This is a genomic window from Pseudomonas sp. Pse35 (genome assembly GCF_024519715.1).
Lineage (GTDB): Bacteria > Pseudomonadota > Gammaproteobacteria > Pseudomonadales > Pseudomonadaceae > Aquipseudomonas > Aquipseudomonas paracarnis.
The window spans coordinates 1-115343 of the sequence record NZ_JALJRP010000014.1; the positions used below are offsets into that span (position 1 = coordinate 1).

Annotated in this window: 93 protein-coding genes and 2 riboswitches; of the genes, 55 read left to right on the top strand and 38 right to left on the bottom strand. The window is 60.6% G+C overall.

The genetic code is table 11. The annotated features are described in order from the left end of the window. Window positions 1-84: 84 nt before the first annotated feature. The 3 genes from OC445_RS13920 (at window position 85) to uvrA (ending at window position 7486) form a co-directional block, all read left to right on the top strand. Entirely contained in the window at window positions 85-3156 is a 3072-nt protein-coding gene (locus OC445_RS13920; protein ID WP_198791231.1) for an error-prone DNA polymerase, read from the top strand. 101 nt (window positions 3157-3257) lie between these two features. After that, the gene (locus OC445_RS13925) at window positions 3258-4970 is read left to right on the top strand and encodes an ATP-binding protein (RefSeq protein ID WP_034126118.1); all 1713 of its coding nucleotides are present in this window, start codon (window positions 3258-3260) and stop codon (window positions 4968-4970) included. After that, on the top strand, window positions 4967-7486 hold the full coding sequence (gene uvrA, locus OC445_RS13930) for an excinuclease ABC subunit UvrA (RefSeq protein WP_198791230.1): 2520 nt from the start codon (window positions 4967-4969) through the stop codon (window positions 7484-7486). Before OC445_RS13925 ends, uvrA begins: the two co-directional genes overlap by 4 nt. A 115-nt stretch (window positions 7487-7601) precedes the next feature. Here uvrA and argE read toward each other — a convergent pair whose 3' ends face one another. From argE to OC445_RS13955, 5 genes are all read right to left on the bottom strand, one after another. Beyond that, window positions 7602-8744 (bottom strand): acetylornithine deacetylase, encoded by a 1143-nt coding sequence (argE, locus tag OC445_RS13935; protein ID WP_054917132.1) that lies wholly within the window; start codon window positions 8742-8744, stop codon window positions 7602-7604. Beyond that, the gene (locus OC445_RS13940; RefSeq protein ID WP_034126115.1) at window positions 8741-9418 is read right to left on the bottom strand and encodes a DUF1028 domain-containing protein; all 678 of its coding nucleotides are present in this window, start codon (window positions 9416-9418) and stop codon (window positions 8741-8743) included. Before OC445_RS13940 ends, argE begins: the two co-directional genes overlap by 4 nt. Window positions 9419-9429: 11 nt before the next feature. Then, window positions 9430-9840 (bottom strand): RidA family protein, encoded by a 411-nt coding sequence (locus OC445_RS13945; RefSeq protein WP_014718154.1) that lies wholly within the window; start codon window positions 9838-9840, stop codon window positions 9430-9432. Between the two features lie 23 nt (window positions 9841-9863). Then, window positions 9864-11195 (bottom strand): flavin-containing monooxygenase, encoded by a 1332-nt coding sequence (locus tag OC445_RS13950; protein WP_371264156.1) that lies wholly within the window; start codon window positions 11193-11195, stop codon window positions 9864-9866. A 189-nt stretch (window positions 11196-11384) separates the two neighbouring features. Continuing rightward, window positions 11385-11987 (bottom strand): LuxR C-terminal-related transcriptional regulator, encoded by a 603-nt coding sequence (locus OC445_RS13955; RefSeq protein WP_054898522.1) that lies wholly within the window; start codon window positions 11985-11987, stop codon window positions 11385-11387. Between the two features lie 180 nt (window positions 11988-12167). Here OC445_RS13955 and OC445_RS13960 point away from each other — a divergent pair, with 180 nt between their 5' ends. Further along, the gene (locus tag OC445_RS13960; RefSeq protein WP_262020190.1) at window positions 12168-13781 is read left to right on the top strand and encodes a hybrid sensor histidine kinase/response regulator; all 1614 of its coding nucleotides are present in this window, start codon (window positions 12168-12170) and stop codon (window positions 13779-13781) included. Here OC445_RS13960 and OC445_RS13965 read toward each other — a convergent pair. After that, window positions 13771-14106 carry a hypothetical protein gene (locus OC445_RS13965; RefSeq protein ID WP_044273082.1) on the bottom strand — a complete coding sequence of 112 codons (336 nt, stop codon included), beginning with the start codon at window positions 14104-14106 and terminating at the stop codon, window positions 13771-13773. The two genes, OC445_RS13960 and OC445_RS13965, sit on opposite strands and share 11 nt — an antisense overlap. Before the next feature lie 176 nt (window positions 14107-14282). Between OC445_RS13965 and OC445_RS13970 the strand changes: the two genes are divergently transcribed. Further along, entirely contained in the window at window positions 14283-14765 is a 483-nt protein-coding gene (locus OC445_RS13970) for a GNAT family N-acetyltransferase (protein ID WP_198791229.1), read from the top strand. Here OC445_RS13970 and OC445_RS13975 read toward each other — a convergent pair. Next, window positions 14749-15237, bottom strand: coding sequence for an HIT family protein (locus OC445_RS13975; RefSeq protein WP_054898524.1), 489 nt, complete (start codon window positions 15235-15237; stop codon window positions 14749-14751). The two genes, OC445_RS13970 and OC445_RS13975, sit on opposite strands and share 17 nt — an antisense overlap. Window positions 15238-15471: 234 nt before the next feature. Beyond that, entirely contained in the window at window positions 15472-15990 is a 519-nt protein-coding gene (locus tag OC445_RS13980) for an Hcp family type VI secretion system effector (RefSeq protein ID WP_034126109.1), read from the bottom strand. Between the two features lie 469 nt (window positions 15991-16459). Here OC445_RS13980 and tssA point away from each other — a divergent pair, with 469 nt between their 5' ends. The 15 genes from tssA to OC445_RS14055 all read left to right on the top strand — a co-directional run bounded on the left by tssA (window position 16460) and on the right by OC445_RS14055 (window position 33810). Beyond that, window positions 16460-18001, top strand: coding sequence for a type VI secretion system protein TssA (gene tssA / locus OC445_RS13985; protein WP_198791228.1), 1542 nt, complete (start codon window positions 16460-16462; stop codon window positions 17999-18001). Window positions 18002-18026: 25 nt separating this feature from the next. Further along, window positions 18027-18536, top strand: coding sequence for a type VI secretion system contractile sheath small subunit (gene tssB / locus OC445_RS13990; protein WP_262020191.1), 510 nt, complete (start codon window positions 18027-18029; stop codon window positions 18534-18536). A 15-nt stretch (window positions 18537-18551) separates the two neighbouring features. Beyond that, entirely contained in the window at window positions 18552-20030 is a 1479-nt protein-coding gene (tssC, locus tag OC445_RS13995) for a type VI secretion system contractile sheath large subunit (RefSeq protein WP_054898527.1), read from the top strand. A gap of 14 nt (window positions 20031-20044) precedes the next feature. Beyond that, a complete protein-coding gene (tssE, locus tag OC445_RS14000) occupies window positions 20045-20446 on the top strand; it encodes a type VI secretion system baseplate subunit TssE (RefSeq protein WP_054898539.1) in 402 nt (133 codons plus the stop codon). Beyond that, on the top strand, window positions 20436-22223 hold the full coding sequence (gene tssF / locus OC445_RS14005; protein WP_054898528.1) for a type VI secretion system baseplate subunit TssF: 1788 nt from the start codon (window positions 20436-20438) through the stop codon (window positions 22221-22223). Before tssE ends, tssF begins: the two co-directional genes overlap by 11 nt. Further along, window positions 22187-23212 carry a type VI secretion system baseplate subunit TssG gene (gene tssG / locus OC445_RS14010; protein WP_054898529.1) on the top strand — a complete coding sequence of 342 codons (1026 nt, stop codon included), beginning with the start codon at window positions 22187-22189 and terminating at the stop codon, window positions 23210-23212. The genes tssF and tssG overlap by 37 nt, the downstream gene beginning before the upstream one ends. Before the next feature lie 83 nt (window positions 23213-23295). After that, window positions 23296-24825 (top strand): sigma 54-interacting transcriptional regulator, encoded by a 1530-nt coding sequence (locus tag OC445_RS14015; protein WP_054898530.1) that lies wholly within the window; start codon window positions 23296-23298, stop codon window positions 24823-24825. A 35-nt stretch (window positions 24826-24860) separates the two neighbouring features. Next, a complete protein-coding gene (locus tag OC445_RS14020; RefSeq protein ID WP_034126102.1) occupies window positions 24861-24992 on the top strand; it encodes a hypothetical protein in 132 nt (43 codons plus the stop codon). 10 nt (window positions 24993-25002) lie between these two features. Further along, window positions 25003-26196 (top strand): type VI secretion system-associated FHA domain protein TagH, encoded by a 1194-nt coding sequence (gene tagH, locus OC445_RS14025; protein WP_054898531.1) that lies wholly within the window; start codon window positions 25003-25005, stop codon window positions 26194-26196. 5 nt (window positions 26197-26201) lie between these two features. After that, the gene (gene tssJ, locus OC445_RS14030) at window positions 26202-26687 is read left to right on the top strand and encodes a type VI secretion system lipoprotein TssJ (protein ID WP_034126100.1); all 486 of its coding nucleotides are present in this window, start codon (window positions 26202-26204) and stop codon (window positions 26685-26687) included. A 1-nt stretch (window position 26688) separates the two neighbouring features. After that, the gene (gene tssK / locus OC445_RS14035) at window positions 26689-28017 is read left to right on the top strand and encodes a type VI secretion system baseplate subunit TssK (RefSeq protein WP_262020192.1); all 1329 of its coding nucleotides are present in this window, start codon (window positions 26689-26691) and stop codon (window positions 28015-28017) included. 5 nt (window positions 28018-28022) lie between these two features. Further along, the gene (gene icmH / locus OC445_RS14040) at window positions 28023-28883 is read left to right on the top strand and encodes a type IVB secretion system protein IcmH/DotU (RefSeq protein WP_054898533.1); all 861 of its coding nucleotides are present in this window, start codon (window positions 28023-28025) and stop codon (window positions 28881-28883) included. 15 nt (window positions 28884-28898) lie between these two features. Beyond that, window positions 28899-32246: a type VI secretion system membrane subunit TssM gene (gene tssM, locus OC445_RS14045; RefSeq protein WP_181125344.1), complete on the top strand. Its 3348-nt coding sequence runs from the start codon at window positions 28899-28901 to the stop codon at window positions 32244-32246. Between the two features lie 2 nt (window positions 32247-32248). Next, window positions 32249-32971 carry a PP2C family protein-serine/threonine phosphatase gene (locus OC445_RS14050; RefSeq protein ID WP_054898535.1) on the top strand — a complete coding sequence of 241 codons (723 nt, stop codon included), beginning with the start codon at window positions 32249-32251 and terminating at the stop codon, window positions 32969-32971. Then, window positions 32968-33810, top strand: coding sequence for a serine/threonine-protein kinase (locus OC445_RS14055; protein ID WP_080757681.1), 843 nt, complete (start codon window positions 32968-32970; stop codon window positions 33808-33810). The genes OC445_RS14050 and OC445_RS14055 overlap by 4 nt, the downstream gene beginning before the upstream one ends. A gap of 8 nt (window positions 33811-33818) precedes the next feature. On the opposite strand, the gene OC445_RS14060 is transcribed toward OC445_RS14055, so the two are convergent. Both OC445_RS14060 and OC445_RS14065 read right to left on the bottom strand, forming a co-directional pair. Next, window positions 33819-34148 (bottom strand): DUF6388 family protein, encoded by a 330-nt coding sequence (locus tag OC445_RS14060; protein WP_054898536.1) that lies wholly within the window; start codon window positions 34146-34148, stop codon window positions 33819-33821. Between the two features lie 11 nt (window positions 34149-34159). Continuing rightward, window positions 34160-34414, bottom strand: coding sequence for a hypothetical protein (locus tag OC445_RS14065; RefSeq protein ID WP_230032401.1), 255 nt, complete (start codon window positions 34412-34414; stop codon window positions 34160-34162). A 344-nt stretch (window positions 34415-34758) separates the two neighbouring features. Between OC445_RS14065 and OC445_RS14070 the strand changes: the two genes are divergently transcribed. The 10 genes from OC445_RS14070 to OC445_RS14115 all read left to right on the top strand — a co-directional run bounded on the left by OC445_RS14070 (window position 34759) and on the right by OC445_RS14115 (window position 45171). Continuing rightward, on the top strand, window positions 34759-36828 hold the full coding sequence (locus tag OC445_RS14070) for an EAL domain-containing protein (protein WP_034126092.1): 2070 nt from the start codon (window positions 34759-34761) through the stop codon (window positions 36826-36828). Between the two features lie 399 nt (window positions 36829-37227). Then, complete coding sequence (locus OC445_RS14075) at window positions 37228-38223, top strand: HOASN domain-containing protein (RefSeq protein ID WP_054898538.1); 996 nt, start codon at window positions 37228-37230, stop codon at window positions 38221-38223. Between the two features lie 39 nt (window positions 38224-38262). Further along, on the top strand, window positions 38263-39249 hold the full coding sequence (locus OC445_RS14080) for an HOASN domain-containing protein (protein ID WP_060764836.1): 987 nt from the start codon (window positions 38263-38265) through the stop codon (window positions 39247-39249). Between the two features lie 29 nt (window positions 39250-39278). Further along, a complete protein-coding gene (purB, locus tag OC445_RS14085; protein WP_054897489.1) occupies window positions 39279-40712 on the top strand; it encodes an adenylosuccinate lyase in 1434 nt (477 codons plus the stop codon). Beyond that, window positions 40712-42160: an adenylosuccinate lyase family protein gene (locus OC445_RS14090; RefSeq protein ID WP_054897490.1), complete on the top strand. Its 1449-nt coding sequence runs from the start codon at window positions 40712-40714 to the stop codon at window positions 42158-42160. The genes purB and OC445_RS14090 overlap by 1 nt, the downstream gene beginning before the upstream one ends. 38 nt (window positions 42161-42198) lie before the next feature. Beyond that, window positions 42199-43272 (top strand): class I SAM-dependent methyltransferase, encoded by a 1074-nt coding sequence (locus tag OC445_RS14095; protein ID WP_014718237.1) that lies wholly within the window; start codon window positions 42199-42201, stop codon window positions 43270-43272. A 110-nt stretch (window positions 43273-43382) separates the two neighbouring features. Next, the gene (locus tag OC445_RS14100; protein WP_003191756.1) at window positions 43383-43712 is read left to right on the top strand and encodes a hypothetical protein; all 330 of its coding nucleotides are present in this window, start codon (window positions 43383-43385) and stop codon (window positions 43710-43712) included. Between the two features lie 97 nt (window positions 43713-43809). Then, window positions 43810-44256, top strand: coding sequence for a GNAT family N-acetyltransferase (locus OC445_RS14105; protein WP_034126087.1), 447 nt, complete (start codon window positions 43810-43812; stop codon window positions 44254-44256). A gap of 4 nt (window positions 44257-44260) precedes the next feature. Further along, a complete protein-coding gene (locus tag OC445_RS14110) occupies window positions 44261-44521 on the top strand; it encodes a hypothetical protein (protein ID WP_032900704.1) in 261 nt (86 codons plus the stop codon). Between the two features lie 401 nt (window positions 44522-44922). Next, window positions 44923-45171 carry a DUF1652 domain-containing protein gene (locus OC445_RS14115; RefSeq protein ID WP_003191753.1) on the top strand — a complete coding sequence of 83 codons (249 nt, stop codon included), beginning with the start codon at window positions 44923-44925 and terminating at the stop codon, window positions 45169-45171. Window positions 45172-45186: 15 nt separating this feature from the next. On the opposite strand, the gene OC445_RS14120 is transcribed toward OC445_RS14115, so the two are convergent. Next, a complete protein-coding gene (locus OC445_RS14120; protein ID WP_054897491.1) occupies window positions 45187-45549 on the bottom strand; it encodes an NUDIX hydrolase in 363 nt (120 codons plus the stop codon). 126 nt (window positions 45550-45675) lie between these two features. Here OC445_RS14120 and OC445_RS14125 point away from each other — a divergent pair, with 126 nt between their 5' ends. The 3 genes from OC445_RS14125 to OC445_RS14135 all read left to right on the top strand — a co-directional run bounded on the left by OC445_RS14125 (window position 45676) and on the right by OC445_RS14135 (window position 48508). After that, entirely contained in the window at window positions 45676-46653 is a 978-nt protein-coding gene (locus tag OC445_RS14125; RefSeq protein ID WP_054897492.1) for a Gfo/Idh/MocA family protein, read from the top strand. Window positions 46654-46698: 45 nt separating this feature from the next. Continuing rightward, a complete protein-coding gene (locus OC445_RS14130) occupies window positions 46699-47328 on the top strand; it encodes a ribonuclease T2 family protein (protein WP_034126082.1) in 630 nt (209 codons plus the stop codon). A gap of 592 nt (window positions 47329-47920) precedes the next feature. Beyond that, window positions 47921-48508, top strand: coding sequence for a LysE family translocator (locus OC445_RS14135; protein ID WP_054897493.1), 588 nt, complete (start codon window positions 47921-47923; stop codon window positions 48506-48508). On the opposite strand, the gene OC445_RS14140 is transcribed toward OC445_RS14135, so the two are convergent. The 8 genes from OC445_RS14140 to gloB all read right to left on the bottom strand — a co-directional run bounded on the left by OC445_RS14140 (window position 48450) and on the right by gloB (window position 59238). After that, window positions 48450-49343, bottom strand: coding sequence for an AraC family transcriptional regulator (locus OC445_RS14140; protein ID WP_034126080.1), 894 nt, complete (start codon window positions 49341-49343; stop codon window positions 48450-48452). The two genes, OC445_RS14135 and OC445_RS14140, sit on opposite strands and share 59 nt — an antisense overlap. Window positions 49344-49378: 35 nt before the next feature. Then, entirely contained in the window at window positions 49379-50980 is a 1602-nt protein-coding gene (locus tag OC445_RS14145) for an ABC transporter ATP-binding protein (protein ID WP_014718252.1), read from the bottom strand. Window position 50981: 1 nt separating this feature from the next. After that, window positions 50982-52001, bottom strand: a complete 1020-nt coding sequence (locus OC445_RS14150; protein ID WP_003190688.1) for an ABC transporter permease — start codon at window positions 51999-52001, stop codon at window positions 50982-50984. Window position 52002: 1 nt separating this feature from the next. Further along, on the bottom strand, window positions 52003-53076 hold the full coding sequence (locus OC445_RS14155; RefSeq protein ID WP_034126078.1) for a microcin C ABC transporter permease YejB: 1074 nt from the start codon (window positions 53074-53076) through the stop codon (window positions 52003-52005). After that, window positions 53077-54909 carry an extracellular solute-binding protein gene (locus tag OC445_RS14160; RefSeq protein ID WP_198791226.1) on the bottom strand — a complete coding sequence of 611 codons (1833 nt, stop codon included), beginning with the start codon at window positions 54907-54909 and terminating at the stop codon, window positions 53077-53079. Continuing rightward, a complete protein-coding gene (locus tag OC445_RS14165; RefSeq protein ID WP_198791225.1) occupies window positions 54906-56735 on the bottom strand; it encodes an extracellular solute-binding protein in 1830 nt (609 codons plus the stop codon). Before OC445_RS14165 ends, OC445_RS14160 begins: the two co-directional genes overlap by 4 nt. Before the next feature lie 236 nt (window positions 56736-56971). Next, on the bottom strand, window positions 56972-58372 hold the full coding sequence (locus OC445_RS14170) for a transglycosylase SLT domain-containing protein (protein ID WP_003190692.1): 1401 nt from the start codon (window positions 58370-58372) through the stop codon (window positions 56972-56974). Window positions 58373-58470: 98 nt separating this feature from the next. Beyond that, window positions 58471-59238: a hydroxyacylglutathione hydrolase gene (gene gloB / locus OC445_RS14175; protein ID WP_034126075.1), complete on the bottom strand. Its 768-nt coding sequence runs from the start codon at window positions 59236-59238 to the stop codon at window positions 58471-58473. A gap of 65 nt (window positions 59239-59303) precedes the next feature. Between gloB and OC445_RS14180 the strand changes: the two genes are divergently transcribed. Both OC445_RS14180 and rnhA read left to right on the top strand, forming a co-directional pair. Continuing rightward, window positions 59304-60062 carry a class I SAM-dependent methyltransferase gene (locus OC445_RS14180; RefSeq protein ID WP_054897496.1) on the top strand — a complete coding sequence of 253 codons (759 nt, stop codon included), beginning with the start codon at window positions 59304-59306 and terminating at the stop codon, window positions 60060-60062. 31 nt (window positions 60063-60093) lie between these two features. Next, window positions 60094-60546 carry a ribonuclease HI gene (gene rnhA, locus OC445_RS14185; RefSeq protein ID WP_003173571.1) on the top strand — a complete coding sequence of 151 codons (453 nt, stop codon included), beginning with the start codon at window positions 60094-60096 and terminating at the stop codon, window positions 60544-60546. A gap of 135 nt (window positions 60547-60681) precedes the next feature. Here the strand turns inward: rnhA and OC445_RS14190 are convergent, their stop codons facing one another. Then, window positions 60682-60987, bottom strand: a complete 306-nt coding sequence (locus tag OC445_RS14190; RefSeq protein WP_054897498.1) for a DUF2388 domain-containing protein — start codon at window positions 60985-60987, stop codon at window positions 60682-60684. 202 nt (window positions 60988-61189) lie between these two features. Between OC445_RS14190 and dnaQ the strand changes: the two genes are divergently transcribed. The 3 genes from dnaQ (at window position 61190) to OC445_RS14205 (ending at window position 65310) form a co-directional block, all read left to right on the top strand. Then, the gene (dnaQ, locus tag OC445_RS14195; RefSeq protein ID WP_164692278.1) at window positions 61190-61930 is read left to right on the top strand and encodes a DNA polymerase III subunit epsilon; all 741 of its coding nucleotides are present in this window, start codon (window positions 61190-61192) and stop codon (window positions 61928-61930) included. 534 nt (window positions 61931-62464) lie between these two features. Beyond that, window positions 62465-64720 (top strand): Orn/Lys/Arg decarboxylase N-terminal domain-containing protein, encoded by a 2256-nt coding sequence (locus OC445_RS14200; protein ID WP_054920838.1) that lies wholly within the window; start codon window positions 62465-62467, stop codon window positions 64718-64720. A 20-nt stretch (window positions 64721-64740) separates the two neighbouring features. After that, window positions 64741-65310 carry a GNAT family N-acetyltransferase gene (locus OC445_RS14205; RefSeq protein WP_019820276.1) on the top strand — a complete coding sequence of 190 codons (570 nt, stop codon included), beginning with the start codon at window positions 64741-64743 and terminating at the stop codon, window positions 65308-65310. Between the two features lie 99 nt (window positions 65311-65409). Here the strand turns inward: OC445_RS14205 and OC445_RS14210 are convergent, their stop codons facing one another. Beyond that, a complete protein-coding gene (locus OC445_RS14210) occupies window positions 65410-66318 on the bottom strand; it encodes a LysR substrate-binding domain-containing protein (protein ID WP_072448413.1) in 909 nt (302 codons plus the stop codon). Between the two features lie 183 nt (window positions 66319-66501). Between OC445_RS14210 and OC445_RS14215 the strand changes: the two genes are divergently transcribed. After that, on the top strand, window positions 66502-66840 hold the full coding sequence (locus tag OC445_RS14215; protein ID WP_060772654.1) for a hypothetical protein: 339 nt from the start codon (window positions 66502-66504) through the stop codon (window positions 66838-66840). Between the two features lie 49 nt (window positions 66841-66889). Here the strand turns inward: OC445_RS14215 and OC445_RS14220 are convergent, their stop codons facing one another. Next, complete coding sequence (locus OC445_RS14220; protein ID WP_054897503.1) at window positions 66890-67126, bottom strand: hypothetical protein; 237 nt, start codon at window positions 67124-67126, stop codon at window positions 66890-66892. Between the two features lie 227 nt (window positions 67127-67353). Here OC445_RS14220 and OC445_RS14225 point away from each other — a divergent pair, with 227 nt between their 5' ends. After that, window positions 67354-67911, top strand: a complete 558-nt coding sequence (locus tag OC445_RS14225) for an NADPH-dependent FMN reductase (RefSeq protein ID WP_003190705.1) — start codon at window positions 67354-67356, stop codon at window positions 67909-67911. A 123-nt stretch (window positions 67912-68034) separates the two neighbouring features. Here OC445_RS14225 and poxB read toward each other — a convergent pair whose 3' ends face one another. The 7 genes from poxB to metH all read right to left on the bottom strand — a co-directional run bounded on the left by poxB (window position 68035) and on the right by metH (window position 82903). Next, complete coding sequence (poxB, locus tag OC445_RS14230; RefSeq protein ID WP_054897504.1) at window positions 68035-69759, bottom strand: ubiquinone-dependent pyruvate dehydrogenase; 1725 nt, start codon at window positions 69757-69759, stop codon at window positions 68035-68037. 78 nt (window positions 69760-69837) lie between these two features. Next, window positions 69838-71070, bottom strand: a complete 1233-nt coding sequence (locus OC445_RS14235) for an NADH:flavin oxidoreductase/NADH oxidase family protein (RefSeq protein ID WP_034126069.1) — start codon at window positions 71068-71070, stop codon at window positions 69838-69840. Between the two features lie 207 nt (window positions 71071-71277). Continuing rightward, window positions 71278-71772, bottom strand: coding sequence for a DUF934 domain-containing protein (locus OC445_RS14240; protein WP_003190711.1), 495 nt, complete (start codon window positions 71770-71772; stop codon window positions 71278-71280). Further along, the gene (locus OC445_RS14245) at window positions 71756-73414 is read right to left on the bottom strand and encodes a nitrite/sulfite reductase (RefSeq protein WP_003190712.1); all 1659 of its coding nucleotides are present in this window, start codon (window positions 73412-73414) and stop codon (window positions 71756-71758) included. Before OC445_RS14245 ends, OC445_RS14240 begins: the two co-directional genes overlap by 17 nt. Window positions 73415-73938: 524 nt before the next feature. Next, a complete protein-coding gene (locus tag OC445_RS14250; RefSeq protein ID WP_034126066.1) occupies window positions 73939-74157 on the bottom strand; it encodes a DUF2970 domain-containing protein in 219 nt (72 codons plus the stop codon). A 52-nt stretch (window positions 74158-74209) separates the two neighbouring features. Then, window positions 74210-79054, bottom strand: coding sequence for a dermonecrotic toxin domain-containing protein (locus OC445_RS14255; protein WP_220382797.1), 4845 nt, complete (start codon window positions 79052-79054; stop codon window positions 74210-74212). Window positions 79055-79192: 138 nt separating this feature from the next. Next, complete coding sequence (gene metH, locus OC445_RS14260; protein ID WP_072448416.1) at window positions 79193-82903, bottom strand: methionine synthase; 3711 nt, start codon at window positions 82901-82903, stop codon at window positions 79193-79195. Window positions 82904-83070: 167 nt separating this feature from the next. Between metH and OC445_RS14265 the strand changes: the two genes are divergently transcribed. Next, window positions 83071-85362, top strand: coding sequence for a fatty acid cis/trans isomerase (locus OC445_RS14265; RefSeq protein WP_262020193.1), 2292 nt, complete (start codon window positions 83071-83073; stop codon window positions 85360-85362). An 82-nt stretch (window positions 85363-85444) separates the two neighbouring features. Beyond that, entirely contained in the window at window positions 85445-86467 is a 1023-nt protein-coding gene (locus tag OC445_RS14270) for an acyltransferase family protein (RefSeq protein WP_054897511.1), read from the top strand. Between the two features lie 17 nt (window positions 86468-86484). Here OC445_RS14270 and OC445_RS27130 read toward each other — a convergent pair whose 3' ends face one another. Beyond that, complete coding sequence (locus OC445_RS27130) at window positions 86485-87744, bottom strand: SET domain-containing protein (RefSeq protein WP_371264144.1); 1260 nt, start codon at window positions 87742-87744, stop codon at window positions 86485-86487. A gap of 3306 nt (window positions 87745-91050) precedes the next feature. On the opposite strand from OC445_RS27130, the gene nfuA reads away from it, so the two are divergent. Then, window positions 91051-91635 (top strand): Fe-S biogenesis protein NfuA, encoded by a 585-nt coding sequence (gene nfuA / locus OC445_RS14280; RefSeq protein WP_003190728.1) that lies wholly within the window; start codon window positions 91051-91053, stop codon window positions 91633-91635. Window positions 91636-91845: 210 nt separating this feature from the next. On the opposite strand, the gene cobM is transcribed toward nfuA, so the two are convergent. The 4 genes from cobM to OC445_RS14300 form a co-directional block, all read right to left on the bottom strand. Further along, complete coding sequence (gene cobM / locus OC445_RS14285; protein WP_198791218.1) at window positions 91846-92592, bottom strand: precorrin-4 C(11)-methyltransferase; 747 nt, start codon at window positions 92590-92592, stop codon at window positions 91846-91848. A 70-nt stretch (window positions 92593-92662) separates the two neighbouring features. Beyond that, on the bottom strand, window positions 92663-93055 hold the full coding sequence (locus tag OC445_RS14290; protein WP_198791217.1) for a cobalamin biosynthesis protein: 393 nt from the start codon (window positions 93053-93055) through the stop codon (window positions 92663-92665). Further along, window positions 93052-93756: a CbtA family protein gene (locus tag OC445_RS14295; protein ID WP_198791216.1), complete on the bottom strand. Its 705-nt coding sequence runs from the start codon at window positions 93754-93756 to the stop codon at window positions 93052-93054. The genes OC445_RS14290 and OC445_RS14295 overlap by 4 nt, the downstream gene beginning before the upstream one ends. Window positions 93757-93767: 11 nt before the next feature. After that, the gene (locus OC445_RS14300) at window positions 93768-93956 is read right to left on the bottom strand and encodes a CbtB-domain containing protein (RefSeq protein ID WP_003190735.1); all 189 of its coding nucleotides are present in this window, start codon (window positions 93954-93956) and stop codon (window positions 93768-93770) included. Between the two features lie 96 nt (window positions 93957-94052). Then, window positions 94053-94266, bottom strand: a riboswitch (cobalamin riboswitch). Window positions 94267-94307: 41 nt separating this feature from the next. Beyond that, a riboswitch (cobalamin riboswitch) is annotated at window positions 94308-94508 on the top strand. 92 nt (window positions 94509-94600) lie between these two features. Between OC445_RS14300 and cobW the strand changes: the two genes are divergently transcribed. From cobW to OC445_RS14320, 4 genes are all read left to right on the top strand, one after another. After that, window positions 94601-95662 carry a cobalamin biosynthesis protein CobW gene (gene cobW, locus OC445_RS14305; protein WP_054920821.1) on the top strand — a complete coding sequence of 354 codons (1062 nt, stop codon included), beginning with the start codon at window positions 94601-94603 and terminating at the stop codon, window positions 95660-95662. Window positions 95663-95664: 2 nt separating this feature from the next. Further along, window positions 95665-99426 carry a cobaltochelatase subunit CobN gene (cobN, locus tag OC445_RS14310; protein WP_220382795.1) on the top strand — a complete coding sequence of 1254 codons (3762 nt, stop codon included), beginning with the start codon at window positions 95665-95667 and terminating at the stop codon, window positions 99424-99426. Window positions 99427-99585: 159 nt separating this feature from the next. Next, window positions 99586-100590, top strand: a complete 1005-nt coding sequence (locus OC445_RS14315; protein ID WP_198791214.1) for an ATP-binding protein — start codon at window positions 99586-99588, stop codon at window positions 100588-100590. A 53-nt stretch (window positions 100591-100643) separates the two neighbouring features. Next, the gene (locus tag OC445_RS14320) at window positions 100644-101246 is read left to right on the top strand and encodes a vWA domain-containing protein (protein ID WP_034126054.1); all 603 of its coding nucleotides are present in this window, start codon (window positions 100644-100646) and stop codon (window positions 101244-101246) included. A 143-nt stretch (window positions 101247-101389) separates the two neighbouring features. Here the strand turns inward: OC445_RS14320 and OC445_RS14325 are convergent, their stop codons facing one another. Beyond that, window positions 101390-102337 carry a DUF1853 family protein gene (locus OC445_RS14325; protein ID WP_198791213.1) on the bottom strand — a complete coding sequence of 316 codons (948 nt, stop codon included), beginning with the start codon at window positions 102335-102337 and terminating at the stop codon, window positions 101390-101392. A gap of 144 nt (window positions 102338-102481) precedes the next feature. Between OC445_RS14325 and OC445_RS14330 the strand changes: the two genes are divergently transcribed. Genes OC445_RS14330 through pepN form a run of 6 tightly spaced genes read left to right on the top strand, consistent with a single transcriptional unit; the run spans window position 102482 to window position 108982 of the window. Then, window positions 102482-103372: an NAD(+) kinase gene (locus tag OC445_RS14330; RefSeq protein WP_003217892.1), complete on the top strand. Its 891-nt coding sequence runs from the start codon at window positions 102482-102484 to the stop codon at window positions 103370-103372. Further along, window positions 103369-104343 carry a metallophosphoesterase gene (locus tag OC445_RS14335; RefSeq protein ID WP_161793215.1) on the top strand — a complete coding sequence of 325 codons (975 nt, stop codon included), beginning with the start codon at window positions 103369-103371 and terminating at the stop codon, window positions 104341-104343. The genes OC445_RS14330 and OC445_RS14335 overlap by 4 nt, the downstream gene beginning before the upstream one ends. Continuing rightward, the gene (locus OC445_RS14340; RefSeq protein ID WP_072448435.1) at window positions 104340-105209 is read left to right on the top strand and encodes a rhomboid family intramembrane serine protease; all 870 of its coding nucleotides are present in this window, start codon (window positions 104340-104342) and stop codon (window positions 105207-105209) included. The genes OC445_RS14335 and OC445_RS14340 overlap by 4 nt, the downstream gene beginning before the upstream one ends. Window positions 105210-105223: 14 nt before the next feature. Then, window positions 105224-105484, top strand: coding sequence for a YeaC family protein (locus OC445_RS14345; protein WP_003190750.1), 261 nt, complete (start codon window positions 105224-105226; stop codon window positions 105482-105484). Beyond that, the gene (locus OC445_RS14350; protein WP_054920810.1) at window positions 105481-106311 is read left to right on the top strand and encodes a DUF2797 domain-containing protein; all 831 of its coding nucleotides are present in this window, start codon (window positions 105481-105483) and stop codon (window positions 106309-106311) included. Before OC445_RS14345 ends, OC445_RS14350 begins: the two co-directional genes overlap by 4 nt. A gap of 13 nt (window positions 106312-106324) precedes the next feature. Next, window positions 106325-108982, top strand: coding sequence for an aminopeptidase N (gene pepN / locus OC445_RS14355; protein WP_262020195.1), 2658 nt, complete (start codon window positions 106325-106327; stop codon window positions 108980-108982). Window positions 108983-109119: 137 nt separating this feature from the next. Here pepN and OC445_RS14360 read toward each other — a convergent pair whose 3' ends face one another. Genes OC445_RS14360 through OC445_RS14370 form a run of 3 tightly spaced genes read right to left on the bottom strand, consistent with a single transcriptional unit; the run spans window position 109120 to window position 112403 of the window. Beyond that, window positions 109120-109962, bottom strand: coding sequence for a metal-dependent hydrolase (locus OC445_RS14360; protein ID WP_034126050.1), 843 nt, complete (start codon window positions 109960-109962; stop codon window positions 109120-109122). A 15-nt stretch (window positions 109963-109977) separates the two neighbouring features. Beyond that, window positions 109978-110868, bottom strand: a complete 891-nt coding sequence (locus OC445_RS14365; RefSeq protein ID WP_127880608.1) for an SDR family NAD(P)-dependent oxidoreductase — start codon at window positions 110866-110868, stop codon at window positions 109978-109980. Continuing rightward, window positions 110865-112403: a flavin-containing monooxygenase gene (locus tag OC445_RS14370; protein WP_198791211.1), complete on the bottom strand. Its 1539-nt coding sequence runs from the start codon at window positions 112401-112403 to the stop codon at window positions 110865-110867. The genes OC445_RS14365 and OC445_RS14370 overlap by 4 nt, the downstream gene beginning before the upstream one ends. Before the next feature lie 287 nt (window positions 112404-112690). Here OC445_RS14370 and OC445_RS14375 point away from each other — a divergent pair, with 287 nt between their 5' ends. Together OC445_RS14375 and OC445_RS14380 are read left to right on the top strand one after the other, a co-directional pair. After that, window positions 112691-113689 (top strand): alpha/beta fold hydrolase, encoded by a 999-nt coding sequence (locus OC445_RS14375; RefSeq protein ID WP_198791210.1) that lies wholly within the window; start codon window positions 112691-112693, stop codon window positions 113687-113689. Window positions 113690-113996: 307 nt separating this feature from the next. Continuing rightward, window positions 113997-115277 carry an alkane 1-monooxygenase gene (locus OC445_RS14380; RefSeq protein WP_057974820.1) on the top strand — a complete coding sequence of 427 codons (1281 nt, stop codon included), beginning with the start codon at window positions 113997-113999 and terminating at the stop codon, window positions 115275-115277. Window positions 115278-115343: the final 66 nt, after the last annotated feature.

Here is a 115343-nt window from a genome sequence, read left to right on the forward strand (position 1 = left end):
AAAAGCCGGAGACTGCTGCGCAGTCAGCGGGAGCAAGCTCCCTCGCCACAGCAAGCTCGCTCCTACAACAGGGGGTGGGGGCGCATGAATTATGCCGAGCTGCACTGCCTGTCCAATTTCAGCTTCCAGCGTGGTGCCTCCAGTGCGCTGGAGCTTTTCGAGCGCGCCAAGCGCCAAGGCTACAGCGCCCTGGCGATCACCGATGAATGCACGCTGTCAGGCATCGTGCGTGCCTGGCAAGCCGCCAAAGCCGTGGACTTGCCGTTGATTATCGGCAGCGAAATGCACATCGAAAATGGCCCGAAACTGGTGCTGCTGGTGGAGAACCTGAGCGGTTATCAGCACCTGTGCCGGCTGATCACCCTGGCCCGGCGTCGGGCTGAAAAGGGCAGTTATCGCCTGCTACAGGAAGATTTCGAGCAACCGTTGCCCGGTCTGTTGGCGTTGTGGGTGGCGCAAGACAGCGACACCCAGGCCAGCCTCGACTGGCTGCGCCGCACCTTCGACCAGCGCCTGTGGCTGGCGGTGCACCTGCACTGTGGGCAGGACGATGCGCGCCATCTGCAACAGCGCTTGCAACTGGCCCACAGCCTGCAAATCCCTGCCGTGGCCTGCGGCGATGTGCATATGCATGCGCGAGGCCGCCGTGCCCTGCAAGACACCATGACCGCCATCCGTCACCACGTGCCGGTGGCCGAAGCTGGCACGCGCCTGCACCCCAATGGCGAACGCCACCTGCGCAGCCTCGACGCGCTGGCGGCGCTGTACCCCCAGGCCTTGCTGGATGAAACCCTCGCCCTCGCGCGGCGCTGCACCTTCGACCTCGGCCAGTTGCGCTATCACTATCCACGCGAGCTGGTACCCGCGGGGCATGACGCCCAATCCTGGCTGCGCGCCCTCACCGAAGAAGGCATCGCCCAGCGCTGGCCCGAAGGCATCGACGACAAGACCTTGCAGCAAATCCATCGTGAACTGCAGCTGATCAGCGAGCTGGGTTACGAAAGCTATTTCCTTACGGTGCATGACATCGTGCGTTTCGCCCGCAGCCGTTCGATCCTGTGCCAGGGCCGGGGTTCGGCGGCTAACTCGGCGGTGTGTTTTGCCCTGGGCATCACCGAAATCAACCCGAGCCTTACCAACCTGCTGTTCGAGCGCTTCCTGTCCAAAGAGCGCAACGAGCCGCCGGACATCGACGTGGACTTTGAGCACGAACGCCGCGAAGAGGTGCTGCAATACGTGTTCCAGCGCTATGGCCGCACCCGTGCAGCCTTGACGGCGGTGGTCAGCAGTTACCACGCCACGGGCGCGGTACGTGATGTGGCCAAGGCCCTCGGGCTGCCGGCGGACCAGATCAACGTCTTGGCCGATTGCTGCGGGCGCTGGAGCGATGAGGCGCCGCCGTTGGAGCGCCTGCGTGAAAGCGGCTTCGACCCGGACAGCCCACTGCTGCGGCGTGTCTTGACGTTGACCCAGCAACTGATCGGTTTTCCGCGGCACCTGTCCCAGCACCCTGGCGGCTTTGTGATCAGCGAATACCCGCTGGACACCCTGGTGCCGGTGGAAAATGCGGCCATGGCCGAGCGCACCATTATCCAGTGGGACAAAGACGACCTCGACGCCGTCGGTTTGCTCAAGGTGGACATCCTTGCCCTGGGCATGCTCAGCGCGATCCGCCGCTGCTTCGATTTGCTGCGCCGACATCGCCACCGGGACTTGAGCCTGGCCACGATTCCCAAGGAAGACCCGGCCACCTACGCCATGATCAGCAAGGCCGACACCATCGGTGTGTTCCAGATCGAGTCGCGGGCGCAGATGTCGATGTTGCCCCGGCTCAAGCCGCAGACGTTTTATGACCTGGTGATCGAGGTTGCCATTGTGCGGCCTGGGCCGATCCAGGGCGGCATGGTGCATCCGTACTTGCGTCGGCGGAATAATGAAGAGCCCACCACCTATCCGTCGCCGCAATTGAAAGCCGTGCTGGAACGCACCCTGGGCATCCCGCTGTTCCAGGAACAGGTGATGCAAATCGCCATGGTCGCCGCCGACTACAGCCCCGGCGAGGCCGACCAGTTGCGCCGCTCCATGGCCGCCTGGAAACGCCACGGCGGCCTGGAGCCGCATCAGCAGCGCCTGCGCACCGGCATGCTGAAAAACGGCTACACCGAAGCCTTTGCCGCGCAGATTTTCGAGCAGATCAAGGGCTTTGGCAGCTATGGTTTCCCGGAGTCCCACGCCGCCAGTTTCGCCTTGCTGACCTATGCCAGTTGCTGGCTCAAATGCCATGAGCCGGCGGCTTTCGCCTGCGCCCTGATCAACAGCTGGCCCATGGGCTTCTACAGCCCGGACCAGATCCTGCAGGACGCTCGGCGCCATCGCTTGCAGATCCGCCCGGTGGATGTGCAGGCCAGCGACTGGGAATGCAGCCTGGAGCCCATCGACGGCCAGCAACCGGCGATTCGCCTGGGCTTGCGCATGATCTCGGGGTTTCGCGAGGACGACGGGCGGCGTATCGAAGCGGCGAGGCAGCAGCGGCGGTTCAATGACATCGCTGACCTGGACGCGCGCGCCGGGCTGGATACGCGTGCCCAGGCGCTGCTGGCGGATGCCGGGGCCTTGCGCGCCCTGGCCGGCAACCGCCATCAGGCGCGCTGGGACGTGGCCGGTGTGCATCAGCAACTGGGCTTGTTTGCCGGCCTGCCGAGCCCCGATGAAACGCGGGTGGCATTACCCGAGCCCACGGTAGGCGAAGATTTGCACGCCGATTACGCCACCCTCGGTACCACCCTGGGGCCCCATCCCCTGGCACTATTGCGCGCCGAGTTACGCCGGCGCCGCTGCCGCAGTTCCCAGGAATTGCTGGCGGTGGAACATGGGCGCAACGTGAGCATCGCCGGGTTGGTCACTGGCCGCCAGCGCCCTGGCACGGCGAGCGGCGTGACCTTTGTCACCCTGGAAGATGAGTTCGGCAACCTCAATGTGGTGGTCTGGCGCGACCTGGCCGAGCGTCAGCGCCAGGCGCTGGTGGGCTCGCGTTTGCTCAAGGTGGACGGCCGGTGGGAGGCGGTAGGTGAGGTGCGGCATTTGATCGCGGGGCGCCTCACCGATTTGACGCCGTTGCTGGATGGAATGGTGGTGCGCAGCCGGGATTTTCATTGAGTTCCAGGGGTTTGTGCATTCCTCTGTGCTCAGGATGAAACCATCCACCGCTGGCGCGCTCCAAAACTTGCGACTGTCTTGTCCCTGCACAGAGCCCAATCATGCAATTTTTATCCAACCCCCATGGCTGTGAAGGCTGGGCCGGCGAAATGGCCCAGCGGATTCGCACGTTTGACTGGTCAAGTACCGACCTTGGCCCCTTGGATCAGTGGTCCACGAGCCTGGCTTGCACCGTGCAAATGATGCTCGCCTCACCCGTGCCGATGGTGATGCTGTGGGGGCGGGCGGGGTACATGATCTACAACGACAGCTATTCGGTATTTGCCGGCGGGCGCCATCCCTACCTCTTGGGCACTCCGGTCGAACTGGGCTGGCCGGAAGTAGCCGAGTTCAATCGGCACGTGGTGGATACGTGCCTGGCGGGCGGTACCTTGTCGTTCAATAACAAGGAGCTGGTGTTATCGCGTCACGGCCAACCGGAAAGCGTATGGCTGGACCTCTATTACAGCCCCGTGGCCGGGGACAACCAACAGCCGGCCGGGGTGCTGGCGATTGTGGTGGAAACCACCGAACTGGTGAAGTCCGAGCGGGTGCGCCAGGAGCTCACCCATAATCTGGAGCAACGCGTAGCCGCTGAAGTGCAGGCGCGGTCTGCCGCAGAAGACCAGTTGCGCCAGTCACAGAAGCTGGAAGCGATTGGCGGCCTGACCGGTGGCGTGGCCCATGACTTCAATAACCTGCTGCAAGTGATCGCCGGCAACCTGCATTTGCTCGCCAGGCATGAGCCGGACAATTGTCAGGTGCAACGTCGCGTCACCGCGGCCATCGCCGCCGTGGAGCGAGGGGCCAAGCTGTCGTCGCAACTGCTGGCCTTTGCCCGTCGCCAGCCCTTGTCTCCGGCGGTGTACAACCCGCAGCGCATCTACGCCGGCCTGGGCGAGCTGTTGCAACGGGCGTTGGGGGAAACCATCCATATCGACGTGCAACTGCCCCAGGACTCCTGGTGCATCAATGTCGACCGCAACCAGCTGGAAAACGCGCTGCTCAACCTGGCGATCAACGCCCGCGATGCCATGCAAGGCGAGGGTGTGATTCGTATCACCGGGGAAAACGTCATCCTCAACCCGGACGATTGCATCGGTAAAAGCATCAAGCCCGGCGAGTACGTGCGCCTGGCAGTGGCTGACACCGGCGTGGGTATGTCCGAGGCGACCCTCAAGCGCGCATTCGAACCCTTCTTTACCACCAAGCGCGAAGGCCACGGCACCGGCCTGGGGTTGAGCATGGTGTTCGGTTTTGTGCGCCAAAGTGGCGGGCACGTGGACATGTGGAGCGAGGAGGGCAAGGGCTCGGTGGTGCAGATGTATTTCCCCCACTGCCTGGAGCCTGAATGCTTCGACGACTACAGTGATGCGGACCTGCAAGGCGGCGGCCAGGAAACCATCCTGGTGGTCGAGGACAACGAAGGCGTGCGCCTGACGGTGGTCGAGTTGCTGCAGCAATCGGGCTATACCGTACTGACCGCCGAGGATGGCGACCGCGCGATGCAAGTGTTGCAGCGCGGCGTGTCGCCGGACCTGATCTTCACCGATGTGGTGATGCCGGGTCGGGTCAAGAGCACCGATCTGGCCACCTGGGCCCGCGCGCAGAACCCGCCGGTGCCGGTGCTGTTTACCTCGGGCCACACCCGCGACATTCTGTCTTCCAATCATCTGCTCAGCGCCGATATCCACCTGCTGAGCAAACCCTACAGCCCCGATGCCCTGACCCAACGCGTGCGCAGGGTGCTAAGCGCAAGACAAGGTTGCCCATGACTTCACAGCGCAACATCCCACCGCTCACCGCCCGGCAAACGGGCTTCGTCAGGGTGCGTGGCGCCCGTGAACATAATTTGCGCAATGTCGATGTGGATATTCCCCGGGACGCCCTGGTGGTGTTTACCGGCGTGTCTGGCTCCGGCAAATCGTCCCTGGCGTTTTCCACGGTGTACGCCGAGGCCCAGCGCCGCTATTTCGAATCGGTGGCGCCCTATGCGCGGCGCTTGATCGACCAGGTCGGCGTGCCGGACGTAGACAGCATCGAAGGCTTGCCGCCTGCCGTGGCCCTGCAACAGCAACGGGGTACACCCAGTGCGCGCTCGTCGGTGGGCAGTGTCACCACCTTGTCGAGCTTGATCCGCATGCTCTATTCCCGCGCCGGCCGTTATCCGAAAGGGCAGGCCATGTTGTATGCCGAGGACTTCTCGCCGAACCTGCCCCAGGGCGCGTGCCCGCAATGCCACGGCCTGGGCCGCGTGTATGAAGTGACCGAAGCGCTGATGGTGCCCGATCCGTCCTTGACCATCCGCCAGCGTGCAGTGGCGTCCTGGCCGTTGGCGTGGCAGGGCCAGAACCTGCGCGACATCCTCGTGACCCTGGGTTATGACGTGGACATCCCGTGGCGCGAGCTGCCGAAAAAGCAGCGCGACTGGATCCTGTTCACCGAAGAAACCCCCACCGTACCGGTGTACGCCGGCTTCACCCCGCAGCAGACCCGCGAGGCGTTGAAACGCAAGTTGGAGCCCAGTTACCAAGGCACCTTCAGCGGCGCTCGGCGCTATATCCTGCACACCTTCGCCCACACCCAAAGCGCGCTGATGAAAAAGCGTGTATCGCAGTTCATGCAAGGCAGTGCCTGCCCATTGTGCAAGGGCAAACGCCTGAACCAGGCGGCGTTGTCGGTGAAGTTTGCCGGGGTGGATATCGGTGAGCTGTCGCAATTGTCCCTGGCGCAATTGGCCGAGTTGCTGCAGCCGGTGGCCGCGGGGCACGACACGATGAAGCTGTCGGTGGAAAAACGCCTAGCGGCCCAGCGCATCGCCCAGGACCTGCTCGAACGGGTCAACACCTTGATCGAACTGGGCCTGGGCTATCTGTCCCTGGAGCGCAGCACGCCGACCCTGTCGTCCGGGGAACTGCAGCGTCTGCGCCTGGCTACCCAATTGGGCTCGCAGTTGTTCGGTGTTATTTATGTGCTCGATGAGCCTTCGGCGGGCCTGCACCCGGCGGATGGCGAAGCATTGTTCACCGCGCTTGATCGTTTGAAGGCCGCGGGCAATTCGCTGTTTGTGGTGGAACATGACCTGGAAACCATGCGCCGCGCCGACTGGCTGATCGACGTGGGCCCGGCTGCCGGCGAACATGGCGGGCAAGTGCTGTACAGCGGGCCGCCCGCAGGGTTGGCGGATGTCGAGGCCTCGCAGACCCGCGAATACCTGTTTGCCTCACCTCGCCCGGCCAATGTGCCAAGCCGCGAGCCGGCCGGTTGGCTGAAGCTCAAAGGCGTGACGCGAAACAACCTGAAAGATTTGAACGTGGATTTCCCGCTGGGCTGTTTCACCGCGGTGACGGGGATTTCCGGCTCGGGCAAATCCAGCCTGGTCAGCCAGGCGCTGCTGGAATTGGTGGGCACGGGCCTGGGGCGTGTGCTGGAAAGCGACGATGAACCGAGCCTGGAAGATGCTGCACCGCAAGCCAGTGGCGGGCGCATCAGCGCCGGGCTCGAGCACATTCAGCGCCTGGTGCAGGTGGACCAGAAGCCCATCGGCCGCACGCCGCGTTCCAACCTGGCGACCTACACCGGGCTGTTCGACAACGTGCGCAAACTGTTTGCCGCCACGCCAGCGGCCAAGAAACGCAATTACGATGCCGGGCAGTTCTCCTTCAACGTCGCCAAGGGCCGTTGCCCGAACTGTGAGGGTGAAGGTTTTGTCAGCGTTGAATTGCTGTTCATGCCCAGCGTGTACGCGCCATGCCCGACCTGTCACGGCGCGCGCTATAACCCCGACACCCTGGCGATCAAATGGCAGGGCTTGAACATCGCCCAGGTGCTGGGGCTGACGGTGGAGCAAGCGGTGCAGGTGTTTGCCGAGCAGCCGGGCATCCTGCGTTCGTTAGTCGTGTTGCGCGATATCGGCCTGGGTTATCTGCGCCTCGGGCAGCCGGCCACCGAGTTGTCTGGCGGTGAGGCACAGCGCATCAAGCTCGCTACCGAGTTGCAACGCAATGCCCGGGGCGCCACCTTGTATGTGCTGGACGAGCCGACCACCGGGTTGCACCCCAGGGACGTCGATCGTTTGCTCAGCCAACTGAACCAGTTGGTGGATGCGGGGCATACGGTGGTTGTGGTGGAGCATGAAATGCGCGTGGTGGCCCAAAGTGACTGGGTGATTGATATCGGGCCGGGAGCAGGGGACTTGGGCGGGAGAGTCGTGGCGTGTGGGGCGCCGCAGAAGGTGGCCAAGAGCAAGACCAGCCGGACTGCGCCGTTTCTTGCTCGGGAGCTGGTCTGACTGGAGGCTGGCCTTTTGTGGGAGCTGGCTTGCCTGCGATGATGGCCCCCAGCCGACCCCTATCTGCCTGATCCAACACGATCCATTTGCATTGTCTGTGGAAGCAGTGTTTGGCTCAGCGGATCGAGTCCAGCATGCGCCCCAACATGGCATCACATCCCGCCAATTGCGCTACGCTCACAAACTCATCCGGCTTATGCCCCTGCTCCATGCTCCCGGGCCCGCATACCACGGTGGGAATGCCTGCCGCATCAAACAGCCCGCCTTCGGTGCCAAACGCTACGGTGCCGAACGCTTGCGAGCCGCAAAACGCCGCAATCAGCTGCGCCGCCTGGCTGTGCTCATCCGTGACCAGCCCCGGGTAGGCCGACAGCTCTGTGAACCGAATGGAGCTCTGCTTGCTGACCGCCTGCATACGCGGCAGTACCTGCTGCATGGCGTACGCTTGCAGTTCTTGAGCGACTTCAGCGGGGTCCGAGGCGGGCAGGGCGCGTACTTCAAAGTCAAAGCGACAATCGGCCGGGACGATGTTCAATGCCTTGCCACCACTGATCAGGCCGGTCTGTACCGTGCTGAAAGGTGGGTTGAAACGTGGGTCCTGGTGCGAACGCAAGCGCTGGCCGATGCGCCCGAGTTCGCAGATCAGATCGGCGGCATGTTCGATCGCATTCACCCCCGAGGGCGCATACGCCGAATGACATGCTTGACCCTGTATGTCGCAGCGCATCGCCAACTTGCCCTTATGACCCAACACCGGTTTGAGTTCGGTCGGTTCGCCGATGATGCACAGCATGGGTTTCACCGGGCGCTGTTCCAGAACAGCGAGCAATGAGCGTACGCCCAGGCATCCGACTTCTTCATCGTAGGACAGGGCGATATGCACCGGCAGGCGCAACGGTGTTTTGACCAGTGCGGGTACCAACGCCAGTACGCACGCGATATACCCCTTCATGTCGGCGGTGCCGCGCCCGAACAGCTTGCCGTCACGCTCGGTCAACGTGAACGGCGGCAGGGTCCAGGGTTGCCCATCCACTGGCACCACGTCGGTATGCCCCGACAGCACGATACCTGGCAGCTCAACCGGGCCGACGCTGGCAAACAGGTTGGCCTTGGTGCGTTGCGCGTTGTAGACCAACTCGCTGGCGATACCAAACCCGGCCAGGTAATCGCGCACAAACTCGATCAACTGAAGGTTGGACTCACGGCTGGTGGTGTCGAAGCCCACCAGCGTTTCCAGCAGGTCGCGGCTGCGGCTCATCGCTCGTCTCCGGCCACGCCGTAGCCGGGGGAGCGGTCGGGGGCGAGGGCGCGATCGATATAGTCCTGTACCTGTGGGCGGTAGGCGTCCCAGAGTTTTTGCAATTCGCCAATCGGCGCTTCGTCGGCCCAATCCACGCGCAAGTTGATGATCGGCCAAGTCAACTCGCCCACCACCACCAGCGCGGCGGAATGCACCGGGCCGGCTTCGCCACCGGCGGCGATGGCGGCATGCATCGCTGCCAGCAACCGGTCTGCGAGCTGGCCTTCGCCCTGTTCAAAGGCCGAGACCATCGCGGTGATGACTTCACGGTCGGCGAGCATGTTGCCCGCCGCCACGCATTGCTCGCCCGATACCGCGTGATGGGTACCCAGGGTCTGGCTGCCGCTGAAATGCACGCTGCGGCCCAGGTGGTCAATCGCCGTCAGTTGCCGATACTGACTGTAGCCGTTGCGGGTGAGTGCTTTGTCCACGGCATCGGTTGGGGCCAGGCCCTGTTCCAGCCCGTCGAGCACGTCTGGGCCGAGGGCCGGCAAGGTGATGTTCTGGGTCGATACCGCGCCCACGCCGGGCCGCAGCCATGGGCAGCGAGCGCCTACGGCGATACTTGATGAGCTGATGGCAACGCCCAACTGGCCGGTTTCCGCGCAGCGGCCAACGATTGAAAAGGTCATGGCTAGCCTCCTTACTCTGGGATAACCGCGATCACATCGATTTCCATCAGCCACTGCGGCTGGCCCAGGGCCGAGACCACCAGCCCGGTGGAAATCGGGAATACGCCCTTGAGCCACTTGCCCACTTCCTGATACACCGGCTCGCGGTAGCGTGGGTCGATCAAGTAGGTGGTGGTTTTGACGATGTGGCTGAGGTCGCTGCCGGCTTCTTCGAGCAGTTGCTTGACGTTTTTCATCGCCTGTTCGGCCTGGGCCCGAGGGTCGCCGAGGCCCACCAGGTTGCCATCGAAATCAGTGCCCACCTGGCCGCGTACATACACGGTGTTGCCGGCGCGCACGGCCTGGCACAGGTCGTTATCCAGGCTCTGGTTGGGATAGGTTTCTTTGGTGTTGAACATGCGGATGCGAGTGTGAGTAGGCATCAAAAAACTCCAGGAAAAAGTGATCAGGCGCTGACAGGGGTCTGGCGGGCAACCGGCGCAGCTTCGCGGTACTCGAGGTACTGACGCTGGATAGCGATATGGTCGGCTACGTATTTGGCGTCGTGCCACACCCCCCAGATAAACGACGAGCCACGCCGCGATTGCCATGGCAAACCGAGGAAGTAGATGCCGGCTTCGCTGGATACACCACGTTGGTGTTGCGGCTTGCCGGCGGCGTCGAAAGCGTCCACCTGTAGCCAGCTGTAGTCCACGACAAACCCGGTGGCCCAGATGATCGAGGTGATGCCCGCTTCGGCCAGGTCCAGCGTCAGGATTGGCTGCTTGATGCATTCAGCGTCGGGAAACACGCGACGTGCTTCGGGCTCCTGGGGCAGGTCGAGACCATTGCGTTCGACATACGCGTCGGCCGCGTCCAGCAGGGCCAGGTAGTTCTCATCCCCGCGTGCCAGGTTTTCCACCAGGTTGGGTTGGAACGTCGCCACCGTGCCGTCGAAGGCTTGGGTCAGGCCAACCAGGGTCATGCCTTGCTGGGCCAGTTCACGGAAGTCGATGGTCTTGCCGCCGTGGGCGCCGCTCACAGCAATGGTCACGTGTTCACGGCCAGGTTTCATCGCCGCCTGGTCCCATTCGCCCAAAACCCCCAGCCACCAGCAGAAATCCCGGTTGCGATAGGCGCGGGGCGGGCGGTCGTGGGCGCCTACCGACAGGTAGACCTGGCGACCGGCGCGCTGCAGTTCATCGGCGATTTGTACGCCGGAAGAACCGGCGCCCACCACTAATACGGCGCCCGCCGGCAGTTGCCCAGGGTTGCGATAGTCGGCGGAATGGATCTGGTGCAGTGCCGTGCCTGTAGGCGCTATGCCTGGAATCACGGGCTTCTGGAATGGCCCGGTGGCGGCGACCACGCGGTTGGCTTCGATCACACCTTCACTGGTGTGCACGGTGAAGCCGGGGCGGCCGATGTTACGTACCACTGACGTCACGTCCACGCCAGTGCGGATCGGCGCATTGAATTTGCGTGCGTAGGCTTCAAAGTAATCGGCGACACGCTCTTTTGGCGCGAAGCCATCGGCAGGGACGTCATCGAATTCCAGACCGGGGAAGCGGTCATGCCAGGCCGGGCCGTTGGCGACCAACGAGTCCCAGCGCCCGGTGCGCCAGCGCTCGGCGATACGGCTGCGCTCCAGCACCAGGTGCGGCACGCCTTGCTTGCTCAAATGCTCGCTCATGGCCACGCCAGCCTGACCTGCGCCCACCACCAGCGTGTCTATTTTTGTTATTGCTTGAGTCATGTGTCTGTCCTTGCGTAATGCAGTTGGATTCAGCTTGGGCATGACGTCAAGTTAGGGGGCGGGCGGTGATTAATAAAATATTATTAAGTTGGGAATTGAGCATAAATATCGGATGCAGAGGGGGCTGTAGGAGCTAGCTTGCTCGCGAAAAACGTCAACGCTAACGCGTGTTTTCTGAGTCAACGCGGCGCCTGTGGTTTTCTCGCGAGTAAGCTCGCTCCTACAAACAGCTTAGAGCTCTCCGGAGTACTTCACCGCCGCCGCCGCCCGCGACGGTACCTTCAGACTGCGCAGCAGGGAGGACACATGAATGCGCACGGTAAACGGCGAGATATCCAGGGCCTTGGCGATTTCCTTGTTGGTCTTGCCCTGGGCAATCAGGCGCAGCACTTCCTGCTGGCGGGTGGTAAGGGTATGAGTGTCCAGCGGCAGCAGGCCCGACGGCGCGAACTTGACCAGCACTTCGCCGGCGCGTATCGCCAGCAGCGCCTGGCCGATCTCATCCGGGGCGATGTTCTTGCCGATAAAACCGTCGACGCCCAAGGCCATGACTTGTTCGATCAGCGCAGGGTCGTCGACCATCGACACCACCACCAAGGTGGTGCGTCGCAGTTGCTGGCGCATTTCGGCCAGTTGGCTGATGCAGGTCAGGCCGGGAAAGCGCAAATCGAGGATCAGGGTATCGACCTCGCCCGCCTCGCGCAGCAACGTATTCACCGTGGCCAGGTCGCCGGCCTCTTGCACCTGGGCGTCGGGCAGCAAGCGTTGCACGGTGCGCGCCATGCCTTCGCGAAACATGGGGTGGTCGTCGGCGATGATGATCCGGCCGGTCATGGTGAGCTCCTTCCTGGGGCCAGGTTGTGTCGAGGCATGCTACTTTATTTACCCTCGGTGTAGGAGCGAGCTTGCTCGCGAAGCACGCACCGGCACCGCGTATTCCCAGGTCAACGCGTTATCGTTGACGTTTTTCGCGAGCAAGCTCGCTCCTACAGATGATAGGTCAAGGATATGACGATGAGCCCCGAGACCAACTCCGAACTCGATCAGGCTAATCTGCGCATCGTGGTGGCCAGCATCGCTATCGTTTACATCGGCGTGCTGGGCTTTTTGCCTGGGCAGTCGTTGGACACCTATCTGCCGGTGATCCTGTATATCTTGCTGTTCCTGCTGGCATCCATCGTGTTGCGCCAGGTGATCGCACGCTGGCCTGGGCATTATCCGGCGCGGCGGATCTTCGGCATGATCCACGACTACACGGGCACTTCGTTCGGCCTGGTGATGGGCGGTGAGGCGGCATTGCCGCTGTATGCGGTGATGGTCTGGGTGAACCTGGGCAACGGCATGCGCTACGGTTCGCGCTACCTGGCAATTGCGACGGGGCTGGCGTTGCTGGCGCTGTTGATCGTGTACCAACTCACGCCGCTGTGGCAGGCGCAACCCTTCATGATGCTGATGCTGATGATCACCAGCACAGTGATCCCGGTGTACGCCCATATCCTGTTGGAGCGCACACGCAAGGCTTCCGAGCAAGCCATCGCAGCCAACCTGGAAAAGTCGCGCTTTCTTGCCCAGGCCAGCCATGACCTGCGCCAGCCGATCCACTCCATCGGCCTGTTCACCGCCTGCTTGCGCGAAGCCCGCTTGGGGGAGGACGAACAGCGCCTGGTGGACAATATCGACCGCTCTTTGCTTAACGTGTCGCAATTGTTTCGTTCGATTCTCGACCTTTACACCCTCGACAACGGACGCCTGTTGCCCAAATACCAAGTGATTCACCTGGGTGACTTTCTCGCCGACCTGGTGCGCCAGAACGCCGAGGCTGCGCGCTGGGCTGGAGTGCAGTTGCGCTTGCGCGCCGGCGCTCACTGGGTGCTGGTCGACCCGGCCATGTTGGCAACGATGGTGCAGAACCTGCTTTCCAATTGCTTCAAATACGGCGCGCAACGACCAGTGCTGATCGGTGTGCGTGTTCGCGATAACGGCTTGGTGGTGGAGGTGCACGACCAGGGGCGGGGCATTGCCAGGGAGCATCTGTCAAAGGTCTTCGAAGAGTTTTATCGCGTGCGCCAACTGCGTGACAAGGACGTTGAAGGCGTGGGCCTTGGGCTGTCCATCGTCAAGCGCCTGGGGCAGTTGATGGGGTTGCAGGTGAGCCTGCGTTCGCGGGTGGGCCATGGCACCTCAGTGAGTCTGCATGGCCTGGCCCTGGCCACCGCGCCGCGTCAACCGGCATTGCGTGACGATGCTCGCCAGGCCGGTCTGCTCAGCGGTCTGAAAGTGTGCCTGGTGGAGGATGACTACAACGTGCTGCTCGCCACCCAAGCTTTGCTCGAGCGCTGGGGGTGCGAGGTGCAGGCCGAGTCCACGGGGCAGGGCTTGGTCAGCGACTGCGACATCATCGTTGCCGACTACGATCTGGGCAACCATGCCACCGGCATTGAATGCATCGACCAGCTACGCGAACAACGCGGCTGGGCGGTGCCAGCGCTGATCCTCACCGGGCACGATGTGGAGAAAATCCAGGCCGCGTTGCATGATCGGCAGATCGCTATCCTCTCCAAACCGGTACGCCCTGCGGAGCTGCGCGGCACCCTGCGTGAGCTCAGTCAGGAAAAAATTACTGCATGAACGGCGTCAACCCATTGCCTTTGGCGCCCTTGGGCATGCAGTAGGCCGCGGGCTTCATCAGGCCGAAGCTGGCAATCGCGAACGCGCCGCCGCTCGCACCGCTGGGCACGGAGCAGTTGTACTCGCCGGAGGCTGTGTTAGCGACGTAGTAGGTGGTCATGGAGTCGCTGCGCACATTGGAAATACGTTTTACCGGCTCGCCCAGATTGGTTTCCGAAAGCTTCTTGAGATGATCTTCGGTGGGTTTGATATTGCTGCAACCGGCGACGCCGATGATCAAGGCGCCCAGCAGGGCAAGACGAGTGACAGGGGAGTGGAGTTTCATGGTGCTTCTTCCTTGGGGTTGTTTTGGTTTTTCCAACGCGCAAAGAACCCGCGCGCATTGAGTGCGCGGTGTGGGTGAGAACGTTGGAAGTGCCGCGGAATATAGCGCCGCCGTGGGGTGGGGTCGATTAGCACAAATGGGCTAGTGGCAGTTTGAGGTCATGGAAGGAGCTTGCGATGCTGGAGATAAAACGTGCCACGCCGGATGACGCCGAGCGTGCGTTCGAGATTCGACGCGAGGCCATTCGCGGCCAATGCATTGGCGCCTACAGCGCTGAGCAAATGGCGCTCTGGACCCGAGGTCACGCCAGCGATGGCTACAGCGTGTTGATGGAAAAACAGTTCTACATGGGCTGGCTGAATGACGAGCCTGTCGCCACCGGTATGCTCGATCTTGCCGACGGTGAAATAGGGGCCTTGTTTGTATTGCCCGCTTACATGGGGCAAGGCCTTGGCAAGGCAATGCTTGCTCATCTGGAAGGCGTGGCACGCCAGCAAGCGATTGAACAGGCTGTGCTGGATGCGACCTTGAACGCGGTAAGTTTTTATAGCGCGTGCGGGTATGTAGGCGATGAGCAGGCGGTGTATCGCTCTCCGTCCGGGTTGGTGCTGGCGTGTGTGCCGATGGTGAAGCGGCTGCGCGTTATGAGTCCCGCTTGAATGCAGCGCGCAATTGCTCGATCACCTGCGCCACCCCTGGCCCGTGAACCTGCGGCGGGGTGAGGCTCTCGCCAAACTCGCGCCATACAAACAGGGTCAGTTCAGCGCCATCGGTCATGGGTTCGAGGGGCGGCGTACCGAAAGCGTACAGCGAGCGGTAGCGTTCGTCCTGCCAGAACGCTCGCTCCACCCAGTCATAGACAGGAATGAAGTGAAAGTGCAGCGGGAAACCCGGCATATGTCCGTAGCGGCTGATATATAGCCACTTCGGCTGGAGCTGGGCTTGCATCACTCGTTGGATGTTGGCGAGCAAACCGCCCATTTCGGCCAGTGCGGCTTCTGGCATGTCAGCGAGGGAGTCAACCGGTACCTTGGCGCCAAGCATCAGGTAGCCCGGCAGCTTCGACGCTAGGTGGTGGTTGAGCTGCCAGTGCTCGGTCTGGTGAAGGATGAAGGCCGGGTCGATGTGCATACGCGCGCGTCCGTGTGGGCGGGAGCGCCAGGATAACAAAACTGCGGGCTTGCTCGCGAAGGCGGCCTGATAGCCGACCAGATGTCAGATCAGACCGCGTACATATCCGTTATTCAGGTAACGGCCACCTAGGGTTCCGCAATGGCGGCGGCTCACTTTGCAAAAGCGGCAAATCAAGCAAAACGCTCTTGCCCCATTACTCGGCACCTCGTTAGCGGGGCCCTATCGCCCTGCTTAGCCGCCGGCCACTGGACTGCGCCAGTCGTCCGAACCGGACGTCCCGGCGACCTCGTGAGTCCAGATGATCTTGCGATAGCTGAAGTGCACGTCCTCCAGATGGGTGAAGTGGGCGTTGTCGGGGTCCTGGCAGTTGGGCATGCGCGATTGGATGTCCACGATGGTCGCGCCTTCCAGTTCAATGGTGAAATAGTGCTCCAGAGTCCCGGAGGAAGAGTTGCGCAGCCATTCCAGCCGGCAGGACACTTCTTCGCCGGTAGTCAGGGCGCTGAACAGCAAGGGTGAGGATTTATCGAAAACCTTGCTGATCATCAGCGGTTTGTGCACGCGCTGACCGGTTGGCTGGCCGGATTGCGGGTCGCGAGGAATGATCACCTGGTGAGCAAATGCTTGTACCAGTATCTGGTCCTCATGACCTTCCTGATAAATGCTGCCTACCGAGTCCTGAGTAAATGTGCCTGCCGTAATCAAACCTTGTTTGACACCGGTGATGGAGAGATACGCGGGTGTTGGCATGACGGGTTTCCTTGCCTGATTGAGTAGGTATTGCCGAACAGCAAAAGCGCTGAAGGGGCAGAGGCCTATAACAAGAAGCGTGCCTGAAAGTATGAAAACCAATGAAATAAAGACCAAGGCGGCTCTGTGTTCGTTTGTTGAGAGCTTATTGTCGAGCGGTAGGTGGATTTCAGCGCTATTAGTTTCACGCCTGCGCGCACTTAGTTGCTCATGCCCTATAAGTTGTAAATGCGCGGCTGTCGGAGATAAAGCGTGGTTTTTTCCGATGAAGAGGTGCGCAAATAGTTGCGCATTCCTTTATTTGTTGGGTGTGTAGGACGTTTCTTAAGTTCCGTTCCGTTACTTGCTGATTGTTTTTGTCGTGGCTAAGGTTCACTCACTTCGATGAGTTTTGAATGGAAGTTCAAGGGCGTTTCGACAATGGCGTTAAGTCCTCCTATTTACCTCGGACGGATGTGTGCAACTCAAAATGGCTTATTCAGAAGAACTTTATGTTCATTACCGCAAGCTTGCACGGACAGCATGTTGCCCAAGCAGTTTTGTTGGTAGTGACGTGCGTTTTTCGAGCGAGTTTGAAGCGCTGGAGGCCGAGCTTGGCAAAGCCCAGTCTATCCATGTTGCGGGCCAGCCGGATTGGCAGAAGGTCAGCGAAATCAGCGAGCATTTGCTGCGTGATCACTCCAAGGATCTACGCGTCGCCGTCTGGTTGGTCTGGGCCCTGTATCAACGTGATTCATTTGCTGGATTGCTGGCCGGTCTCGGTTTGCTGCGTGACCTGTGTGAACTCCATTGGGAGCAGGTTTACCCTGGCAAGCTACGAACCCGCGCTGCGGCGTTTGGCTGGCTGGTGTCGCGCCTTGAGCAAGCGTTTGCACTCAACCCGTCGCTCAGCGATCAACGGCCTTTATTCCAGGCCCTGTTGGAACACCTGGCATGTCTCGACCAGCTATGGGGCGAACAACTTGGAAGCGATGCACCTTTGCTGCTGCCGATTCGCCGGCAATTGTCGGAGCGCTTGGCGCAGGGTGTATCCGAACCTGGCGGTGTCGCGAACGTCATTGCCCAGGTCAAGCAGACGACCCAGTTGCTGAGTCCCGGGCAACCGATCAACAACGAAAAAGACGCGCACAGACTGCTGCGCACTTTACAGGAGCAGGCCCGCCCGTTATGTGCCTGGTGGTTGCGCCAGGACGCAACCGACCTGCGTGCCTTGCGCCTGGGTCGAACCTTGGCGTGGTTGATGCTCGTCAATTATCCCGACGCCAACAGTGAGCGAGTAACGGCGTTGCGCCCGTTGGTCGCGGACAAGCGCAAGCGCTATCAAGAACGTCTCAGCCAAGGCCATCACGCCGAACTGTTGCCTGAGCTTGAGGTAAGCCTGGCGGGTGCGTTGTTCTGGTTGGATGGTTTGCGCATGGTCTGGGAGTGCCTGGACGCCTTGCATGCAAACCTGGCCATGACTGAACTGGAGATGCATTTGGCTCTGCTGCTGCAGCGCCTGCCGCACCTGCCTGAATATCGGTTCAACGACGGCACCCCCTTTGCCGACCCTGCGACAGGTGAGTGGATCGCGCTGCATGTGATGCGTCACGTGCACAAGCCCGAGCCCTCCCATGTTGTCGCCGACAGTCACACGCAGCCCTGGGAGACCACATTGCAAGCGGTGATGCCTTGCCTGCGAAAGGACGGCCTCAAGGCAGCAGTGGCCGTACTCAAGCAAGGGCTGCAGGCGGCGTGCGGTGATCGAGCGCGCTTTCATTGGCGCCTGGCGCTGGCCAGGTTGTGCGTGGCGGCTGGCAAGCATGAGCTGGCCAGGCTTCAGCTGGAAGAACTCGACCTTCAATTACAGCGCACAGGTCTGGAAAGTTGGGAGCCGGCGCTGACCTTGCAAGTCGGCAAGCTTCTGTACCGCTGCTATGAGCTGTTGCCACAAACCCAGCCCATATGCGACTGCAAAGACGCACTGCATCGCAGGTTGTGCCATTTCGATCTTGAAGCAGTACTTGAATAGCGCCTCATCAAAAAGGAAAAGCACCATGGCCAAAGACGGTTCGGTAGCCTCCAAGGAACGTATCAATATTACTTTCAAACCCGCTGTCGGTGGGGCCCAGGAAGAAGTCGAGCTGCCGTTGAAGCTGCTGGTGCTGGGAGATTTTTCCCAGCGTGCGGACCATCGCAAACTCGAGGATCGCAAGCCCATCGGTATCGACAAGCACACCTTTGACGAGGTGTTGGCCAAGCAAGCCTTGAGCCTGACGCTGAGCGTACCCAATCGCCTGCAGGATACCGCTGATGTGGAGGAGTTGCCGATCCAGGTGCAGATCAACGTCATGAGGGACTTCAACCCCGCAAACCTGGTCGAGCAGATCCCGGCGTTGCAAAAGCTGATGGCATTGCGTGAAGCCCTGGTGGCGCTCAAGGGGCCGCTGGGGAACACGCCGAACTTTCGCAAGGCTATCGAGCAGGCATTGGCCAATGACGACTCCCGCGCTCGAGTCCTGGCCGAACTGGGGCTGGACAGCCCTCAAGCATTGCCGTTTCAGTAAAGGGACACTGACACCATGAACACGATTGAACACAGCTCGAAACTCGTACAAACCACCGAAACCTGCAGCATCCTCGATAACATCATTGCCCAGACCTTGCTCAGTGCCGACGACGAGGCTTACGGCATCGCCAAGCGCGGCGTGTCGGCGTTCATTGCAGAGCTGGTGAAGCCACATAACTGTGATGAGCCGGTAAAGAAACACCTGGTCGACCGCATGATTGCCGAGATCGATACCAAGCTCAGCCAGCAAATGGATGAAATCCTGCACCATCCGGACTTCCAGGCACTGGAGGCTTCATGGCGAGGCTTGCAGTTGCTGGTCGAGCGCACCAATTTTCGCGAAAACATCAAGATCGAGCTCTTGAATGTCTCGCGCCAGGACCTCCTGGACGACTTCGAAGACTCATCGGAGATCACCCAGTCCGGGCTTTACAAACATGTCTACAGTGCTGAATACGGCCAGTTCGGCGGACAGCCGGTGGGCGCAATCATTGCCAACTACTTTCTCTCGCCCAACGCACCTGATGTGAAGCTGATGCAGTACGCATCCAGCGTCGCCAGCATGGCCCACGCGCCTTTTATCGCCGCTGCCGGGCCCGGGTTCTTCGGTTTGGAAAGTTTCACCGGGCTGCCGGACCTGAAGGATCTGCGAGATCATTTCGAAGGTCCGCAATTTGCCAAGTGGCAAAGTTTCCGGCAGAGCGAAGACGCCCGTTATATCGGCCTTACCGTACCGCGCTTTCTGTTGCGTACCCCGTATGACCCCCTTGAGTATCCAGTCAAGACCTTTGCCTACCAGGAGAATGTGGTTAATAGCCACGAGCATTATTTGTGGGGCAATACCGCGTATGCCTTTGCCACCCGCCTGACCGACAGCTTTGCGCGATTTCGCTGGTGCCCGAACATTATCGGCCCGCAAAGCGGCGGAGCGGTCGAGGACCTCCCGCTGCATCACTTCCAGAGCATGGGCGAGATCGAAACCAAAATTCCTACCGAGGTGCTGGTATCGGACCGACGCGAATACGAGTTGGCACAAGAAGGTTTCATCGCCTTGACCATGCGCAAAGGCAGCGATAACGCGGCGTTCTTTTCCGCCAGCTCCGTGCAGAAGCCAAAATCCTTTGGTATCAGTGAGGAGGGCAGGGCCGCAGAGCTGAATTACCGGCTGGGCACCCAATTGCCTTACATGATGGTAGTCAACCGCTTGGCGCACTACCTCAAAGTGCTGCAGCGCGAGCAGTTGGGCGCATGGAAAGAGCGCACAGACCTGGAGCTGGAACTCAACAAGTGGATTCGCCAGTACGTGGCGGACCAGGAAAATCCTAGTGCCGAGGTACGTGGGCGGCGCCCGTTGCGAGCTGCACGCATTGTCGTCAGTGATGTCGATGGCGAACCTGGCTGGTACCGGGTCAACCTGACTGTGCGCCCGCATTTCAAGTACATGGGGGCAGATTTCACTTTGTCCCTGGTCGGTAAGCTGGATAAAGAATGAGCAGAGGCTACGGCATGCCAGAGCACGGCAGCCTTTTCGAACGCCTCGAATGCGGTGCGTCGCCCCCGGAGGGCGGGGCGGCGTCCATTGCTGCCCATCTGGGGAAAATGCTCAGCACTCGCGCGGGCAGTGTCAAGACATTGCCTGATTATGGGCTGCCGGACCTCAATGACATGCGGCTTAGCTTGCATGAGTCCTTGAGCCAGTCGCGTCTACATATCGAGCGCTTTATCCAGGCCTATGAACCGCGGTTGACGAATGCACGTGTCAGGCTGTTGCCGGGGGCGCGTGAATCCCTGGAGTTGGCGTTTGCCATCGAGGCTGAGCGGGCCATTGACGGCATCCTGCAGCCCGTGGTGTTCCACGCCCGCCTCACGGATGCCGGGCGGGTTGAGGTTTTTACCGATGACGCTTGACCGATATTTTCAAAGCGAACTCAGTGCCCTGCGCCAACTGGGCAGGCGTTTTTCAGAGCGCAATCCCGCCCTGGCGCCGTTTCTCGCCGAGGCTGGCCAGGACCCGGATGTCGAACGCTTGCTGGAGGGTTTTGCCTTTTTGACCGCGCGCCTGCGCCAGAAGCTGGATGACGAACTGCCGGAGTTGACGCATTCGTTGATGCACTTGCTCTGGCCTCATTACATGCGGCCGATACCGGCCTTCAGCATCCTGCAATTCGATCCGTTGAAACGCGCTGGTCCCGGTGTTCGAGTGGGTCGGGACACCGCCGTGGAAAGCGCCACCATCCACGGCGAGCGTTGCCGGTTCCGTACATGCTACGCCACCGATGTCATGCCCCTGCAACTCAGTGGCCTGGAATACCGGAGCCAGGGCGAAGGGGCCCGTCTGGATTTGCACCTGAGCATGAGTGTCGCAGGTAACTTCAGCGAGTTGGCATTTGATTCACTGCGCTTGCACCTGGCCGGAGATCCTTATGTCAGTCAGGGCCTGTATCTGAACCTGTTGCGTCATCTCGATGGGATCTGCCTGCTGTTACTGGATCACGACGGTATGCCGATCATCGCCAGCGATGGCATGCCCGTGATGCTACGGCTCGCTGCTGACCAGGTTCGGCCGGTGGGATTCTCCAAGGAGCAGGCGTTGATTCCTTATCCGCAGAATGCCCTGGGGGGTTATCGACACCTGCAGGAGTACTTTGCTTTTCCCGAGAAGTACCTGTTTGTCGACGTTGAAGGTCTGAGTGTGCTGCACACGCTGTCTCACGAGCTGCTCCGGCAGGCGCATGGCATGGTAATGCGCTTTGAACATCGCACTCACGGCCGTGAACCTCAGCGTCCCACCCTGGACAACATAAAGTTGTATTGCACGCCCATCGTCAACCTGTTCAAGCAGGATGCGATTCCTATTCGCCTGGATGGAAAGCAGGATGAGTACCTCTTGGTGCCCGGGGAATATACGCCGGGTAATGCCAGCGTCTTTTCCGTGGATCAGGTCACTGGGTGGCGCCCCGGTGGCTTGGGCTATCAAACCTACGTGCCGTTCGAGTCGTTTGAGCATGACTGCGACACTGAGCCCCTGGCGGCACCGCCCAGCTACAGCATTCGCCAACGCTCGTCGGTTCAACATGCCGGGCTCGATACCTGGATGGGGTTTGGCAACCGCCGCGAACGGGGCCATGAAACCTTGTCGGTCGAACTGACCTGTACTAATTGCAACCTGCCGCGCCAACTGCGTGCGGGTGATATCAATCTGCCCGGTGAGCAGACGCCGGAGTCGTTGACGTTCCGCAACATCACCGCGCCAACGGCGAGCTTCGCACCACCACTGGACCAAGACTATCTGTGGAAGCTCATCAGCAACATGTCGCTCAACTATTTGTCGTTGACCGATATCAATGCCTTGAAAGTGATTCTGGAGTCCTACGATTTGTCGCGTTATTACGATCGCCAGGCCCTGAAGGTCAGCCAGAAAAGACTGGGCGCCTTGCTCTCCATCCGCCAAGAGCCAGTGGATCGCCTGCACCGCGGGCTGCCCATCCGAGGCGTGCGGATCGATCTGACGGTCGATTCCCAGGGCTTTGTTGGCCAGGGCGACCTGTTTGTATTCGCTTGCGTTCTAAATGAGTTTTTTGCGCTTTATGCCAGCCTCAATTCGTATCACGAGTTGCGGGTCATCAGCACACAAGGAGACGTGTATCTATGGCCATCCCAGATGGGACAGCAACCCCAGCTCTGACTCAACTTTGTCGCGTTATCCGTGAGTTCACGTTGTTTCAGGCGGTTCTGCAGGTTATCGAGCATTTGCGCGAGGCCCATCCGCTTTTAGATGACGACGCGCTGTACGACCAGTTGGAGTTCCAGGCCAACCCTGGTCTCGGGTTTGCCGCGCACGATATTGACCGGGTGGAGTTCTTTATGGAACAGGGCCAATTGCGCGCACGCCTGCGTCTGAATGTGTTGGGGTTATTCGGTGCGGGGTCACCACTGCCCGCGTTTTATGGTGAGCAGGCATTCGCCGAGCGCTCGGGTGGCAACCCGACTCGGGATTTCCTCGACCTGTTCCACCATCGGCTGCACCGGCTGATGCTGCCGATCTGGCGCAAGTACCGCTATCGGGCGTGTTTCCGGGCAGGTGCCAACGATAGGTTTTCCGAGCAGATGTTTGCCTTGATAGGGCTGGGCGCAGCTGCGATACGGGGCGTTTGCCAAGTCGATTGCAAGCGCTTGCTGCCTTACCTTGGCTTGCTGAGTTTACGGGTGCATTCGGCGGCGTTGATCGAGTCGGTCCTGCGTTACTACTTCATGCACGAGGCGTTGTTTCTAGAGCAATGGGTTGCACGTACGGTCGAGGTCTGCCAGACGCAGCGCAATCATCTGGGGCGGGCCAATAGTGCTCTTGGCGATGACCTGGTTCTGGGGCACCGCATCGCTGACCGCAGTGGCAAGTTCAGGGTGCATGTCCGGGCGCTGTGCTGGGAGCGTTTCCACGATTTTCTGCCCACCGGAAGTGCCTACCAACCACTGCGTTCGCTGGTGCGCCTGACCCTGCGGGACCCCTTGGACTACGACCTGAGCCTGATGTTGGCGCAGGGCCAGATCAAGGCCTTGCATATTGGTGAGAACACAGTTTGCCGCCTGGGCTGGACCACTTGGCTGGCGCATGAACAGGCCGATGGCGTGGTCACGCTGACCCACAATTCATCAGGGATTAATGACCATGACTAATGCGGACCTGCAACAACTGATCGGCGCGCTGTCGGCAAGACCGACACAGTGCTGGCCCTGGCGTGTTTCGACGAGTGCAGCCCATGACCGATAACCTGCTTGGTAAAGAGGCCGACCCGCTGGTTTATGTCGACGCGCTGTCTGCCTGTTTCACACGCTTGGGGTTCGAGCGCGATGAACATTCGTTACTTGAAGGATGCGTTACCGGGGCGGCACGGCTGAGCCAGTGTGAGCTCAGCCAATTGTATCTGCTGGACGAAGTGACCGGCCGGCTTGAACTGACCGCTCAACATATGGCCCAGATACCATCGCTCTCCGTTGCGCCTGCGTGTCCCGATCAGTCCCACCAAGGGCTGCTGCACGCAACCTTGAACCAGGGCTCCGTCCTGAGTCTGGAGGATGTGCAAGACAGTGGGTATGACACCCGCTTCCTCCCGGCAATGGCGATACCCTGGCGTGCGCTATTGATCGTGCCGCTGCTCAGCCGATGCAAACGTATGACCGGTGTGCTGGTCTTCGCCCGCCAGCAGTCGGTCCAGTTGCGAGTCTACGCCTCATCCTTGGGGCATTTGGGCAGCTTCGCCTTGAATCAGTTACTCGCACTGCGCGATATCCAGCCCATCGTTGGCACAAAGCGCAGATGCGACAAACCGTTGGCTGGAACATATGGCTTGATTGGCACCAGTGCGGCAATGGAGCAGGCGTGCCGGCTGATCAGTAAAGTGCTGCACACGTCTTATACCGTGCTGCTGCACGGTGAGACCGGCACTGGCAAGGAAGTGGTGGCCCGCGCCATCCATGCCGCCGGGCCGCGCAAGGCCAAGGCCTTTGTCGTGCAGAACTGCGCAGCGTTCCCGGAAGGGTTGCTTGAAAGCGAACTGTTCGGCTACCGAAAAGGCGCGTTCACTGGCGCCGAGCGCAATCACGCGGGGCTGTTCGACGCTGCGCATGGCGGTACGTTGCTGCTGGATGAGATCGGCGATATGCCGCTGTCACTGCAAGCCAAGTTGCTGCGGGTATTGCAGGAGGGCGAGGTTCGCCCACTGGGCGCCAGTGCAGCCCATAAGGTTGATGTCCGCATCATTGCTGCCACCCATCGCGACCTCGCGGCGATGGTTGCCGAGGGGCGCTTTCGCGAGGATCTCTATTATCGGCTTGCTCAGTTTCCCATCACTCTACCGGCCCTGCGCGAGCGAGACGGCGATGTACAGCAACTGGCGCGCTATTTCACGGACAAGGTTTGCGAAGCGCTGGAAAGGTCACCTGTCGATTGGTCGAATACCGCCCTTGATCAACTTTCCAGCCACAGCTTCCCCGGCAACATACGCGAGCTCAAATGCCTGGTGGAGCGCGCCGTGCTGTTGTGTGACGACAGCGTGATCCGACCGGAGCATCTGGCGCTGCCAATGACACTGACGCCAGCCGCTACCGATGAAGCGACCCTGCGCCAGCGCATGGAGCGAGTGGAGCGCACGTTTTTGCTCGATTGCCTGCACAAGAATCGCGGTAATCGCACCCGTACGGCACGGGAGCTAGGGGTTGCCCGGCGTACGCTGCTCTACCGTCTTGCCCGCTTGAACATTCCCTTTGGCGATGCCAGGGAAGAACGCTGAATGACGCACCTTATTTTCACTATGGGAGAAAGCCGATGCCTGATCGTCCATGGCACATCGTCGTGCTTGTACTGTTTTTGCTGGGTGGCTGTAACGCCAACTATGTATTCGATGACGCTGAGTACCATCCTGTGGGTGACCCACAGGCGATCACTCGTGGCCGCTGAATGGAGGGTCATGAAGATGCAGCTTGTGTTTGAGATCTGCGCGCCCGAGAGCGAAAAGAACGTGCCCCTGGACCGCAAAGTGTTTGACGTGAGTGGTGGCGTGATCGGCCGCGGCTCGGAATGTGATTGGGTAATACCTGACGCCAGCCGCGTGCTCTCCAGCCACCATGGACTGGTCGCCTACCGCGAGGGCCGCTATTTCCTCACGGATATCAGCCGCAACGGAATCAGGGTGGCAGGGAGTCATGAGCGCCTGCGCAAGGGGCACGCGCGATTGATCAGTGATGGCGAAGTGTTCGAGCTGGGAGCGTTGGCGATACGTGCGCGCTTGCTGGAGCCACCGCAACCTGCTGGCGGCTTGCAGGCCGCCTCGGCAGTAACGATCCCTGAAGACGCCTTCCTCTCGCTGGGCCCTTCGCATCAGTTGGACCTTGATTGCCGTATGCATGCCTTTTCGCAGGATCTGGAGGCATTGAACGAGTCCGCCGATGAGCAGCAAGTGTGGACGGATCGCTACGGGGCTGACCGGGAGCACGTGGTCTTCCCACGTCGGGAAGAACCCGCGGTAGAGGTTGCTACGGTACAGGCAGCGATGACTGTGCCGACTGATGACGAGTTCTGGCCACAATTTGCAGCAGCCTTGGGCCTGGACCTGAATACGCTCGATCAACCGGGTCGGCAAGCACTGGCGATCAAGGTGGCGCGCTTATTTCGCCTGACGATCGAAGGGTTGCAACAAAGTTTGCGCACCCGTGACGAATTGAATAACGAGTTGGATACAGCGCCGTTCGGCAGCCATGGTGTGGGCCTTAATCCCTTGAAAGCGTGTAGCGACATCGATGCTGCGGTAGCTGCGATGTTGGATATAAGTGCGTTAGGCCAGATGCCCGCTGTACGGGCTATCACCCAGGCTCACCGGGAACTGCAAGCGCATCAGGTCGCACTGTTGGCCGCCTGTCGAAGCACCTTGCGCAACGCCCGTGCGGCCTTTGAGCCCAGCTATCTGTTGGGATGCTTCGAGTCCTCGGGCAAGTCGGTCGGGTTTTTCTCGGATGGTGGGCATTGGCGTGCGTACCAGCGTCATTACCAGCGTCTGGTGGCGCAAGAGCGATTGAGTGATCGTCCTTTGGGGGGCGACTTCGCCAAGGCCTATGAGGAGCAGGTGCGCCTGATCTCCAGCCTGCATATTGATTTTCCAGGATAATGCTCATGTACCGAGTCACCCTTGCTTTGCTGTTGCTCATGTTCGGGCTATTGACAGGTTGCAGCGCCGCCTCGCCTTTTTCTAAGCTGACCAAGCTAGACATGGCGCTGACCGCCAGTGAACTCGTCAACCCGGATCTGCATGGCCGCCCCTCGCCAGTTGTGGTGCAGTTGATTGAACTGCGCCAGGGCGTCGCTTTTGAACATGCCGACTTCTTCGGTCTGTATGGCAATGCGCAGCAGACGCTGTCCAAGGACTGGGTAAACAGCGACGAACTTGAATTGCGCCCTGGGGACCGCCTGGGGCTCAAGCTTCGTATCGGACCTGACAGTCGTTTCGTGGGGGTGCTGGCGGCTTATCGAGACCTGCCCAATGTCCAGTGGCGGCTACTGATCCCGCTGACCGTGCAACAACGTAACCGTGCTGATCTGGTATTGGATCAGACCGGTATACGCGTTGCTGGCTCACTCGCCGGCCTGGAGGCGCAGTGACATGCAGGCTCAGAAAGTTATCTGGCAAGAAGGCATGCTGTTGCGGCCACAGCACTTGCAGCACAACGACCGTTATTATCATCAACAACTCACCCAGACGCGCTTGTTGGGCAGTGATACCTGGGGCTTGCTCACGCTGGAACTCAATTTGCAGTACCTCAAGCTGGGCAAGCTGGTGGTCAACCAGGCCAGCGGCGTTTTGCCGGACGGTAGCCTGTTTGAGTTGAGCCCCGGCATGGAACCTCTGGTGTTGCAGGTACCCACCGACACGGGCAGACAAGGCGTTTTCCTGGCGCTCCCGTTGGCCAGTGGCAGTCACCTTGAAGTTCGCCAGCCAGGACAGAGTGATGTGCTGGCACGCTACGTCAGCTGCGAAGTGGAAGTGGGAGATGCCAATGCGGGTGTGGATACGCGTTGCCGGATCAACTGCGCACGTCCCGACTTACGTCTTCTGTTGGGCGAACACCCGCATGACGAGCACTTCGTCAAACTCAAGATCGCCCAGGTACTGGACGCCACCGACGAGGGGGGAGTGAACCTGGATACAACGTTCATCCCTACGTTCATTTTCGTGCAGGAGCATGGGTACGTGGCGTCGTGTCTCAAGGAGGTGATCGGCCTGCTTGTCAGCAGGGGCGATGCCATCGCTGCACGTATTCGTGGCGAGAGCACGACCGCAGGCACACAAATCGCTGTCTTCCTGATGCTGCAAGTAATCAATCGTACCGAGCTGGAGCTGCGCCACTGCCTGAGCCAGGCTCGGGTGCGGCCCGAAGCAGTGTTCCGTGCGCTGGTGTCCCTGCTCGGTGAGTTATCAACGTTCGCCAGTGACAGTAAGCGTGCGCAGTTGAACGTTCATTACCAACACGGTGATCAGGGCGCCAGTTTTCGTGGGCTGATGGAGCAGGTGCGCTTGGTGCTGTCTGTGGTGTTGGAGCAACAGGCGATCAAGTTGGCTTTGCAGCCGCGCCAATATGGCGTCCTGGTATGCCCAGTCAGCGAGTTGAAATTGCTTGGTACGGCCACCTTCATTTTGGCGGCCACTGCGCAGTGTGAGGCGCAGGAACTGCGCCAGCGTCTGCCGGCACACCTGAAAGTCGCGCCGGTTGAGCGCATACGTGAATTGGTCAACCTGCACTTGGCCGGTATCAAGGTCACGTCGTTGCCAGTGGCGCCGCGACAGATTCCATTTCACGCCGGCAAGACCTACTTCATGCTCGATATGAGCGCTCGTGATATCGCACAACTGGAGCAGTCAGGTGGTTTCGCTTTCCACGTAGGAGGTGAGTTCACCGGGCTTGAACTTGACTTCTGGGCCATCAGGAATTGAACGCCATGGAAAGTGAATGCACTCAAGATGAAAAAACCGTCTTGCTTGACCGGGAAAGTCATGGGCCTGCCCAAGGACCATTAACGGACTTCCCGTCGCCGCCGCGTTATGAGCAGTTGGAAGATCGGATGATCTACGCCGGCCTCAGGCTCGATACGCAAAGCTTCCAGGTTGGGCTCAACCCTATAGTCGACGCAGCCTGGGCGGTATTGTCCGAGGTTGTAGGGCTCAGGCGCTGCTCTGGCCGTGAAAGTTGGGACACGCTCAACGAGCGGTTGTCGTTGGCTGTCAATCAATTTGAAACCCACGCTTTGCAGGGCGGCGTGGAAAGCAGCCAGATAATATCGGCGCGTTATGTGTTGTGCAGTGTGATTGACGAGGCGGTCTTGATAACTCCGTGGGGGGCGCAGAGCGAGTGGTCGAAAAAGAGCCTGTTGAGCCGCTTTCATAACGAAACCTTCGGGGGCGAAAAAGTTTTCCAACTGCTGGAGCGGCTGTCGCGCGACCCCCTCAAGCACCTGGCGATGCTGGAGCTTTTGTACCTGTGTCTATCTTTGGGGTTCGAGGGCAAATACCGGGTCATGGAGCGGGGCGCGTCACAACTTGAGGCTGTTCGTGATGCCTTGTATCGCCAGATCAGGCATGTACGTGGGGAACCGCTGAAGGCGCCGCTACTGCCTGCCATACAGGGGAAGGACCCGCACAAGCGGATCCGTGTCATTCCCGTCACCTGGTGTGTGGCATTCACCCTGAGCTGTTTGTTGGCTCTGTATACAGGATTTGCCTGGGTACTGAGCAAGGAACGATCGAATGCACTGCAACCCCTTCAATTCTCGGCGTCGGACCTGATTCGTACGCCCTTGTAAACGCTGGAGCAATGAATGAGCGCATTCTTCAAGAGGATGGGCGCCGTGCTGGGCAGGGTTTGGGTTTGGAGCCTTCTGCTGGCGCTTTCCTGTGCGGCACTCGTGTGGTTTTTAGGGCCGCTGTTGGCAGTGGATGACTATCGTATCTGGCAGGGGACGACTGCTCGCCTGCTTACCATCAGCATCGTGTTTTTACTGTGGGGGCTGGTGATAGCGCTTACGGATACTGGTAGTGCTACCAGGCGCCAAAGGCCCCCGCGTGAGCAGCCGTTGAAGTGGGTCGAGGATGAGCGCCGTCAGGTAAGCGTTCGATTCAAAAACGCTGTGCATCTGCTGAAAACATCCAGCCATTATGGCGTGCATAACGCACGGTGGCGCCATGATCTGCCGTGGTACCTGTTGATCGGCGAGCCGGGCAGTGGCAAAACGCAGTTACTGGCTGCCGCCGGCTTGCCGTTGGCGCTCGACCCTGCCCAAGGGCGACCAATGGGCAGTAGCACTCATTGTGAATGGTACTTTGCCGCCGCAGGCATACTCGTCGACACGCCGGGGCGCTACCTTACCCAGCCTGACAGCTCAGTGGATGCCGCAGGTTGGGCAACCCTGCTCAATCTGCTCAGATGGCGGCGCCGAGTGCGTCCGCTGAATGGTGTAGTGGTGACGCTGTCGGTCGACACGTTGTTGAGCATCAACGAGTACGACCTGGATCATCACGCACGCCGTGTGCACTCACGTTTGCAGGAGATTCAGCAGACGTTGCATGTGGATGTGCCGATCTACCTGGTTTTGACCCAGGCCGATCGGTTGTCGGGATTCGCTGAGTTCTTCGACCTGCCCCACGCAGAGAGTGCTGACAGCTTGCTTGGGCAGCACTTGGACGCCCATGTCGAGGATACTGACACTACGCAGGTTCGCCGGGCCGTCGAGCGATTGTTACAGCGCTTGAATAGTGAGCTGATCGGGCGATTGCACCAGGAGCGCAATGTCGAGCGCCGGGGGCTGATGCTGGGATTCCCCCAGCAGGTGGCACGAATAGGTGAACGCGTGAATCTGTTCGCTGAAATGGCGTTTTCCTCTCATCGCTACCAACCCATCAATGGTCTGCGAGGGATTTTCCTGACCTGCGCCGATGGCCGGCACCCGCGATTTGTGCAGGGCCTGTTCAGCCAGGCAATCTTTGCCGAAGCCGACCTCGCTGGCTTGCAGGCCGAGGAACGACAGCGAATCCGTTGGCGCCAGGGGTTGCAAGCGATGGCCGTAGCCTTGGTTATTGGCGGTGTCGGCGGGCTGTGGTGGCACAGTTATGCCGTCAACCATCAACGACTGGCGCAGTTGGCGGCACTGGTAGCTCTCCCGCCGCTTGGCTCGCAAGCCAGCGATGACAGCACGGCGCTGTTGGCGCTGTTGGATACGCGGCTGGCGGCGACCCGGGTTTTTCCCAGGTCGGCAGATGTGCGCCTGGTCGAGCACGTTGGGCTGTATCAGGGCGAGCTGAGTCGGCCCAGTGTCGAACACGCCTATGAGCAGGCACTGCACCAGCAATTGCTGCGTTGGATAACCGCCCAACTGGACGAGCAGGTATATGCCAGCCTGGGAGATCGGGACCGGCTATTGGTCAATCTGCGCGCGTATTTGATGCTCAACTTGCGCGAGCGCCGTGAGACTGCTTGGCTGGCACAACATATGGCGAGCCTCTGGTCGGAGCGTTTTGCCGGGGACATGTCGACACAGAAGCGCCTGACTGATCACTTTGCGCGGCTGCTTGAGCGCCCGTTTGTCGGGCCGCTCAACGAGGAACGGGTGGCTCAGGCTCGCGAAGCACTGAGGGGCGAGTCATTGGCCGACGTGGTGTATCGGGTACTGCGCGAACAAGCTCGCGACCTGGAACCCTTGCGCTTGGCCGAGGGCAATGTATTCGCTGGTATCGCCCCCTCCGTACCGGGTTTCTATACCAAAAGGTATCTGCAGTACTTTGAGACGCAGGGCCCACGGTTGGTTGACACCATTGCCCGGGATAACTGGGTGCTCGGTGAGGGTGCCGACCTGGGCCATCAAGATTTGAGTCGGCTGATGGCGCAATTGCAACAGCGCTATTTCAGTGAATATGCCGATGCCTGGAGCGATGTTCTCGGCCGTATCACGCTGCAAGAGACCGACAGCCTACGCCAGGACGCCGAGCAACTCATGAGCCTGACTTCGGCCCAGTCCCCTTTGATTCGGTTGTTGCAACAGCTGCGTGAAAACACGCGTTTGCTGCCAGGTCATGAGCTGCTCGATAAAGTAGTGCAACATCCCGCAGACGTGGCCAAGGCGGCGCTGGTGGCTGGGCCAGTGGCTTTTGCTGATGCTGCGCGGCGGGCGTTGCAACAAAAATTCGAGCCTTTGCATCAATTGCTGGATGAGCAGAACAACCCCGGAGCAGAGTTGACCCAGGCTTTGCGTCAGTTGGATGAACTGCACTTGCAACTGACGGCATTGAACCGTGACAGCGCACCCGAGCAGGCAGCCTTCCTGCGTGCCCGGCAGCGTATGGAGGGGCAGCAGGATGTGCTGGGTAGCCTGCGTGATGCCGCTGCGCGTCTGCCGCTACCCGTTGCCGGCTGGCTTGAGGGCCTGGCCGACGAGAGTTGGCGGCATTTGCTGGAGCAGGCCTATGTGCACGTCAACCAACGCTATCAGAGCGATGTGCGTAGCCCTTACGCCAAGGCAATTGGACGACGTTACCCGTTCCATGCCAACGCGAGCAATGACGTAGCCCTTCATGATTTTCAGGAGTTCTTCAAGCCACGAGGGGTGATGGCGCGCTTTTATGAGAACTACCTGCGGCCTTTCATCAGTGTCGACGGCACTCGCTACCGATTGCGTGGGCTGGATGGCCAGAGCTTGCCGGTTTCGCGTTCGCTGTTGGAGCAATTGACAAAAACCCAGGCCATACGCCGCGGTTTTTTTACCGAGGACACGGAGGAGTTATCTGTGCGGTTTACCGTGGCGCCCTACAGCCTGGACCCATCGATCAGTCGTGCGATTCTGCGCGTGGGTGACCAGCAATTGGAATATCGCCACGGTCCCATCGTGCCCGTGGCGTTCCGTTGGCCCACCGATGCAGACAATGGGCGCAGCAGTCTCGTCCTGGAGAAAGGCACCGAGCAGCGACCCTTGGGAATCGAGAAGAACACAGGGGCTTGGTCACTGTTCCGGTTTCTGGACCAGCTGCAGAGAGAACCCGCCAGTGGGCAAAATGCTCAGGTTTTCAAGGCAGACCTCGCCGGCCTGCGCGTCAATTACCTGCTGACCAGCCAACGCACGCCTGTCCCGTTTGATGTGGATACGTGGCGCACCTTTCGCTTGCCGGAGCAACTGTGAAGATGGCAGCCCCCTGGCGCAGCGCTGGTCGTACACAGCAGGGGCAGGCGCGGCTGCGCAACGAGGATGCATTCCTGGACGACCCGCGCCGCAGCTGCTGGGCGGTTGCGGATGGCATGGGCGGGTATCGCAACGGGGATTTCGCCAGCCAATGGGTAATCAGGCAGTTGGCAGCCGTGTCGGCTCAGGGCAACCTCGATCAGCGTATCCAGGCCGTTCGCAGTTGTTTGCAGGGCGTCAACCAAGGGTTGAGGCGTGCATGGATAGAACCTGGTGCACCTGCTGACGCGACGATGGGCAGTACCGTAGTTGCACTGCTGCTGGAGAAAGGCCGGGCGGCTTGTCTCTGGGCGGGAGACAGTCGCTGCTATCTATGGCGCGGGCAGAGTCTCTACCAATTGTCGAAGGACCATTCGTTGCTGCAGCGGCTCATGGACGAGCGTCACCTCAGTGCCGCGCAAGCCCAGGCCTACCCCGATGCCAGGGCCTTGACCCGAGCCGTGGGCGCGGGTTCGCGGTTGCACCTTGAGGCATTGGAACTCAGTACCCGCCCAGGGGATGTATTTTTATTATGCAGTGATGGTTTGTATCAGGCCCTCAGCCATGTGGACCTGGGACGAGCGTTGAGTATGCAAACGCCCCAGCAGGCAGTGGAACGGCTATTTGCAGGGGCGTTGCGCAGGCCGGTACATGATGACCTGACCGCGGTTGTCGTGCAGCCTTGAGCGCGTCGCCACAAGCCTTGCGTCTGCTGGTTGGGCGTTATCACCTTGAGCATGTCTTGGGCAGAGGGGGTATGGGCGTTGTGTACCGTGCGCGCGACCTGCTGCACGAGCAATTAGGCGAGCGCTGTTCGAACGTGGCGCTCAAGCTGGTGGACGAATCCATTTCCCAATGTCCCGATGCGCATGTGTTGTTGTACAACGAGTTTGCGTTGACCCGCAGCCTTCGGCACGACCGCGTGGTACGGACGTTCTCGTTCGAAGTCGACACACACAGCCAGGTCGCGTTCTTCACCATGGAGTTGTTGCAGGGGCTGACCCTGGACCGTCTGCTGCTGGAATGCCCTTATGGGTTGCCCTGGCGCGAACTGCAACCCATCGCCGTGCAGTTGCTGGATGCCTTGGTCTACACCCACCAGCAAAACGTGCTGCACGGTGACGTCAAACCAGCCAATGTCATGGTGGGCGAGGAGGGCGTGCGCTTGTTCGACTTTGGGCTGGGCCATGCCGCCGGGCAGGCTGGGGTGGGTTTGCCGAGTGTCAGCCGCAGTCGTTTCAATGCCTGGACACCTGCCTACGCAGCCCCGGAACTGTTGGCCGGCGGGGCGTTGACCGCGGCCGCCGACTTGTACGGCGTGGCCTGCATCCTATACGAACTGGCCCATGGCAAGCGCGTTGGCGAACGTTGCGCAATGGACCGGCTGTCCCGGCCTGCGCAGTTGCCCAGGCATTGCTGGGCGGCGTTACAGGCTGCGCTCGCGGTGGACCCGCAGCACCGAAGCATAACGGTCGCCGAGTTGCGCCAAGTCATGGGGCGCAACCGGCCACGCTGGCGCTTGTAGGGAAGAGGTCAAACGGCCAAGCCGTGCAACTGGCAGTACTCCAGCCAGTCCATGCCCGCCATCTGTGCGACTTCTTTATGCACTTCACGGCGCTGGGCCTCGAAGACTTCGGTGGAATCGGCCGTCAGCTTGAGGGTCAATTCCCAGGCGAACAGCTGTTGCTGTTCAGCGTGTGCCTCGAAAGCCTCATGCAGGCGTTCAGCGCGATACTGCGCCAGGGTTTCGCCCCTGGCCTGGGCTACCAGCGGGTTAAGACTGTCCAGCTCGGCAGCGACCTGCGGTTGTTCGCGCAGAAATCTGTCCAGTGCAAGCTGATAAGTATCGTTAGGCGTCGACACAGATAGACACCTTAACGAGAAGGATGAGAGCTGCTATCGGACGTGCGTGCGTTGAGGTGATGGCGGGCACGCTTGCGCGACCTGCGTCGCATCCAGTTCTGCAACGGCGCCAGCAAGAAAAACATCAGATAGGCGATCAGCACCAGCGTCAGGTCTACCCAGGTTTCAGCCACAGGCCCGGTAAACAATTCAATGACGTTCTTGATCACAAACAGCAACACCACGCTGCACAACCACAGCACAATGGTGACGAATAGAGGACGCATGTTACTTGAGCGCTTGTCTTGCATAGTGAGGTTCTCTCCTTTGGCCTGTTGTCGTTCCAGGCAAGATTCCCTGAGTGCGTACCCATTATCAGACAGGTTGTAACATCGTTTAACACGCACAAACCGTGCGGATGATACCGACTCAGACAGCCTTAGGGGATGATTCAAGTCAGAAAGTTCGATAAATCTGTAGGGATTTAGTCTAGCAGCCAGGCATTCACTGGTAAAAAGCCGGGCTGGGGCGGGGATAAAGGCTTTCGCTTCGGCTATCAGGGCGTGTAGCGTTAGCGGTGTTTCCGGCCGCTGATCTTCAGCGGCAGTCGGTGACAGGCAGAGGACGGCCCATGGCGCACACCCTGTTCAAACTTTTCCTGACCCAGCGCCTGGCGGTCCTGGCCAGCACGGAGTCGTTGCGTGCGATTCGTGAGGGGCTGCTGTGGATTCTGCCGTGCCTGTTGGTGTCCGCCGGCTTCCTGATTCTGTCCGAATGCGCCCTGGCGCTGGGGTTCGATCCCCAAGTGGTGAGTTTCCTGGCGGGGTTGCATAAACAGATCAGTTCGGTGATCCCACTGCTGGTCGCGGCCTCCATCGGTTATATGTTGGCGATTCAACACCGTCTGCCACAGCTGCCGGTTGCCTTCCTGTGCCTGGCCCATGTGGTGGTCGCCACCTTCGTGCTGCGTGATTACCCGCGTGCTTCGGCCACGTTCCTGCTGTTTATTGCCATTGCTTCGCCCTTGATCAATGTGCCTGCCATTGCCTGGCTGCACCGCTTTCGCTGGACACGCCTGGTCAACCAAGACCTGGTCGGCCATAACCTCAAGGGCACCATCAACATGGTGATACCCGGCGCACTCACGGCCTTGTCGTTGGTGACGGTGTTGTCGTTGCTGCTGTTGATACCCCATGTGGCGCAAATCCAGGGTCCGCAGGTGCTTGATGCGTTGCAGACGCCTTACGGCAGCGGGTTGTTTGTGACACTGATGAATTCGCTGCTGTGGTTCTTCGGCATTCACGGCGTGTATGCCATGCAGCCGCTATTCGATGCCCTGGACCAGGCCGTGGCGCTCAATGGCGCAGCGTTGGCGGCGGGGGAGCCGGTGCTGTACTTGCTCAATAACGGCTTGCTGGGCAGTTTTGCGTTTATCGGTGGTTCGGGGGCAACCTTATGCCTGCTGCTGGCGATCCTGCTGTTTTCCAAAAGCCAGTCCATGCGCTTGCTGGCGGTAGCGAGTTTGCCGTTGTCGTTATTCAATGTCAGCGAGGTGCTGTTGTTCGGTTTGCCGATCATCCTCAACCCGCGCCTGTTTATACCGTTTCTACTGGTACCGGCGTTCAACGCGATGGTGGCGTTGATGGTGGTACAACTGGGCTGGGTGTCGCCGGCGGTGGCCAGCGTGCCGTTTACCGCCCCGGTGCTGCTCAATGCATACCTCAGCACCCATGGCGACGTGGCGGCGGTGGTGTTGCAGATCGTTCTGCTGGGGGCCGGCACGCTGGTGTATGCGCCCTACGTGAGAGCGATTCATCGCCAGTCCAGCGATGGCGGCACGGTGTATCTCAAATCTTTGGACATGACCTTTCGCGGCCTTGAGGAAAAAGGCCGTCTGCTAGAGTTCGACCCGGTGCTGGCCACCCACCAGACATTGGCCCGCCAGGCGGCTGAGTTGAACCGCATCCAGCAGATCAGCGATTACGAGTTCTATCTTGAGTTTCAACCCCAGGTCTCCACCCGCACCGGTTTGTGCACCGGGTGCGAGGCGCTGATGCGCGCCCGGGACAGCCAGGGCACGGTGCATTCGCCGTGGGAGTTCCTGCAATGGCTGGCGCACGCCAGGCTGATGCCGGACGTGGATGTGTGGGTGGCATCCCAGGCCGTGCGCCAGTATCAGAAATGGCAGAAGATGGGTTTTGAACTGCCGATGACCATCAATATTTCCAGTACCACACTAAAGGACGCCGCCTATGGCGACCGCCTGGTGGAAATTCTTGGCCAGGCCCGTGGGCAAGTTTCAGTGGAAATTACCGAAGACGCGCTGGTCAGCGACATCCCGGCCACCCGCCAGACCATCCAGAAGTTGCAAGCCATGGGGGCCAAGGTCTATCTGGATGATTTTGGCACTGGGTTTTCTGCGTTGAGCTATCTGCATCAGTTTCCTGTGGATTTCATCAAGATCGACCGCAGTTTTGTGGTTGCCCAGCACGACCCTAAAGGCGCCCAGGTGCTCACCGGTATGTTGCGCTTCTGCGAGGCCCTGGACCTGGGCGTGGTAGTGGAAGGGGTCGAGACGGCTGAGCAATTGGCCTTTTTGAGTAACGGGCCTGAGTTGTTTATCCAGGGCTGGTATTTCAGCAAGGCACTGCCTGGGGATCAGTTGCCGCGCTTTGTGCTTGAGCGCAGGGCGTTGGTCTGATGACCGACCCTATCTACCTGGCACCCCGATCCAACTGTGGGCGCTGGCTCGCCGGCGACGACCATAGGTAACTACACAACTTTGGTGCGACGCTGGACCTGTGGCGAGTGAGCTTGCTCCCGTGACGGACTGACAGCCGACGCTGATCTAACTGACGCACCGCGATCTAACTGTGGGAGCTGGCTTGCCTGCGAAGACGGCCTGACAGCCGATACAGTTGGATCGTGTACATATCCATTCCTGCGGTAACGGCTAATTGGGGCTCCGCCCTGACGCCATCACCTCCCATCGCCAAGCCTTGAAAGAATTTTCCTACAGGTGTTGACCTTGCCACTACGGGAACCTTTAGGCTTTTTTCCGAGTATGTCCCACCACAAAAACAAGATTCAGGGGTTATCAATGGATACTGCTACCCTGCAACAACGCTCGGATTCCGATCTGTTCACCACCGCCTCGCGGCTGATGACGAATGCCTTGGAACCCGGCGCCAACTACACCCAGGTCATCCGCGCGCTGGAAGCGCTGCTCGCACTGACTCGGCAAGGCCTGGCGGGAGACGCTGGCGCCTACGCGCACTACCAGTCAGCCCTGCTGCAACTTCACATTCCAGGTGACCCGCGCACCGAGCCGACCCGGCGCTGGATGGCCAGCGAGGTCTACCGCGTCGAAGATGAGTTCGCCGCCGACGTGCCGGGCTTCACCGCGTTGCCGGTGGAGGAGTTCCGTCAACAGGTCGACGCTGAAATCGCCGCACGCAGCCGGGTCAACCACCCGATGTCGGTACACCTGTTCCAAGGTACGCCGCCGGTGCAGGATGTGCGCTTCTTCCTGGAGCATCACTGGACCCGTTCCTACAACTTCTACAGCCTGCTGGCCGAACTGGCTTTTCGCTTCGAAGCCATCGAGGACGCCTCGGTGTTTTACCGCAACCTGTACGGCGAAGCAGGGGCTGAGACACCGGAGCGTTCGCACCCGGCGATGCTCGCCCATCTGATGGAGTATTTCGATATTCCGCTGGCCATCGACTTTCCCGCGCTGCATCCGCTGGAAAAGGCCTACCTGAATAATCGTATTCGCTGTGTGCGCCACACGGATGTCGCCTGGGGCCTTGCGCTGCTGTATGCGGTGGAGTCTGTCAGTTGCGTCAACCATCGGCGCATCTACGAGCTGTTGCAGCGCCTCGACGTTCCAGAGCAGCCCAGCGAATTCCACCGTTTGCATGGCACCCAGGATGAGATCGACACCGAGGAAATGTGGGCACTGATTGCCAAGTTCGCCAGCGAGGAGGGCTTTCAGCGCACGTTCATGCGCGCACTCAAGCGCCACTTCGAAATCAACAAAGCCTACTTCGACAGCCTGTGGCAGCAGATGCAGGCCCAACGCCTGTCTGCCTGAACGACCTGCGATCCGAAAACAAAAATAATGGAGCACATGATGAGCCCACGTAATTTTTCCCTGCCGCAATTGCAGAATATTCACACGGCCGAAGCCCGTCTGTTGGCGGAAGCCTTGAAGCCGGACGCGACGTTCAATCGCATCGAAATTGCTGCCAATATGCTGCGCGCCCTGTGCGAGACCGGCCAACGTGGCGACGCCGCGAATGCAGCGCAGTGCCAGCAATTGCTGTACATCCTGTCGCTGAGCGATGACGTGGCCACCGCCTCGACCCGGCGCTGGCTGGCCAATGCCGTCTATAGCGTACAAGAGCGTTTCATGCCGTCAGCCGACCTGGCATCCCCCTTGTCCGAGGCCGGTTTCCAGCAACGCCTGGAAGAGCAGATTGCCGCGCAGTCGCGGGAAAACCATCCGATGTCGCAGTATGTGTTTGAAGGCAAAGCCTCTCGCGAGCAACTGCAGGTGTTTTTGCGTCACCAGTGGTTCCGCACGTACCGCCTGTACCGGGATGCCGCCGACCTGCTGGTCAACCTGACCGACGTGGACGAAGCGGCCGCCCTGGCGCGTTATCTCTACGGCGAGTTGGGCGAAGAAGACGAGCGGCGCTCCCACCCCCGCCTGTTAGCCAAGCTGCTTGCCGCCGTGGGCCTGAATGCCGATTTCGAGGCGCTCTCGACGATGCCCGAGGAAATCGCCTACCTCAACAACCGCGCACGCTGTTTCCGCAACCCCGATGTCGGCTGGGGCCTGGCGGTGTTCTACATCACCGAACTGGTGGTGCCGGGCAACCACGGCAAGCTGTACAACGCCCTGCGCAACGCGGGCTTGAGCCAGGATGACGCGGAGTACTACGAAGTGCATATCAGCCTGGTGCCGCCGCGGGCCAAGCGTGAATGGGCGCTGATCTCACGGCGTATTCCGGACCTCGGGTTTCAGAATGCGTTCCTGACGTCTTTGGCCGAGCACTTCCGGCTGGAGCGGGCTTATTACGATGCAGTCTGGGAAGAAGTACAACGCGTGAAGTAGCCCTCCCTGGACAACCCGAGTAACCCGACATGCCAAGTCATATCACTGAATCCCGTATCCACGGGGGCGCTTACTCGTCCCCGGAATTTGCTGCGATCTTCTCTGATGCCAATCAGGTGCAGAAGTGGCTCGATGTTGAAACAGCGCTGGCGGCGACCCAGGCGCAGATGGGCCTCATCCCCCACGAGGCCGCCCGGGAGATTGCCCGGGTAGCCAGCGTGGAACTGCTGGACCTCGACGCGTTGGGGCGCGAAGGCCTGGAAACCGGGCACATCCTGGTGCCGACCCTGCGCGCATTGCAGGGGTTATGCGCCGATGGGCTGGGCGAATACGTGCATTACGGCGTGACCACCCAGGACATCCTCGACACCGGGCTGATCCTGCAAATCCGCGATGCCTGGGGCCTGGTGGTGCAGCGTTTGCGCGGGATCCGTGGGCATCTGCTCACGCTCGCCCTGCGCCATAAGCACACGCCGATGGTCGCCAGGACCCATGGTCAACACGCTTTGCCCACCACGTTTGGCTACAAGGTGGCGGTGTGGGTCGATGAGCTTGATCGACACCTTGAACGCTTTGAAGAAGCCTACGCCCGGGTGATGGTCGGCAACCTGACCGGCGCCGTGGGCACCCTGGCCGGGCTTGGCCCGCAGGGTTTGGAAGTGCAGCGCCGTACCCTGGAAAGCCTCGGCCTGTCGGCACCGTTGAGCAGTTGGCACAGCGCCCGCGACCGCATCCTGGAAGCCGCGTGGTTGCTGGTGCAGGCGTCGGCGACGTTGGGCCGTGTCGCCAATGAGATCTACCACCTGCAGCGCACCGAGATCGACGAAGTGCGCGAGGGGCGGCGAGCCGGGCAAGTGGGAAGTAGCACCATGCCCCACAAGCAAAACCCATCGACGGTGGACCTGATCAGCGCGCTGTCGCGGCTGGTGCGCGCGCAGATGGTTGCGCTGACCGACGCCGCTTTCCAGATGCACGAGCGTGACGGCACCACTTGGCGCATCGAATGGGCGGCCTTACCCGAGCTGTTCATTTACGCCGGTGCGTTGCTCGCTCGTATGGAAGGCTTGCTGCAGGCTGGGCTGCAGGTGCGTGAAGCGCGCATGCGCAGCAACCTGGACTTGCTGGGCGGGCTGATCCTGTCGGAGCGCGTGATGCTTGCGCTGGCGCCTCGGTGTGGCAAGCAGACGGCCCATCATCTGGTGCACGACATCGCCCTGCAGGCCCAGGACGCGGGCGTTTGCTTTCGCGATGCGCTGCTTGGCGACCCTCGGCTGCGCGGTTGTTTCAGCGCGCAAACGCTCGACGACTTGCTTGACCCGACAGCCTACACAGGGCTGGCGGCCGAGATGGTCGATCTGGTGGCAACTAAAGCAAGACCTCGCGCTTCAGGCGATGGCGCTGAGGCGGTGATGGCAACCCAAGGCAATACCAGTCAGTCCCTGTACGCTACGGAGGGTATGTGATGGATGCGCAAACATTGGAAGTGACAGCCCGTGCGTCTTGCACCGCACGTTCGGACCACCCGGGCTTTGATCATGACGGCGAGCAATGCCGCCACGAACACAGCCACATCCTCGATTCGAAAACCCACGGTTCGGGTTATGCCGGCCCGCAGAGCCGCAAGATCTTCTGCAGTCATTGTCGCCTGCAACGTTGGCTGGACGTGGAAGCTGCGCTGGCCATGGCCCAGGCCGATGTCAACATCATCCCGCGCGAGGCGGCCCTGGAGATCGAAAAGGCCGCGTTGCTATCGGGCATCAATGTGCGCCAACTGGCCGAGGGCGTGGCTGCCACTGGGCATTCGCTGATGCCATTGCTGAGCGCCCTGCAAAAAAATTGTAGCCCCAGTGCCCGTGAATACGTGCATTACGGCGCTACCACCCAAGACATCCAGGACACCGCCCAATCCCTGGAGATGCGCGATGTGCTTGATGCGATGGATCAGGCCCTGGAGACTTTGCTGGGCAAGTTGTCGACCCTGGCCGATGCGCACCGTGACTCGCTGATGGTCGCCAGGACCCACTCGATTCCCGCTTTGCCGACCACCTTCGGGCTGAAGGTCGCCGGCTGGATCGATGAGCTGTTGCGCCACCGGCAGCGCTTGGCCGAAGCCCGCCAGCGTGTACTGGTGGTGCAACTGTTCGGCGGGGTCGGCACCATGGCGGCGTTCGGCCCGGACGCCATGCCGATGCTGGATCGTTTTGCCCAGCGCTTGTCGCTGCAAGTGCCCCTGACGGGCTGGCATGTGTCCCGTGACCGCGTTGCGGAGTTCGTCAGCACCCTGGCCATGGTCACCGCCTCGTTGGCCCGCGTAGCCGATGAAATCCGTACGCTCAATCGTTGGGAAATCGCTGAAGTGGAAGTGGGCTGGAGCGACCAGCAGATCGGCAGCAGCACCATGCCGCACAAACGCAACCCCGAAGGCTGCGAGCAGGTGGTGGTGTTGGCACGGCTGGCCAAGGCCCAGGTCATGCTCGCGCTGGACGCGATGATTCTTGAGCATGAGCGCGATTACCGCGGTACGCGGTTGGAGTGGTGCGCGGTCGCGGACGTTTCCCACTATGCACTGATGGCGCTCTCGATTCTGACCGAGACCATCGATGGGCTCACCGTGAATGTGCAGAAAATGGAATGCACCGCCCAGGCCTATGGCGATGCCATCTGCACCGAAGCGGTGGTGTTCGAAATGGCGCGCAAGCTGGGCAAGAGCAGCGCCTACCAGATCATCTTCGAAGTGTCCCAGGCCAGCCAGCGCAATCACGTGTCGATCCGCGAGGCAATCGAGGCCGATGCGCGGGTGCTTGCGGTCATGAATGACGGCGCCCTGGCCCGGCTGTTCGAGCCCCGTACTCACTTGGGCATGTCCGAACGCATCGTTGACAACGTGCTGGCCAAACTCGCCGGCCACTGATCCCTTAACAGATTTGCATATTCATCAAGGAGCGACAGATGTCCAACGTTATGGAAGTTGATAAAGCCAAGGTCCAGCAATTTTCGGCGCGCATCATGGAGGATTACGGCAACACGCTGCGCGGCGCCATGCTCTACATCGGCGACCAGCTCGGTTTGTTCAAGGCTTTGGCCGACGGCCAGGCGGTGACCCTGGAAGAGTTGGCGCACAAGACCGGCTACAACGCACGTTACTTGCGCGAATGGCTGGGCAGCATGGCCACCGGCAATTATGTGACCTACGACGCGCAAACCCGCCGTTACCAAATGCCCGCCGAGTTTGTGCCGGTGCTGGCCGATGAAGATTCGCCGTATTTTGCCGGTGGCATTATCCAGCTGAGCGTGCCGTTCGTGAGCATGGCGCCCAAGGTCATCGAGGCCTTCCGCCATGGTGGTGGTTGCGCTGAAGAGGCGTTCCCGCTGGAAACCTGGAAAGGCATGGAGCGCATGACCATGCCCTGGTACAAGCACTACCTGGTCCAGCACTGGATTCCATCCCTGGACGGCGTCGAAGAGAAGCTCAAGACCGGCGGCAGTGTGCTGGATTTCGGCTGCGGTGCGGGCCTTGCAGCGATCACCATGGCCAAGGCCTACCCCGAGGCGCGCATTGTCGGCTGCGATTTCCACCTGCCTTCCATCGAGTTGGCGCGGGCCAACGCCGAGGCGGCTGGTGTGGGTGACCGGGTGCAATTCGAGGTGAACGACTCCGATGCCTTGCGCGGCCAGCAATTCGACTTCGTGACCACCTTTGTGGTGATCCACGATGCCACCGACCCTCAGCAGATGCTCAAGGATTTGCGCGCCGCCACGGCCGAAGACGGTACCTACCTGATGGTGGAGCTCAACCTGTCCGAGGAACTGCACGAGAACATGAACCTGTTCGGGCGCGTCATGTACCCGCAGAGCACCCTCTATTGCATGACCTGTTCGCTGTCCCACGGTGGGGCAGGGCTGGGGGCGTTCATGGGCGAGAAGCGTGCCCGCCAGATGGCTGAGGCAGCCGGGTTCAGCCGCTTTCGTAAAGTGCCTTCGCAGTGGCCACCGATGCCGGCGCTGTTCGAACTCAAGCCTTGATAGGAAGCATCCGCGAGTCGCTTTGCGCAGTAAGGCAATTTAATGGCCCCTTTGTAACAAAATCCTCGCCAAAATCACTTTTATTTTCAGGTGGTTAGGTGAGGATGCAAATGCGCTCTGTGGGAATGATGCTGATTGCCTGCTCCCTGGCCGGCGGCGCGACTGTCGCGCAGGCCAGGGAATTGCGCGAGGGTGACAAGTACATGTGCAGCTGGGGCGCAGGCACGGCCGCCAGGGCCCAGGAACTCAAGTTATCCGGCGTTTCGCTATACGCGGCCCGGCAGAAGATCCAGACCCTCAAGTTCAGCAAGTCGTGGATGCGCATGATGGCCATGGGCATCACCGAGCAGACCTATGACAGCCGCTCAAGGCTCAAGCCCGAGGCGATTCGTCAAAGCTTTTACCAGGATTGCCTGCGCTACAAGGTCGCGCGCAAGTAATCCGTAGCCCCGCACCAGCCGTGGGGCCTTTACAAATCCACGACAAACCCCGTGTGAGTATTTGCATACAATTGCGCACTTCTTGATGGAGGCGGGTATGCAAGTGCTGATTCGAACGGCGACACCTGATGACGTCGACACGCTGTGCGCGATTCGCACCTCGGTGGTGCAAAACCACCTGAGCCTTGAACAGATGGCTGGCCTGGGGATTACCCCGCAGGTATTGAGCGATACGTTGCGCGCAGCACCTTGCGGCTGGATCGCGGAAGTGGACGGCCAGGCGGCGGGGTTTTCCATGGTCGACCTGGATGAAGGTGAAGTGTTCGCAATGTTCGTGCTGCCATCGCACGAGAAGCTTGGGCTGGGCCGTCAACTGATGGCGGTGGCCGAGGCGGCCCTGTTTGAGCACCACGACACGCTCTACCTGGTGACTGATGGGCGTGATGAAATCCGGGCCAATGGGTTCTATCAGCGCCTGGGCTGGTCCGTCGTGGGCCCGGTCGATGGTGATGACGTTCGTTATGAAAAGAGCAGGGCGCCATAAGGCCATGAATGCCCCAGAGCCTCCATCGTCCAACGGCTTGCGCTACCTCGCGGTGGGTGTGCTGGGCATCGCCGTGCTGCTGGGGTTCTATTTCATTCAACTCAACGCCAAGGTCGACCGCCAGCGCGAAGAGGCGGCTGAACGCCTGACGCTGTGTCGTCATCTGGAGGCCGTGGTGGGCGCCACTGCTTCCAGTCGTGAGGCCCTTCAAGAAACATGCAAGCAGTTAAGTGAACAGTTACTTGAAAGCGCTACGCCCGATTAATAACCATTTTTTATACAGGGGCTTACTGTCGTTACTTGCACCAAAAAGTAGCACGACTACTGCCTTCTACCTTAAAAAATATGTGGTTATTGAATGACTTACGACGCTTTCAATCCGACGAAAGGATTAAAATAATCTTGTTACATGTTTTTACAATCGCTACTATAGCCGGGCGTTCACCTCCCACGGTTTATGCATTTTTAAATCCCAAGTTTCCATCAGCTACTTGGGATTTTTTTTGCCCGCGATTTAATCTCGGCCTGTCGTTCATGGCCGGTGACGCCCTACTAAAGTGAGGGCTGGCTAACACTTTTGCATTAATTGTCCGGCGGCCGGCAAAACCTTATCTATGCTGCTTGCATCACCTCAATCGGGTAGAACCCAGGGACGGGGGGCTGATCATGATTTCCATCACCGAATTCAACCGCATCATGGCCTCAGGCTTCCTGCCGCTTGCGTGTGAGTGCTGCCTCAATAGTGACGGCTCGCTGCGCATCAGCGTGTTCGAGCCTGCGTCCGGTCGTGTCGACTTGCTGCTGACCCGCGTATCACCCGAAGGCCTGGACAGCATCCGTGCCATCTCTAACCTGATTGGTGAGTTGCGTACCGAGATAAAGGCCGGGCGCCGTGGGTTTGCTGCGGTAGGTTAAGGGCCGTCCAGCGCGTCAGAGGCGCCGCAGGAAGGATTTGACGATGTGGCGGGTAGTGTCTGTGGTATCCAGCTCGTCCACGGCGCTGTAGGCGTACCACTGGCAATCGACAATCTCATTGCACGGCCGCGCCTCGTCGATATTGACCACCGAGGCCTCGAACACATGGTGGACGGTGTCGCGGGCCTTGAGCTCCTGCAGGTACAGTAAGCCGTCCACGTTTAAACCGGTTTCTTCTTCCAGCTCGCGTTCCGCCGCGCCTACCGGGCGCTCGTGCGCTTCTACTTTCCCGCCGGGCAATGCCCATTTTGATCTGGCCTTGCGTACGAAGAGGATGTGCCCCTCACGTTCGCAAATGACGGTCGCCCTAATTTTCATCGAATGTGCCCCCGCGCCGGATGAATGTCATAAAAGTGTAATGCAATTGTCATGCTAAGTGGTTATGGCGCGCCAGGGCCGGTATGTGGATACTGCCCGATTGACGAATACGACCGAGGACATTAGATGAAGACCATACGCTGGGGCATGATCGGCTGTGGCAGTGTTACTGAATTGAAGAGTGGACCGGCTTTCTATAAAGCGCCAGGTTCGGCATTGGTCGCCGTGATGGGGCGGCGTGCCGAGGCGGTGCGCGATTATGCGGCGCGCCATGGCATTGCCCGTTGCTATACCGATGCCCAGGCCTTGATCGATGACCCCGAGGTGGATGCGGTCTACATTGCCACTCCGCCCGACAGTCACCTTGAGTACGCCCTGAGAGTGGCCGCGGCGGGCAAACATTGTTGCGTCGAAAAGCCGATGTCGCTGAATGCTGAACAGAGCGCGTTGATGCAGCGCACATTCGAGCGCGCCGGGCTGCACCTGTTTGTCTCCTACTACCGGCGTTCTTTGCCGCGCTTCCAGCAAGTGCGCACATGGCTGCACGAAGGCCGCATCGGTGAGTTGCGCCACCTGACCTGGACCTTGTGCAAACCCGCTGCCGTAACAGACTCCGACGCCACCAATTGGCGCACCGATCCGGCCATTGCCGGTGGCGGTTACTTTGCCGACCTGGCGAGCCATGGGTTCGACCTGTTCCAGTACCTGGCCGGGGACATCGTCGAGGTCTCAGGCTTTTCGGCGCGACAGGCTGGGCGCTACGCGGCAGAAGATGCCGTGACGGCCTGCTGGACATTTGCCAGCGGTGCATTGGGCATGGGCTGCTGGAATTTTGTGGCGGACCGACGCGAAGACCGAGTCGAACTGATCGGCAGTCGCGGTCGTATTCAGTTTTCGGTGTTCGAGGACCAGCCGCTGCGTCTTGAAGGCGAGACCACCGAGGTGTTGGACGTGCCGTGTCACACCCATATTCAATGGCACCACGTCCTGAACATGAACGCGCATATTCGTGGCGAGGCCGAGCATCCGTCGCTGGGCATCGAAGCGCTGAAGACCGATATCATCCTGGACAAGGTGTTACACCGTTACTCCCAGCATCCCTAGGCGTGGCGATAGCGTAAGGCTTTACTTTTTTAAAGGAATACCGGGATGAAATACTGGATGGTGGTGTGGCTGCTGATGGCCACCGCGGCAACGGCGGCGCCACGCAGCCAAGGGCAGGCGGGTGAGTTTGATTTCTATGTGCTATCGCTCTCGTGGTCACCCACGTTTTGCCTCACGCACCCAGGCAACGAGCAATGCTCAGGTAAAGGCTACGGCTTTGTGCTGCATGGTTTGTGGCCGCAATACGCGCGGGGAGGGTGGCCGGCGTCTTGTACACCGCAGACGCGCTTGAGCGAGGCAGAAATGGACAAGGGCGCGGCGCTGTTTCCCACCCGCACGCTGCTCAAGCATGAGTGGGCCAAGCATGGCACCTGCAGTGGGCTGGAGCCGTTGGAGTATCTGGAGAAGACCGATGTGGCGCTCGGTGCGGTTGCCATTCCGCAGCAACTGCAGCCGTTCAATACGCCGCCGTCATTGCAGGCCAACGAGATCGAGGCGCTGTTTCGCGAGAGCAACCCACGTATGGGCAACCACGGTATGGCGGTGATCTGCAAGGGCAAGGTGCTGTCGGAAGTGCGGGTGTGCCTGACCAAGGATCTCGCGTTTGCCGGTTGCCCGCGCAGTGTGAAGAGCCAGTGTCGGGGGGGCGATATTCGTATTCCCACCCAGCGCTGAGAAGTGCCCTGGATCCCACTATGAAAGCTGGCTTGTTGGGTCGCCGTATCGCTGCGATGGCGGCGTGCCAGCCGATAGCTATCTACCTGACGCCCCCGCGATCCAACTGTGGGAGCTGGCTTGCCTGCGAAGACGGCCTCACAGTCGACACCGTAATACCGAGTACCTATCCATTCCTGCGGTAACGGCTACTTAGGGTTCCGCCCTGACGGCGTCTCACTTTTGAAAAGCCGGAATGCCGGCCCAGACAAAAGTAAGCAAAACGCTCTTGCCCCACCACGTTACCCACGAATTCAAGCCTGCGTTCGGCCAGCGTGGTTTAACGGTGCGCCTGAGATCAAGATCACAAGCAGATCAAGATCAAGAGCGGCTGGCTCGCTTCGCATCGTGGTTACCTGTGGGCGGCACATTCGCATCTCTGTCGATTGAACGGCCGCCATCGCAGGCAAGCCAGCTCCCACAGTTGATCGCGGGGGCACTAATCAGATCGGCGTCCGTTTCTGAAGTACCCAGGGGCATTTTCTTCAATACCCTCGTGTCCCTGCGCGGTACCGTGATCTAAACCTCGTTTGGGATCACAAAAGGAACTGCAATGAGCTTGATTCTCTCCATGGCCGCCTTTGCCCTGGCCACGTCCATCACGCCGGGACCGGTGAATGTGGTCGCTTTAAGTTCTGGCGCACGTTTTGGTTTCGTCGCCAGCCAGAAACATGTCTTCGGCGCCGCCGTGGGTTTTACCTTGTTGTTGGTGTTGATCGGCCTGGGTTTGCATGAAGTATTGGTGCGCTGGCCGATCCTGATTCAATTGATCCGCTGGGGCGGCGTGGCGTTCTTGTTGTATATGGCTTGGAAGCTGGCCGTGGATGATGGCCGGCTGGACGCTGACGGTGCGCACACAGCGCCGTCGATGCTGTATGGCGCGATCATGCAGTGGCTCAACCCGAAAGCCTGGCTGGCGTGTGTGGCAGGCATGGGGTTGTTCGTGGCCGATGGCGATGCGGCGCAGGTGTGGTTGTTTGCCGCGCTTTACCTGGTGATCTGCTACCTGTCGGTGGCGTGCTGGGCGTATGCGGGGACTTTTTTACGCCGCTACTTGAACAATCCCAAAGGTGTGCGCCTGTTCAACCGCTCAATGGCCGCGTTGCTGGTGGCCAGTGTGGGTTATTTGCTGATGGCTTGAGGTTCTCGCGGTATTGCCCCGGCGTGGCCGCGAAGTGTTGTTTGAAGGTGCGCTGGAAGTGTGCCTGGTCGGCAAAGCCCGCGGCCAGGGCGACGTCGGCAATCAGTGCGCCATTGCGCAGTTGGCTGCGGGCGAACTGGATGCGTCGGTTGACCATGAAGGCGTGGGGCGTCAAGCCGTAATAGTGCTTGAATGCGCGGATCAGATAAGACGGCGACAGTTCGGCGGCCTGGCAGATGTCTTCGAGTTTCAAGGCCTGCGTGCAGTGGGCGCGGATGTAGTCGGCGGCGCGTTCCAGTTTGTGGTTGACCTCGCGTACCGGCGTCAGCGAAGGGTTCAGGCGCTGTTGCACCTCGGTGAAGTAACTCACTAGCGCGCTCTGTTTTTGCAGCAGTTCGGCCTGTTCATCCACTAGCGTGCGGTACAGGTCGAGCAAGCCGTGGTACAGCCCGGTGTCGCGAGTATGGGGTGTGTCGAATGGCCGGTAGCCCTGGTCGGTACTGAACCCCAACTGGTATTGCAGGTCGGTCAGCCACGGCGTGTCGAGGTACAGCATGTGGTAGGACCAGGGCTGGTCATGGATGGGGTTGCACGCATGCACATCGCCGGGGTTCATCAGCACCACGGTGCCGGCGCTGATTTCGAAGGTGTGCGCGCCGTAGTGGTAATAGCTGCAGCCCGTGGTGATCGCGCCGATGGAAAAATGCTCATGGGCGTGTCGGGTATAGGTGACCTTGCGCCCGTCGGCGATGCTGCGGGCTTCGATGAACGGCAGGCGTTCGTCGCGCCAGAAGCGCGGCGTGTCTGCGGGACGGGTGATCGGGCTGAGCGACATGGCGTTATTTCTCCTGCATTCTCACCCGCGTTACCTCAGGCCGGTACCAGAAAAGCGGCCTTGAGCAACTGCCGGGTATAGGCATGTTGCGGGTCGGCAAAAATAGCCTGGGCATCGCCTTGCTCCACCACCTGGCCTTGCTTGACCACCATCAATTGGTGACTCAGCGCCTTCACCACCGCCAGGTCATGGCTGATAAACAGGTAGGTCAGGTTGTACTTGGCCTGCAAGCCGCGCAGCAACTCTACCACCTGGCGTTGTACCGTGCGGTCCAGGGCCGAGGTGGGTTCGTCCAGCAGGATCAGGCGCGGCTTGAGCACCAGCGCTCGGGCGATAGCGATGCGTTGGCGCTGGCCGCCGGAGAATTCATGGGGGTAGCGATGCCGGGATTCGGGGTCCAGGCCCACTTCCTTGAGCGCCGCGATAATCGCCGCTTCCTGTTCGGCGGGCGTGCCCATCTTGTGGATACGCAGGCCTTCGCCAACGATCTCGCTGACGCACATGCGCGGGCTCAGGCTGCCGAACGGGTCCTGGAACACCACCTGCATTTCCCGGCGCAACGGGCGCACCTGCTGTTGGCTGAGGCGGTCCAGTTGCTGGCCTTCGAAGCGAATCCCGCCCTGGCTGCCGATCAGGCGCAAAATTGCCAGGCCCAGGGTGGACTTGCCCGAGCCACTTTCGCCAACGATGCCCAGGGTTTGGCCCTGGGGCAGGCTGAAGTTGATGCCGTCCACAGCCTTGACGTAATCGACGGTATTGCGCAAAAAGCCTTTCTTGATCGGAAACCAGACTTTCAGGTCGTCCACTTCCAGCAGCGGAGGGCCGACATCATTGTTGGCTGGCCCACCACTGGGCTCCGCCGCGAGCAATTCCTGGGTGTAGGGATGCTGGGGCGACTGGAACAGTGTCTCGCAATCGGCCTGTTCAACGATGCAACCTTGCTGCATCACACACACACGGTGGGCGATGCGCCGTACCAGGTTGAGGTCGTGGCTGATCAGCAGCAGCGCCATGCCCAGCCGCGCCTGCAGCTCCTTGAGCAATTCCAGGATCTTCAACTGCACGGTGACATCCAGCGCCGTGGTCGGCTCGTCGGCAATCAACAACTCCGGCTCGTTGGCCAGAGCCATGGCGATCATCACTCGCTGGCGCTGGCCGCCGGACAGCTCGTGAGGCAACGCCTTGAGGCGTTTGTGTGGCTCGGGGATACCCACCAGCTCCAGCAATTCCAACGTGCGCTGGGTGGCGACCTTGCCGGTCAGGCCCTTGTGCAGGCCGAGCACCTCGTTGATCTGTTTTTCGATGGAGTGCAGCGGGTTCAACGAGGTCATCGGCTCCTGGAAGATCATCGCAATACGATTGCCGCGTATATGCCGCAGGGTCTTCTCTTTGAGCGTCAGCAGGTCTTGCCCTGAATACTCGATAGTGCCCGACGGATGCCTGGCCAACGGGTAGGGCAGCAGGCGCAGGATCGAATGGGCGGTGACCGATTTGCCCGAACCGCTTTCACCCACCAGCGCCAGAGTTTCGCCGCGCTTGATGTCGAAGCTGACGTGGTTGACCACCCGGTGGTGATGCTCGCCGGTGACGAATTCGACACTGAGGTCGCGGATTTCGATCAGATTGTCCGGATTCATCTCATTTCCTCGGGTCGAACGCATCGCGAGCGGACTCGCCGATAAACACCAACAAGCTCAACATGATCGCCAGCACCGCGAAGGCACTCATGCCCAGCCACGGCGCTTGCAGGTTGGACTTGCCCTGGGCCACCAGCTCACCCAGCGACGGCGAACCTGCCGGCAGCCCGAAGCCGAGAAAGTCCAGGGCGGTGAGGGTGCCAATGGCGCCGGTGAGGATGAAGGGCAGGAAGGTCATGGTCGAGACCATCGCATTGGGCAGGATGTGACGGAACATGATCGCGCCGTTCTGCATGCCCAGCGCCCGCGCCGCGCGTACGTATTCCAGGTTACGACCGCGCAGGAACTCGGCGCGCACCACATCCACCAGGCTCATCCAGGAAAACAGCAGCATGATCCCCAGCAGCCACCAGAAGTTGGGTTGCACGAAGCTGGCCAGGATGATCAGCAGGTAGAGCACCGGCAAGCCGGACCAGATCTCCAGGAAACGTTGCCCGGCCAGGTCGACCCAACCGCCATAAAAGCCCTGCAAGGCGCCGGCAATCACGCCGATGATCGAGCTGAGTATGGTCAGGGTCAGGGCAAAGAGCACCGACACGCGAAAGCCGTAGATCACCCGCGCGAGCACATCGCGCCCCTGGTCATCGGTGCCCAGCAGGTTGACCGAGGACGGCGGCGCCGGGGCCGGGACTTTCAGGTCGTAATTGATGCTCTGGTAGCTGAACGGAATCGGTGCCCACAAGGTCCAGGCATCCTTGGCTTTCAGCAGCTCCTGGATGTACGGGCTCTTGTAGTTGGCTTCCAGCGGGAATTCACCGCCGAAGGTAGTCTCCGGGTAGCGCTTGAGCGCCGGGAAGTACCAGCCACCGTCGAAATGCACTGCCAGGGGCTTGTCGTTGGCGATCAACTCGGCGCCCAGGCTCAGCACGAACAGCACCAGGAACAGCCACAGCGACCACCAGCCACGCTTGTTGGCCTTGAACCGCTCGAACCGGCGGCGATTGAGGGGGGACAGGTTCATCTCAATGCTCCCGGCTGGCAAAGTCGATACGTGGATCGACCAGGGTGTAGGTGAGGTCGCCGATCAGTTTCACGATCAGCCCCAGCAGGGTGAAGATAAACAGCGTGCCGAACACCACCGGGTAGTCACGGTTGATCGCCGCTTCAAAGCTCATCAGGCCCAGGCCGTCGAGGGAGAAGATCACCTCCACCAGCAACGAGCCGGTAAAGAAGATGCCAATGAAGGCCGAAGGGAAACCGGCGATCACCAGCAGCATGGCGTTGCGGAACACGTGGCCATACAGCACGCGGCGGTTGGTCAGGCCCTTGGCCTTGGCGGTGACCACGTACTGCTTGTTGATCTCGTCGAGAAAGCTGTTCTTGGTCAGCAGGGTCATGGTCGCAAAGTTGCCGATCACCAGGGCGGTGACGGGCAGCGCCAGGTGCCAGAAGTAATCGAGGATCTTGCCGCCCCAGCTCAACTCCTCGAAGTTGTTGGAGGTGAGCCCGCGCAAGGGGAACCAGTCGAAATAACTGCCACCGGCAAACACCACGATCAGCAGAATCGCAAACAGGAACGCCGGTATCGCGTAGCCGACGATGATCGCCGAGCTGGTCCACACATCGAAATGGCTGCCGTGGCGCGTGGCCTTGGCGATCCCCAGGGGGATGGACACCAGGTACATGATCAGGGTGCTCCACAACCCGAGGGAAATGGACACCGGCATCTTTTCCTTGATCAGGTCGATGACCTTGGCGTCCCGGAAAAAGCTGTCACCGAAGTCCAGCTGGGCGTAGTTCTTGACCATGATCCACAAGCGTTCCGGCGCCGACTTGTCGAAGCCGTACATCTTTTCGATTTCCTTGATCAGCGCCGGGTCCAGTCCCTGAGCGCCACGGTAGCTGGAACCGGCCACCGCGACTTCGGCGCCGCCGCCAGCAATGCGGCTGGTGGCGCCGTCGAAGCCTTCGAGCTTGGCGATCATCTGCTCCACCGGGCCGCCGGGAGCGGCCTGGATGATGACAAAGTTGATCAACAAGATCCCGAACAGCGTGGGAATGATCAGCAACAGGCGGCGAACAATATAGGCCAGCATTTAATCGCCTCCGCTCGCCGCATCGGCGCGTGTGTCCAGGGGGACGGCAGGTGTGGCGTCGGGTTTGCTCCACCAGGTCGCGGTGCCGACGTCGTAGCGTGGCGAGACCTTGGGGTGGCCCAGGTGGTCCCAGTACGCGACGCGAAAGGTCTTGATGTGCCAGTTGGGAATCACGTAGTAACCAAACTGCAGCACACGATCCAGCGCCCTGGCGTGGGCGATCAGGCTTTGGCGCGAACCGGCGTCGATCAGCTCTTCCACCAACTGGTCGACCGCGGGGTCCTTGAGGCCCATGTAGTTGCGGCTGCCGGGCTTGTCGGCGCTGGAGGATTTCCAGAACTCGCGCTGCTCGTTACCCGGCGAGGTGGATTGCGGGAAGCTGCCCACCAGCATGTCGAAGTCGCGCGAGCGCAGGCGGTTGACGAACTGCGAGACGTCCACGCGACGAATCACCAGGTCGATGCCCAGGTCTGCCAGGTTGCGCTTGAACGGCAGCAGGATGCGCTCGAACTCGGTCTGGGCCAGCAAAAACTCTATGGTCACTGGCTTGCCGGTGCTGTCGACCATTTTGTCGTCAACAATCTTCCAGCCCGCTTCCTGCAGCAGTTGGTAGGCCTCGCGTTGCTGTGTGCGGATCATGCCGCTGCCGTCGGTGTGGGACGGTTCGAATGCCTGGGTGAAGACTTCGCCAGGGATCTTGTCGCGCAGCGGCTCGAGAATCGCCAGCTCGTCCGGACCGGGTAGGCCGGTGGCGGCCATTTCCGAGTTTTCGAAATAGCTGCGGGTACGGGTGTAGGCACCGTTGAACAGTTGCTTGTTGCTCCACTCGAAATCCAGCAGCAGGCTGATGGCCTTGCGCACCCGCACGTCCTGGAACATCGGCTTGCGCATGTTGAACACAAAACCCTGCATGCCGGTGGGGTTGCCGTTGGGGATTTCTTCCTTGATCAATCGGCCTTCTTTCACCGCTGGAATGTTGTAGGCATTGGCCCAGTTCTTGGCGCTGAACTCCAGCCAGTAGTCGAACTGCCCGGCCTTCAAGGCTTCCAGGGAGACAGTGCTGTCGCGGTAGTAATCGGTGATGCGGGTATCGAAGTTGTAGAAGCCCTTATTGACCGGCAGGTCCTTGGCCCAATAATCCTTGACCCGCTCGTAGCGAATCATGCGGCCCGGCTTGACCTCGGTCACCTGGTAAGGCCCGCTGCCCAAGGGGATTTCCAGGTTGCCCTTGGAAAAATCCCGGCTGGCCCACCAGTGTTTGGGCAGTACTGGCAGCTGCCCAAGGATCAACGGCAACTCGCGGTTGTTGGTGCGCTTGAACTTGAACAGCACGCGCAACGGGTCTTCGGCCACGACTTCATCGACGTCGGCGTAGTAGTTGCGGTACAGCGGGTTGCCTTCCTTGATCAGGGTCTGGAAGGTAAACACTACGTCTTCGGCGCGTATCGGGTGGCCGTCATGGAAGCGCGCTTCGGGGCGCAGATAGAAGCGCACCCAGCTGTTGTCCGGGGCTTTTTCGATCTTGCCGGCCACCAGGCCGTATTCGGTGATGGGTTCGTCCAGGCTTTGCATGGCCAGGGTGTCGTAGATCAGTGGCAGGTTGTCTGCCGGTACGCCCTTGCTGATATAGGGGTTGAGGCTGTCGAAGCCGCCCATGGCCGATTCGCGGAAGGTGCCGCCCTTGGGGGCGTCGGGGTTTACATAGTCAAAATGCTTGAAGTCGGCGGGGTACTTGGGGGGCTCGTTGTAGAGAGTCAGCGCATGCTGAGGCGCGGCGTGCGCCGCGGTGCACAGCAACAGGCTGGCGAGCAGGGTAGTACGCAAGGACATCATTGGGCTTTCTCCGAAGCTTTCAGCCACCATGCGCTCAGGCCCAGGCTGTAGGGCGGCGTGGTGACGAAGGCGAACCGGTTGCGGTACGCCAGGCGATGATAGTTGAGGTACCAGTTGGGAATGCTGTAGTGCTGCCACAGCAGCACCCGGTCCAGGGCGCGGCCGGCAGCCAGTTGTTCTTCGCGGGTCTGCGCCGCCAGCAGTTGGTCCAGCAGGTGGTCGACCACCGGGTTGGCGATACCGGCGTAATTCTTGCTGCCTTTGATTGCGGCCTGGCTGGAGTGGAAGTACTGCCACTGCTCAAGGCCGGGGCTCAAGGTCTGGTTGAGAGTCATCAAAATCATGTCGAAATCGAATTGATCGAGGCGCTGTTTGTACTGTGCGCGGTCAACGGTACGCAAGCGGGCGTCGATGCCGATGCGGGTCAGATTTTCGACATAGGGTTGCAGGATGCGCTCGAGGTTCGGGTTGACCAGCAGGATTTCCAGGCGCAGCGGTTGCCCGTCCTTATCCAGCAGGCGCTGCCCTGACAGTTTCCAGCCGGCCTCGCTGAGCAGGGCCAGGGCCTGGCGCAGGGTTTCGCGAGGGATGCCGCGACCATCGGTGTGCGGCAGGCTGAACGGTTGGGTAAACAGCGCAGCCGGCAGTTGGTCGCGGTAGGGCGAGAGCATCAACCACTCATGGCCCACGGGCAGGCCGGTGGCCGAGAATTCACTGTTGGGGTAATAGCTCACCGAACGCTTGTAGGCGCTGCTGAACAGCGTGCGGTTGGTCCATTCAAAATCGAACATCAACCCCAGGGCTTCACGCACTTTGGCCTGGCTGAATGCCGGTCGCCGGGTATTCATGAACAGGCCCTGGCTCTGGGTGGGGATCTGATGGACGATCTGCGCCTTGATCACATCGCCGCGGTTGACCGCCGGGAAGTTGTAGCCGGTGGCCCAGTTCTTGGCCTGATGCTCGATATAAATGTCGAATTCACCGGCCTTGAAGGCTTCAAAGGCCACGTCGCTGTCGCGATAGAACTCCACTTCGACCTTGTCGTAGTTATAGAAACCCTGGTTGACCGGCAGGTCTTTGCCCCAGTAATCCTTGACCCGTTCAAACACCAGTTGCCGCCCAGGCGCAACCTTGGTGATGCGGTAAGGCCCACTGCCCAGGGGCGGCTCGAAGGTGGTGGCCTTGAAGTCACGGTTTTTCCAATAGTGCTGGGGCAGCACCGGCAACTCGCCCAGGCGCAGGATCAGCAAGGGGTTGCCGGCGCGCTTGAACACAAAGCGGATACGGTGAGGGTTGAGGATATCGACCCGGGCCACTTCCTGCAGGTTGGTGCGGTACTGCGGGTGGCCTTCGGTCAGCAGGGTGCGATAGGAAAACGCCACGTCAGCGGCGGTGATCGGCTTGCCGTCGTGAAAGCGTGCTTCGGGGCGCAGGTTGAACACCACCCAACTGCGGTCTTCGCTGTATTCCACCGATTGGGCAATCAGGCCATAGCTTGAGGTGGGTTCATCGCCCGACGGCGCGTATTGCCCGGTGCCCACCATCAAGGGTTCATTGAGCTCGTTGACGCCGTACTGCAGGAAGTTTGCGGTGGAAACCGGGCTTGAACCTTTGAAGGTGTAGGGGTTGAGCGTATCGAAGGTGCCAAATGCCATCACCCGCAATGTCCCGCCTTTGGGCGCTGCAGGGTTTACCCAATCGTAATGGGTGAATTTGGCCGGGTACTTGAGTGTGCCGAACTGCGCATAACCGTGGCTTTCGGTGATCGTCGCGTTCGCCGCAAAGCTCAAGGCCAGACTTATTAGTAGAAGGAGGGGACGCTTCAAGTCAGAGATCCGATCCAGGCGGCTTGGGCTTTATGATCGGTACAGTAACAGCTTGTTCCGGTTGGAAAAAGGCTGTCGGGAAGGCCATTTTGCGGACTGCAAGCTATTGGACGGTGTGAAGGTCAAATGTGGGAGCTGGCTTGCCTGCGATAGCATCACTGCGGTCTGACTGATAGACCGAGGTGCCTGCATCGCAGGCAAGCCAGCTCCCACACAAGCCAGCTCTCCCCGAGGTATTAGCGCGGCCCGGAAACCACCAGCATCTGCCCTGGTTTCAATGCCTGGCCGGTGCGCGGGTTCCAACGCTTGAGATGTTGCATCTCGACGTTGAAGCGCTTGGCCACCATGTACAGCGAGTCACCTTTCTTGACCTTGTACTGCACCGGTTTTTTCGCCGCGACTTTACGCGTGTCCTGCATCACCAGGGTCTGGCCGACCTTGAGGGCCTGGCCGTTGAGCTTGTTCCAGCGCTGCAGGTCATGCACATCGACCTTGTTGGCCTTGGCGATCAGCGTGAGGTTGTCGCCACTGCGTACCTTGTAGCTGCGGGTACGCCCTGCGACCGCCTTGGTCTCGACTTCGTCGAATACCGGCTTCTTGGGGCGCATGCTCAGCAATTCTTCCGGCTTCATCGTCGAAAGGGTGCTGGTCAGCAGTTGGGCCTTGGAGGTCGGCACCAGCAGATGCTGGGGGCCGTCCAGGGTGGTGCGTTGTTTCAAGGCCGGGTTGAGCTGAAACAGTTCGTCTTCGTCGATCTCGGCCAGCGCGGCAACCCGTGACAGGTCCATGCTTTGCTTGACTTCAACGACCTCGAAGTACGGCGTGTTGGCAATCGGGTTCAGGTTGACGCCGTAGGCTTCGGGCGCCAGTACCACCTGGGACAAGGCCAGGAACTTGGGCACATAGTCCTTGGTTTCCTGGGGCAGGGGCAGGTTCCAGTAGTCGGTGGGCAGGCCGAGCTTTTCGTTGCGCTCGATCGCCCGGCTGACGGTGCCTTCGCCGGCGTTATAGGCCGCCAGGGCCAGCAGCCAGTCGCCGTTGAACATGTCATGCAGACGCGTCAGATAGTCCAGGGCGGCGGTGGTGGAGGCGGTGATGTCGCGGCGGCCATCGTAGGCGCGGGTCTGGCGCAGGTTGAAGTAGCGCCCGGTGGAGGGAATGAACTGCCACAAGCCCACCGCATCGCTGCGCGAATAGGCCATCGGGTTGTAGGCACTTTCAATCACTGGCAGCAGCGCCAGTTCCAGAGGCATGTTGCGTTCTTCAAGGCGTTCGACGATGTAATGAATGTAGAGGCTGCCGCGTTCGCCGGCATTCTCCAGAAAGGAGGGGTTGCTGGCGAACCACAGGCGCTGTTGCTCGATGCGCGGGTTGACGCCGACACCGTCCTGCAATTGAAAGCCCCGACGCATGCGTTCCCAGACGTCCTGGGGTACTTCGGGGCTGGGCTTCTCTGATAGCCAAATAGGTTTTTGCTTGATCTTGGCAGCAAGATTCGGTTTGGGTTGCACGGTGGATTGTGCAGCGTAATGAGTCGATTGGCAGCCCGCCAGAGTTGCGGAAACGGCCACCGCCACGGCTTGAGCCAGGCGGGTCAATGCGTCTGAAGAAATGGATTTACGAATAGATGACGACATTGGCTGGAAGTAAGTTCCGGGCAAAAATGTCGGGCGATTCTAGAAAGCGCTTTGGTTCCGGTCAACCATTCAGAAATTACGTATCAGATTGCATCTGGTTAGAACTTATCTTTCCAAGCCCTCAAGCTAGCAAACACCTCGGCCCCAGAGCGGTTGTCGCGGCCGTTCCGTTCGTCCGCTTTTTGTTTAACGGATGTTTCAGCGGTGCGCAGAAAAGGGTTAGTACGTTTTTCCAGGGCCAGGTTGGAGGGCAGCGTCATCTCGCCACGGGCGCGAAGTTGGGCGACATTTTCCACCCGTTCGGCGATGTCGGCATTGTGCGGTTCCACGGCTTGGGCAAATTTCAAGTTACTTTGCGTGTATTCATGGGTGCAGTACACCTGCGTATCGGCGGGCAGGGCGGCCAGGCGTTCCAGAGAGTTGTACATCTGTTCGGGTGTACCTTCGAACAGGCGACCGCAACCGGCGGCGAACAAGGTATCGCCACACAGCAATACGCCTTGGTGATAAAAGGCGATGTGGCCGAGGGTGTGGCCTGGCACGGCGTACACGTCGAAGTCCCAGCCCAGCACGCGGATATGGTCGTTATCGTGCAAGGCCACATCCCGCGCCGGGATCTTTTCGTTGGCAGGGCCATAAACCTTGGCGCCGGTGGCATTTTTCAGTTGCTCGACACCGCCTACATGATCATGGTGATGATGGGTAACCAGTATGTCGCTGAGGCGCCACTCGGCATTCTGCTTGAGCCAGGCCAGCACTGGCGTGGCATCGCCGGGGTCGACCACGGCGCAGCGCTGGGTCGTAGGGTCTTGTAACAACCAGATGTAGTTGTCGGTAAAGGCGGGTAGGGCACTGATCTGTATCATTCTTCGATTCGCCAAGCTGAACACATTGGTGCATCTTAGAACGTCTAGGCGAGTTGGAGAATGCAATGACTGATAAAGCGTTCGCCCAGGCCGATCCTGAGTGGCTGGCCCTGATCAGCGCGGCCCGCGAATGGTTGTCCGGGCCGATTGGGCAGTTTTTGCTGGAAGAAGAGCGGCGCATGCTCGAAGACGAGCTGGGCCGGTTCTTTGGTGGCTACCTGGTGCATTACGGACCGTCGGCCGACACGCCTCCATCGGCGCCGCAGGTGCAACGCAATGTGCGCCTGGGTGCACCGTTGCCGGGCGTGGAGATCGTCTGCGAGGAACAGGCCTGGCCCTTGAGCGAACACGCCGCCGATGTGGTGGTGTTGCAGCACGGCCTGGATTTCTGCCTGTCGCCCCACGGTTTGTTGCGCGAAGCGGCGAGCAGCGTGCGCCCTGGTGGCCATTTGCTGATTGTCGGCATCAACCCCTGGAGCAGTTGGGGCCTGCGCCGTGTGTTCGCCCATGACGGACTGCGCCAGGCGCGTTGCATCGCGCCATCGCGTGTGGGCGACTGGCTCAACCTGCTGGGCTTCGCGCTGGAGAAACGCCGCTTCGGGTGCTATCGTCCGCCGCTTGCGACTGCCAAGTGGCAGGGCCGTCTGGCCGGTTGGGAACGCCGGGCAGGAGCCTGGCAGCTGTCGGGTGGCGGCTTCTATTTATTGGTCGCACGCAAGATCGTGGTCGGTCTGCGACCGTTGCAGCAAATGCGCCGCGAGCCGATCGGCAAGCTCGTGCCGATGCCGTTGGCCAAGGTCAACCGCGAACAAGGCGAACCGTAAAACCTCTTTTTGATTTCAGGCCGAATAACCGATGACCGATAGCGTAGAACTCTTCACCGATGGCGCCTGCAAAGGCAACCCGGGCCCAGGCGGCTGGGGCGCCTTGCTGGTGTGCAAGGGCGTGGAGAAGGAACTGTGGGGCGGCGAAGCCAATACCACCAATAACCGTATGGAATTGATGGGCGCCATTCGCGGCCTCGAAGAACTCAAGCGGCGTTGCAACGTACTGCTGGTGACCGACTCGCAATATGTGATGAAGGGCATCAACGAGTGGATGGTCAACTGGAAAAAACGCGGCTGGAAAACGGCGGCCAAGGAGCCGGTCAAGAACGCCGACCTGTGGCAATTGCTCGATGAACAGTGCAATCGTCACGACATCACCTGGAAATGGGTACGCGGGCACATCGGCCATCCTGGCAACGAGCGCGCCGACCAGTTGGCCAACCGTGGCGTGGATGAAGTGCGCGGCTACAAGCAGAGCTGAATCAGCGACACCGCGGCGGCCGTTCGAGCCGCTGCTTCACCGCCGCCATTGCGTGTGGCGAATCTACCAGCACGGCATTGAGCTTCAGGCAGGCATACTTTGGCCTGATCACAAAGATGCCGTGAGTGTTGTCGCTTATAGAGCCAGGATTGCACGGGCGAGTTGTTCGTCCGTGCATCGCAGGTCCACTCTTGTCTGGCGAATATGCCGCAAGGCTGACTCCAACTGGACACCGCGTATTGCACCTTCGCTTGCGACAAACGATGCGGCATCGGCCTTGGCCGCCAGCACAATCTTGTCGTCCTTGAAGCTGCTGCTGGTGCCGCCCGTGGCACTCATCGACAGGCTCACCAAGGCGTCAGTGGTCATCACGAAACTGGTGGCTTGCGCACCGGCAGCGCTGAACAGGCAGGGGATGAACAGCCATTTCAGGTTGAACATGAGTCAGTGAATTCCGTATCTGGAGGAGGCGCGCAGGTTAGCGACGAGGGACGTAGAAAACCGCAGCAAGTTTGCGAAACCTTGTAAATAACTGTTGGGTGTCCACCGGTGATTGGGTGCCATGGGCGCTTCGTTTACAGAGCGTGCTAATATCCCGCCCCTTGAACTGTACCGAACCGTTGAGAGCTGAACCCTGATGGCCATCCGATCTGTTGTACTCGATACCGAAACCACCGGCATGCCGGTGACCGATGGTCACCGGATCATCGAAATCGGCTGTGTCGAACTGATGGGGCGCCGCCTGACCGGCCGCCACTTCCACGTCTACCTGCAACCGGACCGCGACAGTGACGAGGGCGCGATTGGCGTCCACGGCATCACTGACGAATTCCTCAAGGGCAAGCCGCGCTTCGCCGAAGTGGCCGATGAGTTCTTCGAATTCATCAATGGCGCCCAGTTGATCATCCATAACGCGGCGTTCGACATCGGCTTCATCAACAACGAATTTGCCCTGATGGGGCAGACTGACCGTGCGGACATCTCCCAGCACTGTACGATCCTCGATACCTTGATGATGGCCCGCGAGCGTCACCCGGGCCAGCGCAACAGCCTCGATGCCTTGTGCAAGCGCTATGGCGTCGACAACTCCGGCCGTGAACTCCACGGCGCCTTGCTTGACTCCGAGATCCTGGCCGACGTTTACCTGACCATGACCGGCGGGCAGACCAGCCTGTCCCTGGCCGGTAATGCATCCGATGGCAGCGGTTCGGCGGAAGGGTCGGGCAACCGCCCTTCGGAAATCCGCCGCTTGCCAGCTGATCGCAAGCCGACGCCGATCATCCGTGCCAGCGAGCAGGACCTGGCCGAGCATGCGGCAAGGCTGGAGGCGATTGCCAAGGCAGCCGGTGCGCCGGCGTTGTGGACTCAACTCACTCAGCAATAACCGCTCATGTAGGAGCAGGCTTGCAGCCATGGGTACTTACACAGTTGCATCTGTGGCGAGGGAGCTTGCTCCCGTGACGGCCTGCCAGCCAACACCTATCTACCTGACGCTGCGCGATCAAACTGTGGGAGCTGGCTTGCCTGCGATAGCGGCCTGCCAGCCAACGCCTATCGACCTGACGCCCCGCGATCAAACTGTGGGAGCGGGCTTGCTCGCGAATGCGGCCTGACAGTCAACACGGTTGGATTGGGTGCATCTCCATTCCTGCGGTAACGGCCCCTTAGCGTTCCGCTCTGACAGCGGGTCACTTTGGAAAAACCGGAGTGCCGGCCCAGTCCACCCACAGTTTGATCGCGGGGTGTCAGGTAGGTATGGCCCAGCTGGCAGGCCGTCACGGGAGCAAGCTCCCTCGCCACAGGTTCAACGCCGTACCGACGGTTATGCAGGTACCTCTCGACCACCTGTGAAATCTTCATTCGCCACTTTTGCTTCCAGCTTCTACCCTTGTGCAAAGCCTCCGGAGTAAGAGTGCTCATGTACAAAGACCTGAAGTTCCCCGTTCTGATCGTGCACCGTGACATCAAGGCCGACACCGTTGCCGGTGACCGGGTTCGAGGCATCGCCAGGGAGTTGGAACAGGAGGGCTTCAGTATTTTTTCTGCGGTGGACTACGCCGAGGGGCGGCTGGTGGCCGCTACCCATCACGGTCTGGCCTGCATGCTGATTGCCGCCGAAGGCGCCGGGGAAAACACCCATCTGTTGCAGAACATGGTGGAGTTGATTCGCTTGGCGCGCCTGCGCGCACCCAACCTGCCGATCTTTGCGCTGGGCGAGCAAGTCACCCTGGAAAACGCGCCCGCCGATGCCATGAGCGAGCTCAACCAGCTGCGCGGCATTCTTTATCTGTTCGAAGACACCGTGCCGTTTCTGGCGCGCCAGGTCGCCCGCGCCGCACGCACGTACCTGGATGGCCTGTTGCCGCCGTTCTTCAAGGCGTTGGTGCAACACACCGCCGATTCCAATTATTCCTGGCACACCCCCGGTCATGGCGGTGGCGTGGCCTATCGCAAAAGCCCGGTGGGGCAGGCGTTTCATCAGTTCTTCGGGGAAAACACCCTGCGCTCTGACTTGTCGGTGTCGGTGCCCGAACTGGGCTCGCTGCTCGATCACACCGGGCCTTTGGCCGAAGCCGAGGCACGCGCCGCGCGCAACTTTGGCGCCGACCATACGTTCTTCGTGATCAACGGCACGTCCACCGCCAACAAGATCGTCTGGCATTCCATGGTGGGGCGCGATGACCTGGTGCTGGTAGACCGCAATTGCCACAAGTCGGTGTTGCATTCGATCATCATGACCGGCGCGATCCCGCTGTACCTGTGCCCGGAGCGCAACGAGCTGGGGATCATCGGCCCGATCCCCCTGGGCGAATTCAGCCCTGAGTCGATCCGCGCCAAGATCGACGCCAGCCCCTTGACCCGTGGGCGACCACCGAAAGTGAAATTGGCGGTGGTGACCAACTCCACCTATGACGGCCTGTGTTACAACGCCGAACTGATCAAGCAGCAACTGGGCAACAGTGTCGAGGTGCTGCATTTTGATGAGGCCTGGTATGCCTACGCCGCCTTTCACGAGTTCTTCGCCGGGCGTTATGGCATGGGTACCTCGCGCACGCCGGACAGCCCCTTGGTGTTCACCACCCACAGTACGCATAAGTTGCTGGCGGCATTCAGCCAGGCGTCGATGATCCACGTACAGGACGGCGGCGCACGGCAACTGGACCGTGACCGCTTCAATGAAGCCTTCATGATGCATATCTCCACCTCGCCGCAATACAGCATCATCGCGTCGCTGGATGTGGCCTCGGCAATGATGGAAGGCCCGGCCGGGCGCTCGCTGCTTCAGGAAATGTTCGACGAGGCCTTGAGTTTTCGTCGCGCCCTGGCCAACTTGCGCCAGCATATCGCGGCGGAAGACTGGTGGTTTTCCATCTGGCAGCCACCCTCGGTCGCGGGTATCGACCGGGTCGCCACTGCGGATTGGCTATTGCACCCTGGGGATGAGTGGCATGGCTTTGGCGACGTTGTTGAAGACTACGTGCTGCTGGACCCGATCAAAGTCACACTGGTGATGCCTGGCCTCAACGCCGGTGGGGCATTGAGCGAGTGTGGGATTCCCGCTGCAGTGGTCAGCAAGTTCCTCTGGGAGCGCGGGCTGGTGGTGGAGAAGACTGGGCTGTATTCGTTTCTCGTGCTGTTTTCCATGGGCATTACCAAAGGTAAATGGAGCACCTTGCTCACCGAGCTGCTGGAGTTCAAGCGTAGCTACGATGCCAATGTCAGCCTGGCCACTTGCTTGCCGTCGGTGTATGCCCAAGGCCCGGCACGTTATCAAGGCCTGGGGCTGCGCGACCTTTGCGACCAGTTGCACAGCTGTTACCGTAGCAATGCCACGGCCAGGCACCTCAAGCGTATGTATACGGTATTGCCGCAAATCGCGATGAAACCCGCCGATGCCTACGACCAGTTGGTCAGGGGCGAGGTGGAGGCGGTCTGCATCGATGCCTTGGCAGGACGCATCGCCGCTGTAATGCTGGTGCCTTACCCGCCGGGCATACCACTGATCATGCCCGGCGAACGCTTCACCGAGTCAACACGTTCAATCATCGATTACCTGGCATTTGCCCGCACGTTCGATAGCAGTTTCCCCGGTTTTGTCGCGGATGTGCATGGGCTGCAACACGAAGATGACGGCAGTGGCCGTCGTTATACCGTCGACTGCATCAAGGGTTAAGGAAGTCTATGCAAGCTGTAATGAACCCGAAGTATCCAGGGCTCAGTGTGCGAGTCGCCGACGAAGGTTTTGACGCCTATGTGTGGGGCAATGATTTCAGCTTTGAAGTCAGTGCCTATGGGGTGCCGCAAATGGGCCAGCGCGTCGAACAATGGCCGGTGGAAAAAGTGCTGCCGTACCGCAAGTGCTATGGCATCGACCCGGAAGAATTCGCCAGTTTTCGTGATGCCGCCGACAGCTCGATCTTCATGGCGTACCTGGATGACCGCGCAGTGGGGCATATCGTGGTCAGCACCAACTGGAACGGTTTCGCCCATGTTGACGAGTTGGCCGTGGCGTTACCGGCGCGCCGACATGGCGTGGCCAAGTCGTTGTTGGACGTGGCGCAGTTCTGGGCCCGCAAGAAGAACCTGCCGGGCATGATGCTTGAGACCCAGAACAACAACCTCGGCGCCTGTCGCCTGTATGAGCGTTGTGGCTATGTAATGGGCGGCATCGATCAACTGCGTTATCGCGGGATTGATCCGCAAACCCGCGAGGTCGCGATTTTCTGGTATCGGTTGTTCAAGGCGCAAGTGGAGGCTGTCTGACCCCTGTAGGCGCGAGCTTGCTCGCGAAAAACGCCAAGGCGCCGCGTTGCATCAGGATGAGCGTGTGATCGTTCACGTTCTTCGCGAGCAAGCTCGCTCCTACGGGGACTTGGTGTCGTTGCCAAGCAGGCTTTCGGCTTTCTGGATGACGATTTCCAGCAGCGCATTCAATGCCGGGGAGGGCGCAGCGTCTTTCAAGGTCAACGCATACAGGCTGACCACTATCGGTGGTGACACCGGGCACGCATCAAGCCCGGACTCGCGTGCACCCAAGGCGGTGAACGGGTCGACAATCGCCAGGCCTTCTCCGGCCTCCACCAGGCCGCGCATCATCGGGTAGGTTTGCACCCGCGTCTGCACCACGGGCAGCGGCCGCAGGGCGTGCAGCTTGGCATCCAGCAAGCGGCTGAGCGGGTCATGGCCTTCAAGGCCGATCAACGACTGGCCGGCCAACTCCTGCAGCGCAATGTATTTTTGCTTGGGCTTGAGCCAGCCATGGGGGGCCAGCAACTGCAATTTGCCTTGGGCCAGCACCGTGCTCTGGATATGGGGATGTTCTGGGTCATGCAGGCTCAGGCCCACATCGGCTTCATGCAACAGCAGGCTGTTGATGATCTCGCCAACTGGCTGGCTCGACAGGTTGCACGGCATGTCCTGGAAACGTCGACGCAGTGCAGCAATGCTCTGCGGCAACAGTTGGTTGGCCAGCGGCGGCGTGCAGAGCGCGCGCAGGGGCGGCGCATGATGGTGTTTCAAGCGGCTGGCAAGGCGTTGCAACGGCTCCAGGGCTTCATACAGAGCAGTGATTTGTGCCTGCAATTCCAGGGTTTCCCGGGTGGCCTGCAAACGCCCGCGCACGCTGGCGAACAGCATGAAGCCCAATTGCTGCTCAGCGTCCTTGAGAGTGGCGTCTACTTCGCCCACGGGGAGTTGCAACCACTCGGCGGCGGTGCCGAGGTGGCCGGTCTGCAAGATGGCCTGAATCACTTCGATATGACGTAAACGCATGGCCGGAGTCTATGTGCAGTGCGCAGGGGATTCAATGGCGCAGGCCTTCGTGCGCAAAAAAGACTGCCGGGGTCGTCCCGGCCTATGGCGCTCAGCCAGGACCCCATTAGAATGGCGGGTCCGATCAGCAACGACCCCTGCCGGTTTCCCGGTACTTAAAATAAAAAACAGGTCTGGTCTCATATGCCTCTACCCTCGACGTTCTTCGGGGTAACGGCCAAGCAACTCGTGGTCATGGTGACCGTGGGAGGCCTGGCGGCTTACTTCTTCAATCATCAGGATGAACCGACGCCGGACAATCTCGCACTGGAAGCCTTTATTCGCTCCCAGCAACAGGTGGGCGAGCAAGTGGGCGCAGTCGTGGGGATCACCCTGGTCAGGGAGGTGGAGGCTTACCCCGCGTACAATGCGGCAGGTTACAAGCGTTCGATGTTTACCGTGCAAGGGGAGCACGGCCAGGTGCTGGTGACGCTCAAGCAAGACGAGCAGGGCATAGAGGTGACGCAGATCCGCCGCCCATGAACGTCCCCAGCCCAGCCGCCAGGACTGAGCAGGTGAACAAGGCAAGCGCTTACGATGCCAGAGTGGTTTCGGACTCGCGCACGAGAATGGTGCCCGACTGGATCAGTTTGAATTCATCACCTTCCAGCTTTTCTACACGGTCGCCAATGGCCAGCTTGTAGGTCGTGGTGGGCGTCGATCCGGGCAGGTCGCCTTGCGCCGGGTTGGATTCCTGAAACTCATGCACCGAATAAACGCGGCCTTCCGCGTCTCTGGCATGAAACTGTCCAACAAGTACTGCAGCCATCTGTTTAGAACCTCTGGAGATAAACACTCGATTTGCGGTTCTGTAGACCGTCAGGGAGCGGGGTAGTTTACCTATAAGAAAAAAATACTATTCGCTGATATTTTCAGACGCTTCCTACGCAAGTGCTTGCAAGGAAAACGGCGAGGGAATCCGCACAACCCTCTGGTGAACGCGTCGCGAAGCCTCTATAACTACAGGCTCCTTTATTCAGAAGTCGGGAAACCTCAATGAGCAAGGTCTACACGATTGCCGTCCTGGTGGGCAGCTTGAGAAAAGAGTCGATCAACCGCAAGGTCGCCCTGGCCCTGGCCGAACTGGCCCCTGCCAATCTCAAGTTGAACATTGTTGAAATCGGCGACTTGCCGCTCTACAACGAGGACATCGACGGTGCAACTCCGCCCGCAGCCTACAGTACTTTCCGCAAACAAGTGAGTTCATCCGACGCGGTGCTGTTCGTCACCCCCGAATACAACCGCTCCGTGCCGGCGGCCTTGAAAAATGCCATTGACGTGGGCTCGCGCCCATATGGGCAGAGCGCCTGGAGTGGCAAGCCGGGGGCGATCATCAGCGTGTCGCCGGGTGCCATTGGCGGCTTTGGCGCCAACCACCATTTGCGCCAGTCCCTGGTGTTCCTGGATGTGTGGTGCATGCAACAGCCGGAAGCCTATCTGGGCGGGGCAGGCAGTGTGTTCGATGAGGCGGGGAAGGTGTCGGACAAGACCAAGCCGTTCCTGCAGGCATTCATCGATGCCTACGGCAAGTGGGTAGAAAAGCAGAAAGGCTGAAATTAGCCCGGCACCTGTAGGAGCGAGCTTGCTCGCGAAAAACTCGACGACAACGCGTTCATTCAGGATGTCAGCGTTACCGTTAGCGATCTTCGCGAGCAAGCTCGCTCCTACAGTAGGGGGTTATCGCAACCAGTTGGTGCGTGCCAGTTCGATAACCTCATCGCCACGCCCGCTCATCACCGCCTTGAGCATGTACAGGCTGAACCCCTTGGCCTGTTCCAGCTTGATGCTCGGCGGCATCACCAGTTCCTGAGTCGCGGTCACCACATCCACCAACACCGGGCCATCGTGGGCCAGGGCTCGGCGCAGTGCCGGCTCCAAGTCTTCGGATTGCTCCACACGTATGCCCAAAATGCCCATGGCATTGGACATGGCCGCGAAGTCCGGGTTTTTCAGCTCGGTGCCGGTGTCCAGGTAACCCGCAGCCTTCATCTCCATCGCGACAAAGCCCAGGGACGAATTGTTGAACACCACGAGTTTGACCGGCAATTGCAGTTGCGCCAGGGAAATGAAATCCCCCATCAACATGGTGAAACCACCGTCCCCGGACATCGAGATCACCTGTCGTCCAGGGAACGCCGCCTGAGCGCCGATAGCCTGAGGCATGGCGTTGGCCATCGAGCCATGGTTGAACGAGCCGATCAGCCGGCGCTTGCCGTTCATCTTCAGATAACGCGCCGCCCACACGGTGGGTGAGCCGACATCGGCGGTAAAGATCGCATCATCATCGGCCAGTTCGCTGAGCAAGCGCGCCACATACTGGGGATGGATTGGCCGGCCGGCCTTGGACGGTTGCGCCAGGTCATCCAGGCCTTGGCGGGCTTTTTCGTAGTGCTTGAGGGAGGTTTCGAGGAAGCTGCGATCGGTCTTGCGGGTCAGGCGCGGCAACAGCGCGTCGATGGTTTCACTGACGTCGGCGGCGATGCCCAGGTCCAGGGTCGCACGGCGCCCCAGGGCTTGGGGGTTGCGGTCCACCTGGATGATCCTGGCGTCGGTCGGGTAGAACTGGCGATAAGGGAAGTCGGTGCCGAGCATGACCAAGGTGTCGCAATCGAGCATGGCGTGGTAGCCGGAGCTGAAACCGATCAGGCCGGTCATGCCGACGTCGAACGGGTTATCCCACTCCACGTGCTCCTTGCCCCGCAGTGCGTGCACCACCGGCGCGCCGAGGGCGTCGGCCAGCGCCACCACTTGATCGTGGGCACCGGCACAGCCGCTGCCACACAGCAGGGTGACTTTCTCGCTGCTCTGGAGCATGTCGGTGAGGCGCTGCAAGTCCTGCTCAATCGGCACGGTGCGCGGTGCGTGCAAGGCCGGCCACGGCTTGAGCTTATCTTCCACCTCCAACAGCGACACATCCCCCGGAATCACCACCACCGCCACGCCTCGGTTGAGGATCGCCGAACGCATGGCACGGTGCAGCACCTGAGGCATCTGCTCGGGGTTGCTCACCAGCTCGATAAAGTGGCTGCATTCCTTGAACAGCTCCTGGGGATGGGTTTCCTGAAAGTAATTCAGGCCAACCTCCGAGGACGGAATTTGCGCGGCAATCGCCAGCACCGGCACATGGTTGCGATGGCAATCGAACAAACCATTGATCAAATGCAGGTTACCCGGCCCGCAACTGCCGGCGCACACCGTCAACTCGCCGGTGGCCGCCGCTTCGGCACCGGCAGCGAAGGCGGCGACCTCCTCGTGGCGCACATGCATCCACTCGATGCTGTCCATGCTGCGCAGGGCGTCGGTCAGGCCATTGAGGCTGTCGCCGGTGAGCCCCCAGATACGCTTGATACCCGCTTGTTCCAGGGTAGTCGCCAACTGCTGGGCCAGGTTGATTTTCGCCATGAGGAACTCCAATCGTCAGTGAGGTTGAAAAACTGCTGATCAGTAGGGGACAGTTCAATCACGGCGAATGCTCCGCCATTAATGTGAAGATTGCGTCATGCTCGCGCGATACTGCCGCGTACGCCGCGCGATAAACCACTGGTCACAGGCCAATGCCAGCCAGGGCGCAACGTTGGGGTTGGGCAGACGGCCGCGGCTCAGGCGACGCATCTGGTCGCGCACCACGGCGAGGGTGGCGAGGGCGGCCAGCGGTTTGCGCTTCCATTCCATGGGCCGCAGTTGTGGGTTGAGGTCGCGACCTTCACGCCACTGTTTGATCAGTTGCGGCTCCAGGGTCAGGGCGGTGGCGATGCCGGCCATGGCGATGCCGCTGTCCAATACTTGCTGGACCACCGGCAAGCGGCGAATACCTCCGGTCACCATCAGTGGCATGGTGGCGATGCTCGCCATTTGCGTGGCGAAATCCAAAAAGTAGGCTTCACGGGCCAAGGTGCGGCCGTCCCGCGCTTCACCTTGCATGGCCGGCGCTTCATAGCTGCCGCCGGACAACTCAAGCAAATCGATCGGCAGTGTATTGAGCATTTCCACTACAGCGCGTGCATCGGTCTCATCGAAGCCGCCGCGCTGGAAGTCTGCGGAATTGAGCTTTACCGACACACAAAATGAAGGGCTGACATTGGCCCGCACGGCACGGATGACTTCTAGCAGCAGGCGTGCCCGGTTTTCCAGGGAGCCGCCCCAACGGTCGGTGCGATGGTTGCTCAAGGGCGAGAGGAACTGACTCAACAAATAGCCATGGGCGCCGTGGATCTGCACCCCGGTGAACCCGGCTTGCTCGGCCAGGCGGGCGCTGGTGGCGAAGCGCTTGATGACGTCCTGGATGTCGTCTTCGGTCATGGCCTTGGGTTTGGCGAACATCTTGGAAAAACTGCCCACATCCAGCGCAATAGCCGAGGGTGCCAACGCTTGTTGACCGAGGTTGGCCATGGTCTGGCGGCCCGGATGGCTGAGCTGTACCCAGAAGTGCACACCTTTGGCCCGGGCTACGTCGGCCCATTCACGAAAACTGGCCAGGTGTTGCTCGTTTTCCAGCGCGACACCGCCAGGGCCGGTCATGGCGCGGCGGTCGATCATCACGTTACCGGTCAACAGTAAGCCGGGCTCGCCGTCGGCCCAGGTCTTGTATAGCTGCTTCAATGCTTTGGACGGTGCCTGATGCAGGTCCGCCATATTCTCTTCCATCGCGGCCTTGGCGATGCGGTTGGCGATGACTTGGCCGTTGGGCAGTTGCAGCGATTCGAACGGTGACATGGGTTAACTCCTGAGCAGGGGAGGTCTCAGGCTAAGCTTAAAGTTAACTTTAATGTCAAGCGGCAGTCGATCACACAGGATTGACGGGCGACGGAACTGTAGGAGCGAGCTTGCTCGCGAAGAACGCGAGGGCGCCGCTACAGCCAGGCGACCTGCGTTATCGTTCAGGTTTTTCGCGAGCAAGCTCGCTCCTACAGGGACAAGGTGTCAGCGGCGGCGGAACAGCGGCAGTGGTTCATCGGTGGCCGCTTGATAGGTCACCGAGAAATCCTTGAGACTTTCCAGCGCTTCGTACGGGTCTTTGTCCGCGCGCAAGGCGAAGGCATCGAACCCGCAGCGGTGCAGGTAGAACAACTGGTCACGCAGCACGTCGCCAATGGCCCGCAGTTCACCCTTGTAGCCATAACGGTCACGCAGCAGGCGGGCGTTGGAGTAGTTGCGCCCGTCGGTGAAGGCCGGGAAGTTCAGGGCGATGACCTGAAAATGCTGCACGTCATCACCGATTTCTTCGGCTTCTTCATCGGCGTCCAGCCATACACCCAAACCGCCGTCGCGGGCCTTGAGGGCGTGGCCGTGCTCGCGCCACAGGGCCAGCGGCACGATCAGGTCGTCGCAGTTGGAGATGCCGTCGAAGCTCGCGTCCTTGGGCAGCAGGTGCCAGGTTTCGTCGACGACTGCGTTGTTCTTAATGATTCGCTGCATAGACACGCTCCTTGAACAGGTCGATGCCGATGCGCTGGTAGGTGTCGATGAAGCGCTCATCTTCGGTACGCTGTTCGATATACACGTCGATCAGCTTGCCGATCACCTCCGGCATGGCTTCCTGGGCGAAGGATGGGCCGAGGATCTTGCCCAGGCTCGCATCGCGGCTGGCGCTGCCACCCAGGGACACTTGGTAGAATTCTTCGCCTTTCTTGTCCACGCCCAGGATGCCGATGTGGCCGACGTGGTGGTGACCACAAGCGTTCATGCAACCGGAGATGTTCAGGTCCAGCTCGCCGATATCGAACAGGTAATCCAGGTCGTCGAAACGGCGTTGGATCGACTCCGCAATCGGGATCGACTTGGCGTTGGCCAGGGAGCAGAAGTCGCCGCCCGGGCAGCAGATGATATCGGTCAGCAGGCCGATGTTCGGCGTAGCAAAGCCGCCTTCGCGCAGTTCGCCCCACAGGGTGAACAGTTGGCTCTGTTCAACGTCCGCAAGAATGATGTTCTGCTCGTGGGAGGTGCGCAGTTGGCCGAAGCTGTAGCGCTCGGCCAGGTCGGCGACCGCGTCCAGTTGCTTGTCGGTGATGTCGCCAGGTGCAACGCCGGTGGGCTTGAGCGACAGGGTCACTGCCACGTAGCCGGGCTTCTTGTGCGCCAGCGTATTGCGCGTGCGCCAGCGGGCGAAGCCTGGGTGTTGCTGGTCGAGTGCGGCCAACTCGGCGTCCTGATTGCTCAGGGCCTTGTACTCAGGGTCGACGAAGTGCTTGGCGACGCGGTGCACTTCGGCTTCGGTCAGGGTGGTCTGGCCGCCGCGCAGATGTTCCATTTCGGCATCGACTTTCTGGGCAAACACCTCAGGGGTCAGCGCCTTGACCAGGATCTTGATCCGGGCCTTGTACTTGTTGTCGCGACGGCCATAGCGGTTGTAGACCCGCAGGATGGCGTCGAGGTAGCTCAACAGGTCCTGCCATGGCAGGAACTCGTTGATGAACGCACCGACCACCGGCGTACGACCAAGGCCGCCACCCACCAGCACACGGAAGCCCAGCTCGCCTGCAGCGTTGTACACCGGCTCCAGGCCGATATCGTGGACTTCGATGGCGGCGCGGTCCGAGGTCGAGCCATTGATGGCGATCTTGAACTTGCGTGGCAGGTAGGCGAACTCAGGGTGGAAGGTAGTCCACTGGCGCACGATTTCGCACCACGGCCGTGGGTCGATCAACTCGTCGGCAGCGACGCCGGCAAATTGGTCGGTGGTCACGTTGCGCAGGCAGTTACCGCTGGTCTGAATGGCGTGCATCTGCACGGTAGCCAGTTCAGCCAGGATATCCGGCACATCTTCCAGGGCCGGCCAGTTGAACTGCACGTTCTGGCGGGTGCTGATATGGGCATAGCCTTTGTCGAAGTCGCGGGCGATCTTGGCCATCATTCGCGTCTGGCGCGACGTCAGTTGGCCATAGGGCACGGCCACCCTCAGCATCGGCGCAAAGCGCTGAACGTAAAGGCCATTTTGCAGGCGCAGAGGGCGGAACTCTTCTTCGCTCAGTTCACCTGCTAAGTAGCGTCGGGTCTGATCACGGAACTGCTTGACGCGGTCCTCGATGATGCGCTGATCGTATTCGTCGTATACGTACATATAGGTCCTGTTCTCGGCAAATCTGCGCGCACGGCCGCGCACTCCCAACGGAGCCGGCGCACGATACCAGTTTGCGTATATGCGCAAAAGTGATGTTTGGGTATATGCACATAACCAAACTGACTAATGAGAACAGTTATCGCGATACCCACATTTGTCATGGGGGCAAGACTGGTCTTTACTGTGGACGAGTCTTAGTGCAGTCACCTATAAAACCGACAAGAGGCGATGCGATGAGTAATTCCACCAAAGCCCGTAAACCTGACAGTACCGTTGATGCCTGGGCCATTTTGTTTCTGATTATTCTCGTGGTCGGCACCGCTGTATTTTGGGTCAGCCACCAGTAATAAAACCGTTGATTGAGCAGCGATTGGTTGTCGAGTAGCCAAGATGATGGCGGTCGATATTCAAGGTTTATCTGAGCGCCTGCATTTGTCAGCGCCGCCAGCGCCGGTGGATTCCGTGCGCTGGCGGTCGTTGGCAAACCGGCGTCCTGTTTATGCGTTCAGTCTGCATCGGCGGCGTTAAACACCGGCCAGGTACAGCACCAGCTTGACGATGCCAAACAGCGTCAACGCAAACACCACCGTGAATGCAACGCCCAGGATCACAAAGTGGCTGGGTTTGCCATGGGTGAAATCGCGGGCGCGATTCTTGCCGCTTTGCACACCGAACGCGGCGGCCGTCACGCTGTGCAGCATCTGCCGGAAGGTCGGTGGTTTGTCATCGATTGGATCGTCCATAAACCCCTCGTCAACAAGGTTCTCATGCAGAGTATAGACAGTCTGTCGAGGCTCATTTGGAAGCCAGTACCTCCAACCCCAGGAATAGCCGCTGATCAAGCGGTGGCTTGATCTCGGCTTTCTCCAGGTTGACCACGGCGCGGTTGTCGGCACGCGCCTGTTCAATCAGTTCCCGGCGCGTATATCGCTGTTCACTCGGGGTTTTAAGGTGACCGAAATCAGGTTGGGAGGGCGCTTGATCGACGGCCGAATAATGAAAATGCGCGTACCACAAAACATTGTCCTTTCCCTTTATACCCGCCCTGATTTTGCTTTTATCGCGTACTGCATACTCGGTGAGAAAGTCACCGGCCTTCAACGGCACGCGGCTCTTCACCAGGTTGATATCGACAAAACCGTGTTTCCACAAGTAATCGACGTGGGAGGCTTTGGGGCGTTGCAACTTGTACCCTTCGCTGCAACGCTCACGTGCCTGTTGCGTTGCCTCGGCCGCCAGGCTGCGGTACTGATCGATCAACGTGCGAGCGCCGGGATCGTTGGCGTGATCGCGCTGGAGTTCTTCGGCAAGGGTTGTGAACTTCGCTGCGTGCTGGGTCAGTATCACATCCCACTCAAGGGGATCGAGGCTTTCCAGTCGGCCCGGGTCGCGTAACTTTCGTTGTTGGAAGGCGATGCTGCTGTCAATGCCGGTGCGCTCGTCCCTGACGGTTTGCGCCTGTGCTTCTATGGTCTTCAGCGAACGCTTGATTGCCGTCGGCGCGGGCGCTGAGGGCCCGACCTCTTCAACCACGTTCCATACACCTTCGCCGGGGTGTTCAAGGTAGGTGGCGAGGGTTTTTCCGGTGAGCGGGTCCTTGATATCGACGAAGTTACCCGGTGTGTCGCGCTGGGTAGGGCGCACTTCACCCACCAGGGTCCTGCGGTCACGGGTCTTGATCACTCTTCGGTTCGGTGCTTTCTGCCGTGTGATGCGCTCGGGCGTTGGCAGTGGCGCGAAGCCTTCTTCCACCAGAATCAAATTGGCCAACTGCGCCTCAAGGCTGGTGCGGGCATAAGCCAGATAGTCCAGAAACGGTTGGCGATGCTCCTCGCGAATGAAGCCGGAATTCATTTCAGCCAGCGACGTGACAGCGTTTTCCAATTGCTCATATCGCTCCAGAACGTCCTTGAGGACGTCGATCTGCTCTCGGGCCGAATAGCCGGTAGTGGTGAGCATTTCCGTATGCGCCATCAAGCTGGTTGCGGTTCTCTTGTCGGTCAGCTCGCGTACGAATGGAAATTCCGTTGGGTTGCGCGAGTCATTCATGCGATTGAACACCAAGTCCATGAACACCAGCAGGGCATGCTGTTTGATCGCGACCGAGCGGATGTTTTGGTCAGAGGGCTTGCCTTGCAAGAGTATCTGGCGCAGGGCCGGGTCTGCCTCTTTGAGTAACGTCTCGATCTTTTCAGCGGGCTCGACCATTTCCGTAAGCGCGGCAAGCTGGCGTTTTTTGGTGATGATGTAGTCGTCGTAGGCGTCGCTGATGTTTTGCGGCAGCTCCCGTGATGCGCGGGCGCTGAGTTCAGCGTCGGTTTCGCCACGATCGGTTTCCAGGGCGTCTGCCATTTTTTGCGACACCGATTCGTAGATGCCTGCCCAGAAGTCAAAATTGCTTTTGCTTGCCCTGTTTCGCTCCCTTACATAAGTGGGGTCAGTCCTGTCGACAGCCATCAGTTCGCTGGTCTTGGCTTCGACTTTTTTCATCAGCGTCATTACCTCGCGGCCGTACTGCTGGAAGTTATCGAGGGCGATATTCCACTGCGTCCTGGCTTGGGCCGCCGCGACGCGCCGTTTCTCATGACGGATAAGAACTTCTGCGTGCAACTTCGGTATGTTCGCGGAACTGGCCAGCAATAACCAATCCTTGCGCAGGCTTTTGCTTTGTTCAACAAGTTGGGCACGGGCTGCGTTCAGAGTGCTTTGTAGCGAAAGCGAAGTGGGTATCAGCGAGAATATTTCGGCATTCAGTGCTTGCAATTCGGCCTTTAACACACCCAGTTTTTCGGCACGTTCCTTCTGCCATTTACTCAAGCGTTCCCGGGGCATTCCGCCCTCCAGCCTGGCGTGAGTGTCCAGGCGCCAGTGCCCCTGGTGGTCGCTTATCAGCTTGAAACCGGGGTGTTGCGGATATTGCGGGTGTACCAGATAGACCTCGTTGAATCCCGGCACCACATTGACCTGGAACAGCAACCCGCCGAGGCTGGCGTGCCAGGTGCCATTTATGCGGTAAAGGCCTTTGAGCGGGCCGCTGCCTTGCGCAGTCGGCAAGGGTTCAGGCCATGGCACATTGATGTCCAGCATCGCCCTCAGTCGTTCGCTTGCGTGTGGGCTTGCCAGCGAGCGAATGAAGTCCAGGGCGGTGTGGCCTGATGCCGGGGGTTCTCCCGGCAATGACACTGCGCCAGAACGTATCACTGGCGCATCCTGTGGTGGCGGCAGGCCTGGTGCACGGCGCCAGGTTTCAAGGCGCAACGCGCTGTCGGTTGCACTCGGTGGCGACAACGGTTTGGCAGAAGGCGATGCGCCATGCAGCAACACCATCGCAGTATTGAGCAGCAGATCAATCAGCGCCAACTCGCGGGTGGTGGGATCGTTGCTGTCCAGGCCCGCCAAGTCCTGCTCCAGGCTGGCAACCAGCACCAGGAACCAGCCGGCCAACATGGCTGGGCCCTGTACCAAGGGCAGCAGCAGTGTATTGAACAACAACCAGGCACCCTCCATCACAATGGCCCATCGGCTTTCGGTGTTGGAGATCGACTCGCGGTCCGCCAGGTCGACCAGTGCCCGTGCGGTGCTGCCAAACAGATGGTTGGGCAGTTGGCCGTTGAGCTGGGACTGGAGCCATTCACCGGCGCCGTCATCGACGGCCAGGGTCGCGGGCGCTGGTTTCTCGGGTCGGTTGAACTCGTCGCCGGGCAAGAAACGGATGATGTGCGGCTCTTTGATGCCGCCGTGTGCATAGATGGGGCGCGCCTTGTCCGACAGCCAGGTCAGCACGCTGTCCTGCAACGCACCCGGTTCGGCGATGGCCTCCAGCAACGCCTGGCGCGTGGGGTATTCGTTGAGGGACTCGGCGTACAGCGGTCGGTACAGCAAGTGTGGGCCGACCTGGGAGTCGCGAGGCTCAATGATAAACATATTATTCACTTCGTCCGGCGTGGCCCCGGCTTTACGGCACAACGCCAGGGGGCGCAGGACGATTTCCTGATCGTTGACGAGTCTGAGCGAAGGCGTTTCTCCCATGAGCGCCTTGACATACTGATAACCCGTCACGGTCATGCCATGCTGCTGGCGGACCTTGAATTCCAGCGCCTGCATCGGCAGATGAGCCTTCAGTTCGCGAGTAAACAGCAACTCGCGGCGACGCGCCTCGACGGTATCGGACAGCAACAGATCTTTGAGGGCATTAGGGTAGGTGGTGCCGATATCGACGCGCTGGATCAGGCCGTTGCTGCCCATCAGATAGTCTTCATTCAACCAGCCAGGCAGTGGCGTGGCTGTTGTGGAAGACAGCTTCAACGTACCTTTGGGCTTGCCGGCCAGATTCTTCAGGGCCAGCTCCGTCAGCGACATGCGCACGTGTTCGATGATTCCCGCGCCGCCCGGATAACCTGCCGCTACCGCAAAGTCCAACAGCACCGCATCAGGGTCGAAATCGCCGTGATCGGTTTGCATCTGCTTGCGCAATGCGCTGCGGCTGAATGTGTGGATGTTTTCAATACCCTCGTTGAATGATCGCCCCTGGTTTTTTTGCAGAGCATGCGCCATATCCTGCAAGTGGCGGTGATAGGCGAAACGATCCGCGGGCTCGGCTTGCTTGAGCCATTGCGGCAGTTGCTGGCTCACAGTGCCAAGGCGCTCGGTGTCGGGCAACTTGATGTCGGTAAAATACCTGGCCGGGTTGGTGATCATGTCCAGGCGTTGATCGAGTTCTTTTTCGTCTTGCCCCTGGAACGATAGGGCTGCCAGGTCTTCGAGTTGTTGGTTGAGGATCAGCCCGGCCTGTTGTTCAAACACGTTGGCGGCAGTTTCGTTGCGTTGCCAAGTGAGGCTGTCGAACTGAAACTCGCGTTGCATCCTGCTCCCCCAGGCCTGGCTGAACGCCTCCAGCGAATCAAACGCCTGGATTGCGCCGGCTACGCTGTAGAGCAACACCTGTTTATCGCGTACCAATAACAGGTCCGGGGTCAATACCCGCACCGTCTTGCCGAGGCGGGTGAGTGTGCTCTCGATGAAATATACATAGGTGGCGGGTGAGGAACGGGGCAGGCGCTCACGTTGCGCTGGCCAGGCGGCGACTACCGCCAGAATATCGCGCTGCACGTCGCTCAGCGGTGACTGGCTGGCCGCAGTGGCAATCATCTGACCATTGAGAAACTCTGCAAGCCACTGCCAGCGGCTGTTGCCATGATTGTCGACCTGGCTCCAGTAGTCGGCCAGATCGTGTTGCATGTACAAGTAAAGGGACGCGGGAAATTCGTCAAGAATCTGGGCGACCACCTGCATGTCGAGCGGCTGGCCATCCCCGGTCTTGAGCGCGGCGGGGGGCTGTGTCGTGAGGAAGTACGGACGCTCGCGTACGGCGCGCAGGTCAAGTAACTGTGGGTTCAGTACATGGGCGACAGCCACCTCCATGAGTGCGGGGTAGGTGTATTCGCCATTGGGCTGAGGGCTGGCCAGTTTGACCGCAAGCCAGTCGAGGTCCAGCGACGGGTAGTGCTCCAGCATCCGGCTGCGCAATGCCTTGAAGACGACGGAATACAGCGCCGGCCGCGTAGCGAAGCGCTCATGCACTGCCTGGGCGGGCAGTTGGCGAAAGGCTGAGTTTGACGAGGGAGTATTGGGTTCGGTCATGATGACATGCGTTTCCTGTATAAAACCGGTTGTGCTGAGCTGCCGGTTCAGCGGACCGAGAATCGGTCCGACACAGGAAATCGCATTGAGTCATCGTAGGTGCGGTAAACGGTTACCGCAGCCAGTAGCAGCGTTACCTCAGTTGTCGTAGCCCAGATTCGGCGCCAGCCAACGCTCCGTCACGCTCAGGTCCTGGCCTTTGCGTGCCGTGTAGCTGGTGACCTGATCCTTGTCGACCTTGCCCACGGCGAAGTACTGCGCCTGTGGGTGGGCAAAATACCAGCCGCTGACCGCTGCCGCCGGGAACATTGCGTAGTGCTCGGTGAGGAACACGCCGCTGCGACCAGCGTGCATTTCGCGGGCTTCGGGGTCGAGCAGTTGGAACAGCTGGGCTTTTTCGGTGTGATCCGGGCACGCCGGGTAGCCGGGGGCAGGGCGGATGCCGCTGTATTGCTCCTTGATCAGCGCCTCGTTGTCCAGTTGCTCGTCCTTGGCGTAGCCCCAGTGTTCTTTACGCACTTGCTGGTGCAGCCATTCGGCGCAGGCTTCGGCCAGGCGGTCGGCGAGGGCCTTGACCATGATCGAGTTGTAGTCATCGCCCGCGTCCTGGTAAGCCTTGGCCACTTCCTCGGCACCGATGCCGGCGGTGGTGATGAACCCACCGATGTAATCGGTCACGCCGCTGTCCTTGGGGGCGACGAAGTCGGCGAGGGAGAAGTTCGGTTTGCCGTCGGTCTTGATGATCTGCTGGCGCAGGTGGTGCAGCCTGGCAATAGGCTGGCCGTCGTCGCCGTAGACTTCCAGGTCGTCATCCTGCACTTGGTTGGTCGGCCAGAAACCGAACACCGCACGGGCGCTGATGAGTTTCTCGTCGATCAACTTCTTGAGCATTTCCCGGGCATCGGCATACAGCGCGGTAGCCGCTTCACCTACCACCTCATCGGTGAGGATGCGCGGGAACTTGCCGGCCAGGTCCCAGGAGATGAAGAACGGCGTCCAGTCGATGTACTCGGCCAGGACGTTGAGGTCGATATTGTCCAGTACCCTGGCGCCGGTAAAGGTTGGCACCACCGGGGTGTAGCTGCTCCAGTCGAACTGCGGCTTCTTGGCGATTGCCGCCGGGTAGCTCAGGCGCTCGGTGCGCGCACTGCGGTTGGAGGTGCGCTCACGTACGTCGATGTATTCCAGGCGGGTCTTCTCGACGAAACCGGCCTTCAATTCCTTGGACAGCAACTGGGTGGCCACGCCCACGGCGCGGGAGGCGTCGGTGACGTAGATCACCGCGTCGTTGCTGTACTTGGGCTCGATCTTCACCGCCGTATGCGCCTTGGAGGTGGTGGCGCCACCGATCATCAGTGGCAGGTGGAAATCCTGGCGCTGCATTTCGCGGGCCACGTGCACCATTTCATCCAGGGACGGGGTGATCAGACCGGACAGGCCAATGATGTCGCATTTCTGCTCCTTGGCTACCTGCAGGATTTTTTCCGCTGGCACCATCACGCCCAGGTCGACGATGTCATAGCCGTTGCAACCGAGCACCACGCCGACAATGTTCTTGCCGATGTCATGCACGTCGCCCTTGACCGTGGCCATCAGGATCTTGCCCTTGGCTTCGGGTTTGTCGCCTTTTTCCAGCTCGATGAACGGAATCAAGTGCGCCACCGCCTGCTTCATCACCCGGGCGGATTTCACCACCTGGGGCAGGAACATCTTGCCGGCGCCAAACAGATCGCCAACGATGTTCATGCCCGACATCAGCGGGCCTTCGATCACTTCGATCGGGCGTGCGAACGACAGGCGCGACTCTTCGGTGTCTTCGACGATGTGCGTGGTGATGCCCTTGACCAGCGCATGTTCCAGGCGCTTGTTCACCTCCCAGCCACGCCATTCCTCGGTCTCGGCTTCCTTGACGCTGCCGTCGCCCTTGTACTTGTCGGCAATGGCGAGCAGGGCGTCGGTGCCTTCGGGTGTGCGGTTGAGTACCACGTCTTCGACGGCGTCGCGCAGCTCGGCGGGGATCTGGTCGTAGATCTCCAACTGGCCAGCGTTGACGATACCCATGGTCAGGCCCGCACGGATCGCATGCAGCAGGAACACCGAGTGGATCGCTTCGCGCACCGGGTTGTTGCCGCGGAACGAGAACGACACGTTGGACACGCCACCGGAGGTCAGCGCATACGGTAGTTCGTCGCGGATATAGGCACAGGCGTTGATGAAATCGACTGCATAGTTGTTGTGCTCTTCGATACCGGTGGCGACCGCGAAGATGTTCGGGTCGAAGATGATGTCTTCCGGCGGGAAGCCCACTTCATTGACCAGGATGTCGTAGGAGCGTTTGCAGATTTCTTTCTTGCGCGCTTCGGTGTCGGCCTGGCCGGCTTCGTCGAACGCCATCACCACCACCGCTGCGCCGTAGCGCTTGCACAGCTTGGCGTGATGAATGAACTGCTCCACGCCTTCCTTCATGCTGATGGAGTTGACGATGCCCTTGCCCTGGATGCACTTGAGGCCCGCTTCGATCACTTCCCACTTGGAGGAGTCGATCATGATCGGTACGCGGGAGATGTCCGGCTCGCCGGCGATCAGATTGAGGAAGGTCACCATGGCCTTCTTCGAATCCAACATGCCTTCGTCCATGTTGATGTCGATCACCTGGGCGCCGGCTTCCACCTGCTGCAGGGCGACTTCCAGGGCTTCGGTGTAGTTGTCTTCGCGGATCAGGCGGGCGAACTTGGCCGAGCCCGTGATGTTGGTACGTTCGCCGACGTTGACGAACAACGAACTGCGGTCGATGGTGAAAGGCTCCAGGCCCGACAGGCGGCAAGCCTTGGGAATATCCGGGATCGAGCGCGGCGCGTAACCGGCCACAGCCTTGGCGATGGCTTCGATATGCCCAGGCGTGGTGCCGCAGCAACCGCCGACGATGTTCAGGAAGCCGCTTTGGGCGAATTCTTCGATGACCTTGGCGGTTTCTGACGGCAGTTCGTCGTACTCGCCGAATTCGTTGGGCAGACCGGCGTTGGGGTGCGCCGAAACGTGGGTGTTGGCCTTGTTCGACAACTCTTCCAGGTAGGGGCGCAGCTCGCTGGCCCCCAGGGCACAGTTCAAACCGACCGAGATCGGCTTGGCGTGCGCCACGGAGTTCCAGAACGCTTCGGTGGTCTGGCCCGACAGGGTACGGCCGGACGCGTCGGTGATGGTGCCGGAGATCATGATCGGCAGTTCCACGCCCAGTTCCTCGAACACCCCTTGCACGGCGAAAATCGCGGCCTTGGCGTTAAGGGTGTCGAAGATGGTTTCGATCAGGATCAGGTCGGCGCCGCCTTCGATCAGGCCCTTGGTGGCTTCGGTGTAGTTTTCCACCAGCTCATCGAAGGTCACGTTGCGGTAGCCGGGGTTGTTCACATCCGGCGACAGCGAGCAGGTACGGCTGGTCGGGCCCAGTACACCGGCGACAAAACGCGGCTTGGCCGGGTTCTCGTGGGTTTTGGCGTCGGCCACCTTGCGCGCCAGGCGTGCGCCTTCCACGTTCAGTTCATAGGCCAGTTCTTCCATGCCGTAGTCGGCCATGGAGATACGCGTGGCGTTGAAGGTGTTGGTTTCAAGAATGTCGGCGCCGGCGTCCAGGTAGGCTTTTTCAATGCCGCCGATCACGTCCGGGCGGGTCAGCACCAGCAGGTCGTTGTTGCCCTTGACGTCGCTTGGCCAATCGGCGAAGCGTTTGCCACGGTAGTCCTGCTCCTCGAGCTTATAGCTCTGGATCATCGTGCCCATGCCACCGTCCAGGATCAGGATACGTTCCTTGAGGGCTTGGTGAAGGGCTTGCAGGCGAGCGCTACGATCGGGCATGGGACTACTCTGGTCAGGCATTACGGAGGGCGTGAATCATAGCAAACCTGTGCCGATTTGGAGCATGTCCGGGTTGTGCATGAATATCGCTCATGTTGCTGGCGGTCATGGCCCGGTAGAATCACCGCCATTTCACAGACCGCACGCCTTGAATCGGGACCCGATACATGTCACTTCGTTTGATCGTCAGCGCCGTCCTGGCCTTGATAGCCAGTACTGCGCAGGCAGAGGGTCCCGCTTCGGCGATTTCCTATACCCGCGATATCCAACCGATCTTCACCGAGAAATGCGTGGCCTGCCACGCCTGCTACGACTCCGCCTGCCAGCTCAACCTCGGGAGCGCCGAGGGCGCCGCACGCGGGGCAAGCAAAATGCCGGTGTATGACGGCGAGCGCAGCCAGGCCACGCCAACTACGCGGTTGTTTTATGACGCATTCGGTAAGCAGGCGTGGCAGCAGAAGGGCTTCTATTCGGTGCTGGACGCCCAGGGCAGCCAGGCTGCGCTGATGGCGCGCATGCTGGAGCTGGGGCACAACGCGCCGCTGGCGCCCAATGCCAAGCTGCCCGACAACATTGTGCTGGGGCTCAACCGCGAAAATATGTGCGCAACGCCCGGCGAGTTCAATGCCTATGCCGGCGCTCACCCCAAGGAAGGCATGCCGCTGGCGGTCACCGGCCTGACCGATCAGCAGTACCAGACTTTGCAACGCTGGCTGGCCTCCGGCGCGCCGATTGACGAGCAGGGCCTGGCGCCGAGCGCCAGGGAAGCGTTGCAAGTGCAACAGTGGGAAAACCTGTTCAACCAGCCGGGCGCCCGGGAAAGCCTGGTGGCGCGCTGGCTGTTCGAGCATTTGTTCCTGGCGCATATCTATTTCGAGAGCGGCGAGCCGGGGCATTACTTCCAGTGGGTGCGTTCGCGTACGCCCAGTGGCCAGCCGATTGACCTGATCGCCACCCGCCGCCCCAACGACGACCCCGGCACCCAGGTGTACTACCGCCTGTGGCCGGTGCAGGGCGTGATCGTGCATAAAACCCACATCACTTACCCCTTCAGCGCGGCGAAGATGGCGCGGATCAAGGCATTGTTCTACGCCGGCGACTGGCAAGTCACGGCCTTGCCAGGCTACGGCCCCGGCAGCCGCGCCAACCCGTTCGCGACATTCGAAGCCATCCCGGCTAAAGCGCGCTACCAATTCATGCTCGATAACGCTGAGTACTTCGTGCGTACCTTCATTCGCGGGCCGGTGTGCCGTGGGCAGATCGCCACGGACGTGATCCGCGATAACTTCTGGACGCTGTTCCAGGACCCCGACCACGATCTGTACGTCACCGATGCGCGTTATCGCGGCCAGGCCACGCCGTTGCTGGCCATGCCCGGGCAGAATGACGATGTGGGCAGTGTGCTGAGCCTGTGGCTGGCCTATCGCGACAAGCGCAACCAGTACGAAGCCTTGCGCCGTGACAACTATGCAGACCTGCCGGCGCCGAGCTGGTCGACATTGTGGGCGGGCAATGACAATGCCTTGTTGAGCATTTTCCGCCATTTCGACAGCGCCTCGGTGACCAAGGGCCTGATTGGCGAGGTTCCGCAGACGATGTGGCTGTTCGACTACCCACTGCTGGAACGCACCTATTACCAGTTGGCGGTGAATTTCGATGTGTTTGGCAACGTCTCGCACCAGGCCCAGACCCGCCTGTATTTCGACCTGATCCGCAACGGTGCCGAGCAGAACTTCCTGCGCCTGATGCCCGCCGACACCCGCGAAGACTTCATGGACGACTGGTACCAGAACAGCGGCAAGCTCAAGCTGTGGCTGGACTACGAAGCGATTGACGATGACAAGGCCAGTGGTTTGCACCTGAGCGAAAAAGACCCCAAGCGTGACTTCGCCAACCAGTTGCTGACCCGCTACGGCCATTTGAACGCCAGCCCCGACCCGATCAACCGCTGCAGCGGCGCGTTCTGCTCCCGCGACGGCATCGACCCGGCCTTGCAGGATGCCGAACAAGCGCTGAGCCGCCTGACCTCGCGGCCGGCCGCGGGGCTCAAGGTGATCGAGCAATTGCCCGAAGCCACGATGCTGCGCATCGAAACTGCCAGTGGCAAGCGCGAGGTCTACAGCCTGCTGCGCAACCGTGCCCACAGTAACGTGGCGTTCCTGCTGGGAGAGGCGTATCGCTATCAGCCGGGCCTGGACACTGTGACCATTTACCCTGGCGTGCTCAGCAGCTACCCGAACTTCATGTTCAATATACCGGCCCGGCAAGTGCCTGAGTTTGTCGCGCTGATGGAGCAGGCCAAGGACGCCAAGAGCTTCGAGAAAATCGTCGACCGCTGGGGTGTGCGGCGCAGCCATCCGTTGTTCTGGCAGTATTTCCACGACTTGTCGCAGTACATCCGCGAAACCACGCCGGTGGAAGAGGGTGTATTGGACATGAACCGCTATGAGAACCTATAACGAAGTGCATTGATCCGGTCATTTCTCCATGTGGGGCTGAAGCAGTCGGATATTTACCTACAGATTGGAAAGGGGTAGGCCGATGCTGATTTCAGTGCAGTTGTTGCGCGCGTTGGCTGCATGGGTGGTGGTGGGTCACCATGTCATGCAGCTGTTTTTCAACTTCGAGGCCCACAACGCCTTCGAGGACCTGTTGGTCGAAAAGGGCGGCGCCGGGGTGGACGTATTCTTCGTCATCAGTGGCTTGGTGATTTTCCTCGCGAGCGCCGATAAAGCGCTCACGCCCTGGCGCTTCATGCTGATGCGCGTGGCCAGGATTGCTCCGGCGTACTGGTTCTATACCGTGCTTTTGGCTGTGCTGGTCACGGTCATGCCCTGGATGTTTCCAGACGTTCAGCTAGAACTGGGTCATGCGCTCCTGTCGATGCTCTTTATTCCCGCGCAAAACCCGGCGGGCTACGGCGTGTATCCACTGCTGGATGTGGGCTGGACACTGAATTTCGAGATGCTGTTCTACTGCCTGTTTGCTGTTGCGCTGCTGGTGCGTGAAGCCTATAGGCTCTGGGTGGTGGCGGTACTGCTGTATCTGCTGTGCTACGTCATTGGCCCCGCCTTTGACTTGGCCGATGGGTTTTACCGTAATGACATTGCTCTGGAATTTCTCATGGGCATGGCAATCGGCATACTTTACCGCCGCGGTCTGTGCCGAGCCAGGCCTTGGCTGGCGTTGCTGGGTGTCGTCGCGGCATTGGCAGCGATTTACCACGGCGCGGATGTACCCCGAGTATTGGAATGGGGAGTGCCCAGCGCCGTGTTAGTGATCAGTTGTGTGGCGCTGGAGCCTTACTTCCATGGTTCGCGCTTGATAAAACTGCTGGGGGACTGCTCCTACTCGGTCTATCTGCTTCACGTACTGGTGCTGTGTGCTGGGCGCTGGGCCATCGAACACAGGGCAATAGACCCCTACGCAATGATACCGGTTTGCATCGCCGTCATTGCGCTGGGCGCCTTGGCCAGTTATCAAGTGTTGGAGCAGGCTACGCATCGCAGGCTCAAACATTGGTTTGGCATTGATGATGCGTTACCCATAAGGCAAAAGCATTAGGACTGCTGTTTGGCGGCTCAGGGCCTCACGTACTTCCAGTAGGCTTTCCCATAGTCCATCAGCAACTCGGTCCCGGCAGGGATGTCCCGCCAAGCGACTATAAACACCATGTATTTGCCTACGTACAGGGCGCCGACATTTTCGATGCCAACGTCGGGCAGGTTGGGCACCTTGACCGCATTGATCAGGCTCAGCGTATTGCTGTTACCGTGGCCGCTGATAGTCGCGCCATGAGTGTGGGTTTGGAATAAGTACGTGCCGACGGCCGCTTCACCTTTTTCCAGTATCTCGGTATTGAGCGAGGCTTGATTCAAGTGCACCTTGCCGGTGTACGGCCCAATGACATCAAAACGTTTTATATCGGTTCGGGCCACCACCGACAGGCCACGCTCCGGGCCCTCGGCCAGTTTCCTGACCTCCAGCAGTCGATCGAGTTTGCGATGATGGTTGCCTTCTTTAGAGATCCAGTCGCGGATACTCTTGGTTGCAGCCTCTTTGACTTCGACGTGTTGCAGCCCTGTGAACTCGTCAAAAAACTGGTTGGCGTCGGTGATCTCTATGTTTTGCAACGGACCTTCAAGTTCAAGGGTCAAGCTGCGCCTGACGTCGTTGGGGTCTTGCAGAATTGGCGCATTATTGTTGATTTTATGATCAAAAGACGCGGTGATTGAAGTGGATCGGCGCCGCGTGGTTGCGGTGTCGTCCTCCAGGCGCGGACGTTTTGAGCTGCTTGCGGTGGGCGGCGCAGGCCGCTTCCTGGCCACAGGCTCGTCCAGCGGGCTTCTTTGTCCGAACAGCCACCTTTCTCTACCGGCGCGGGTCATGCTGCCATTGTCATTGACGTAGTTGCTCCAGATAACCGGATTGAGGTTGTTCTGCTCGACAAATGCGTGCATGGACACCCTTGAATTGGGGGCGTTGTAGTGCTTGTTCCACTCTTGCAGGTGTTCGGGTTTCAGGTCGTCGAATTGTTCACCCCTGGCGTATTTGGCCAGTACCTTGCCTGCCGCTCTATAGGTGCCATCAAGGTTTACATGCTCGGCAAGGGCCACCGGGTCCAGGTTATGGTCGGCGGCGAAGCCCTCAAGGGTGAGGTTGTTGCGCTCGCGCTGGGACGCCTTGCTCCAGTGCTCCATATGCTCGTAAGTGACGCTGGTGCGGGCGGTTCCCGCGCGGTCTAGCATCTTTAGCCCCCGAGGTGTCAGGGTGTTGCGGCTGTTGACGAACTGCCGAAAGGCGCTGGGGTCCAGGTTGTAAGTGCTGACGAACTTGTCCATGGTTTTTTTCAGGGCGTCTTCACTGGCTTCGGTCCATTTCAACAGCACTGAGGGCGTTACAACGCTTGGCGCATCCGGCGCGCCGCCCGTGAGCTTGATCGGGCCTGAATACCAATGACCGGGTTCCACCGACGACAGCGTGATCGACAAATCCCGGTTGGTCCTCGGATTGACCAGCACGATAGAAAAGCTGTTGTCGGCGCTCGTGGCGGCCTCCTGAATGAACCCATAGGAGTTGTCGCGGATCTGGTACACCGCGATTTTGCCCTTGTCATCGACATTACAGATGAACTTCTGGTTGTAGTCCGCCCGGGAGAAGATACCGCGCGCGTCGGGCTTGAGGCCTCTGATCAACTCTGGGTCAACCGCGTACTGACGGATCAACGGGCTGCTGTTGCTGATGACCGTGATCGGTTCTCTAAAACGCGGCCCGAAGGCTTGGTTGGACGCGGTATCGATCAAGCGATAATCCGGCGCCTCGAGGCTGCCGACGTTGCGCATTGGGACATTGGCGAAGCCGTCCACGGTAAACAGTTGATCGCCCGCCTGCAGCGGCTTCCAGCTGTCAGGGTCGACCGAGCGCATATGCCTTGCGGCGATCGCCCCATCTCGCAGTTGGGCGATACCCCGTTGTGCATGGCGCATCAGTTTGTGGCCCAGCTTGAGCAAACCAAAGCGCGCGAGCCTGAGCAGGCTTGGTAGGGCGGCCAGGGGGTTGAGTTCCTGGAGTGTGGCGATCACCAGTTTTCCGGTCAGTTTCGCCAGTTTAGGCAATGCCAGGCGTAGCCCGGTTTTACCCGCCTGGATGAGCAAGCGAGTCGAGCCAGCCACATACCGCCCCACCGGCAGCGCGAAAGCCACGATGTCGATGAACAGGCTGGCGACGCCGGATTTGATGCGCTGAGGATCGCCGGAAGCGATGTCGTCGATGCCGCCCCAGAACGGCACAAATATCTTGCCCCAGAACGCCAAGTCTTCGAGTACCTCAGCGGGGATGTCTACTTCCCGTGTGGCTTTACGGGTTTTTTCCAGCAGGGCCTGTTCGTCGCAGAAAAACAGCTCGCGGGCAATCATGCTCGCCAGGGTTTCACTGCGCGGCGCATACAGCGTGTTGGGCGCGAACGATTGGATACGCGGCCCTGCGTCGATGGCAGGCAGTGTCTCGCCGACTTGTTCAACGATCAACTCGGCTTTTTTGCCTGGTCTGGGCGCTTTGTTCTCGCGGTAGGCCTCGCGATCAAATGGCACGTCGGTGGCCAATCGGTATTTGCACCAGCTCATGGCGTCGCGTAGCTCTACCACTTTGCCGTTCAGCGGTAGGCTTTGCAGGTCTTTACGTCGACGCAGCAGACCGGCGAAGGGGAATACCTCGATGTAAATGGCATGGAAGGGCGAGCGGGGCTTGACGATGCGTAGGATAAAACCTGTCCGGTAACGAATGGCATCGGTCTTGGCTTTGGTTTCATATTCGATGGGCACCTTTTTCAGGGCTTCTCTTAATGAATACACGGTGATCTCGTCCTGATCCACATTCAGAGTCGCGCTGCCCAGGTGGGCAAGCAGTGATTGGATTAAGGTCTTATAGGCGTTTCTCGGCACCTGGAGGGCTTCGTGAAAGGCTTTGTCGTACTCCGTGTCCGAGGCAAAGCGCCAACGGCTGGGCAGCTTGAGTTTGAGGTTCTGAACCGCGTTGAACATCTCATATTCATGCTGCTCCAGTGCAGTGACGGCCTGGGTGAGCTCGTCGCGGGAGTGGCCCGACGATCGGTTGGCGATCAGGCCGTTGGCCTGTGCCCATTGCACGGTGGGGGCCAATTTGGCCGCTGCGACCAGTGCCTGTTGTTTGATGTCATCGCCACTGGCGCGAAAGTGTTCCGCCGCCAGGTTGAGCAATTGTTCGAAACTCATGTGGCGCGATGAACCAGGTGCAATCGTTTCGGCCAGCAGAAAGCCGCTTCTGAAATTGACCCAGGTACTGGTTGCAGCGTAGGGCAGGTCATCGGGAATATCGGCCACCCACACTTCACTGGCGACATTGGCCTTGATCACGCACACGGCCAATAGCGCTGCGTCAGTGCTGATCGACAAGTCGTGGTGATAGCGGCTGATCAGGTGTTGGCGGATCGTCCTATAAGATGCCCCCGGCGAGATGAATAACTTCAATTCGTTATCCACCGGCGAGTCGGGGTTGGGGATGATCGTCAGCCACAGCGCGCGCCACAGTAATTTCACCCGTACCGGGTCTGGGCAGATTTCGTCCTGTTGGCTGCCATACCAGTCCAAGGCCTTGGCGATCCGTTCGCCCAGCGCCAGGTTATCGGGGCTATTGAGCAATTGCTCAAGCAGCACGGTGGGGGTGGTGGTGAGCATGTCCTGTTGTGAGGCGGTAAATGTTTCGGGCAATACATGACGGAACAGCGATTGACGTGTTTGTGTTTCGATCTGGCGGATAACCTCTTTGATTTTCTGGTCGGCAGGCGCATCCAGCAAGTGCTGCAAATCGCTGAGGTCGCCTTCGTGTCCGAGTTTTCTCAGAGTGTGGTGTTCCTGCAAGCCAGCGAGAACCGCTTTCCACTGTTCGCGGGTTTTGGGCTGTGCCGGGATGATCGAGTAATACTTGAGCGCCAGGTCAAACCGCACCGAGCCATCACTTTTAAGGCCGTTACCCACACGCCGGTTGATATCCAGCAACACGTCGGCGTCGATGTACCAATAGGTGGGTATATGGCGCAGGATCACCGAATGGTCGGCGATGCTGAACGTCTCGGCAGGGTCGGGTATCGGTGCGCGCACGCTGCTGAGCATGGTGGAGAGCAGGTCGTAAAGAAAGTCCCGGCCGAGAATGGAAGCATCTGGTTCGGGCTTTTCCCGCAGGAACTGCTGAAAGTCTTCATCGGCTTCCAGCTTTGCCAAGACACGAAAGGCTTCCTTGCATTCGCGATGCAGTTCGCTGTTGTGCGGCGGGGAGTAGTACACCTCGGCGGCGGATGCCGTCAGCGAGCTTTGTGCCGTCACGAAATCAATCAGATGGTCCAGATGCGCTTGCTGTTCCGGCAAACCCTTGAAATAGAAACTCTGCAACGCGTTATTCATTCAATCCTCACAATCCGTAGTCGAAGAGGATTCACTCTATTGAGCCGGGTTTTGCGGGGGGGCTATATAGGTAGGCACAGGTTTTTGCAGAAATGGCCAGGTGTCACGATGCGTCAGGTCAACAGAGACAAGTCTTTCCCGACAAAAATACTAGGACTTTGTACCTGCGTAATAATTTGGCGTAAACTGCGGGCAAGCCTGTGAGGAGTTTCCATGACTGCCATAACCATTACCGACGCCGCCCACGATTACCTGGCTGACCTGCTGTCCAAGCAGAACACCCCGGGTATCGGCATCCGCGTCTTTATCACCCAGCCCGGCACCCAGTACGCCGAGACTTGCATTGCCTACTGCAAGCCCGGCGAAGAAAAGCCTGAAGACACTGCCCTGGGGCTCAAAAGCTTCACCGCGTATATCGACGCCTTCAGCGAAGCCTTCCTGGACGACGCCGTGGTCGACTACGCCACCGACCGTATGGGCGGCCAGTTGACCATCAAGGCCCCCAACGCCAAGGTGCCGAACGTCAACGCCGACAGCCCGGTCAATGAGCGCATCAACTATTACCTGCAAACCGAGATCAACCCGGGGCTGGCCAGTCATGGCGGCCAGGTGAGCCTGATCGACGTGGTGGATGACGGTATTGCCGTACTGAAGTTCGGCGGCGGCTGTCAAGGCTGCGGCCAGGCGGACGTAACCCTGCGCGAAGGTATCGAGCGCACCCTGCTCGAACGCATCCCGGAGCTCAAGGGCGTACGTGACGTGACCGACCACACGCAGAAAGAAAACGCCTACTACTGAGCAAGGTGTTCACTGCGAACATAAAAAACGGCGCCCCGTGAGCGCCGTTTTTTATTATTTAAATTCAGAGAGTTGCAAGATATATCTGACAAAGCAGATCAAGTGTGGGAGCTGGCTTGCCTGCGATGGCGGTGTGTCAGTCATCCGACCCGCTGACTGTTACACCGCCATCGCAGGCAAGCCAGCTCCCACATTGTTGTTCGCATTGCTTCAGGGGCGGTAGAGGTGCGCATGCCCTGCGCGGTACAGCGACGACTCGCTGAAACTGTCACTGGACAACACCCAGCCCACCACAATCAACGCTGTCCGCCGAAACCCCTTCGCCGCGACTTTCTGGGCAATGTCACTCAGCGTACCGACCACCCAATCCTGATCCGGCCAGGTGGCACGGTGTACCACGGCAATCGGGCAGTCTGCGCCATAGTGCGGCAACAGTTCAGCAACGATCTTCTGCAGATGATTGACCCCCAGATGAATCGCCATCGTGGTGCCATGTCGCGCCAGGCTGTCGAAGTCTTCACCGGGGGGCATGCTGGTTTTATCGGCGTAACGGGTCAGGATCACGCTTTGGGCGATGTCCGGCAGGGTCAGTTCGGTCTCCAGCAAGGCCGCGCACGCCGCGACCGCCGTGACCCCTGGAATGATCTGGAAAGGGATGCCCAGCTCACGCAAATGGCGTATTTGTTCACCAATCGCCCCATACAGGCTGGGATCGCCGGAGTGCACCCGCGCCACATCCTGGCCTTTGGCATGGGCCGTCTTGATCAACTCCATGATCTGTTCCAGGTGCAGCTCGGCACTGTTGACCACCTGAAGCGCCTGATGACCTTCCAGTACGGCGGCGGGCACCAGCGAGCCGGCGTAGATGATCACCGGGCAACTGCGGATCAGCCGCTGGCCCTTGACGGTGATCAATTCCGGGTCGCCGGGGCCGGCGCCGATAAAGTAGACGGTCATGGAGAAGTCCTGTTCAGAAACGGGTGAGCATGAACACGGCTCATGCTCAAAAGCGGCAATTATCGGGATTTTAGCCCGCGCAGGCCAATGCAAGGGTGGCCTGTGCGCTTTTCTGGCGGGTGATCAGCAGGCGCGCATGGCGATTGGACAGGTGCTCGGCCAGGGCCAGGGCGGCGCTTTCGGCCACCCCATAACAGCCGGTATGGGCAAACGCCAGCGTTGAGCGATGACTTAGCCGATGCTCATAGTCCGCCAGTCGCTCGGCGCTGAAGCACTGCAAGGGCAGGTTCAACCGCTGGGCCAGCGCCAGCAGCCCAGGTTCATCGCGCTTGCGATCAATGCTTGCCAGCGCAGTTATGCGTGAGCGATCAATGCCTGCCGCGGCCAGGGCTCCGTCCAGCAACGCCAGCAGGCTGTGAACCTCACAGCCACGCTGGCAGCCCAAACCGACAACCAGCATCATGCCGAGTATTGGTCGTCGCGGTTGCGGCGGAACAACCAGGCGCTGATCAGGCCCAGGGCCAGCCAGAAGGCGACGTTGGTCAATTGCGCGGCGATCTTGAACTGCGCTTCGAGCGCCTCCGGGGCCAGCATCGAATGTACCTCAGGTTGCGGAGCGCCGATGACGTGGGGTACGGCAAGGATCGCCAGCCCAAGGCCTTTCAACAGCCAGTTGCGGCCGAACACGATCAGCGCCAGGCCGGCGGCGGTGGAGGCTGCGGTACCGATCCACCAGGTCTGGCGTAGCGTCAGGTCAGCCGCCGCAGTGCCCGGCAGTTCCGGTGGCAGGCCCAGGGTGGGTGCCAGTACAAAGGTCGCGTAGCCGGCCAGGCCCCAGAGCAGGCCTTGCGCGGTGCGGGTCGGCGCACGCAGCGTGTAGAGGCCGGCGAGCATCAGTGCAAAGCCTACGGCCACCACCAGGTTGCCTCCAGTGGTGGACAACACACGCTGCCAGCCATCTTCCGGCTCCCAGGCTTGGGCATCGTGGCTGTGGGCAGCAGCGCCAGCGGCGTGCTCGTGCACCACTTCAGCGGCTGGCGGGGCTTTTTCAAAGCTTTCCGCCTGCAGGATCAGCGGTGCCACCCAGAAACTTTGCAGCAGGGTCAGCAGCAAGGCAGCCAAAAGCCCAGTGAACCCTGCGGTTTGCGCAATACGCTTGATCATGTCGGCAGCTCTCAATGGCACGGGAACGCGGCGCTGTGGCGGGTATCGTGGGCGGCGTTGTGCACCGCCTCGATATGCGAGAACCCGGCGAAATACACCAAACACGCGCCGAGTATCGACGCACCGATGGCGGCGGTCAGGCGTTGGCTGAGGGTGGCGGTGCTAGTAGCGGTGTGCGAAGTGCTGCTGATGATCGACATGGCGCGTCCCTTTCAGGTGTCAGGGTGAAACGAGCGCATGAAAACCCCACGCGCCAGGCACGCAGGGTTCTGAACAGCGCCCGCCCACCGCGGGTTTGTTATCTGAATTTTTCGGGCCGGTCTCCGGGCTTGCGAGGGGCGGCTCTTGAAAGAGTCCTCCTGAAAGCATCGCCTTCCCATGCAAAAGCACAGTGGCCGTGACGCTTCGCTCGCTTACCGTTGCGGGGGCAGCACCGGACTGGTCATAGGTCTATGACGCACCGGTTTCCCGTTTCACCCTGTGAAGGGCACCCGAAACAAGGCGTGTAGGAGAGCATGGGCCGGGACGGTAGTCAAATGCTGCAAGCCACTGTAGCCTTGCACCTTCGAGGTTCTTCGGCCCAGGCCGAAGCTAAGAAGGGAACGCGGTTCAAGCCGCGGCTGCCCCCGCAACTGTGAAGGGTTCAGTTGACTGCCACGCCACTGCCGATAGGGCGGGAAGGCGCAGTCAGCATTGGTCGCAAGACCTGCACACCCCAAGCCAGGAGACCTGCCTCGCAACCGATTTTCCAATTCAACCGGGCGGGGTGATCCGGTGACGAAATCCGCTGCTGCGCGCTGCCGCAGGGCCTGTCGTCCCGTATGCCCGCCCCAAAGGGCATCCGATGAAAACACTGGCCAAACTCCCCGTCACCATCGTTACCGGCTTCCTTGGCTCGGGCAAAACCACGTTGTTGCGCCATATGCTCGACAACGCCCAGGGCCGTCGCATTGCGGTGATCGTCAACGAGTTCGGCGAGCTGGGCATCGACGGTGAAATCCTCAAGCAGTGTTCTATCGGTTGCACCGAAGAAGAGGCCAATGGCCGCGTCTACGAGCTGGCCAACGGTTGCCTGTGCTGCACCGTGCAGGAAGAGTTCTTTCCGGTGATGCGCGAACTGGTCGCCCGTCGCGGTGACCTGGACCATATCCTCATCGAAACCTCGGGCCTGGCCCTGCCCAAGCCGTTGGTGCAAGCCTTCCAGTGGCCGGAAATCCGCAGCGCCTGCACCGTTGACGCGGTGATCACCGTAGTCGACAGCCCAGCCGTGGCCGCCGGTACCTTTGCCGCCTTCCCGGATCAGGTCGACGCCCAGCGCAAACTTGACCCCAACCTGGACCACGAGTCGCCGTTGCACGAGCTGTTCGCCGACCAACTGGCCAGCGCCGACCTGGTGATCCTCAACAAATCCGACCTGATCAGCGCCGAAGACCTGGCCCGTGTGCGCCTGGAAGTGGCCGAAGAACTGCCGCCGGCGGTGAAGATCATCGAAGCCAGCAGCGGTCGTCTGCCCCTGGACGTGCTGATCGGCCTGGGCGCCGGTTCCGAGGAACATATCGACGGGCGTCACAGCCATCACGACCATCACCACGAAGGTGAAGACGACCACGATCACGATGCCTTTGACTCCATCTCCATCGACTTGCCCCAAGCCGATGAGGCGCTGCTGCTCGACGCCCTGACCCAATTGGTGGTGCAGCACGGCATCCTGCGGGTGAAAGGTTTCGCCGCGATCCCCAACAAACCGATGCGCCTGCTGATCCAGGGTGTGGGCACGCGCTTTGACAAACACTTCGACCGTGCCTGGGGCGCTGACGAAGCACGCACCACGCGCCTGGTGCTGATCGGCCAGGAACTGGACGCCGCTGGCCTCGAAGCGCAATTGCGCGCTGCCCTCAGCGTTTAACCATGCACCTGCTCAGGACCCAACCCGGTGGTTTCGTCGCGGACGACAATATTGCCGACCTTGGCCAGACCCCCGCTGAACTGGTGATCCTGTGCAGCGGCGATTCCAGCCTGGCGCTGCTCGCCGAAGCCGCCCAGCAATTGCCCGAGGATTACCCCAGCCTGCGCCTGGCCAACCCGATGCAGGTGCAGAACCATGCCTCGGTTGACCTGTACGTCGACGAGGTATTGCGCCACGCCAAGGTCATCCTGCTGTCATTGCACGGCGGTATCGGGTATTGGCGCTACGGCATCGAGCGCCTGGTGGAGTTGGCCGAACGTGGCGTCACCCTGATCCTGGTGCCGGGTGACGACCGTCCGGACCCGGAACTCAGCGGCCTGAGCACTGTTGCTGCCGAACACCGCGAGCGTCTGTGGCACTTCCTGCGCCAAGGTGGCCTGGGCAATGCCCTGGATTTTTATCACTGCCTGGCCAGTGTCCACCTGGGCTGCGACTGTGCCTGGGCCGAGCCACAAGCGCTGCCGCGCACGGCGATCTATCACCCGCACAACGCCAATGCCCGCCTCAATGACTGGCAGGCCGATTGGCAGCCCGATTGGCCTGTGGCTGCGGTGCTGTTCTACCGCTCCCATTTACAGGCTGCCAATACCGGTTTTATTGATGTGTTCTGCCAGCGCTTACAGGCGGCGGGCCTCAACCCGTTGCCTGTCGCGGTGGCCAGTTTGAAAGAACCCGGCTGCCTCTCGGTGGTCGAGGACCTGTTGGATGACGTGCAAGCCGCGGTAATTCTGAACACCACCGGCTTTGCCCAATCGAGCCCGGAAGCGCCGCATTTGCGCCCGTTTCGCCGCAATATCCCGGTAATCCAGGCGATCTGCGCCCAGGACAACCAACCCGGCTGGCAGGCCAGCGAACAAGGCCTGGGGCCCCGCGACCTGGCGATGCACATTGCCTTGCCGGAGTTGGACGGGCGCATCATCAGCCGGCCGATCAGCTTCAAGGACCTGGCCTGGCGCAGCGAGCGCAGCCAGTCGGACGTGGTGTGCTACCGCGCAGCGCCCGAACGCATGGATTTTGTCGCTGAGCTGGCACGCCGTTGGGTCGAGTTGGCGCGGGTGCCCAATGCCCAGAAAAGGATTGCGTTGATCCTCGCCAACTACCCGACCCGCGACGGTCGCATCGGTAACGGCGTGGGCCTGGACACCCCGGCGGCAGCGCTGAATATCCTGCGCGCCTTGCAAACCGAGGGCTACCCGGTAGCGGAGCGGCTGCCCGACAGCGGCACCGCGCTGATCCAGGAACTGCTCGGCGGCGTCTCCAACGATCTCGACAGCCTCGACCTGCGCCCCTGCCATCAAAGCCTGAGCCTTGTGGAATACCAGGCGATGTTTGATCGTTTGCCGGCCTCCAATCGCCAGGCCGTGCTGGCGCGTTGGGGTGCCCCCCAAAACGATCCGATGTGCCGCGATGGCCGCATGATGATCGCCGGCCTGCGCCTGGGCCTGACCTTCGTCGGCATCCAGCCGGCCCGGGGTTACCAGGTCGATGCCAGCGCGGTGTACCACGACCCGGACCTGGTGCCGCCCCATGGCTACTTGGCGTTCTATTTCTGGCTACGCCACACCTACGGCGCCCACGGCGTGATCCATGTGGGCAAGCACGGCAACCTGGAGTGGCTGCCCGGCAAAGGCGTGGGCCTGTCGGAGCACTGCTGGCCGGATGCATTGCTGGGGCCGCTGCCGAATGTCTACCCGTTTATCGTCAACGACCCGGGTGAGGGCGCCCAGGCCAAGCGGCGCACCCAGGCGGTGATCATCGACCACCTGATGCCACCGCTGACCCGCGCCGAAACCTACGGCCCGCTGCGTGACCTTGAGTTATTGGCCGACGAATATTACGAGGCGCAATTGCTCGACCCGCGCCGTGCGCTGGAGCTGCAAAAAGACATCCTCAAGCTGGTGCGCGAAACCCGTATCGACCAGGAGCTTGAACTGGGCAGTGAGGCGGACGCGGCGGTGTGGCTGCCGCGCCTGGATACCTACCTGTGCGACTTGAAGGAATCGCAGATCCGCGATGGCCTGCATATCTTTGGCGAGTCGCCCGAGGGCCGTTTGCGTATCGACACCTTGCTGGCGCTGTTGCGCATTCCCCGTGGCGATGGCCGGGGCCCGCAGTCGAGTCTGCTGCGTGTGTTGGCCAAGGCATTCGACCTGGGGTTTGATCCGCTCGATTGTGCACTGGCCGAGCCCTGGACGGGGCGGCGCCCGTTGGTGTTGCAGAAGATTGACGATCAGCTGTGGCGTACGGCCGGGGATACCCGTGAACGTCTGGAGTTGTACGCGGCGCGCTTGATCGAGCAGGCATTGGAAGGCCCCATCGAACAGTTGGAAGAGCCCGGCTGGCAGGAGGTGAAGTCGGTGATCGAAAGCCTGCGCATTGTCGTCGCGCCACGCCTGGATGCCTGCGGGCCGGCGGAGATGCGCGGCTTGCTTGATGCCTTGAGTGGGCGCTTTGTCCCGGCAGGGCCCAGCGGTGCGCCGAGTCGCGGTCGGCTGGATGTGCTGCCTACGGGGCGTAACTTCTTTACCGTGGACGTACGCAACCTGCCAACCACCACGGCCTGGCGTCTCGGATTCCAGTCGGCCAACCTGATTCTTGAGCGGCACCTGCAAGACCACGGTGACCACCTGCGTCAGCTCGGCCTGTCGGTATGGGGCACCGCGACCATGCGCACTGGCGGGGACGATATCGCCCAAGCCATGGCGCTGATGGGCGTGCGCCCGGTATGGGCCACCGGCAGCCAGCGGGTGGACGATTTCGAGATCCTGCCGATCAGCTTATTGGACCGTCCGCGGGTGGACGTGACCCTGCGCGTATCCGGGTTCTTCCGCGATGCGTTTGCCAACCTGATCCGCCTGTTCGATGCGGCGGTGCAGGCGGTGGCCGCCCTGGATGAGCCCGACGACATGAACCCGCTGGCCGCCAAAGTACGCAGTGAACGCCAAGCATTGCTTGAGGCGGGCCTGGATGAAGGTGCCGCGGCCAAGCAGGCCGGCTGGCGCATTTTCGGCGCCAAACCGGGTGCCTATGGCGCGGGCGTGCAGGGCGCGATTGACGGGCGCTTGTGGCAGAGCCGCGAGGACTTGGCCGAGGTCTACCTGAACTGGGGTGGTTACGCCTATGGTGGCGCTGACGAAGGCACTGCGGCCCGCGAGCAATTTGCCCAGCGTTTGAGCCAGGTGAAGGCGGTGTTGCAGAACCAGGACAATCGCGAGCACGACTTGCTCGACTCCAACGACTACTACCAATTCCAGGGCGGCATGCTGGCCGCCGTGGAAACCCTGAGCGGCGAAAAGGCCGCCAGCTACCATGGCGACCACAGCCAGCCGGACGTGCCGAAAATCCGCACCTTGAAGGAAGAGCTCAACCGGGTGATCCGTTCCCGTGCGGCCAACCCCAAGTGGATCGAAGGCGTGAAGCGCCATGGCTATAAAGGCGCGTTTGAAATGGCCGCGACTGTGGACAACCTGTTCGCCTTCGACGCTACCACCGCGCTGATTGACGATCACCAATACGCCTTGCTCGCCGATGCCTACCTGTTGGACCCTGACACCCGTGCCTTTGTGCAACAGCACAACCCCGATGCCCTGCGCGACATGACCGAGCGCATGCTCGAAGCCCAGCAACGTGGCTTGTGGCAGGCACCGGGGGCGTACCGCGAAGCCTTGGAAAACCTGTTGCTGGACATAGAAGAAGACAGCTGAGTGCTCGTTCCCGCGCTCCGCTGATCATGATCGTTCCCACGCTCTGCGTGGGAATGCAGCCCGTGACGCTCTGCGTCACAAGAACGGACGCCGAGCGTCCAGCTAAGCGTTCCCACGCGGGAGCGTTGGAACGAGCTATTAAGTAGAAGAAGACAGCTGATGACTGATACTCCCCATTTCCCGCTGTCCGCCGTGGTCGGCGCCGACGACTTGAAACTGGCACTGTGCCTGGCCGCCATCGACCCGAAGATCGGCGGCGTGCTGATCGAAGGGCCACGGGGCATGGCCAAGTCGACTCTGGCCCGTGGGCTGGCAGACCTGCTGGCCAGCGGGCAGTTTGTAACCTTGCCCCTGGGGGCGACCGAAGAGCGCCTGGTCGGCACCCTGGACCTGGACGCAGCACTGGGCGAAGGCCGCGCGCAATTCTCCCCCGGTGTGTTGGCCAAGGCTGACGGCGGGGTGTTGTACGTGGATGAAGTCAACCTGCTGGCCGACCACTTGGTGGACCTGCTGCTGGACGTAGCCGCCAGCGGCACCAACTTGATCGAACGCGACGGGATTTCCCATCGCCATGCGGCGCGCTTTGTACTGATCGGCACCATGAACCCGGAGGAGGGCGAGCTGCGCCCGCAGTTGCTCGACCGCTTCGGCTTCAACGTGGCCTTGAGCGGGCAGACTCTGCCCGCCGAGCGCGGGCAGATCATCCGGCGTCGCCTGGATTTCGACACTGACCCGGCTGCGTTCTGCGCGCAGTGGGCGCCAGCGCAAGCTGCCTTGCGCGAACGCTGCACCCTGGCACGGGCACGGCTAGACAGTATCGCCCTGGATGACCAGGCGTTGTCCCGCATCACCGAGCGCTGCTTTGCCGCAGGGGTCGACGGCCTGCGTGCCGACCTGGTCTGGTTGCGTGGCGCCCGTGCCCATGCGGCTTGGCGTGGCGCCGCTGCTATCGAGCAGGAAGATATCGACGCGGTGGCGGAGTTCGCCTTGCGCCATCGACGTCAGCAGCAAGCGCCGGCAGGCGCGCCGCCCCAGCCGAATGACGGGCCGTCGTCGTCACCTTCTGAAACCTCGCCCGGCCAAGGCCAGTGGGGCGATATGCCCGCCCCCGCCTTGCCCACGGGCGCACGCCGCGATGTACCCACCTGGCCAAAAAAGCCCTAGGCATCCGCCCCCGACCTGACGCGGGGGCGGATGCCCGGCCCCAGGCGGGGCGATTGAACACCGGCCGGCAGGGCAAGGCCCGCAGCGCACAGCGCGGGGCGATCAATTGGCCGGGCACGTTGCTGGGTGGGCGGCCGCAATGCCGTGAGGACCTGCTGTTCCACCTGCGCAGCCGGTCGGCTCCTGAACTGTGGTTGGTGATTGTCGATGCCTCGGCGTCCACGCGGCGCCATCGGGCACTGACCGATGCCAAGGGGCTGCTGGCCCAGCTGTTTGACGATGCTTATCGCCAACGGGCGCGCATGGCGTTATTGACGGCCAGCGGGCAATCGCCGAAGTGGCAGGTGCAAGGTTTGAAGGCGGCGAAAGGCTTGTCCGATTGGTTGGAGCAGTTGGGAGCGGGCGGCGGGACGCCGTTGCTGGCTGCGCTGACCGAGGCGGGGCATTGGTTGGCGGCGCGACGCAAGCGCTATCCCGCCGAGCAACAGAAGTTACTGGTGGTGACCGATGGGCGGCTAAAGGCGATGGGCGCGCTGCCGCGATTGGAGTGCCCAGGCATGTTGATTGACATCGAGCGTGGGCCGATCAGGTTGGGGCGGGCTGAGGAATTGGCGGTGGGGTTGCAGTTGGAGTATCAGCACATCGATAAGCTGTAGCGCCTGGGCTATCGCCATCGCAGGCAAGCCAGCTCCCACATGGAATCGGCGCTTCGGTCAATTCTATAGGAGCGAGCCAGCGGCGCGGTCAAACTGTGGGAGCTGGCTTGCCTGCGATGAGGCCCTCAAACACCCCACACCTATCAGCCTGTCCCCGGCACATTCGGCCAAAGATCGGCCACCAGAAACAACCGCTCGGCTTCCTCCCACTCCTCACCGTTCGGCACCATGCGCACCAGCAACTGCGCCGGGGCCATTGGGTCTAGCTCTGCCAGCCAGTCTTGCATCTGCACCTCACTCCACACTTCATCGGCCAGGTAATGCGCGGGCGCCAGCCAGGCATGGCGGGGCAGGGGTTGCCAGCGACCCTCTGGGCGGGTGCTGACAAAGTCTGTCCAGTCGCGCTGATGCAACCAGCGCCCACGCAGATGCTGCGGGTGTGCGCCTAGGGGGGAGAGCGCCGCGCCGGGCCAGGGGTAGAGCAGATAGCCACCGAGCCACAAGTGCGCATCGAACGCTTGGATATCCAGCGCCGCCAAGGCCTCGCGGCTTTCTGCCCGCGCGGAGATCGGCAGTTGATGCTCGGCCAGGTGCGCAAGTTTGCGGTCCAGCCGGTCATGGCAGCCAGGCCCCAGCCATTGGGCGGTGTCCTGGCCGTTGCCGTCCTGCGGGCCCAGGTAGAGTTTGATCGCCAGTTCCAGGTGGTGCACCCCATCGCGGTCGCGCAGCAGCATGTCCAGTTCGCCCAGCGTGTGCCCGGCACGGCGGATCGGCAGGTTGGCGGCCAGCAACTCCACACCCGGCGCCTGCTGCACCGCAAATTGCCACAAGCGCTCGTAGTACAGGCCCAGGCGCCGGGTACGTGACAGGCTCAGCCAATGCTGCAACGCGCTGCTGTCCTGGTCCAGATGGCGTAGCCAGGCTTCGAGTTGGTGAGGGGCTTGCACCCAGTCACTGCCCGCCAGCGGATGGCGCTGCGGCCAAGGCGTCTGCGCCAGCATCGGCGGCGCGAGCATCACCCACGCCAGGTCGCGCACCTCGGGGTGGCGCAGTTGGCGGGGCAGGGTGTGCAAGTCGGGGAATGGGGTCATGGTCCGAGCATAGCCTTTTCAGCGCGCAGAAGGTGCCTGAGAACCATTGTCATCAAGGCTTGGCGGCGACAAAGGATTTTGCCTGAGACGGCCTTTCGCCCATAATCGCTCTTTTTGCCTCACCCCAGATCCCGCAGGAGCCCCATGGAGCAATTTCGCAATATCGGCATTATCGGTCGCCTGGGCAGTACCCAGGTGTTGGACACCGTCCGCCGGCTGAAGAAGTTTCTGCTCGAGCGCCACCTGCATGTGATCCTCGAAGACACCATCGCTGAAATCCTCCCTGGCCACGGCCTGCAAACCTCGTCACGCAAGATGCTCGGCGAGGTGTGCGACATGGTCATCGTGGTCGGTGGCGATGGCAGCCTGCTCGGCGCTGCCCGGGCACTGGCGCGGCATAACGTGCCGGTGCTGGGCATCAACCGTGGCAGCCTGGGCTTTCTGACCGATATACGCCCCGATGAGCTGGAAGTCGAAGTGGCCAAGGTGCTCGACGGCCATTACCTGGTGGAGAACCGCTTCCTGCTGCAGGCCGAAGTGCGCCGCCATGGCGAGGCGATCGGCCAGGGCGATGCCCTCAACGATGTGGTGCTGCACCCGGGCAAATCCACGCGGATGATTGAGTTCGAACTGTATATCGACGGCCAGTTCGTGTGCAGCCAGAAGGCTGACGGCCTGATCGTCGCCACGCCTACCGGCTCAACCGCGTATGCGCTGTCGGCGGGAGGCCCGATCATGCATCCCAAGCTCGATGCCATTGTGATCGTGCCGATGTACCCCCATATGTTGTCCAGTCGGCCAATTGTGGTCGATGGCAACAGTGAGCTGAAAATCGTGGTGTCCAAAGACATGCAAATCTACCCGCAAGTCTCCTGCGACGGGCAGAACCATTTCACCTGCGCCCCCGGTGACACCATCACCGTGAGCAAGAAGGCACAGAAGTTGCGCTTGATCCACCCGCTGGATCACAACTACTACGAAGTGTGCCGCACCAAGTTGGGCTGGGGCAGCCGCTTGGGAGGTGGAGGCGACTGATGCTCGATCCCGCGCGTAGCTACGACCTGATTGGTGACGTGCACGGTTGCGCTCATACCCTTGAGCACTTGCTCGACCAATTGGGTTACCACAAGCAGGGCGGCACTTGGCGCCATCCGTCACGCATGGCTGTGTTCCTGGGCGATATCATCGACCGTGGCCCACGCATCCGTGAGGCGCTGCATATCGTCCACGATATGACCGAGGCCGGCCAGGCGCTGTGCATCATGGGTAACCACGAGTTCAATGCGCTGGGCTGGACCACGCCGGCCCCGCCGGGCAGTGGCAAGCAGTTCGTGCGTGAGCACAACCCGCGCCACGCCCGCTTGATCCAAGAGACCCTGACCCAGTTCGAACACCACCCGGCCGACTGGCACGACTTCCTCGGCTGGTTCTACGACATGCCGCTGTTTGTCGACGCCGGGCGTTTTCGCGTAGTGCACGCGTGCTGGGATGACAGTTTTATCCAGCCGCTGCGCGCCACCTTCCCGGACGGCTGCATCGACCAACACTTCCTGCAAGCCGCCGCCGTACCGGGCAGTTTCGCCTGCAATGCATTCGATCGCCTGTTGCGCGGCACCGATATGCGCCTGCCCGATGGGCTCACCCTGACCGGTGGCGATGGCCTGACGCGTTCGTTCTTTCGCACCAAGTTCTGGGAAGACGACCCCAAGACCTACGGCGACATCGTGTTCCAGCCCGACGCCTTGCCGGAGCCGGTGGCACGCACGCCGTTGTCGTCCACACAAAAGAATTCTTTGCTGCGCTATGGCGTCGATGAACCGCTGTTGTTCGTCGGCCACTACTGGCGCAGCGGCAAACCCGCGCCGATCCGCCCGAACCTGGCCTGCCTGGACTACAGCGCGGTGCTGTACGGCAAGCTGGTGGCGTATCGACTGGACCAGGAAACCCAGCTGGATCCGCGTAAATTCGTATGGGTCGACGTTGAGCGACCAGAGGCCATTCCATGAGTACCGTAGCTGTATTGCGCTTGCCCCTGAGCGTTGACCTGGGTGGTTTCGTCAAGTTGCTGCACCGCATGCAGGTGCCGCACCGCGTCAGCGAGGAGGCCGGTGAACAGGTGCTGTGGGTGCCCGAGGCCATCAGCGACGATGTGCGCGTGTTGTATCAACGCTTCCCCGCTGGCGACCCCGACCAGCAACTGGATATTCCCGAGCAGGCGCCGGTTGCGCGGCCAGGCTTTGTCCAGCAGGTGCGCCACAGCCCAGTCACCGCACTGGTGCTGTTGGCCAGCCTGATTGTGGGTGCGGTGACCCTGCTGGGTGAAAACCTGCAAGCCATGGCCTGGCTGACCTTCCTGCCGTTCCGGGTGCTGGGCGAGTACATCCAGTTCACACCGTTGGCCGACACGCTGGCCTCGGGGCAGTGGTGGCGCCTGGTCACGCCGATGCTCATCCACTTCGGCATCCTGCATCTGGCCATGAACGGCATGTGGTACTGGGAGCTGGGTCGGCGCATTGAAGCGCGCCAGGGCAGCATCAACCTGCTGGGCCTGACCCTGTTGTTCAGCCTGGTCTCCAACTACGCGCAATACGCCTACGGTGGCCCCGGCTTGTTTGGCGGTTTGTCCGGCGTGTTGTACGGCCTGCTCGGGCACTGCTGGATCTTTCAGTTATTGTCGCCCAACCCGGCCTATCGCCTGCCCCGTGGGGTGCTGGTGATGATGCTGGTGTGGTTGCTGCTCTGCCTGTCGGGGCTGGTCTCGATGATCGGTTTCGGCGAAATCGCCAACGCGGCCCATGTGGGCGGGTTGGTCATCGGTTGCTTGACGGGTTTGCTCGGCGGTTTGTACAACCGTCGCAAAGCGTCTCTTTGATAAGGAAGAGCCTTATGTCCTCTTTTGCTGAAATGATCGAAAACATCACCCCGGACATCTACGAGAGCCTCAAGCTCGCGGTAGAGATTGGTAAATGGTCCGATGGCCGCAAGCTCACCGCCGAGCAGCGCGAATTGTCGTTGCAAGCGATGATCGCCTGGGAGATCCAGAACCTGCCCGAAGAACAGCGCACCGGTTATATGGGCCCGCAGGAGTGCGCGTCCAAATCCGCGCCAGTACCGAATATCCTGTTCAAGTCGGATGCGATCCATTGATTGAAATTGGTCGCGGTGCAGTCAGCAAAATGTCGGCGCAACTCGGTGAGCCGACCGTTCAATACGCCTTTCGCCTGGGCGACACCGAGGTGCCGGTCAATCCGTTGATCGGCACCCATGTACGCCTGGAATACCTGGGCGCGATTCATTGCAGCCATTGCGGGCGCAAGACCAAGACCAGCTTCAGCCAGGGCTACTGCTACCCCTGCATGACCAAGCTGGCCCAGTGTGACCTGTGCATCATGAGCCCCGAGCGTTGCCATTACGACGCCGGTACCTGCCGCGATCCGGGCTGGGGCGAGACATTCTGCATGACCGACCACGTGGTGTACCTGGCCAACTCGTCGGGCATCAAGGTCGGCATTACGCGTGCTACGCAGTTGCCCACCCGTTGGCTGGACCAGGGCGCCAGCCAGGCGCTGCCGATCATGCGCGTGGCGACACGCCAGCAATCGGGCTTCGTCGAAGACCTGTTCCGCAGCCAGGTGGCCGACAAGACCAACTGGCGCGCCTTGCTCAAGGGCGACGCGCAAGCGGTGGACCTCAAGCAGGTGCGTGATGAGCTGTTCGCCTCTTGCGCCGAGGGCTTGCTGGGTTTGCAGGAACGCTTTGGCCTGCAAGCCATCCAAACCATTGCCGACATCGAGCCGATTGAAATCCGCTACCCGGTCGAGCAGTATCCGACCAAGATCGTCAGCTTCAACCTGGACAAGAACCCGATTGCCGAAGGCACGCTGCTGGGGATCAAGGGCCAATACCTGATCTTCGACACCGGCGTCATCAACATTCGTAAATACACGGCCTATCAGCTCGCCGTGCATCAGTAGAAGGATCCCCAGCATGCGCACCGAACAACCGAAGATGATTTACCTTAAGGACTATCAGGCGCCGGACTACCTGATCGACGAGACGCACCTGACCTTCGAGTTGTTCGAGGACCACAGCCTGGTCCACGCGCAGCTGGTGATGCGCCGCAACCCCGAGCGCGGCGCCGGTTTGCCGCCATTGGTGCTCGATGGCCAGCAACTTGAGCTGTTGAGTGTCAACCTGGCCGACCAGCCGTTGACGGACGCTGACTACCAGCTGACCGACAGCCACCTGACCGTGCAGCCCAAGAGTGAGACCTTCACCCTCGACTCCACCGTCAAGATCCACCCGGAAACCAACACCGCCCTGGAAGGTTTGTACAAATCCAGCGGTATGTTCTGCACCCAGTGCGAGGCCGAAGGTTTCCGCAAGATCACCTATTACCTCGACCGCCCGGACGTGATGAGTGTGTTCACCACCACGGTGATCGCCGAGCAACACAGCTACCCGGTGCTGTTGTCCAACGGCAATCCGATTGCCAGCGGCCCTGGCGAAGACGGCCGGCATTGGGCGACCTGGGAAGATCCGTTCAAGAAGCCGGCGTACCTGTTTGCGCTGGTGGCCGGTGACCTGTGGTGCGTCGAAGACAGCTTCACCACCATGACCAACCGCGAAGTCGCGTTGCGCATCTACGTCGAGCCGGAAAATATCGACAAGTGCCAGCACGCCATGACCAGCCTGAAAAAATCCATGCGCTGGGACGAAGAAACCTATGGTCGCGAGTACGACCTCGACATCTTTATGATCGTGGCGGTCAACGATTTCAACATGGGCGCCATGGAGAACAAGGGCCTTAACATCTTCAACTCCAGCGCCGTGCTGGCCCGCGCCGAAACCGCTACAGACGCCGCTCACCAGCGCGTTGAAGCCATCGTCGCCCACGAATACTTCCATAACTGGTCGGGCAACCGCGTGACCTGCCGCGACTGGTTCCAACTGTCGCTCAAGGAAGGCTTCACCGTGTTCCGTGACTCGGGCTTCTCTGCCGACATGAACTCGGCCACGGTCAAACGCATCCAGGACGTGGCGTACCTGCGTACCCACCAGTTCGCTGAAGATGCCGGCCCCATGGCCCACGCCGTGCGCCCGGACAGCTTTATCGAGATCTCCAACTTCTACACCCTGACCGTGTATGAAAAGGGCTCGGAAGTGGTCGGCATGATCCACACCTTGCTCGGTGCCGAGGGCTTTCGCAAAGGCAGCGACCTGTATTTCGAACGCCATGACGGCCAGGCCGTGACCTGCGACGACTTCATCAAGGCCATGGAAGACGCCAATGGCGCCGACCTCAGCCAGTTCAAGCGCTGGTACAGTCAGGCCGGTACCCCGCGCCTGGCGGTAAGCGAGGCTTACGATGCGGCGGCCAAGACCTACAGCCTGACCTTCCGCCAGAGCTGCCCGCCGACTCCGGACAAGGTCGAGAAATTGCCCTTTGTGATCCCGGTGGAGCTGGGCTTGCTGGACGGGCAGGGCGCCGGCATTGCCTTGCGCCTGGCCGGTGAAGCGACAGCGGGCGACACTTCGCGGGTAGTCTCGGTGACCGAAGCGGAGCAGACGTTTACCTTCGTCGACATCGCTGAAAAACCCTTGCCTTCGTTGCTGCGTGGTTTCTCGGCGCCGGTGAAGCTCAGCTTCCCCTACAGCCGCGATCAACTGATGTTCCTGATGCAGCACGACAGCGACGGTTTCAACCGCTGGGATGCTGGCCAGCAGTTGGCGGTGCAGGTATTGCAGGAACTGATCGGCCAGCACCAGGCAGGCCAGCCGCTGAAGCTTGATCAGCGCTTGATCGACGCGCTGCGCACGGTGTTGAGCGATGAAAGACTGGACCAGGCCATGGTCGCCGAAATGCTCTCGCTGCCGAGTGAAGCCTACCTCACGGAAATCAGCGAAGTGGCGGATGTGGATGCCATCCACGCTGCCCGCGAATTTGCCCGCAAGCAACTGGCCGACAACCTGTTCGAAGGCTTGTGGCTGCGCTACCAGGCCAACCGCGAGCTGTCCAAGCAAACGCCTTACGTGGCAGAAGCCGAGCACTTCGCCCGCCGTGCGCTGCAGAACATCGCGCTGTCTTACTTGATGCTCAGCGGCAAGCCAGAAGTGTTGGCGGCCACCCTGGATCAGTTCGACACCAGCGATAACATGACCGAACGCCTGACGGCGTTGGCGGTGTTGGTGAACTCGCCGTTCGAAGCAGAGAAAGCCCAGGCCTTGGCGGTGTTTGCCGAAAACTTCAAGGACAACCCGCTGGTCATGGACCAATGGTTCAGCGTACAGGCCGGCAGCACCTTGCCGGGCGGGCTGGCACGGGTCAAGGCGTTGATGGAGCACCCGGCGTTCACCATCAAGAACCCCAACAAGGTGCGCGCGCTGGTGGGCGCATTTGCCGGGCAGAACCTGATCAACTTCCATGCGGCGGATGGCTCGGGCTACCGTTTCCTGACGGACCTGGTGATCCAGCTCAATACGTTGAACCCGCAGATCGCCTCGCGCCAACTGGCGCCGCTGACACGCTGGCGTAAATACGACAGCGCACGGCAGGCGCTGATGAAAGCGGAGCTGGAGCGCATCCTGGGTGCGGGTGAGCTGTCCAGCGATGTGTTTGAGGTGGTCAGCAAGAGCCTGGCGTAAACCTCATTGCTTTATGTAGGAGCGAGCTTGCTCGCGAGGAACTCACAGGCGCCGCGTTCATTCAGGAAGCACGCGTCATCGTTGACGTTTTTCGCGAGCAAGCTCGCTCCTACAGGCGGCAGGATTGATCCCTGGCACTAGGCCGATTCATAGCTGCGGCGCGTGCGCTCTATCTCTTCGACCAACCGGTCAATGCCCGCCAACCGTGCTCGGTTGTCATGATCCCAAGGATGAAAGCCCGGCTTGAAATAATGCAGCCACGGCCGGAACATCCGTGGAAACACCCCCTTGGGCCCATACAAGAACTTCACCATGCGCCACAAGCCCTTCAGCGTGCCGCCCGAAGTGCGGTCGGCAATCAACAGGCGCACGTGAAAATCCAGCACCACCACCCAGAACAGCACGCTGGTGGTCAGCATGGTCCCCGTGCGCAGCAGGTAACGTGCAGGCCCTGGTTTGATCACCCTGTTCCACACATCGAACGCCACGGCTTTGTGTTCGGTTTCTTCCAGGGCGTGCCAGTACCACATCTGCTGGTAACCCTTGAGTGAGTCGCCAAAGCGCGACGGGTCGCTCAGCAGGATTTCGGCGAGCATGGCGGTGTAGTGTTCCAGGGCGATGGTCACCGCCAGGTTGAACGACGGCGGCAGGTGTTTTTTCTGCAGGTCGAGGAAGAACTTCAAGCGTCGGTCAAGGGTGTGCGCCGGCAGGCCGGCCGCTTGCAGCAAGTCGTTATACGCCACGTGTTCACGGCTGTGCATGGCCTCCTGGCCGATAAACCCCTGGATCTCTTTTTTCAGTTCGGCATCATCGATCTGCCCACGGTAGTGGCGCACGCTGTCCATGAAGAACAGCTCGCCCTGGGGAAACAGCAACGACAGGGCATTGAAGAAATGGCTGACCACAGGCCCTTGTTCGTGCCAGTTCTTGATGCGCTCGGCAGGCAAGGCAAAACGGATATCGCGACGGATCGGCAGCATGGTGCGTTCTCCTGTTCAGAGTCGAGGCTCGTCGTTGGTTTCAAACACCGGCGTGCGCGGCTTGGGCGCCATGCGCTTGCTGGCGAACACCACCAGAGCCTGATAGGCCGCCGGCAGGCAACGGGCGAGCAGGTCGAGGAAATAGGCATCGCGGCCAATCAGCACGCGACGCTTGTTTTTGCGTACGCCTTGCAGGATCACTTTGGCGGCCTGGTCAGCGTCGGTGATGAAGAGTTTTTCGAAATCGGCGCGGGCTTGTTGCTCGCTGTGGATGAGAAAGCCGGTCATGTTCGCGTCGATGCGGCTGCTGCGGCAGATGTCGGTACGAATGCCACCGGGGTGTACACAGGTGGCCGACACGCCGCAGCGTTGCAGGTCGAGTTCCTGGCGCAAGGCTTCGGTGAAGCCGCGTACCGCGAACTTTGTAGCGTTGTAGCCGCTCATGCCGGGCTGGGCGAACAGGCCGAACACGCTGGACGTATTGATGATATGCCCGTCGCCGCTGGCCTTGAGGTACGGCAGGAATGCCTTGGTGCCATGCACCACTCCCCAGAAGTTGATGCCGACGATCCATTCCAGGTCGGCGTAATCCACGCCTTCGACGGTGCTCGACAGCGCCACCCCGGCATTATTGAAGACCAGGTTGACCTTGCCGTGCTCGGCCGCGCAGCGTGCTGCCCAATCGTGCATGGCCTGGCGGTCGGACACGTCCAGCACTTGGGTGGTGACAGTGACGGGCGACAAGGTCGAGGTGCGGATCAGCGCCAGGGTCTGTTCCAGGCCCTGGCTGTTTTTGTCTGCCAGCGCCAGGTGACACCCTTCCCGCGCCAGCGCCAGGGCCAGTGCGCGGCCCATGCCGGAAGCCGCGCCGGTGATCGCCGCGACGCGGCCGTTGAATGACTTCATGACAGGCTGCCTTCTGTGGTGGAGTGGGGCGTTGCAACCGCTCGCGGCAGGGCGGGCGCCGGCGCCTGGCTGACGCTGTAGTCCTTGAGGGCAAAATGCCGGGTGACCTGTTTGAAGCGCCAGGTCGAGCCGGGCCACAGCGTGGTGTTCTTGCCGGTGCGCGGGTCGAGGTACCAGCTCTGGCAGCCGCCGGTGTTCCAGATGGTGCGCTTGAGCTTGTCCTGCAACTGCTGGTTGTAGGCGTGCTCCACGGCGGGCTTGACCTCTACCGTGGTAAGGCGCTGGCGCTGCATGTGTTTCAGGGCGTCGAGGATGTACGCGACCTGGGCCTCGATCATCAGGATCATCGAGTTATGCCCCAGGCCGGTGTTGGGGCCCACGATCAGAAACAGGTTCGGGTAGCCCGACACAGTGGTGCCTTTGTAGGCATGGGCGCCATCGCGCCAGGCGTCCATCAGGTCGATGCCGTCACGGCCGATGATGCAGCCACGGGGCAACGGGTCGCTGGCCTGGAAACCCGTGCCGAAGATCAGGCAATCGGCGGGGTGCTTGATACCGTCGGCGGTAATCACGCCGTCGGCTTCGATGCGCAGTACGCTGTCGGTGACCACCTCGACATTGCTGCGCGAGAGTGCCGGGTAGTAGTCGTTGGAGATCAACACCCGCTTGCAGCCGATGGTGTAGTCCGGCGTCAGGGTTTTGCGCAGGGAAGGGCGGGCCACTTGTTTGCGCAGATGACGCAGGGCGATTTTCTGCACCATTTTCATCAGGCGTGGATGCAGGGCAAAGCCCACCACACGGCCTTCCAGCGCCCAGTAAAGCGCAGCGCGCACCAGCCTTTGGGTGAGCGGTACATGCTTGAACAACCAGCGTTCGAACGCTGAAATCGGCCGATCAGGCTTGGGCATGATCCACGGCGGTGTGCGCTGGAACAGGTCCAGGTGCGCTACCTGTGGTGCGATCTGCGGCACGAACTGGATGGCGCTGGCACCGGTGCCGATCACCGCCACGCGCTTGCCCTTCAAGGAGTACTCGTGATCCCACTGCTGGGAGTGGAAGCGCTTGCCCTTGAAACTGTCCAGCCCTGGGATATCCGGCATTGCCGGGCGCGACAAGCCCCCCATTCCCGACACCAGCACCCGTGCGCTGACCTGGCGGCCGTCGCTGAAGGTCAGCTGCCAGCGCTGCTGCTGTTCATCAAACACCGCACGTTGCAGGCCCATGCCAAAGCGCAGGTAGGGCGCCAGTTCGAAGCGCCTGGCGCAGTCTTCCAGATAGGCGCGGATCTCGGGTTGCGCCGCAAACTGTCGCGTCCAGTTCGGGTTGGGCGCAAAGGAAAACGAATACACATGGGACTGCACGTCGCAGGCGCAACCTGGGTAGTGGTTGTCGCGCCACGTGCCGCCGAGGGTCTGGGCCTGTTCGGCAATAAAGAAGTCGGTGAGCCCGGCTTCCTTGAGTTTGATCGCCATGCACAGGCCCGCGAACCCGGAGCCAATGATGGCGATGTCAATTGAGTCGCTGGGGGCATTCATAGGGCTGCCTCATCAATAAAGCGTGTGGGCATCGGATGTGCTCCTGTTTTTGTTTTGTCTTTTAGATAGAACACCATTGCAAAGGAAAATTGAATTATTTATTTTAAAAAAGATTTTAAATAATCTACCTGAAAAATTCGCCTACGCTAGGGCCTTGTTGCGCATGAGCGATTTGTCCGACGGACGAACGTGGTATGCATGAAGTGTAGGTCCAGGGTGTGGACGATGGCTGGGGCCAGATCAATTCCGGTCGGGTCGCCAGCAGCAGGGAAGCAGAGGACCGAGCTATGGCTGTCGAATGGGTTGTCGCTGCGGGAGTGCTGGCAGGCGCCAGTGCTGCGTTGTGGGGCTTGAGTGCCTGGATGACGCGGCGCATTGAAGCGACTGTGCCGATCAACGGGCGCTTCGTCGAGGTGGATGGCGAGCGCTTTCATTATGTCGAAGAGGGCAAGGGCCCGCCGCTGGTGATGATTCACGGGCTGATGGGCAGTAGTCGCAACCTGACCTATGCCTTGTCCGGTCAGTTGCGTGAGCATTTTCGGGTCATCAGCCTCGACCGGCCGGGCTCAGGCTATTCCACCCGGCACAGCGGCACGCCGGCAGACTTGCCGGCCCAGGCGCGACAAATCGCGGCCTTCATCAATACGCTGGATCTGGGTAAACCGCTGATACTGGGGCACTCCCTGGGCGGAGCGATTGCCCTGGCGCTGGCCCTCGACCATCCCCATGCCGTATCCGGGCTGGTGCTGGTTGCGCCCTTGACTCACCCCCAACGCATGCTGCCGCTGGTGTTCCTGTCTCTGGCCGTGCGCCCGGCCTGGCTGCGGCGCTGGGTAGCGCACACCTTGACCCTGCCCATCGGCCTGCTGACCAAAGACTCGGTGGTGAAGGGCGTATTTGCCCCCGATCCTGCGCCGCCGGACTTCGCCACCCGTGGCGGCGGTTTGCTGGGCATGCGACCCGACAATTTCTACGCGGCGTCCACCGAGATCAACCGGGCCAACGACCATCTGCCGGAGATGGTCAAGCGCTACTCCCGATTGACCCTGCCCATCGGCCTGATCTACGGGGCGCAGGACAAGGTGCTCGACTTCCAGAAACACGGCCAGGCCCTGGCCAGCAAGGTGCCAGGGCTGAAAATGCAGGTGATTGAAGGCCGTGGGCATATGTTGCCGATCACCGCCACCGAGCGCGTGGCGGCGCTGGTGGAGCAGGTGGCCAAGCGGGCTCGACCCGGCGAGAGCGTCCGGCCGATAAACCCACCTGTCGCCCTGGCGAGCCAGTAACAGCGCCACCTGACTGCGGCGCCTGGCGTTGACGCCTGCCCCTGAGTACCTGACCAAACGGCTGAAAAGAGACTGCTCGGTCACGGAAAAAAGGGCTGGAGAAACTAGTTGACGACCTAACGATTCCGCGCTATTTATTTAAAAAAATTATTTCAATGTGTAATTTGAAATTATTTTTGAAATGCCTAAGAGCGAATAAAATAATGAAAAAAACGCCTTTTATCGCATGGTTGATTTCCAGGAGCAGTCAACGCTCCGTATATCTGTCGTCTGCCTCGTTGCCCACCGAATGCGTTCGGAGGCTGCCATGAACCAGACTCTGGCAGCCCCGCATGTCTGGGCCGACGGCAAACGCCACCTGTGGTGGCTCGGCATCATGCCGCTGGCGACGCCCTTGCTCTCCGGCGCCCTTGCCATCACCACAGGCGTGCAACAACTGTGGTGGGTGGGCGTGCTGGTGATCTTCGGCTTGATCCCGCTGATTGACGGCCTGCTCGGCGAAGACGTCAGCAACCCGCCCGAATCTGCGGTCAGCCACCTTGAATCCCAACGCTACTACCGCTGGATCGTCTACACCGGCGTGCTGTTTGTGATTGCCTCGGTGGTCATCACCGGTTGGCTCGCTGCGGGCGGTATAGACTGGATCATCAACGGCGGCCTGTTGCACGCCACGGCCACCCTGGAACCCTCGAACTGGCTGGCCAGGACCGCCGCGTTCATCACCGCCCGCACTGAACTTCACGGTGCAGTCAGCTGGTTGACTTATGTGGGCATGGCCATGTCCACCGGTGCCGCCACCGGTATTGCTATCAATACCGCCCATGAACTAGGGCACAAACCCAAACCCCTGGAAGTGTTCCTGGCCAAGGTCACCCTGGCGCCGACCTTCTACGGCCACTTCTACACCGAACATAACCGTGGCCATCACGTACGGGTCGCCACTCCGGAAGACCCCGCCAGCTCGCGCCTCGGTGAAAGTTTCTGGGCATTCCTGCCGCGTTCGGTGTGGTTCAGCGCTGTGTCGGCCTGGAACCTGGAGCGCGAACGCCTGCGCAAACTCGGCCTGCCGGCCCTGCACTGGAAGAACGCGGTGCTCAGCGCCTGGATGTATAGCGTGGTGTTGTGGGGCGCAATGATTGCCTGGCTGGGGGCGGCGGTAATTCCGTTCCTGATTATCCAGGGCATCTACGGGTTCTCGTTGCTGGAAGTGGTGAACTACGTCGAGCATTACGGCCTCAAGCGTCAGAAGTTGCCCAATGGCCGTTATGAACGCTGCTCACCGCGTCACTCGTGGAACAGTAATCGAATTGTCACCAATATCTTTCTGTTCCAGTTGCAGCGCCACTCCGATCACCATGCCAACCCCACGCGTAGTTATCAGTCGCTGCGTCACTTTGATGAATCACCGCAACTTCCGTATGGCTACGCCAGCATGATTGTCTGGGCTTATGTGCCGTACTTGTGGCGGCGTCGCATGGACCATCGTGTACTGAATCACTATGCCGGCGATATCAACCTGACCAATCTTCAGCCGTCAAAGCGCTTGAAGTACCTGGAGAAGTACAGCGGCACTGCCAAGCCGTTTTGAGATGAAGTAAGCCTTCAGGGTGTACTCGGGATCTGTGTATCGCGCAGGTCCCTGTCGCCCGGCGTT

What these genes read in the sequence shown, in the direction of transcription:
- OC445_RS13920 (WP_198791231.1), top strand. Translation starts at nt 85, where the DNA reads ATGAATTATGCCGAGCTGCACTGCCTGTCCAATTTCAGCTTCCAGCGT.
- OC445_RS13925 (WP_034126118.1), top strand. Translation starts at nt 3,258, where the DNA reads ATGCAATTTTTATCCAACCCCCATGGCTGTGAAGGCTGGGCCGGCGAA.
- uvrA (WP_198791230.1), top strand. Translation starts at nt 4,967, where the DNA reads ATGACTTCACAGCGCAACATCCCACCGCTCACCGCCCGGCAAACGGGC.
- argE (WP_054917132.1), bottom strand. Translation starts at nt 8,744, where the DNA reads ATGAGCCGCAGCCGCGACCTGCTGGAAACGCTGGTGGGCTTCGACACC.
- OC445_RS13940 (WP_034126115.1), bottom strand. Translation starts at nt 9,418, where the DNA reads ATGACCTTTTCAATCGTTGGCCGCTGCGCGGAAACCGGCCAGTTGGGC.
- OC445_RS13945 (WP_014718154.1), bottom strand. Translation starts at nt 9,840, where the DNA reads ATGCCTACTCACACTCGCATCCGCATGTTCAACACCAAAGAAACCTAT.
- OC445_RS13950 (WP_371264156.1), bottom strand. Translation starts at nt 11,195, where the DNA reads ATGCCCAAGCTGAATCCAACTGCATTACGCAAGGACAGACACATGACT.
- OC445_RS13955 (WP_054898522.1), bottom strand. Translation starts at nt 11,987, where the DNA reads ATGACCGGCCGGATCATCATCGCCGACGACCACCCCATGTTTCGCGAA.
- OC445_RS13960 (WP_262020190.1), top strand. Translation starts at nt 12,168, where the DNA reads ATGAGCCCCGAGACCAACTCCGAACTCGATCAGGCTAATCTGCGCATC.
- OC445_RS13965 (WP_044273082.1), bottom strand. Translation starts at nt 14,106, where the DNA reads ATGAAACTCCACTCCCCTGTCACTCGTCTTGCCCTGCTGGGCGCCTTG.
- OC445_RS13970 (WP_198791229.1), top strand. Translation starts at nt 14,283, where the DNA reads ATGCTGGAGATAAAACGTGCCACGCCGGATGACGCCGAGCGTGCGTTC.
- OC445_RS13975 (WP_054898524.1), bottom strand. Translation starts at nt 15,237, where the DNA reads ATGCACATCGACCCGGCCTTCATCCTTCACCAGACCGAGCACTGGCAG.
- OC445_RS13980 (WP_034126109.1), bottom strand. Translation starts at nt 15,990, where the DNA reads ATGCCAACACCCGCGTATCTCTCCATCACCGGTGTCAAACAAGGTTTG.
- tssA (WP_198791228.1), top strand. Translation starts at nt 16,460, where the DNA reads ATGGCTTATTCAGAAGAACTTTATGTTCATTACCGCAAGCTTGCACGG.
- tssB (WP_262020191.1), top strand. Translation starts at nt 18,027, where the DNA reads ATGGCCAAAGACGGTTCGGTAGCCTCCAAGGAACGTATCAATATTACT.
- tssC (WP_054898527.1), top strand. Translation starts at nt 18,552, where the DNA reads ATGAACACGATTGAACACAGCTCGAAACTCGTACAAACCACCGAAACC.
- tssE (WP_054898539.1), top strand. Translation starts at nt 20,045, where the DNA reads ATGCCAGAGCACGGCAGCCTTTTCGAACGCCTCGAATGCGGTGCGTCG.
- tssF (WP_054898528.1), top strand. Translation starts at nt 20,436, where the DNA reads ATGACGCTTGACCGATATTTTCAAAGCGAACTCAGTGCCCTGCGCCAA.
- tssG (WP_054898529.1), top strand. Translation starts at nt 22,187, where the DNA reads ATGGCCATCCCAGATGGGACAGCAACCCCAGCTCTGACTCAACTTTGT.
- OC445_RS14015 (WP_054898530.1), top strand. Translation starts at nt 23,296, where the DNA reads ATGACCGATAACCTGCTTGGTAAAGAGGCCGACCCGCTGGTTTATGTC.
- OC445_RS14020 (WP_034126102.1), top strand. Translation starts at nt 24,861, where the DNA reads ATGCCTGATCGTCCATGGCACATCGTCGTGCTTGTACTGTTTTTGCTG.
- tagH (WP_054898531.1), top strand. Translation starts at nt 25,003, where the DNA reads ATGAAGATGCAGCTTGTGTTTGAGATCTGCGCGCCCGAGAGCGAAAAG.
- tssJ (WP_034126100.1), top strand. Translation starts at nt 26,202, where the DNA reads ATGTACCGAGTCACCCTTGCTTTGCTGTTGCTCATGTTCGGGCTATTG.
- tssK (WP_262020192.1), top strand. Translation starts at nt 26,689, where the DNA reads ATGCAGGCTCAGAAAGTTATCTGGCAAGAAGGCATGCTGTTGCGGCCA.
- icmH (WP_054898533.1), top strand. Translation starts at nt 28,023, where the DNA reads ATGGAAAGTGAATGCACTCAAGATGAAAAAACCGTCTTGCTTGACCGG.
- tssM (WP_181125344.1), top strand. Translation starts at nt 28,899, where the DNA reads ATGAGCGCATTCTTCAAGAGGATGGGCGCCGTGCTGGGCAGGGTTTGG.
- OC445_RS14050 (WP_054898535.1), top strand. Translation starts at nt 32,249, where the DNA reads ATGGCAGCCCCCTGGCGCAGCGCTGGTCGTACACAGCAGGGGCAGGCG.
- OC445_RS14065 (WP_230032401.1), bottom strand. Translation starts at nt 34,414, where the DNA reads ATGCGTCCTCTATTCGTCACCATTGTGCTGTGGTTGTGCAGCGTGGTG.
- OC445_RS14070 (WP_034126092.1), top strand. Translation starts at nt 34,759, where the DNA reads ATGGCGCACACCCTGTTCAAACTTTTCCTGACCCAGCGCCTGGCGGTC.
- OC445_RS14075 (WP_054898538.1), top strand. Translation starts at nt 37,228, where the DNA reads ATGGATACTGCTACCCTGCAACAACGCTCGGATTCCGATCTGTTCACC.
- OC445_RS14080 (WP_060764836.1), top strand. Translation starts at nt 38,263, where the DNA reads ATGAGCCCACGTAATTTTTCCCTGCCGCAATTGCAGAATATTCACACG.
- purB (WP_054897489.1), top strand. Translation starts at nt 39,279, where the DNA reads ATGCCAAGTCATATCACTGAATCCCGTATCCACGGGGGCGCTTACTCG.
- OC445_RS14090 (WP_054897490.1), top strand. Translation starts at nt 40,712, where the DNA reads ATGGATGCGCAAACATTGGAAGTGACAGCCCGTGCGTCTTGCACCGCA.
- OC445_RS14095 (WP_014718237.1), top strand. Translation starts at nt 42,199, where the DNA reads ATGTCCAACGTTATGGAAGTTGATAAAGCCAAGGTCCAGCAATTTTCG.
- OC445_RS14100 (WP_003191756.1), top strand. Translation starts at nt 43,383, where the DNA reads ATGCGCTCTGTGGGAATGATGCTGATTGCCTGCTCCCTGGCCGGCGGC.
- OC445_RS14105 (WP_034126087.1), top strand. Translation starts at nt 43,810, where the DNA reads ATGCAAGTGCTGATTCGAACGGCGACACCTGATGACGTCGACACGCTG.
- OC445_RS14110 (WP_032900704.1), top strand. Translation starts at nt 44,261, where the DNA reads ATGAATGCCCCAGAGCCTCCATCGTCCAACGGCTTGCGCTACCTCGCG.
- OC445_RS14115 (WP_003191753.1), top strand. Translation starts at nt 44,923, where the DNA reads ATGATTTCCATCACCGAATTCAACCGCATCATGGCCTCAGGCTTCCTG.
- OC445_RS14120 (WP_054897491.1), bottom strand. Translation starts at nt 45,549, where the DNA reads ATGAAAATTAGGGCGACCGTCATTTGCGAACGTGAGGGGCACATCCTC.
- OC445_RS14125 (WP_054897492.1), top strand. Translation starts at nt 45,676, where the DNA reads ATGAAGACCATACGCTGGGGCATGATCGGCTGTGGCAGTGTTACTGAA.
- OC445_RS14130 (WP_034126082.1), top strand. Translation starts at nt 46,699, where the DNA reads ATGAAATACTGGATGGTGGTGTGGCTGCTGATGGCCACCGCGGCAACG.
- OC445_RS14135 (WP_054897493.1), top strand. Translation starts at nt 47,921, where the DNA reads ATGAGCTTGATTCTCTCCATGGCCGCCTTTGCCCTGGCCACGTCCATC.
- OC445_RS14140 (WP_034126080.1), bottom strand. Translation starts at nt 49,343, where the DNA reads ATGTCGCTCAGCCCGATCACCCGTCCCGCAGACACGCCGCGCTTCTGG.
- OC445_RS14145 (WP_014718252.1), bottom strand. Translation starts at nt 50,980, where the DNA reads ATGAATCCGGACAATCTGATCGAAATCCGCGACCTCAGTGTCGAATTC.
- OC445_RS14150 (WP_003190688.1), bottom strand. Translation starts at nt 52,001, where the DNA reads ATGAACCTGTCCCCCCTCAATCGCCGCCGGTTCGAGCGGTTCAAGGCC.
- OC445_RS14155 (WP_034126078.1), bottom strand. Translation starts at nt 53,076, where the DNA reads ATGCTGGCCTATATTGTTCGCCGCCTGTTGCTGATCATTCCCACGCTG.
- OC445_RS14160 (WP_198791226.1), bottom strand. Translation starts at nt 54,909, where the DNA reads ATGATGTCCTTGCGTACTACCCTGCTCGCCAGCCTGTTGCTGTGCACC.
- OC445_RS14170 (WP_003190692.1), bottom strand. Translation starts at nt 58,372, where the DNA reads ATGTCGTCATCTATTCGTAAATCCATTTCTTCAGACGCATTGACCCGC.
- gloB (WP_034126075.1), bottom strand. Translation starts at nt 59,238, where the DNA reads ATGATACAGATCAGTGCCCTACCCGCCTTTACCGACAACTACATCTGG.
- OC445_RS14180 (WP_054897496.1), top strand. Translation starts at nt 59,304, where the DNA reads ATGACTGATAAAGCGTTCGCCCAGGCCGATCCTGAGTGGCTGGCCCTG.
- rnhA (WP_003173571.1), top strand. Translation starts at nt 60,094, where the DNA reads ATGACCGATAGCGTAGAACTCTTCACCGATGGCGCCTGCAAAGGCAAC.
- OC445_RS14190 (WP_054897498.1), bottom strand. Translation starts at nt 60,987, where the DNA reads ATGTTCAACCTGAAATGGCTGTTCATCCCCTGCCTGTTCAGCGCTGCC.
- OC445_RS14200 (WP_054920838.1), top strand. Translation starts at nt 62,465, where the DNA reads ATGTACAAAGACCTGAAGTTCCCCGTTCTGATCGTGCACCGTGACATC.
- OC445_RS14205 (WP_019820276.1), top strand. Translation starts at nt 64,741, where the DNA reads ATGAACCCGAAGTATCCAGGGCTCAGTGTGCGAGTCGCCGACGAAGGT.
- OC445_RS14210 (WP_072448413.1), bottom strand. Translation starts at nt 66,318, where the DNA reads ATGCGTTTACGTCATATCGAAGTGATTCAGGCCATCTTGCAGACCGGC.
- OC445_RS14215 (WP_060772654.1), top strand. Translation starts at nt 66,502, where the DNA reads ATGCCTCTACCCTCGACGTTCTTCGGGGTAACGGCCAAGCAACTCGTG.
- OC445_RS14220 (WP_054897503.1), bottom strand. Translation starts at nt 67,126, where the DNA reads ATGGCTGCAGTACTTGTTGGACAGTTTCATGCCAGAGACGCGGAAGGC.
- OC445_RS14225 (WP_003190705.1), top strand. Translation starts at nt 67,354, where the DNA reads ATGAGCAAGGTCTACACGATTGCCGTCCTGGTGGGCAGCTTGAGAAAA.
- poxB (WP_054897504.1), bottom strand. Translation starts at nt 69,759, where the DNA reads ATGGCGAAAATCAACCTGGCCCAGCAGTTGGCGACTACCCTGGAACAA.
- OC445_RS14235 (WP_034126069.1), bottom strand. Translation starts at nt 71,070, where the DNA reads ATGTCACCGTTCGAATCGCTGCAACTGCCCAACGGCCAAGTCATCGCC.
- OC445_RS14240 (WP_003190711.1), bottom strand. Translation starts at nt 71,772, where the DNA reads ATGCAGCGAATCATTAAGAACAACGCAGTCGTCGACGAAACCTGGCAC.
- OC445_RS14245 (WP_003190712.1), bottom strand. Translation starts at nt 73,414, where the DNA reads ATGTACGTATACGACGAATACGATCAGCGCATCATCGAGGACCGCGTC.
- OC445_RS14250 (WP_034126066.1), bottom strand. Translation starts at nt 74,157, where the DNA reads ATGGACGATCCAATCGATGACAAACCACCGACCTTCCGGCAGATGCTG.
- OC445_RS14255 (WP_220382797.1), bottom strand. Translation starts at nt 79,054, where the DNA reads ATGACCGAACCCAATACTCCCTCGTCAAACTCAGCCTTTCGCCAACTG.
- metH (WP_072448416.1), bottom strand. Translation starts at nt 82,903, where the DNA reads ATGCCCGATCGTAGCGCTCGCCTGCAAGCCCTTCACCAAGCCCTCAAG.
- OC445_RS14265 (WP_262020193.1), top strand. Translation starts at nt 83,071, where the DNA reads ATGTCACTTCGTTTGATCGTCAGCGCCGTCCTGGCCTTGATAGCCAGT.
- OC445_RS14270 (WP_054897511.1), top strand. Translation starts at nt 85,445, where the DNA reads ATGCTGATTTCAGTGCAGTTGTTGCGCGCGTTGGCTGCATGGGTGGTG.
- OC445_RS27130 (WP_371264144.1), bottom strand. Translation starts at nt 87,744, where the DNA reads ATGGACAAGTTCGTCAGCACTTACAACCTGGACCCCAGCGCCTTTCGG.
- nfuA (WP_003190728.1), top strand. Translation starts at nt 91,051, where the DNA reads ATGACTGCCATAACCATTACCGACGCCGCCCACGATTACCTGGCTGAC.
- cobM (WP_198791218.1), bottom strand. Translation starts at nt 92,592, where the DNA reads ATGACCGTCTACTTTATCGGCGCCGGCCCCGGCGACCCGGAATTGATC.
- OC445_RS14290 (WP_198791217.1), bottom strand. Translation starts at nt 93,055, where the DNA reads ATGATGCTGGTTGTCGGTTTGGGCTGCCAGCGTGGCTGTGAGGTTCAC.
- OC445_RS14295 (WP_198791216.1), bottom strand. Translation starts at nt 93,756, where the DNA reads ATGATCAAGCGTATTGCGCAAACCGCAGGGTTCACTGGGCTTTTGGCT.
- OC445_RS14300 (WP_003190735.1), bottom strand. Translation starts at nt 93,956, where the DNA reads ATGTCGATCATCAGCAGCACTTCGCACACCGCTACTAGCACCGCCACC.
- cobW (WP_054920821.1), top strand. Translation starts at nt 94,601, where the DNA reads ATGAAAACACTGGCCAAACTCCCCGTCACCATCGTTACCGGCTTCCTT.
- cobN (WP_220382795.1), top strand. Translation starts at nt 95,665, where the DNA reads ATGCACCTGCTCAGGACCCAACCCGGTGGTTTCGTCGCGGACGACAAT.
- OC445_RS14315 (WP_198791214.1), top strand. Translation starts at nt 99,586, where the DNA reads ATGACTGATACTCCCCATTTCCCGCTGTCCGCCGTGGTCGGCGCCGAC.
- OC445_RS14325 (WP_198791213.1), bottom strand. Translation starts at nt 102,337, where the DNA reads ATGACCCCATTCCCCGACTTGCACACCCTGCCCCGCCAACTGCGCCAC.
- OC445_RS14330 (WP_003217892.1), top strand. Translation starts at nt 102,482, where the DNA reads ATGGAGCAATTTCGCAATATCGGCATTATCGGTCGCCTGGGCAGTACC.
- OC445_RS14340 (WP_072448435.1), top strand. Translation starts at nt 104,340, where the DNA reads ATGAGTACCGTAGCTGTATTGCGCTTGCCCCTGAGCGTTGACCTGGGT.
- OC445_RS14345 (WP_003190750.1), top strand. Translation starts at nt 105,224, where the DNA reads ATGTCCTCTTTTGCTGAAATGATCGAAAACATCACCCCGGACATCTAC.
- pepN (WP_262020195.1), top strand. Translation starts at nt 106,325, where the DNA reads ATGCGCACCGAACAACCGAAGATGATTTACCTTAAGGACTATCAGGCG.
- OC445_RS14360 (WP_034126050.1), bottom strand. Translation starts at nt 109,962, where the DNA reads ATGCTGCCGATCCGTCGCGATATCCGTTTTGCCTTGCCTGCCGAGCGC.
- OC445_RS14365 (WP_127880608.1), bottom strand. Translation starts at nt 110,868, where the DNA reads ATGAAGTCATTCAACGGCCGCGTCGCGGCGATCACCGGCGCGGCTTCC.
- OC445_RS14370 (WP_198791211.1), bottom strand. Translation starts at nt 112,403, where the DNA reads ATGAATGCCCCCAGCGACTCAATTGACATCGCCATCATTGGCTCCGGG.
- OC445_RS14375 (WP_198791210.1), top strand. Translation starts at nt 112,691, where the DNA reads ATGGCTGTCGAATGGGTTGTCGCTGCGGGAGTGCTGGCAGGCGCCAGT.
- OC445_RS14380 (WP_057974820.1), top strand. Translation starts at nt 113,997, where the DNA reads ATGAACCAGACTCTGGCAGCCCCGCATGTCTGGGCCGACGGCAAACGC.